The organism is Winslowiella sp. 2C04, assembly GCF_050037805.1.
Classification (GTDB): domain Bacteria; phylum Pseudomonadota; class Gammaproteobacteria; order Enterobacterales; family Enterobacteriaceae; genus Erwinia; species Erwinia toletana_A.
In genome coordinates, this window is record NZ_CP188300.1 from 2,991,111 (window position 1) to 3,106,453 (window position 115,343).

Annotated in this window: 101 protein-coding genes and 2 tRNA genes (2 of these 103 cut by a window edge); 49 read left to right on the forward strand and 54 right to left on the reverse strand. The window is 53.6% G+C overall.

What is annotated here, in order from left to right; translation table 11 throughout:
* The 4 genes in view from rutD to rutG are tightly spaced (at most 47 nt apart) and all read left to right on the forward strand, a layout consistent with a single transcriptional unit that may run on beyond the window.
* Positions 1-340, forward strand: the final stretch of a protein-coding gene (gene rutD, locus ACP3TC_RS13435; protein ID WP_426816646.1) for a pyrimidine utilization protein D. The gene continues 488 nt to the left of window position 1, outside the view; only the last 340 of its 828 coding nucleotides appear in the window; the start codon falls outside the window, past its left edge; it ends in the stop codon at positions 338-340.
* Positions 325-915 carry a malonic semialdehyde reductase gene (locus ACP3TC_RS13440; RefSeq protein ID WP_313856833.1) on the forward strand — a complete coding sequence of 197 codons (591 nt, stop codon included), beginning with the start codon at positions 325-327 and terminating at the stop codon, positions 913-915. Before rutD ends, ACP3TC_RS13440 begins: the two co-directional genes overlap by 16 nt.
* Before the next feature lie 10 nt (positions 916-925).
* The gene (rutF, locus tag ACP3TC_RS13445) at positions 926-1,450 is read left to right on the forward strand and encodes an NADH-dependent FMN reductase RutF (protein WP_313856832.1); all 525 of its coding nucleotides are present in this window, start codon (positions 926-928) and stop codon (positions 1,448-1,450) included.
* Positions 1,451-1,497: 47 nt separating this feature from the next.
* The gene (rutG, locus tag ACP3TC_RS13450) at positions 1,498-2,829 is read left to right on the forward strand and encodes a pyrimidine utilization transport protein G (RefSeq protein WP_426816647.1); all 1,332 of its coding nucleotides are present in this window, start codon (positions 1,498-1,500) and stop codon (positions 2,827-2,829) included.
* On the opposite strand, the gene ACP3TC_RS13455 is transcribed toward rutG, so the two are convergent.
* Together ACP3TC_RS13455 and ACP3TC_RS13460 are read right to left on the reverse strand one after the other, a co-directional pair.
* Positions 2,826-3,755, reverse strand: coding sequence for a DMT family transporter (locus ACP3TC_RS13455; protein WP_426816648.1), 930 nt, complete (start codon positions 3,753-3,755; stop codon positions 2,826-2,828). The two genes, rutG and ACP3TC_RS13455, sit on opposite strands and share 4 nt — an antisense overlap.
* 138 nt (positions 3,756-3,893) lie before the next feature.
* The gene (locus ACP3TC_RS13460) at positions 3,894-4,058 is read right to left on the reverse strand and encodes a general stress protein (RefSeq protein ID WP_313856827.1); all 165 of its coding nucleotides are present in this window, start codon (positions 4,056-4,058) and stop codon (positions 3,894-3,896) included.
* Positions 4,059-4,407: 349 nt separating this feature from the next.
* On the opposite strand from ACP3TC_RS13460, the gene wrbA reads away from it, so the two are divergent.
* The 3 genes from wrbA to ACP3TC_RS13475 all read left to right on the forward strand — a co-directional run bounded on the left by wrbA (position 4,408) and on the right by ACP3TC_RS13475 (position 6,704).
* The gene (gene wrbA / locus ACP3TC_RS13465; RefSeq protein WP_313856825.1) at positions 4,408-5,007 is read left to right on the forward strand and encodes an NAD(P)H:quinone oxidoreductase; all 600 of its coding nucleotides are present in this window, start codon (positions 4,408-4,410) and stop codon (positions 5,005-5,007) included.
* Between the two features lie 21 nt (positions 5,008-5,028).
* A complete protein-coding gene (locus tag ACP3TC_RS13470; protein ID WP_313856824.1) occupies positions 5,029-5,259 on the forward strand; it encodes a YccJ family protein in 231 nt (76 codons plus the stop codon).
* Between the two features lie 68 nt (positions 5,260-5,327).
* Complete coding sequence (locus ACP3TC_RS13475) at positions 5,328-6,704, forward strand: NAD-dependent succinate-semialdehyde dehydrogenase (protein WP_426816649.1); 1,377 nt, start codon at positions 5,328-5,330, stop codon at positions 6,702-6,704.
* 99 nt (positions 6,705-6,803) lie between these two features.
* Here the strand turns inward: ACP3TC_RS13475 and agp are convergent, their stop codons facing one another.
* The 3 genes from agp to ACP3TC_RS13490 all read right to left on the reverse strand — a co-directional run bounded on the left by agp (position 6,804) and on the right by ACP3TC_RS13490 (position 9,490).
* Positions 6,804-8,459 carry a bifunctional glucose-1-phosphatase/inositol phosphatase gene (gene agp, locus ACP3TC_RS13480; protein ID WP_313856822.1) on the reverse strand — a complete coding sequence of 552 codons (1,656 nt, stop codon included), beginning with the start codon at positions 8,457-8,459 and terminating at the stop codon, positions 6,804-6,806.
* A gap of 440 nt (positions 8,460-8,899) precedes the next feature.
* A tRNA-Ser gene (locus ACP3TC_RS13485) sits at positions 8,900-8,987 on the reverse strand.
* Between the two features lie 415 nt (positions 8,988-9,402).
* A tRNA-Ser gene (locus tag ACP3TC_RS13490) sits at positions 9,403-9,490 on the reverse strand.
* A gap of 217 nt (positions 9,491-9,707) precedes the next feature.
* On the opposite strand from ACP3TC_RS13490, the gene yccA reads away from it, so the two are divergent.
* Positions 9,708-10,364 carry an FtsH protease modulator YccA gene (yccA, locus tag ACP3TC_RS13495; protein ID WP_313856819.1) on the forward strand — a complete coding sequence of 219 codons (657 nt, stop codon included), beginning with the start codon at positions 9,708-9,710 and terminating at the stop codon, positions 10,362-10,364.
* Between the two features lie 102 nt (positions 10,365-10,466).
* Positions 10,467-10,793, forward strand: coding sequence for a sulfurtransferase TusE (tusE, locus tag ACP3TC_RS13500; RefSeq protein WP_313856817.1), 327 nt, complete (start codon positions 10,467-10,469; stop codon positions 10,791-10,793).
* Position 10,794: 1 nt separating this feature from the next.
* Here the strand turns inward: tusE and yccX are convergent, their stop codons facing one another.
* Complete coding sequence (gene yccX, locus ACP3TC_RS13505; RefSeq protein ID WP_313856816.1) at positions 10,795-11,073, reverse strand: acylphosphatase; 279 nt, start codon at positions 11,071-11,073, stop codon at positions 10,795-10,797.
* A gap of 89 nt (positions 11,074-11,162) precedes the next feature.
* Between yccX and rlmI the strand changes: the two genes are divergently transcribed.
* On the forward strand, positions 11,163-12,353 hold the full coding sequence (rlmI, locus tag ACP3TC_RS13510; protein ID WP_313856815.1) for a 23S rRNA (cytosine(1962)-C(5))-methyltransferase RlmI: 1,191 nt from the start codon (positions 11,163-11,165) through the stop codon (positions 12,351-12,353).
* A gap of 60 nt (positions 12,354-12,413) precedes the next feature.
* A complete protein-coding gene (hspQ, locus tag ACP3TC_RS13515; protein WP_313856814.1) occupies positions 12,414-12,731 on the forward strand; it encodes a heat shock protein HspQ in 318 nt (105 codons plus the stop codon).
* Between the two features lie 27 nt (positions 12,732-12,758).
* Here the strand turns inward: hspQ and ACP3TC_RS13520 are convergent, their stop codons facing one another.
* A complete protein-coding gene (locus ACP3TC_RS13520; protein WP_313856812.1) occupies positions 12,759-13,175 on the reverse strand; it encodes a CoA-binding protein in 417 nt (138 codons plus the stop codon).
* A gap of 192 nt (positions 13,176-13,367) precedes the next feature.
* Between ACP3TC_RS13520 and ACP3TC_RS13525 the strand changes: the two genes are divergently transcribed.
* Both ACP3TC_RS13525 and mgsA read left to right on the forward strand, forming a co-directional pair.
* Positions 13,368-14,012 (forward strand): DUF2057 family protein, encoded by a 645-nt coding sequence (locus ACP3TC_RS13525; RefSeq protein WP_313856810.1) that lies wholly within the window; start codon positions 13,368-13,370, stop codon positions 14,010-14,012.
* Positions 14,013-14,105: 93 nt separating this feature from the next.
* Positions 14,106-14,564, forward strand: a complete 459-nt coding sequence (gene mgsA, locus ACP3TC_RS13530; protein ID WP_313856809.1) for a methylglyoxal synthase — start codon at positions 14,106-14,108, stop codon at positions 14,562-14,564.
* A gap of 28 nt (positions 14,565-14,592) precedes the next feature.
* Here mgsA and helD read toward each other — a convergent pair whose 3' ends face one another.
* Positions 14,593-16,647, reverse strand: coding sequence for a DNA helicase IV (gene helD, locus ACP3TC_RS13535; protein WP_313856808.1), 2,055 nt, complete (start codon positions 16,645-16,647; stop codon positions 14,593-14,595).
* A gap of 138 nt (positions 16,648-16,785) precedes the next feature.
* On the opposite strand from helD, the gene ACP3TC_RS13540 reads away from it, so the two are divergent.
* Both ACP3TC_RS13540 and yccS read left to right on the forward strand, forming a co-directional pair.
* Positions 16,786-17,232 carry a YccF domain-containing protein gene (locus tag ACP3TC_RS13540; protein WP_313856807.1) on the forward strand — a complete coding sequence of 149 codons (447 nt, stop codon included), beginning with the start codon at positions 16,786-16,788 and terminating at the stop codon, positions 17,230-17,232.
* A gap of 14 nt (positions 17,233-17,246) precedes the next feature.
* Positions 17,247-19,385: a YccS family putative transporter gene (gene yccS / locus ACP3TC_RS13545; protein ID WP_426818279.1), complete on the forward strand. Its 2,139-nt coding sequence runs from the start codon at positions 17,247-17,249 to the stop codon at positions 19,383-19,385.
* Positions 19,386-19,387: 2 nt separating this feature from the next.
* Here yccS and ACP3TC_RS13550 read toward each other — a convergent pair whose 3' ends face one another.
* Entirely contained in the window at positions 19,388-20,005 is a 618-nt protein-coding gene (locus ACP3TC_RS13550; RefSeq protein WP_313856806.1) for a TfoX/Sxy family DNA transformation protein, read from the reverse strand.
* 214 nt (positions 20,006-20,219) lie between these two features.
* Between ACP3TC_RS13550 and sulA the strand changes: the two genes are divergently transcribed.
* On the forward strand, positions 20,220-20,726 hold the full coding sequence (sulA, locus tag ACP3TC_RS13555) for an SOS-induced cell division inhibitor SulA (protein WP_313856805.1): 507 nt from the start codon (positions 20,220-20,222) through the stop codon (positions 20,724-20,726).
* Positions 20,727-21,075: 349 nt separating this feature from the next.
* Positions 21,076-22,143, forward strand: coding sequence for a porin OmpA (gene ompA / locus ACP3TC_RS13560; protein WP_313856803.1), 1,068 nt, complete (start codon positions 21,076-21,078; stop codon positions 22,141-22,143).
* 72 nt (positions 22,144-22,215) lie between these two features.
* On the opposite strand, the gene matP is transcribed toward ompA, so the two are convergent.
* A complete protein-coding gene (gene matP, locus ACP3TC_RS13565) occupies positions 22,216-22,674 on the reverse strand; it encodes a macrodomain Ter protein MatP (RefSeq protein ID WP_313857653.1) in 459 nt (152 codons plus the stop codon).
* A 185-nt stretch (positions 22,675-22,859) separates the two neighbouring features.
* Here matP and ACP3TC_RS13570 point away from each other — a divergent pair, with 185 nt between their 5' ends.
* Complete coding sequence (locus ACP3TC_RS13570; protein ID WP_426816650.1) at positions 22,860-24,611, forward strand: AAA family ATPase; 1,752 nt, start codon at positions 22,860-22,862, stop codon at positions 24,609-24,611.
* A 68-nt stretch (positions 24,612-24,679) separates the two neighbouring features.
* Complete coding sequence (gene fabA, locus ACP3TC_RS13575; RefSeq protein ID WP_313856800.1) at positions 24,680-25,198, forward strand: bifunctional 3-hydroxydecanoyl-ACP dehydratase/trans-2-decenoyl-ACP isomerase; 519 nt, start codon at positions 24,680-24,682, stop codon at positions 25,196-25,198.
* A gap of 59 nt (positions 25,199-25,257) precedes the next feature.
* Here the strand turns inward: fabA and rmf are convergent, their stop codons facing one another.
* The 6 genes from rmf to rlmKL all read right to left on the reverse strand — a co-directional run bounded on the left by rmf (position 25,258) and on the right by rlmKL (position 33,236).
* Positions 25,258-25,425, reverse strand: a complete 168-nt coding sequence (gene rmf / locus ACP3TC_RS13580; RefSeq protein WP_313857652.1) for a ribosome modulation factor — start codon at positions 25,423-25,425, stop codon at positions 25,258-25,260.
* 283 nt (positions 25,426-25,708) lie between these two features.
* A complete protein-coding gene (gene pqiC / locus ACP3TC_RS13585) occupies positions 25,709-26,275 on the reverse strand; it encodes a membrane integrity-associated transporter subunit PqiC (RefSeq protein WP_313856798.1) in 567 nt (188 codons plus the stop codon).
* Positions 26,272-27,918 carry an intermembrane transport protein PqiB gene (pqiB, locus tag ACP3TC_RS13590; protein WP_426816651.1) on the reverse strand — a complete coding sequence of 549 codons (1,647 nt, stop codon included), beginning with the start codon at positions 27,916-27,918 and terminating at the stop codon, positions 26,272-26,274. The genes pqiC and pqiB overlap by 4 nt, the downstream gene beginning before the upstream one ends.
* Positions 27,905-29,179: a membrane integrity-associated transporter subunit PqiA gene (pqiA, locus tag ACP3TC_RS13595; protein ID WP_426816652.1), complete on the reverse strand. Its 1,275-nt coding sequence runs from the start codon at positions 29,177-29,179 to the stop codon at positions 27,905-27,907. The genes pqiB and pqiA overlap by 14 nt, the downstream gene beginning before the upstream one ends.
* Positions 29,180-29,198: 19 nt before the next feature.
* Positions 29,199-31,112, reverse strand: a complete 1,914-nt coding sequence (locus ACP3TC_RS13600; RefSeq protein WP_313856794.1) for an ABC transporter ATP-binding protein — start codon at positions 31,110-31,112, stop codon at positions 29,199-29,201.
* 6 nt (positions 31,113-31,118) lie between these two features.
* Positions 31,119-33,236 carry a bifunctional 23S rRNA (guanine(2069)-N(7))-methyltransferase RlmK/23S rRNA (guanine(2445)-N(2))-methyltransferase RlmL gene (rlmKL, locus tag ACP3TC_RS13605; RefSeq protein WP_313856793.1) on the reverse strand — a complete coding sequence of 706 codons (2,118 nt, stop codon included), beginning with the start codon at positions 33,234-33,236 and terminating at the stop codon, positions 31,119-31,121.
* Positions 33,237-33,382: 146 nt separating this feature from the next.
* Here rlmKL and ACP3TC_RS13610 point away from each other — a divergent pair, with 146 nt between their 5' ends.
* On the forward strand, positions 33,383-34,492 hold the full coding sequence (locus tag ACP3TC_RS13610) for a YcbX family protein (RefSeq protein ID WP_313856792.1): 1,110 nt from the start codon (positions 33,383-33,385) through the stop codon (positions 34,490-34,492).
* A 26-nt stretch (positions 34,493-34,518) separates the two neighbouring features.
* On the opposite strand, the gene ACP3TC_RS13615 is transcribed toward ACP3TC_RS13610, so the two are convergent.
* On the reverse strand, positions 34,519-35,064 hold the full coding sequence (locus ACP3TC_RS13615; RefSeq protein WP_313856790.1) for a cell division protein ZapC: 546 nt from the start codon (positions 35,062-35,064) through the stop codon (positions 34,519-34,521).
* Between the two features lie 197 nt (positions 35,065-35,261).
* Positions 35,262-36,272 carry a quinone-dependent dihydroorotate dehydrogenase gene (pyrD, locus tag ACP3TC_RS13620; protein WP_313856789.1) on the reverse strand — a complete coding sequence of 337 codons (1,011 nt, stop codon included), beginning with the start codon at positions 36,270-36,272 and terminating at the stop codon, positions 35,262-35,264.
* Between the two features lie 257 nt (positions 36,273-36,529).
* Here pyrD and ssuE point away from each other — a divergent pair, with 257 nt between their 5' ends.
* From ssuE to ssuB, 5 genes are read left to right on the forward strand one after another with little or no spacing between them, the layout of a single operon-like run.
* Positions 36,530-37,081 carry an NADPH-dependent FMN reductase gene (gene ssuE / locus ACP3TC_RS13625; protein WP_426816653.1) on the forward strand — a complete coding sequence of 184 codons (552 nt, stop codon included), beginning with the start codon at positions 36,530-36,532 and terminating at the stop codon, positions 37,079-37,081.
* A gap of 12 nt (positions 37,082-37,093) precedes the next feature.
* Entirely contained in the window at positions 37,094-38,056 is a 963-nt protein-coding gene (locus ACP3TC_RS13630) for a sulfonate ABC transporter substrate-binding protein (protein WP_426816654.1), read from the forward strand.
* A 10-nt stretch (positions 38,057-38,066) separates the two neighbouring features.
* Positions 38,067-39,212 (forward strand): FMNH2-dependent alkanesulfonate monooxygenase, encoded by a 1,146-nt coding sequence (gene ssuD / locus ACP3TC_RS13635; RefSeq protein ID WP_313856786.1) that lies wholly within the window; start codon positions 38,067-38,069, stop codon positions 39,210-39,212.
* A gap of 9 nt (positions 39,213-39,221) precedes the next feature.
* The gene (ssuC, locus tag ACP3TC_RS13640; RefSeq protein ID WP_313856785.1) at positions 39,222-40,013 is read left to right on the forward strand and encodes an aliphatic sulfonate ABC transporter permease SsuC; all 792 of its coding nucleotides are present in this window, start codon (positions 39,222-39,224) and stop codon (positions 40,011-40,013) included.
* Positions 40,010-40,804 carry an aliphatic sulfonates ABC transporter ATP-binding protein gene (ssuB, locus tag ACP3TC_RS13645; protein WP_426816655.1) on the forward strand — a complete coding sequence of 265 codons (795 nt, stop codon included), beginning with the start codon at positions 40,010-40,012 and terminating at the stop codon, positions 40,802-40,804. Before ssuC ends, ssuB begins: the two co-directional genes overlap by 4 nt.
* A 37-nt stretch (positions 40,805-40,841) precedes the next feature.
* On the opposite strand, the gene pepN is transcribed toward ssuB, so the two are convergent.
* Positions 40,842-43,457 carry an aminopeptidase N gene (gene pepN / locus ACP3TC_RS13650; RefSeq protein WP_426816656.1) on the reverse strand — a complete coding sequence of 872 codons (2,616 nt, stop codon included), beginning with the start codon at positions 43,455-43,457 and terminating at the stop codon, positions 40,842-40,844.
* A 266-nt stretch (positions 43,458-43,723) separates the two neighbouring features.
* Here pepN and pncB point away from each other — a divergent pair, with 266 nt between their 5' ends.
* The 4 genes from pncB to ACP3TC_RS13670 all read left to right on the forward strand — a co-directional run bounded on the left by pncB (position 43,724) and on the right by ACP3TC_RS13670 (position 49,356).
* The gene (pncB, locus tag ACP3TC_RS13655; RefSeq protein WP_313856780.1) at positions 43,724-44,929 is read left to right on the forward strand and encodes a nicotinate phosphoribosyltransferase; all 1,206 of its coding nucleotides are present in this window, start codon (positions 43,724-43,726) and stop codon (positions 44,927-44,929) included.
* 171 nt (positions 44,930-45,100) lie between these two features.
* Positions 45,101-46,501 (forward strand): asparagine--tRNA ligase, encoded by a 1,401-nt coding sequence (asnS, locus tag ACP3TC_RS13660; RefSeq protein WP_313856779.1) that lies wholly within the window; start codon positions 45,101-45,103, stop codon positions 46,499-46,501.
* Between the two features lie 301 nt (positions 46,502-46,802).
* Positions 46,803-47,906 (forward strand): porin OmpF, encoded by a 1,104-nt coding sequence (ompF, locus tag ACP3TC_RS13665; protein ID WP_313856778.1) that lies wholly within the window; start codon positions 46,803-46,805, stop codon positions 47,904-47,906.
* 259 nt (positions 47,907-48,165) lie between these two features.
* On the forward strand, positions 48,166-49,356 hold the full coding sequence (locus ACP3TC_RS13670; protein ID WP_426816657.1) for an amino acid aminotransferase: 1,191 nt from the start codon (positions 48,166-48,168) through the stop codon (positions 49,354-49,356).
* An 81-nt stretch (positions 49,357-49,437) separates the two neighbouring features.
* On the opposite strand, the gene ACP3TC_RS13675 is transcribed toward ACP3TC_RS13670, so the two are convergent.
* From ACP3TC_RS13675 to cmoM, 7 genes are all read right to left on the reverse strand, one after another.
* On the reverse strand, positions 49,438-50,067 hold the full coding sequence (locus ACP3TC_RS13675; protein WP_313856775.1) for an MBL fold metallo-hydrolase: 630 nt from the start codon (positions 50,065-50,067) through the stop codon (positions 49,438-49,440).
* A gap of 46 nt (positions 50,068-50,113) precedes the next feature.
* The gene (locus tag ACP3TC_RS13680; protein WP_313856773.1) at positions 50,114-50,662 is read right to left on the reverse strand and encodes a YcbK family protein; all 549 of its coding nucleotides are present in this window, start codon (positions 50,660-50,662) and stop codon (positions 50,114-50,116) included.
* Between the two features lie 187 nt (positions 50,663-50,849).
* Complete coding sequence (gene ldtD / locus ACP3TC_RS13685; RefSeq protein WP_313856772.1) at positions 50,850-52,625, reverse strand: L,D-transpeptidase; 1,776 nt, start codon at positions 52,623-52,625, stop codon at positions 50,850-50,852.
* 152 nt (positions 52,626-52,777) lie between these two features.
* Positions 52,778-57,265 (reverse strand): chromosome partition protein MukB, encoded by a 4,488-nt coding sequence (gene mukB, locus ACP3TC_RS13690; protein ID WP_426816658.1) that lies wholly within the window; start codon positions 57,263-57,265, stop codon positions 52,778-52,780.
* Complete coding sequence (mukE, locus tag ACP3TC_RS13695; protein ID WP_426816659.1) at positions 57,262-57,993, reverse strand: chromosome partition protein MukE; 732 nt, start codon at positions 57,991-57,993, stop codon at positions 57,262-57,264. Before mukE ends, mukB begins: the two co-directional genes overlap by 4 nt.
* Positions 57,974-59,296, reverse strand: a complete 1,323-nt coding sequence (mukF, locus tag ACP3TC_RS13700; RefSeq protein ID WP_313856769.1) for a chromosome partition protein MukF — start codon at positions 59,294-59,296, stop codon at positions 57,974-57,976. Before mukF ends, mukE begins: the two co-directional genes overlap by 20 nt.
* Complete coding sequence (gene cmoM / locus ACP3TC_RS13705) at positions 59,293-60,078, reverse strand: tRNA uridine 5-oxyacetic acid(34) methyltransferase CmoM (RefSeq protein ID WP_426816660.1); 786 nt, start codon at positions 60,076-60,078, stop codon at positions 59,293-59,295. Before cmoM ends, mukF begins: the two co-directional genes overlap by 4 nt.
* Before the next feature lie 126 nt (positions 60,079-60,204).
* Here cmoM and elyC point away from each other — a divergent pair, with 126 nt between their 5' ends.
* On the forward strand, positions 60,205-60,981 hold the full coding sequence (elyC, locus tag ACP3TC_RS13710) for an envelope biogenesis factor ElyC (protein ID WP_426816661.1): 777 nt from the start codon (positions 60,205-60,207) through the stop codon (positions 60,979-60,981).
* A gap of 88 nt (positions 60,982-61,069) precedes the next feature.
* On the opposite strand, the gene kdsB is transcribed toward elyC, so the two are convergent.
* From kdsB to serC, 11 genes are all read right to left on the reverse strand, one after another.
* Complete coding sequence (kdsB, locus tag ACP3TC_RS13715) at positions 61,070-61,816, reverse strand: 3-deoxy-manno-octulosonate cytidylyltransferase (RefSeq protein ID WP_313856765.1); 747 nt, start codon at positions 61,814-61,816, stop codon at positions 61,070-61,072.
* Entirely contained in the window at positions 61,813-61,995 is a 183-nt protein-coding gene (locus ACP3TC_RS13720) for a Trm112 family protein (RefSeq protein ID WP_313856763.1), read from the reverse strand. Before ACP3TC_RS13720 ends, kdsB begins: the two co-directional genes overlap by 4 nt.
* A 99-nt stretch (positions 61,996-62,094) precedes the next feature.
* Positions 62,095-63,306: a winged helix-turn-helix domain-containing protein gene (locus ACP3TC_RS13725; protein WP_426816662.1), complete on the reverse strand. Its 1,212-nt coding sequence runs from the start codon at positions 63,304-63,306 to the stop codon at positions 62,095-62,097.
* A gap of 63 nt (positions 63,307-63,369) precedes the next feature.
* Positions 63,370-64,347, reverse strand: coding sequence for a tetraacyldisaccharide 4'-kinase (gene lpxK / locus ACP3TC_RS13730; protein ID WP_426816663.1), 978 nt, complete (start codon positions 64,345-64,347; stop codon positions 63,370-63,372).
* On the reverse strand, positions 64,344-66,092 hold the full coding sequence (gene msbA, locus ACP3TC_RS13735; protein ID WP_426816664.1) for a lipid A ABC transporter ATP-binding protein/permease MsbA: 1,749 nt from the start codon (positions 66,090-66,092) through the stop codon (positions 64,344-64,346). Before msbA ends, lpxK begins: the two co-directional genes overlap by 4 nt.
* Positions 66,093-66,128: 36 nt before the next feature.
* Positions 66,129-68,387, reverse strand: a complete 2,259-nt coding sequence (locus tag ACP3TC_RS13740; RefSeq protein WP_426816665.1) for a ComEC family protein — start codon at positions 68,385-68,387, stop codon at positions 66,129-66,131.
* Positions 68,388-68,599: 212 nt separating this feature from the next.
* Positions 68,600-68,884, reverse strand: a complete 285-nt coding sequence (gene ihfB / locus ACP3TC_RS13745; RefSeq protein WP_173633613.1) for an integration host factor subunit beta — start codon at positions 68,882-68,884, stop codon at positions 68,600-68,602.
* A gap of 88 nt (positions 68,885-68,972) precedes the next feature.
* The gene (gene rpsA, locus ACP3TC_RS13750; RefSeq protein WP_426816666.1) at positions 68,973-70,646 is read right to left on the reverse strand and encodes a 30S ribosomal protein S1; all 1,674 of its coding nucleotides are present in this window, start codon (positions 70,644-70,646) and stop codon (positions 68,973-68,975) included.
* Positions 70,647-70,772: 126 nt separating this feature from the next.
* A complete protein-coding gene (gene cmk, locus ACP3TC_RS13755) occupies positions 70,773-71,462 on the reverse strand; it encodes a (d)CMP kinase (protein WP_052896534.1) in 690 nt (229 codons plus the stop codon).
* Between the two features lie 212 nt (positions 71,463-71,674).
* Positions 71,675-72,958: a 3-phosphoshikimate 1-carboxyvinyltransferase gene (aroA, locus tag ACP3TC_RS13760; RefSeq protein WP_313857651.1), complete on the reverse strand. Its 1,284-nt coding sequence runs from the start codon at positions 72,956-72,958 to the stop codon at positions 71,675-71,677.
* A gap of 102 nt (positions 72,959-73,060) precedes the next feature.
* Positions 73,061-74,146 (reverse strand): 3-phosphoserine/phosphohydroxythreonine transaminase, encoded by a 1,086-nt coding sequence (serC, locus tag ACP3TC_RS13765; RefSeq protein WP_313856754.1) that lies wholly within the window; start codon positions 74,144-74,146, stop codon positions 73,061-73,063.
* Between the two features lie 342 nt (positions 74,147-74,488).
* On the opposite strand from serC, the gene ycaO reads away from it, so the two are divergent.
* The 4 genes from ycaO (at position 74,489) to pflA (ending at position 80,780) form a co-directional block, all read left to right on the forward strand.
* The gene (ycaO, locus tag ACP3TC_RS13770; protein WP_313856753.1) at positions 74,489-76,246 is read left to right on the forward strand and encodes a 30S ribosomal protein S12 methylthiotransferase accessory factor YcaO; all 1,758 of its coding nucleotides are present in this window, start codon (positions 74,489-74,491) and stop codon (positions 76,244-76,246) included.
* A gap of 390 nt (positions 76,247-76,636) precedes the next feature.
* Positions 76,637-77,500, forward strand: coding sequence for a formate transporter FocA (gene focA, locus ACP3TC_RS13775; protein ID WP_313856752.1), 864 nt, complete (start codon positions 76,637-76,639; stop codon positions 77,498-77,500).
* Between the two features lie 84 nt (positions 77,501-77,584).
* Positions 77,585-79,867, forward strand: a complete 2,283-nt coding sequence (pflB, locus tag ACP3TC_RS13780) for a formate C-acetyltransferase (RefSeq protein ID WP_426816667.1) — start codon at positions 77,585-77,587, stop codon at positions 79,865-79,867.
* A 172-nt stretch (positions 79,868-80,039) separates the two neighbouring features.
* Complete coding sequence (gene pflA, locus ACP3TC_RS13785; RefSeq protein ID WP_313856749.1) at positions 80,040-80,780, forward strand: pyruvate formate lyase 1-activating protein; 741 nt, start codon at positions 80,040-80,042, stop codon at positions 80,778-80,780.
* A gap of 75 nt (positions 80,781-80,855) precedes the next feature.
* Here pflA and ACP3TC_RS13790 read toward each other — a convergent pair whose 3' ends face one another.
* From ACP3TC_RS13790 to ACP3TC_RS13820, 7 genes are all read right to left on the reverse strand, one after another.
* Positions 80,856-82,004 carry an MFS transporter gene (locus tag ACP3TC_RS13790; RefSeq protein WP_313856748.1) on the reverse strand — a complete coding sequence of 383 codons (1,149 nt, stop codon included), beginning with the start codon at positions 82,002-82,004 and terminating at the stop codon, positions 80,856-80,858.
* 314 nt (positions 82,005-82,318) lie between these two features.
* Complete coding sequence (gene serS, locus ACP3TC_RS13795; RefSeq protein WP_313856747.1) at positions 82,319-83,611, reverse strand: serine--tRNA ligase; 1,293 nt, start codon at positions 83,609-83,611, stop codon at positions 82,319-82,321.
* 230 nt (positions 83,612-83,841) lie between these two features.
* On the reverse strand, positions 83,842-85,185 hold the full coding sequence (locus ACP3TC_RS13800; protein ID WP_426816668.1) for a replication-associated recombination protein A: 1,344 nt from the start codon (positions 85,183-85,185) through the stop codon (positions 83,842-83,844).
* 7 nt (positions 85,186-85,192) lie between these two features.
* Positions 85,193-85,804, reverse strand: coding sequence for an outer membrane lipoprotein chaperone LolA (gene lolA / locus ACP3TC_RS13805; RefSeq protein WP_313856744.1), 612 nt, complete (start codon positions 85,802-85,804; stop codon positions 85,193-85,195).
* Between the two features lie 128 nt (positions 85,805-85,932).
* Positions 85,933-89,433: a DNA translocase FtsK 4TM domain-containing protein gene (locus tag ACP3TC_RS13810; protein ID WP_426816669.1), complete on the reverse strand. Its 3,501-nt coding sequence runs from the start codon at positions 89,431-89,433 to the stop codon at positions 85,933-85,935.
* 119 nt (positions 89,434-89,552) lie between these two features.
* Positions 89,553-90,047, reverse strand: coding sequence for a leucine-responsive transcriptional regulator Lrp (lrp, locus tag ACP3TC_RS13815; protein WP_006118610.1), 495 nt, complete (start codon positions 90,045-90,047; stop codon positions 89,553-89,555).
* Positions 90,048-90,264: 217 nt separating this feature from the next.
* Positions 90,265-90,570 carry a hypothetical protein gene (locus tag ACP3TC_RS13820; RefSeq protein WP_313856742.1) on the reverse strand — a complete coding sequence of 102 codons (306 nt, stop codon included), beginning with the start codon at positions 90,568-90,570 and terminating at the stop codon, positions 90,265-90,267.
* Between ACP3TC_RS13820 and trxB the strand changes: the two genes are divergently transcribed.
* The 5 genes from trxB (at position 90,569) to infA (ending at position 96,496) form a co-directional block, all read left to right on the forward strand.
* Positions 90,569-91,537: a thioredoxin-disulfide reductase gene (gene trxB / locus ACP3TC_RS13825; protein WP_313856741.1), complete on the forward strand. Its 969-nt coding sequence runs from the start codon at positions 90,569-90,571 to the stop codon at positions 91,535-91,537. The two genes, ACP3TC_RS13820 and trxB, sit on opposite strands and share 2 nt — an antisense overlap.
* A 156-nt stretch (positions 91,538-91,693) precedes the next feature.
* Positions 91,694-93,463: a heme ABC transporter permease/ATP-binding protein CydD gene (cydD, locus tag ACP3TC_RS13830; RefSeq protein ID WP_426816670.1), complete on the forward strand. Its 1,770-nt coding sequence runs from the start codon at positions 91,694-91,696 to the stop codon at positions 93,461-93,463.
* Positions 93,463-95,193 carry a heme ABC transporter ATP-binding protein/permease CydC gene (cydC, locus tag ACP3TC_RS13835; protein ID WP_426816671.1) on the forward strand — a complete coding sequence of 577 codons (1,731 nt, stop codon included), beginning with the start codon at positions 93,463-93,465 and terminating at the stop codon, positions 95,191-95,193. The genes cydD and cydC overlap by 1 nt, the downstream gene beginning before the upstream one ends.
* Before the next feature lie 30 nt (positions 95,194-95,223).
* Positions 95,224-95,916 carry a leucyl/phenylalanyl-tRNA--protein transferase gene (gene aat, locus ACP3TC_RS13840; protein WP_313856736.1) on the forward strand — a complete coding sequence of 231 codons (693 nt, stop codon included), beginning with the start codon at positions 95,224-95,226 and terminating at the stop codon, positions 95,914-95,916.
* A gap of 361 nt (positions 95,917-96,277) precedes the next feature.
* Positions 96,278-96,496 carry a translation initiation factor IF-1 gene (gene infA, locus ACP3TC_RS13845; RefSeq protein WP_002211347.1) on the forward strand — a complete coding sequence of 73 codons (219 nt, stop codon included), beginning with the start codon at positions 96,278-96,280 and terminating at the stop codon, positions 96,494-96,496.
* 122 nt (positions 96,497-96,618) lie between these two features.
* On the opposite strand, the gene clpA is transcribed toward infA, so the two are convergent.
* Both clpA and clpS read right to left on the reverse strand, forming a co-directional pair.
* Positions 96,619-98,895, reverse strand: coding sequence for an ATP-dependent Clp protease ATP-binding subunit ClpA (clpA, locus tag ACP3TC_RS13850; protein ID WP_313856735.1), 2,277 nt, complete (start codon positions 98,893-98,895; stop codon positions 96,619-96,621).
* A 58-nt stretch (positions 98,896-98,953) separates the two neighbouring features.
* Positions 98,954-99,274, reverse strand: a complete 321-nt coding sequence (gene clpS, locus ACP3TC_RS13855; RefSeq protein ID WP_313856734.1) for an ATP-dependent Clp protease adapter ClpS — start codon at positions 99,272-99,274, stop codon at positions 98,954-98,956.
* A 321-nt stretch (positions 99,275-99,595) separates the two neighbouring features.
* Here clpS and cspD point away from each other — a divergent pair, with 321 nt between their 5' ends.
* Entirely contained in the window at positions 99,596-99,823 is a 228-nt protein-coding gene (gene cspD, locus ACP3TC_RS13860) for a cold shock-like protein CspD (RefSeq protein ID WP_313856732.1), read from the forward strand.
* A 128-nt stretch (positions 99,824-99,951) separates the two neighbouring features.
* Here the strand turns inward: cspD and ACP3TC_RS13865 are convergent, their stop codons facing one another.
* Positions 99,952-101,616, reverse strand: a complete 1,665-nt coding sequence (locus tag ACP3TC_RS13865; protein ID WP_426816672.1) for a DUF2813 domain-containing protein — start codon at positions 101,614-101,616, stop codon at positions 99,952-99,954.
* A gap of 138 nt (positions 101,617-101,754) precedes the next feature.
* Between ACP3TC_RS13865 and ACP3TC_RS13870 the strand changes: the two genes are divergently transcribed.
* The 3 genes from ACP3TC_RS13870 to ltaE all read left to right on the forward strand — a co-directional run bounded on the left by ACP3TC_RS13870 (position 101,755) and on the right by ltaE (position 105,597).
* Positions 101,755-102,654 carry a lysine exporter LysO family protein gene (locus ACP3TC_RS13870; protein ID WP_313856729.1) on the forward strand — a complete coding sequence of 300 codons (900 nt, stop codon included), beginning with the start codon at positions 101,755-101,757 and terminating at the stop codon, positions 102,652-102,654.
* Positions 102,655-102,813: 159 nt separating this feature from the next.
* Positions 102,814-104,535 carry a ubiquinone-dependent pyruvate dehydrogenase gene (gene poxB, locus ACP3TC_RS13875; RefSeq protein WP_313856728.1) on the forward strand — a complete coding sequence of 574 codons (1,722 nt, stop codon included), beginning with the start codon at positions 102,814-102,816 and terminating at the stop codon, positions 104,533-104,535.
* Positions 104,536-104,595: 60 nt separating this feature from the next.
* Complete coding sequence (gene ltaE / locus ACP3TC_RS13880) at positions 104,596-105,597, forward strand: low-specificity L-threonine aldolase (protein ID WP_313856727.1); 1,002 nt, start codon at positions 104,596-104,598, stop codon at positions 105,595-105,597.
* Between the two features lie 28 nt (positions 105,598-105,625).
* Here ltaE and ACP3TC_RS13885 read toward each other — a convergent pair whose 3' ends face one another.
* The gene (locus ACP3TC_RS13885) at positions 105,626-106,462 is read right to left on the reverse strand and encodes an N-acetylmuramoyl-L-alanine amidase (RefSeq protein WP_313856725.1); all 837 of its coding nucleotides are present in this window, start codon (positions 106,460-106,462) and stop codon (positions 105,626-105,628) included.
* Positions 106,462-106,782: a heavy metal-binding domain-containing protein gene (locus ACP3TC_RS13890; RefSeq protein ID WP_313856724.1), complete on the reverse strand. Its 321-nt coding sequence runs from the start codon at positions 106,780-106,782 to the stop codon at positions 106,462-106,464. Before ACP3TC_RS13890 ends, ACP3TC_RS13885 begins: the two co-directional genes overlap by 1 nt.
* Before the next feature lie 100 nt (positions 106,783-106,882).
* On the opposite strand from ACP3TC_RS13890, the gene ACP3TC_RS13895 reads away from it, so the two are divergent.
* The 6 genes from ACP3TC_RS13895 (at position 106,883) to ACP3TC_RS13920 (ending at position 111,365) form a co-directional block, all read left to right on the forward strand.
* Entirely contained in the window at positions 106,883-107,425 is a 543-nt protein-coding gene (locus ACP3TC_RS13895; RefSeq protein ID WP_313856723.1) for a lipoprotein, read from the forward strand.
* 214 nt (positions 107,426-107,639) lie between these two features.
* Positions 107,640-108,368, forward strand: coding sequence for an arginine ABC transporter ATP-binding protein ArtP (gene artP, locus ACP3TC_RS13900; RefSeq protein ID WP_313856720.1), 729 nt, complete (start codon positions 107,640-107,642; stop codon positions 108,366-108,368).
* 14 nt (positions 108,369-108,382) lie between these two features.
* On the forward strand, positions 108,383-109,114 hold the full coding sequence (gene artJ, locus ACP3TC_RS13905; RefSeq protein ID WP_426816673.1) for an arginine ABC transporter substrate-binding protein: 732 nt from the start codon (positions 108,383-108,385) through the stop codon (positions 109,112-109,114).
* Positions 109,115-109,121: 7 nt separating this feature from the next.
* Positions 109,122-109,838 carry an arginine ABC transporter permease ArtQ gene (gene artQ / locus ACP3TC_RS13910; RefSeq protein WP_313856718.1) on the forward strand — a complete coding sequence of 239 codons (717 nt, stop codon included), beginning with the start codon at positions 109,122-109,124 and terminating at the stop codon, positions 109,836-109,838.
* Positions 109,838-110,506, forward strand: a complete 669-nt coding sequence (artM, locus tag ACP3TC_RS13915) for an arginine ABC transporter permease ArtM (RefSeq protein ID WP_313856716.1) — start codon at positions 109,838-109,840, stop codon at positions 110,504-110,506. Before artQ ends, artM begins: the two co-directional genes overlap by 1 nt.
* A gap of 127 nt (positions 110,507-110,633) precedes the next feature.
* A complete protein-coding gene (locus ACP3TC_RS13920) occupies positions 110,634-111,365 on the forward strand; it encodes an arginine ABC transporter substrate-binding protein (protein ID WP_313856715.1) in 732 nt (243 codons plus the stop codon).
* A 110-nt stretch (positions 111,366-111,475) separates the two neighbouring features.
* On the opposite strand, the gene rlmC is transcribed toward ACP3TC_RS13920, so the two are convergent.
* The 5 genes from rlmC to potG form a co-directional block, all read right to left on the reverse strand.
* A complete protein-coding gene (gene rlmC / locus ACP3TC_RS13925; RefSeq protein ID WP_426816674.1) occupies positions 111,476-112,603 on the reverse strand; it encodes a 23S rRNA (uracil(747)-C(5))-methyltransferase RlmC in 1,128 nt (375 codons plus the stop codon).
* 60 nt (positions 112,604-112,663) lie between these two features.
* Complete coding sequence (locus ACP3TC_RS13930) at positions 112,664-113,143, reverse strand: YbjO family protein (RefSeq protein ID WP_313856713.1); 480 nt, start codon at positions 113,141-113,143, stop codon at positions 112,664-112,666.
* Between the two features lie 116 nt (positions 113,144-113,259).
* Positions 113,260-114,102: a putrescine ABC transporter permease PotI gene (potI, locus tag ACP3TC_RS13935; protein WP_313856712.1), complete on the reverse strand. Its 843-nt coding sequence runs from the start codon at positions 114,100-114,102 to the stop codon at positions 113,260-113,262.
* Positions 114,099-115,061, reverse strand: a complete 963-nt coding sequence (potH, locus tag ACP3TC_RS13940; RefSeq protein WP_313856710.1) for a putrescine ABC transporter permease PotH — start codon at positions 115,059-115,061, stop codon at positions 114,099-114,101. The genes potI and potH overlap by 4 nt, the downstream gene beginning before the upstream one ends.
* A gap of 11 nt (positions 115,062-115,072) precedes the next feature.
* On the reverse strand, positions 115,073-115,343 hold the end of the coding sequence (potG, locus tag ACP3TC_RS13945) for a putrescine ABC transporter ATP-binding subunit PotG (RefSeq protein WP_426818280.1). The gene runs 863 nt beyond the window's last position; only the last 271 of its 1,134 coding nucleotides appear in the window; its start codon lies off the right edge, out of view — the gene reads right to left on this strand; the stop codon is at positions 115,073-115,075.

Genomic DNA, 115,343 nt, shown 5'->3' on the forward strand with positions numbered 1-115,343 from the left:
GGAAGATTCATTGCAGGTCGCGCATTTCCAGGGCACTGAGAACTTGCTGCGGCGACTGCACGCGCTGATGAGCACCGATTTTAGTCAGCGTGCCGGTGAAATAACCCAGCCGGTGCTGCTGGTTTGCAGCCAGGACGATCTGCTGGTGCCCTGGACCTGCTCAGAAACGCTGTATCAGGCCCTGCCCGCCGCCACGCTGAAGAAAATGCGCTGGGGCGGACACGCAATGAGCGTCACTGACAGCAGCGCCTTTAACACTTTACTGCTGGACTGGTTAAACCACACCCGTCCGGTCAATGTGAAATCACCGGTAATGGAGCCATCATGGCAGAACCTTTAAATAGCGAAGCACTCGCCACCCTGTTTACCGCCGCGCGCACTCACAATGGCTGGCAGGACCAGCCGGTGACCGATGCGCAATTACAGCAGATCTATCAGCTGTTACGGATGGGGCCAACTTCGGCCAACTGTAGCCCGGCGCGCTTCTTTTTTGTGCGCAGCGCGGAAGGTAAAGAGAAGCTGAAGCCTTCGCTCTCCAGCGGCAATCTGGAGAAAACCCTCAGCGCGCCGGTGACCGCTATCGTCGCCTGGGACCCGCAGTTTTACGATGCGCTGCCAACGCTGTTCCCGCATGGCGATGCGCGCTCGTGGTTTACCTCCAGTGCGGAACTGGCAGAAGAAACCGCCTTTCGTAACAGCTCGCTGCAGGCTGCTTATCTGATCGCCGCCTGCCGCGCACTGGGGCTGGATACTGGGCCGATGTCAGGTTTTGATCGCGCCAAAGTGGACAGCGCCTTCTTCGCAGAGAGCGGCTGGAAAAGTAACATGCTGATTAATATCGGCTATGGCGATAGCAGCAAAGTTTATGCTCGCCTGCCGCGCCTGGAATTCAATGATGCCTGCCTGCTCGGATAAGGAGCTAATTATGTCGCTACACACCCTGCCGCTGGCGGCCGCCAGCGTGGAAAAACAGGAGTTTCGTCATGCCATGTCGCGCCTTGGTGCGGCGGTTAACATCATTACCACCGACGGCCCAGGTGGTCGCGCCGGATTTACCGCGTCCGCGGTGTGCAGCGTGACCGATACTCCACCGACGCTGCTGGTTTGCCTTAACCGTTCCGCCTCGGTATATCCGGTGTTTATGCAAAACCAGACGCTGTGCGTTAACACGCTGGCGGCGGGTCATGAGACGCTTTCCAGCCTGTTCGGTGGCAAAACGCCGATGGAACAGCGCTTTATCGCGGCGGAATGGTCAACGCTGGTGACCGGCTCGCCCATTCTGGCCGGTGCCGTCGCCTCTTTTGACTGCAAAGTTACGCAAGTGGTCAGCGTCGGAACTCATGACATTCTGTTCTGCGAAGCGCAGGCGCTGGTGTGCAACGACCATACCCACGGTCTGATCTATTTCGATCGTGGCTATCATCACCTGATGCGGCAGGAAGCCAGTTAATGCCGTCATCCGACGGTCACTGCGGTAGTTCTTCTTAGGAGAATACAATGCGAAGTTCCTGGTTTCCTCAATGGCGTAAAAAAACGGCGAGCGCAAATAATGAGCTGGTGGCTCCGGATGAAACCTTGCCCGCCGGGCAGACTATCGTGATGGGCCTGCAACATGCGGTGGCGATGTTCGGTGCAACGGTGCTGATGCCGCTGCTGATGGGGCTGGACCCTAACCTGTCCATTTTGATGTCCGGCGTTGGCACGCTACTGTTCTTCCTGATTACCGGTGGCCGGGTGCCCAGCTATCTTGGCTCAAGTGCCGCTTTCGTTGGTGTGGTGATTGCAGTCACCGGCTACAGCGGTCAGGGGCTGAATCCGGCGTTGAGCACCGCGCTCGGCGGCATCATCGCCTGTGGTTTGCTGTATACGCTGATTGGGCTGGTTGTGATGAAAGCGGGAACCCGCTGGATTGAACGTCTGATGCCGCCAGTGGTGACCGGTGCGGTAGTGATGGCGATTGGCCTCAATCTGGCACCGATTGCGGTGCGTGGCGTCTCGGCTTCGATGTTCGACAGCTGGATGGCAGTGATGACGGTGCTGTGCATTGGCGTGGTGGCAGTATTCACCCGTGGCATGGTGCAGCGCTTACTGATTCTGGTGGGCCTGATTCTGGCATGGGCGATCTATGCACTGTTAACCAATGTCATGGGCTTCGGCAAGCCGGTGGACTTGAGCCTGCTGGCGAATGCGCCGTGGTTTGGCCTGCCGCAAACTACCGCGCCCAGCTTCAGCATGCAGGCAATGGTGATGATTGCGCCAGTGGCGGTGATTCTGGTAGCTGAAAACCTCGGTCATCTCAAAGCGGTGGCCGGGATGACCGGGCGCAATCTCGATCCTTATATGGGGCGCGCCTTTGTCGGTGATGGCCTGGCCACCATGCTGTCCGGTTCGGTTGGCGGCAGCGGCGTAACTACCTACGCAGAAAATATTGGCGTGATGGCAGTCACCAAAGTTTACTCAACGCTGGTGTTTGTCGCGGCGGCGATCATTGCCATGCTGTTGGGCTTCTCGCCAAAATTTGGTGCGCTGATCCACACCATCCCAGCGGCGGTGATTGGCGGTGCTTCGATTGTGGTATTTGGACTGATTGCGGTAGCCGGCGCGCGTATCTGGGTGCAGAACAATGTCGATCTCAGTCAGAACGGCAACCTGATTATGGTCGCCGTGACGCTGGTACTGGGTGCCGGAGATTTTGCGCTGAATATCGCCGGTTTTACGCTGGGCGGCATCGGCACCGCCACGTTTGGCGCCATAATCCTGAATGCCCTTCTCAGCCACCGGCGCGCGGCGGCATTAACCGATGCAGAGATTGCCGCGCAAAAAAATTAACGGTTTTCGCCAGCGGGTTCAGGCGAAGCTGACGGCTTCGCCTTTTTCTTACGCTTCAGCTTTAGCTCACTGATTAAGACACCCAATACAATTAATGCGCCGCCCAACAGCGCAATACCCGGCAATCGTTCACCGGCAATACGTCCGACAATGCCCGCCCATACCGGCTCACCGGCGTAAATCACCGTCGCGCGGGTTGGCGATACGCTGCGCTGCGCCCAGTTCATGGTAACCTGAATCACTGCGCTGGCGATCCCCAGTCCGACCGCGCTATAGAGCAGAAACGGCGAAAAAGCCGGAACCGACTCGCCATTCGGCAGCATAAAGATAAAAGCACAGGCGGAAGCGACAGCCAGCTGAACAATCGTCACGCGCCTGACGTCTACCTTACCGGCACAGGCGCTAATCAGAATAATCTCCGCCGCAATCGCCAGCGTACTCAGCAGAGTAGCGATTTCACCGGCGCTGAACGCCAGGCTATCCCCTTCTGGTCCTGCCAGTAATAACAGTCCAGTAAAAGCCAGCACCACACCAATCCATGACATCAGGCCCGGCATTCTGCCGAGAAACAACCATTGCAGCAGCGGGACCAGCGGTACATACATTGCGGTGATAAAGGCCGATTTACTGCTGGAGATGGTCTGCATTCCCCAGGTTTGCAGGCCATAGCCGCAAGCGATGGCAAGACCAATCCAGGCGCCAGCTTTGAACTCCTGCCAGCTCAATCCGCGCAGGGTTTTCCAGGAAAACAGTGCCAGCAGCAATGCCGCAGTAGCAAAACGCAGCCCGACAAAGAAAAATGGCCCGCTGACGTTCATTGCGTGATGTACCACCAGGAAGGTGCCACCCCACAGCATGGTGATCAGCATCAGCACCGCTTCCTGGATTTTTATATTGAATTTGTAGCGCGAGAGAAACGACGACATAGCCGGGTCCGGATGAAAAATGGGCCGCTAGTTTGCGTTGCGCCGGCAGAGAGGTCAATGGAAAGTGCGGGGGAAAGCTAAACCGCCGGGCAACACCCGGCGGCTAAGGGGAAAACATACCGTGCAGTTAGCGAATAACTACTTTTTACCGCTACTGCGCCCCCCTTTTTCACCGGCTTTGGAAGCGCGCTGCGGATCATTTTTGAAATTACCTCCGCTGCATTTGCCTCCTTTACGGCCAGCCTCTGATGCTCTTTCACGGTCTTCAGCAAAATTACCAGAGCCACCACGGTGTTCTGCCATTTCTTACCTCCGATTTAGTTAAGACATCATCTTGCTTACACCCTGCTGTCTGATGCAACAAGAAGGTACGGCAGCGAACTACCGCATTACCCTGAATTTTAGACAAACAGCCCTGCCGCACCGCAAGTGTTTATATTTGGAAACAAACAATATTCTATAAAAGTGCAATTAGCCCGCAGTCTCCACTTAAGCCCCTCTGCGCAATGATGAAATTTTTCCCGATAAAATGATGTCATTTCTTTACGGGTTACTTGCTGTACGCCTGGCACGGCAAGCTGCCTATTCTCTTCTATACTGGGGTGATTGCCCGATATGTATCAACGTAACTTTTCCACCACGGAGCTAATGAATGGCGAAGATCTTAGTGCTTTATTATTCCATGTATGGACATATCGAAACCATGGCGAATGCGGTAGCCGAAGGGGCCAGCAGCGTCACGGGTGCCGAGGTAACGGTCAAGCGCGTGCCTGAAACCATGGAGGCGGAACGCTTCGCCCAGGTTGGCGGTAAAACCCAGCAGGCTGCACCGGAAGCTACGCCCGAAGAACTGTCACACTATGATGCGATTATCTTTGGTACGCCGACCCGCTTCGGCAACATGGCCGGTCAAATGCGTACCTTTCTTGACCGCACCGGTGGACTCTGGGCCTCGGGCGCGCTCTACGGCAAGCTGGCGAGCGTATTTGCCTCTACCGGCACTGGCGGCGGCCAGGAACACACCATCACCTCGACCTGGACCACGCTGGCGCATCACGGCATGGTCATCGTGCCTATTGGTTACGGAACCAAAGAACTGTTTGATATCAGCCAGGTACGCGGTGGTACGCCTTATGGCGCCACCACCCTTGCCGGTGGCGACGGCTCGCGCCAGCCAAGCGAAGAAGAACTGGCTATCGCCCGCTATCAGGGCGAATACGTTGCCGGGCTGGCAACTAAACTTAATGGATAACATCTGCTTCAGGAGGCAATCATGGCTACGCAACAATCTAAAGCACACCGTGTAGGCGAGTGGGCAAACTTGCGTCGTACTTCTCCGGAGATCGCCGAAGCGATTTTCGAACTGGCCGAATATGACGAGAAACTCGCTGAGCAAATTTGGGAACAACAAGGCAGCGACGAAGTGCTACTGCGCGCCTTTGAAAAAACCGATCAGAATGAGCTGACGTGGGATAACAAAGTTGTCGAGCGTAAAAACGTCTAGAAGTCAGCTATTTATGTGGGAAACCACTCTTTGAATCAACATTCACCAGCTTACTCATGGAGAGAATAATGTCCTCATATCAGACCATTAACCCGGCAAATAATAAACTGATCAAATCATGGCCGGGACATAACCCTCAACAGGTCGAGCAGGCGCTGGATACCGCAGCGAAACTGTATAAGTCCGACTGGTGTAAAGGCGATATTCAGCCACGTCTGCAAGTGCTGAAAAAACTTGCCGAAATTATTGACAGCCGCGTCGATGAACTGGCAAAAATTGCCAGCGTTGAAATGGGTAAACTGATTGGCCAGAGTCGCGGCGAAGTACAGCTGTGCGCACAAATCGCCCGCTACTACGCAGAAAACGCCGAGCGATTTCTGCAGCCTACCCGCTACCCAACCGAACTGGGTGAAGCCTGGGTGGAGAACCATCCAATTGGCGTACTGATGGCGGTCGAACCCTGGAACTTCCCTTACTACCAGCTGATGCGCGTGCTGGCACCCAATCTGGCGGCCGGTAATCCGGTGCTGGCAAAGCATGCCAGTATCGTGCCGCACTGTGCCAGCATTTTTGAACAGTTGGTACGCGAAGCGGGTGCACCAGAAGGCGCGTGGACCAATATGTTTATCTCTAACGACCAGGTTGCCGATCTGATCGCCGATGATCGTATTCAGGGTGCAGCGCTGACCGGTTCAGAAAAAGCCGGTAGCATTGTCGCTTCGCAGGCGGCGAAATATCTGAAAAAGTCCACGCTTGAACTGGGCGGTAACGACGTATTTGTGGTGCTGGATGACTGCGATCTTGATGAAGCAGTGAAGCAAGGTGCCCAGGCGCGACTGAACAATGCCGGTCAGGTCTGTACTGCAGCGAAACGTTTTATTGTGCAGCAGAAAGTGGCCGATCGCTTCCTGGAGAAATTTACCGCAGCGTTTAAAGCGGTGAAAATTGGCGATCCACTGGATGAGAGCACCACCCTTGGTCCCCTCTCTTCCGAAGGTGCGCGCGACAGCCTGGTCAAGCAGGTGAAAGCGGCAGTGGAAAACGGTGCCACACTGCATTATGGCGGTAACGCGGTGGAGGGTGATGGCTGCTTCTATCAGCCCACTATTCTTACTGATATCGCGCGCAGCAACCCGGCCTACTTTGAAGAGTTCTTTGGCCCGGTGGCGCAGGTTTACGTGGTGAAGGATGACGATGAAGTGGTGGAACTGGCCAACGATTCGCACTATGGGCTGGGCGGATCGGTGTTTACCACTGATATCGAACGCGGTAAAAAGCTGGCTTCGCGTATTGAAACCGGCATGGTTTACATCAATTCTCTGACGGATACTGCCGCAGAACTGCCATTCGGTGGGGTTAAACGTTCCGGTTATGGCCGCGAACTGTCCGATCTGGGTATTAAAGAGTTTGTTAACCAGAAGCTGGTTGTGGTGGCGAAATCGTAATACACCTCAAGCCGATATTGCTTAAGAGCGGCGTTCTCGCTGCTTCTGTCGGCAGTTAACATCAGGGGAGCCGGAAGCGGCTCCCCTGTTTTTTCAACATTACTGCGCTTTTGGCGTTTCGCCAGCCGCTTTATCATCCTGCTGTTCAGCCTGCTTTGGCTGCGCAGACTTATCTGTGGCAGCCTGTGCAGCAGAGGCTTTATCGGCAGCTTCTTTCTCAGCCGCGGCTTTCGCCTTTGCCGCTTTCTCTGCCGCTATCTTCTCTGCGGCTGCTTTGTCGGCAGCGGCTTTCTCTGTCGCCGCCTTTTCAGCTGCTGCTTTCTCTGCTTTTGCTTTCTCTGCCGCCGCCTTCTCAGCTGCTGCTACCTTCTCAGCTGCTGCTTTTTCTGCTGCAGCTTTTTCTGCTGCTGCCTTTTCAGCTGCTGCTTTATCCGCATCCGCTTGAGCAGTATCAGCCGCTGGCTGTTCAGCCGGTTTTGCCGCTGGCGCTGCCTGTTGCAATGCCGTGCCCTGCACTGCGGTATTCAGCACCTGAGTAAACTGATCCCATGAGCAGAAACCGTTAGCATCGGTTTCACAACCCTGCATCTGAAGTGTGACGCGCTTCGGCGGATTTTTCAGCGTGAGGGGTTCAGCGTCGCGTAACTGCTCGGAACTCTGATAAACGTACTCAACTTTTACCAGATCTTTATCGTTCTTGCTGTCGTGCCAGCGCTCAAAGACAATCTGGCCACCGATTGGCGTGCGCTCATTCTGGCCCGGTAATTCGTAAGGTTTGAAGTCCAGTGCGGTCAGCAGCGAAGCGATATTGGAATCATGGCCCACCATCAGCGTAACTTTTGGCGCAGTGGCTTTATCCTGATCGATTAGCTGGCTACGGATATAATCCACCAGCGGCGCAGCGACATTACGCGCCACTTCCGGGGAGGTAAACAGCGCATCCTGATAGCCATTTTTAATCGCTGACAGCTCTTTCCACTGTTCTGCGGTTTTAATCTGGCCCCAGGCCACCTGCTCCATTGGCAAGCCTTCGTAATATTGCAGTGTAAACGCATCAACCAGCGAATTGCCCACTTTCAGCGGACCCGAAACGCCAGGCTCTTCACCGCTGTTGGCTTTGAATTTATTTTGATTTTCACTGCTCAGCGAGCACTGTTTTTTATCGTCACAAGCCGGAGCATTTTTGTAATCGATAATTTTTTCCAGCCGCTGAAACGCCGGCTTCAGGCTCAGTTTTTCAGCCGCCGCGTTCATCGCGGTCAGCGCTTGCTTATTAAACTCTTCGCTGCCGTCAGTGATCACCGGATTAAAGATCGGATCCATGCTGCCCATCTCATCCTGGTGAGTGATGGCAATATCACAACCCGGGAATGCGCCATTGATAAAGAACTGCGCGGTAGCCACGGTGCGCTGTAAACTGTTGGCGTAAGCAAATACATCGTCAGAAGAAGGACACTCGCCGGTTTTTACCAGCCCCTGCTGTGCCAGCCATTCACGGGTATAGTGACCCATATAAACTTCAAGCACGCCACCTTTAGTGGTGAGCTGACCGCCAGGCACATCCCATTGCGGCCAGGATTTTTTGGTCGATTGCTCTAACACGCTGCCATTATCCGCCAGCGGGGCGCGCAGGTTATGGCGACTCATCATTAATACTTGTTGTAACTGCAGATCACCTTCCGCTGCCTGAGCAGAAAATCCTAACGGAAGTGCGGCCAGAACAGATAACGCGCAGAGAGTGTATTTTTTGATCATTGTGCTTATTCCATTGATTCAGATGGTAAACATCCTGGCTATCCAACACGCTGCCAATACTCAGACAGCAAAATATCGACACATCATAACCTGCCCTGTGACGAAAAGCCCCGGACGTTTAAGTCGCGTACAGTGTTAGCAATATAGCAGACTCTGTCACCTGCGGTTTAGTGCCACCAGCAGACTGAAAAGCAACAGAATGTTTTCAGAAGAGATGAGCAGACGCTGAAACGTTGCAGTCCGTGAGTCATGCCAGCCAGTGTCTTATGTTTAATGCCGAAGGTGAACGCATGATTACCGGTCTGATAACAGAACGTTGTTCAAAGGATTGATAACTGAGAGAACGGAAAAGAACATCGGTACAGCTGGAGTGAAAAGTAAAATATTGAGGAGGAAGTTGAACAGGAATGTTCGAAGATAAAACCGAGTGGAAATAAAGATGGCGGAGGAGGAGAGATTCGAACTCTCGAACGGTTTCCCGTCGCCGGTTTTCAAGACCGGTGCCTTCAGCCACTCGGCCACCCCTCCGCAGACTCTATTTCTAAAGCCACCTGAAACGCTGTTAAATACTGCTTAGCTCTTCAGGATGCGTAGCAGTGTAATGGGTTGATTGTTCGAGAGCAACAGGCAATTAGCACTAACGCTACTGACCGCCTAAAATATGTGCTAATTGCTTGTCTTTTAAGTCGTTATGCTGAAAAAAAAGCCTTTTTGACCCGCAGTTTGTTCGCAGACCCGGCGTTTTATCGCGCCGCCATGCAGGAAATTGGTTGGCGCAAATCTGCAGTGAGCCACACACGCCAATATGAAATAACAAAGAATAAAACAGAAGGGCTCACGCTGTAATAGTGAGAGACAGCAGTGCAGCTGGCAGAAGCAATCGTAGAGGTATTCTGAGGCACAAAGCAAAACGGGCCAGCTTTCGCTGACCCGTTAAATTTGATGGCGGAGGAGGAGAGATTCGAACTCTCGAACGGTTTCCCGTCGCCGGTTTTCAAGACCGGTGCCTTCAGCCACTCGGCCACCCCTCCGCAATGAGGCGCACTATAAACATCTGCCTGATGCTTGTAAAGCGCGTTTTGATTCGTTCGCCTGAAAAATCATCAACTCTGGTTTTTTTGTTGTATTTATCGCCATCGCGCGCGGATTATCAGCAGTTTAACGCGTAAAGAAGGGTAAAACGCCTTCCTTTATTTATCCTGCTTGCTTATTGTCGTCGCTATATAATGATCTCAGGAGAGGCGCTTTATGGATCGCATCGTTAGTTCCACACGCGAAAGCTCGCTTATCAGCACCAATAAAGTGCTGCGCAATACCTATTTCCTGCTGGGCCTGACGCTGACCTTCTCAGCCATTACCGCTACGGCCAGCACCGTGTTTGCCCTGCCTTCGCCAGGTTTAATCCTGATGCTGGTCGGCTTCTACGGCCTGATGTTTTTGACCCATAAACTGGCAAACAGCCCGGCGGGTATACTGGCCGCCTTTGCTTTTACCGGTTTCCTTGGTTACTGCCTCGGCCCGATTCTTAACAGTTTCCTCAGTGCCGGAATGGGCGACGTTATCGCGCTGGCACTCGGCGGTACGGCATTGGTATTCTTCTGCTGCTCAGCTTACGTGCTGACCACGCGCAAGGATATGTCATTCCTTGGCGGCATGATGATGGCAGGCTTTGTGGTGCTGCTGGTTGCAGTAGTCGCTAACCTGTTCCTGCAGATTCCGGCGCTGCATCTGGCGATTAGCGCGATGTTTATTCTGTTCTCTGCAGGTGCCATCCTGTATGAAACCAGCAATATCATCCACGGTGGCGAAACCAATTACATTCGCGCAACCGTCACCCTGTATGTCTCGCTGTATAACATCTTTATCAGCCTGTTGAGCATTCTCGGCTTCGCTCGCAGTAACTAAGCTTCACAGATGAACATTTAAAGCCCCGCTTGCGGGGCTTTATTTTTTGCTGAAGGAAAGTTTGCTAAACTGCGCGCCGTAACCGAAGAACGAGGCAGAAACGTGTTATTTGAAGGCAAAGAGATTGAACGCGACGCGCAGGGATATCTGAAAAAGATTAGCGACTGGAATGAAGCGCTGGCGCTGCATATTGCTACAGAAGAGTCGATTGAGATGAGTGAAGCCCACTGGGAAGTGGTGCGGTTCGTCCGCGAGTTTTATCTCGAGTTTAATACCTCTCCAGCCGTGCGGATGCTGGTAAAAGCCGTCGCGCAAAAGTTCGGGGAAGAGAAAGGCAACAGCCGTTATCTGTTCCGTCTGTTTCCGGATGGACCGGCAAAGCAGGCAACCAAAATCGCTGGCCTGCCTAAACCGGTGAAATGTCTCTGAGTTAGCCGGTGGTAAAACCGTTTGGCAGCACTGAAGGCTGATGCGGTTCCACCAGCACTTTATCCACCCGCGCACTTCGAGGCCCGCCGGCTCTCAGCCATGCCAGCAGCGCCTCCACCTGCTGCGCCTCACCGCAGGCCAGTACTTCTACGCTGCCATCATCGAGATTACGCGCATAGCCATTCAGGCCGAGCTTTTTCGCCTCACTTTGCGTGTTGTAACGAAATCCCACGCCCTGAACCCTGCCATGCACCCAAATTTTGCTGCATACTTCTGCCATTATCTCCCCCTGTGAATCAGGATAATTGCAATTTGCCGGTCAGCACCCGACAATGGCGCAAATTTTTCCGTAAATAAGCATAGCAAAATATGAGCGTTCGTTTGATTCTCGCCAAGGGCCGCGAAAAGTCCCTGTTACGTCGTCATCCATGGGTGTTTTCCGGCGCCGTGGCGCGTATGGAAGGCAAAGCCAGCAGTGGTGAAACCATTGATGTCTGTGACAGCCAGGGCAAATGGCTGGCACGTGCAGCCTACTCACCGCAGTCACAGATTCGCGCGCGCGTCTGGAGCTGGCAGCAGGATGAGTCGATTGATATCGACTTCTTTGTTCGTCGTTTGCAGGCGGCTCAGTCGCTGCGTGACTGGCTGGCAGAGCGTGATGATCTCGACAGCTACCGCCTGATTGCCGGTGAATCTGACGGTATGCCGGGTGTCACCATTGACCGTTTCGGTAACTTTCTCGTGCTGCAGTTGTTATCGGCAGGCGCCGAGTATCAGCGTGCGGCGCTGATTTCAGCCCTGACGCAGTGTTACCCGGAGTGTGCCATCTACGATCGCTCCGACGTTTCAGTGCGTAAAAAAGAGGGGCTGGAGCTGACGCAAGGCGTGGTCTGCGGCGATCTGCCACCGCCACTGCTGCCGATTACCGAGCACGGAATGAAGCTGCTGGTTGATATTCAGACTGGCCATAAAACCGGCTATTATCTTGATCAACGCGACAGCCGCCTGGCAACGCGTCGCTATGCCAAAGATCGCCGGGTGCTTAACTGCTTCTCTTACACCGGCGGCTTCGCGGTTTCCGCCTTAATGGGCGGCTGCACCGAAGTGATCAGCGTGGATACCTCTCAGGCGGCGCTTGATGTGGCGAAACAGAATGTCGAACTGAATGGCCTTGACGTTTCCAAAGCACAATTCCTGCGTGATGACGTCTTCAAGCTGCTGCGCAGCTATCGCGACAGCGGTGAGAAATTCGATCTGATCGTAATGGATCCACCAAAATTCGTCGAAAATAAAAATCAGCTGGCGGGTGCCTGCCGCGGTTATAAAGATATTAATATGCTGGCAATGCAGCTGTTAAATCCGAATGGCATGCTGCTGACCTTCTCCTGTTCCGGGTTGATGGCGACTGATTTATTTCAGAAAATTATCGCTGATGCCGCGCTTGATGCACATCGTGATGTACAATTTATTGAGCAGTTCCGTCAGGCGGCTGACCATCCCGTGATTGCCAGCTATCCGGAAGGAATGTACCTGAAAGGATTTGCCTGCCGCGTGCTGTGACTTGAAAACAACGTCCCTGACCCCATATCAGAGTCAGGGCATGTTTCTGAGGAGGTCACGATGATTGCCAGTAAATTTGGTATCGGTCAGCAGGTCCGGCATACGATGCTGGGCTTTCTGGGTGTGATAGTGGATGTCGATGCAGAATACTCATTAGATGAACCGGATGTCGAAGCAGCAGCTGAAAATGAACAGCTGCGTGCAGCACCCTGGTATCATGTGGTGATGGAAGATGATGACGGCGAAACGGTACATACCTATCTTGCAGAGTCGCATTTATGTTGGGAAATGCAAGGCGAACATCCGGAACATCCCTCGCTGGATGAACTGGCGGCGTCTCTCCGCTTAAGGCTGAAGACTCCTCATCTGCGCCATTAATATAGCCCCGCTCACGCGGGGTTTTTATTATGCCCTCTCCAGGCCCAATCGTGGTATTTCAATTCTCGGGCAACGATCCATCACCACCCGCAGCCCCGCTTCACCCGCCAGCACCGCCGCCTGCTCGTTAATGACGCCAATTTGTAACCACAGAGTTTTGGCACCAATGGCAATCGCTTCCTGCGCAACGCCCCACGCCGCTTCTGCATTACGGAACACATCGACCATATCGATCGGATGAGGAATATCCCCAAGCGAACCGTACACCTGCTGGCCAAGTAACGTCTGGCCCGCCAGTTTCGGGCTGACAGGAATCACCTGATAGCCCTGAGATAACAAGTAGGCCATCACTTCATAGCTCGGACGAGCCGGATTGTCGCTGGCGCCCACCAGCGCAATGCTTTTCGTGGTGGTCAGTATTTCAGCAATAGTTTGATCGTTCATACCCTACTCCTTATGCGATGAATGCAAACATTTTAGGTTATTTGTGGTCGGAAGAAGAGATCCACATGGCAGGATGCGGTTTTAGGATTAATAGCACGAATAAATATGTTTAAATGTTAATATGCTGCCATAATGTAAGAATTTGATACATTCATCGCGTTTTTTGCGGCCCTCTTGTGCTCTGGAGTAAAGATGAAACTGCGTCTGGTGCTGTCAGGTTTAATAGCCCTGCTGGTTGTTGCATCCTGCAATGCAACCACGCTGAAGCTGGCACCCGAAATTGACCTGCTGGTATTGGATGGACGTAAAATCTCCGGTTCACTGCTTAAAGGTGCTGAAGGGTTAGAACTGGAACGTGGCGAACACCAGTTCCTGTTCCGCGTGCAAAAAACGCTGGATAAAGATCGTCATCATAGCGCCAGAGAGTACGTTTCGGTTCCGCTGATCGTCAGCTTTAACGCGCAGGCAAAATCCGTGACCATTCGGCTGCCTGCACTGCAAACGCTGCACGACAGGCGGCGTTTCGATAAAAACGCTGACTTCCAACTGGTCGATGAGCAGGGCCATGAGATTGCCAGCCGGCGTGATCGCCTGCTTACCACCGGTAACAGCGATCTTGAACAGGCGATGATTACCTATAACCGCAATGGCCAGGTGGCTTCGGTTCCGCGTTTTGCCCAGCCGCAAGCAACCACCAGCATTACGCAGTTTATGCCTGCCGATTTGGCGGTTAACGACACCGCGACGCAGCGCCTGCTTAATCTGTGGTTTCATCAGGTTGACTCTGCCACCCGACAACGTCTGGTTCTGTGGATGAATGCATTACGGGCAAGTTGATGTTTTACCTGCAGCAGCGTTAAACTTCCTGATGCTGACAAGAAAACTCTACGCCCTCATTTTCATCACTCGACGCCAAACCAGGATGTATTAATGGAGCAAACCAGCCGTACTCTTCCCGAATTTAAACATATTGCTTTAGTTGCACATGACCATTGTAAATCGTCGTTACTGCAGTGGGTCAGCACCCATAAAGCGGTATTAGGTAACCACACGCTTTACGCCACTGGTACCACCGGCAATCTTATTCAGCGCGAGACTGGCCTGGATGTTAACGCCATGCTGAGTGGCCCGATGGGCGGCGATCAGCAGGTTGGCGCATTAATTTCGGAAGGGAAAATTGATTTGCTGATTTTCTTCTGGGATCCGCTGAATGCCGTACCACACGATCCCGATGTGAAGGCGCTACTGCGCCTTGCCACCGTCTGGAACATTCCGGTTGCGACCAACCGCTCGACCGCTGATTTTATTATCCATTCACCGCTGTTTTCACAGCCGGTGGAGATCCTGATCCCGGATTATCAACGCTATCTGCAACAGCGCTTACAGTAATTCTCAGCGGCCAGTATTCGCTGGCCGTTCAGGGCTTGCGTAAGAGTGGAACGCCCAGCCGCTTAAACTGCTCGACAAAATCAGAGGGTTGCTGACGGTCGTATAGCATCCATACCTGCTGCTTTGCCCGGGTAATCGCCACATAGGCCAGCCGCCGCTCTTCTGCGTCCGGAAAATCCTCCGGCTGTGGTAATAACCCCTGCTCCATCACCGATTCACGCGCCGCCGCCGGAAAACCATCTTTACCCTGCTGTAGCCCAAGAATAATAACAAAATCAGCCTGTTGTCCCTTACTGGCATGGATGGTCATAAAGTCCAGTTTTAGCTTCGGCCAGCGGGTTTTCGCCTTTTCCAGCATCTCAGGTCGCAAATGGTGATAACGCGCCAACAGCAGCACCCGCTCCTCTGGTTTAGCGTAACCGCTGATCTTATTCAGTAACGCTTCCAGCTGATCGTCCGGCAACAAAGAGATCGATTTTTTATTCCCCTTGCTGAGACTGTTTAAAGGCTTTTGCAGCTGATGCGGATTTTCCTGCACAAACCGATTGGCAATTTCACCAATTCGGTCGTTAAAGCGGTAGGTCGTGTCCAGCACGCAGCGATCGCCCTCACCAAAATGGTGATGGAAGGCGGTGGTCAGCGTCATTTCCGCGCCGCTAAATCGATAAATGGCCTGCCAGTCGTCGCCGACGGCAAACAGCGAGGTTTGCTTATTCTGCTTGCGCAACGCCACCAGCAGCGCGGCTCGCTGCGGAGAGATATCCTGGAATTCATCAACCAAAATGTGCTTCCACGGGCTGATAAAACGCCCTTTCTCCAGAATATTCACCGCCTGATGAATCAGGCCGGAGAAGTCCACCGCGCCCTCTTCTTTCAGCGCACTTTTCCACGCTTTTAGCAGCGGTGCCATTAACTTAACGCGCTTGCCGAACAGCTCACGCACCTCTTCTGGTGCCGACGCTATCATTGCTGCCTGCGCGCCGCCGTGCATCCGCATTAATCCCAGCCAGCGCTCCAGTCGACTGGCCAGCCGCTGTGCGAGCCGTTCATTTTTCCAGAACGCCTCTTTTTCAATATCCCACTCCAGCTCATCACAGAGCCATTGCCGCCAGCCATTAGCATAGGCTTTTTTCTCGCTGCACTGCTGACGCCAGGTATCAATCAGTAATTTGCGTCGGTAATTGCTGTCCGACTCCAGTTTACTGATTGCCGGTGATTTATTGCTGCCCTGCTGGATAATATGCAGCGCCAGCGCGTGGAAAGTGCGCGCCTGAATATCGTCAACCTCCAGCCGCGACTGAATACGTTGGTTCATCTCATCCGCGGCCTGACGACCAAAGGCCAGCAGCAGGATTTGCTGCGGTGTCGCCTGCTTACGCATTAGCAACCATCCGGCACGCGCTACCAGCACCGAGGTTTTGCCACTGCCGGCACCGGCCAGCACCAGCAGAGCATCCTCACCGTTAACCACCGCGCGCGCCTGGGAATCATTCAGCGGCGAGCTCTCAACGCTGTCAAAGAAACCGGCATACTGTTTCAGCATGCGGCGGGTCCAGTCAGCGTTGCGTTTTGCCAGCTGTTGTTCGCCATGCTGCAACCACTGCAGACAATACTGATAAAGCTCGCGGCAGTTAATAAATTCGTTCAGCCGTTCAACCGGCAATGGCAGCGCAGCAAAAGCTTTCTCAATGCTCTGACGCCGTTCGCCAAGCTCATTGCGTTTAAGCCACTTATCCTGCTGTTCAAAACGTTGCAGCGAATCAACCACTTCCTGCAACACCTGCGCGCTGACCTCGCTCATTTCAGCGCTCCAGCTCTGCCATGCTTTATTCAGATAGTGATAAAAGCGCTGCGTTTCCTGCCATTCAGTGCCGTGCAGGCGCACCACCTGGTTTTCCGGCAGGCTAAATTCCAGCTCTCCCCACACCAGACCGCGCTTACACTGTATCGCAAGCAACTGATTAAAAGGGATCAGATATTCATGCTTTTCACCGCTGACTTCGACGCCTGCTGCCAGTAGCCGCACCCGATTGTAAGGATGTTGCGCCAGGTGTTTACCCAGCGACGTAGATTTAAGTTCCATTCAGATTGACCATGTCGCGGTTTTCGTGTCTGTTACGCAGTTTAACTGGCAGGAGTTTACCGCTCCACCGTTAAAACACGTTACAATCAGCCAATTATCTGATTGTGAACCCGCGCACTGTTTAAGGGCTGACTATTTATGCGTACCGTACTCAATATACTCAACTTTGTTTTAGGTGGTTTTTTTACCACGTTGTCCTGGCTGACCGCGACAGTGGTGAGCATCATTTTTATTTTCACCCTGCCGCTAACCCGCTCCTGCTGGGAAATCACTAAACTGTCGCTGTTGCCTTATGGCAATGAAGCGGTACATGTGGATACGCTGAATCCCGATAAAAAAAATGCGCTGATGAATTCAGGCGGCACGCTGTTAAATATCCTGTGGTTTATCTTTTTCGGCTGGTGGCTGTGCCTGTGCCATATCTCGGTGGGGATTATCCAGTGTATTACCCTTATCGGCATTCCGGTGGGCATCGCAAACTTCAAAATTGCGGCTATCGCTTTATGGCCGGTGGGTCGCCGTGTCGTGCCGGTTGAAGTGGCGCAGGCAGCGCGGGAAGCCAATGCCCGTCGTCGTTTTAACTAAGCAGGTAGCGTGTGATTCCAGCCCTTAAGCCACGCCTGCGCCGCTACGCCCTGAGCAGTGCATGGCTGTATAACCTTCGTATTTTGCTGGCGCTGACCGGTGCAGCCGCGGTGCCATGGTGGTTAGATCAAATCATCTGGACGATTCCACTGACGCTTGGCGTGGTGGCTGCGGCTCTGGCCGATCTCGACGACCGTTTAAGCGGGCGCTTACGAAATCTGTTGATAACGCTGGTCTGCTTCTGCATTGCCTCGGTATCGGTCGAACTGCTGTTTCCTCACCCCTGGCTGTTTATTGTCGGGCTGGCGCTGTCGGCCTGCGGCTTTATCCTGCTGGGGGCGCTGGGTCAACGCTATGCGACCATCGCCTTCGGTGCGCTGCTGATCGCTATCTATACCATGCTGGGAATTGGCCTGTTCCCTCAGTGGTATCAGCAGCCGATGCTGCTGCTGGTTGGGGCGGTCTGGTACAATCTGCTAACGCTGACCGGACATCTGCTGTTTCCCATCCGGCCGCTGCAGGAAAACCTGGCGCGCAGCTTCAGCCAGCTGGCACATTATCTTGAAGCCAAGGCAAACCTGTTTGATCCTGATATTGAAGAGAACGACGATGCGCCGCTGATTGAAGTAGCGATGGCCAACAGTCAGCTGGTGGCGGTGCTTAATCAGACCAAAAGTTCGATTCAGACGCGTTTGCGTGGCGATCGAGGCCAGCGCAGCACCCGCCGCACGCTGCATTACTATTTTGTTGCGCAGGATATTCACGAGCGCGCCAGCTCTTCACACGTGCAATATCATCAGTTACGTAAAGAGTACCGCTACAGCGAGATCCTGTTTCGTTTTCAGCGGCTGCTGAACATGCAGGCAAAGGCATGCCAGCAACTGGCACATTCTATTCTGATGCGTGAATCCTATCAGCATAATAGCCGTTTCGAATCCGCTTTTGTTCATCTGCAAGCCGCGCTGGATCGGCTGCGCGCCGCTCAACCGGAATCCGGCACCACTAAAGCAATGCACTATCTGCTGCATAACTTAAAGGCCATCGATGCACAGCTGGCGACGATTGAGTCAGAGCAGGCACTGGAGCTGGCTCACGCCACGCATGATAATAATCTGTCGAGTGAAGGACTAACCGGCTGGAGCGATATCCGCCTGCGTATCAGCCGCCATCTGACGCCTGAATCGGCGTTGTTTCGGCATGCGGTCAGAATGTCGCTGGTGCTTTGTGTTGGCTATGCCTTTATCCAGATAACCGGGCTGCAGCATGGTTACTGGATACTGTTAACCAGTCTGTTTGTCTGCCAGCCTAACTACAACGCCACCCGACGACGCCTGGCATTACGTATATTTGGTACGCTGGCCGGGATTGCCGTCGGCCTGCCAATGCTGTGGCTGGTTCCTTCAACAGACGGACAGCTGATGCTGATAGTGCTGACTGGCGTGCTGTTTTTTGCCTTTCGTAATATCCGTTATGCCCATGCCACACTGTTTATCACCCTGCTGGTGCTGCTGTGCTTTAACCTGCTCGGTGAAGGCTTTGAAGTGGCGGTACCCCGCATTGTCGATACCTTACTCGGTTGTGGTATTGCCTGGCTGGCGGTGAGCTATATCTGGCCTGACTGGAAATTTCGTCGTTTACCCGCGGTAACCGATCGCACTCTGAATGCCAACTGCCGCTATCTCGACGCGATTTTAGTGCAGTATCATCAGGGCAAAGATAATCGCCTTGATTACCGTATTGCACGCCGTGACGCACATAACAGTGATGCTGAACTGGCCTCCGTGGTCTCCAATATGTCAACGGAGTCGAACCGCAATCCGGCACTGCTGGAGGCGGCATTTCGCCTGCTCTATCTCAATCACTCGTTTCTCAGCTATATTTCTGCACTGGGCGCGCATCGGGAAAAAATTACCCGTTCCGCTATGCTGCAGCTGCTGGATGATGCCGTCTGCTATGCAGAAGGCGTAATGCAGGTCGATACGGTTGACGAGCAGCAGGCCAGAGAGATGCTGGAGAATCTGAGCAAAAGAATGGCAGAAATTAAGCCTGCGCCTGAAACCAAAGAGCCACTGGTTCTACAACAACTGGGTTTACTGGTGGCTCTTTTACCGGAGATCGCTGCATTGAAAAAGCAGATCTCTCACTCGCTCTAGCCTTACTTTTCAGCCTGAGAACAAAGACTCAGGCAATCGAACCAGTCACGAAGCTCTTGCGTGACGGCATCAGACAGCGCTGCCTGATGCCGTCCTGATATTGCTCCCTCCAGCGCGAACAAAATACTTAAACCGATATTTTTATGCGCCGCTTTCAGCTTTAACCAGCACTGCTTCGATCCCTCTGCCCGCAGGCTTTGCACCGAGCAAATGCCCACTTCACGCAGCATCATCTCCAGCCGTAGCCCCATATTCGGCAGATCTTTTACCCGTGGATTAGCCATCTTATCGAGACATTGTTGCTGTGCCCGCCTCAGAGACCATCGTGAAAGTGCCAACAGCGTTTCGGGTTGTTCCCACATCGCATCATCGACGCGAAAATAGTTCAGTGCCACTGGCATTCCACGCTTCTGAAATACCAGCGGCGGCATACGGCCTGCTCCGATATAGGGCTGAATCTGCTCACAAGCGCGCAGATACAGCTCCCCTTCCGCCACCACGGCGAAGACAATTTTCTCTACCGCGAGGCTGTATCCGCCGAATTGCGTACGCGTATCAATTTTGCCCAGTGAGGAAAGATAACGTTTGGACTGCTCAATCCTTTGTTTAGAGTTATTCATGCAAATCTCCTTTAGCATGCGGGTGAGAATGCAAAAAAACGTTCTTTTACATGAAATTAGAAAATATTCAATTCGCGTAACAGGTTCAATCATTAAATCCATTTGCATCTCGTTTTCATTTTAATCTGCGAGATGTTTTCAGAAATTGAGGTTGATCTTTATCCACAAGCTAGTTACTGTATATCCATACAGTAACACTGCGAGCGAACAAAATATGCGTACTCATCTGCTGAAAACTCAATCTGCTAATGCTGTGATTCATCCTTCCCGTCACACGCCCTCTGTGCCGTCGGTTTCAGGTGGATGTATCAGTGAACTGACTTACAGTGAAGATCAACCAGGCATGACGCAAATGCTGTTATTACCGCTGCTTCAGCAGCTGGGAACGCAATCTCGCTGGCAGTTGTGGCTGACGCCGCCACAAAAATTAAGCCGTCGCTGGTTGCTGCAGTCGGGTTTACCACTGGATAAAGTGATGCAGATTCCACAGGCCGGACAAATCAGCACCGTAGACGCGATGATTAAAGCGTTGCAGACGGGAAATTACAGCGTTGTGTTGGGGTGGTTACCGGAAGATATCGACAGCGACGATCGTCGTCGGCTGGATGAAGCAGCAGCAATTGGCCAGGCTTTGGGTCTGATTATGCGACCTCAGTTTTGCGTTTCGTCCTCCGCCAGACCAGAAAGTGGGCTAAAAATTCACTCTACTTTGTATCATTAAGTAAAAATAAGATTTATCCCAGGATTTTTTTACAATTACTTCTTCATAACACACTGATTCTGCTCTGGCGCGGCTGCGCAAAGGTTTAGCCGCAAAAAGTTCCCAGATTTAATGCATAAAATAGCCCTTAAAATGTTAAATTTTATGTATGAAACACTGTTTTTTTACTGCGCGCCATCACATCCTACTTGTAAGTTTGCTGGTACGTTGTAGACTTTATCTCGCCAGGGTGCTCAATAACCTCCGTTTTTCGGTAGAGTAATAATCGAGCTTGATAACCCGGCGAAGGATTAAACCAAGGGCTTAATTTAAAGCTCATTGCCTATTTGGATGATAACGAGGCGCAAAAATGAAAAAGACAGCTATCGCAATTGCAGTGGCACTGGCTGGCTTCGCTACCGTAGCGCAGGCCGCTCCGAAAGATGACACCTGGTACACCGGTGCTAAACTGGGCTGGTCTCAGTACCACGACAAAGGTTACTACGGTAACGGTTATGTAGATAACGATGGTCCATCTCATGAAAACCAGCTTGGCGCTGGTGCATTCGTGGGTTATCAGGCTAATCCATATCTGGGCTTCGAGCTGGGCTATGACTGGCTGGGCCGCATGCCTAACAAAGGCGACAAAGTAAACGGCGCTTTCAAGGCTCAGGGCGTTCAGCTGGCAGCTAAGTTAAGCTACCCAATTGCTGACGATCTGGACATCTACACCCGTCTGGGTGGTATGGTTTGGCGTGCTGATTCTACTCAGAACAACAACGGCGTTCGCATCAGCGATCACGACACCGGCGTTTCCCCGCTGGCAGCTGTTGGTGTTGAGTATGCGCTGACCAAAAACTGGGCTACCCGTCTGGACTACCAGTGGGTTAACAACATCGGTGACGCAAGCACCGTTGGCGCGCGTCCAGACAACTCCATGCTGAGCGTGGGTGTTTCTTACCGTTTCGGTCAGGACGATGTTGCTGCACCAGCACCAGCACCAGCTCCAGCACCAGCTCCGGTTGTAGAAACCAAGCGTTTCACCCTGAAGTCTGACGTTCTGTTCACCTTCAACAAATCTACTCTGAAGCCAGAAGGTCAGCAGGCTCTGGATCAGCTGTACACCCAGCTGAGCTCTATGGATCCTAAAGACGGTTCCGTACTGGTTCTGGGTTACACCGACCGCATCGGTTCTGAGCAGTACAACCAGAAGCTGTCTGAGAAACGTGCTCAGTCCGTGGTTGATTACCTGGTCTCTAAAGGTATCCCGGCTGACAAAATCTCTGCACGTGGCGAGGGTAAATCTAACCCAGTTACTGGCAACACCTGTGACAGCGTGAAAGGCCGTAATGCCCTGATCGACTGCCTGGCGCCAGACCGTCGTGTAGAAATCGAAGTTAAAGGCATCAAAGACGTTGTAACTCAGCCACAGGCTTAAGTTATCTTCGTGATTAAAAACCCCGCCAAGGCGGGGTTTTTTATTTTCTGTCGAAGCTGAAAAAAATGAGGCTTACTCTTCCGGTTTACCCAGCATATCTTTCAGTCCCTGCTTCAATGAGGTCATCTGATCGGCGTATTTCTCTTTACGCTCGGCATCTTCGATCAGCTGAACAATGGTTTCTGACAGCGTGCAGTGACGCCGCTGTGCCAGTCCCGCCAACCGCTGCCAGACCAGATATTCCAGATCGATCGACTTTTTACGAGTATGTTGATGCTCGGCATTAAAGTGGCGTTTGCGTCGCGCACGGATCGTCTGCTTCATACGATTATCCAGCGCCGGATTGATATGTAACTCAATCCACTTCAGTACTTCCACCGGCCGGTTTTCCATCGCCAGTAACGCGTCCACCGCTTCTTGCGCCGCGCTAATTTCGATATAACGCGTGATCAACTCCCCCTCCCGGTGTTTCTTTACCAGGTAAGTCCATTTCCATCCGCTTTCAAGGTTTTCGAGTTGCTGATATTTCATCGGGATCTCATCGTGACCACGTAACAAGTTAAGAATAACAGCTTTTTTCCGCATTGCGGCAGAGAAAACCATACGATTGAACAGGGTGAGGTTTCTCGCAGGGGCAAAATGCATCTCTTCTGTGCTTAACCGGCTGAAATCTTGTATAATCGCGCTTTTCCTCAATTCAGATAAAATCGATAACTTTGACCAGTAACCGACTAGAATGGCGCGCCCTACAGCCCGATACAGACAGCTACCAGCCTCTTTTTTCCCAGGCATTTGATGACGATACTGACAGCCTGTCTGCGGTACAGCCTCGTCTAATCAATGCGTTAGGTTTACTGCAGCAGTCTTCGGCAGCCTTCCCGTTGATGCTGGTGAAATGTGCGGAAAATCCAGACTACTTACCGTTACTGACCTCGGCATTGCAAAGCCTGACGGATGACGAGCAGCAGGTTTTCGGTGGCGTGTATCAGGTCAATGAACAAAAGATCAGCTGGCAGGCCGCCCGCATTGCGGACGACCGCTTTGCCACCTGTGGCGAAATCAGCTATGCCGACTGGATTGAGCCAGAACAGCTCTTCGGTTGCGTACGCATTCATCATAACAGCATTACGTTAGAGCCAGGACTGCTACACCGCGTTAACGGCGGCACGCTGGTGCTGTCGCTGCGCAGCCTGCTGGCTCAACCGCTAATGTGGCTACGGCTGAAGCAAATTATTACGCGTCAGCGCTTTGACTGGTTATCACCTGATGACACTCGTCCACTGCCGGTCTCCATTCCTTCCATGCCAATGCAGTTCAGGCTGGTACTGAGTGGCGAGCGCGACGCGCTGGCTGACTTTCAGGAAATGGAGCCAGAACTGGCGTCGCTGTGCATCTACAGTGAGTTTGAAGAAAACTTGCAGATTGCTGATGAAGGCGATCTCAGCCTGTGGTGCCAGTGGACCAGCCAGCTGGCCAGACAGTTAGCGCTTCCCGCTATCAATGCTGATTTCTGGCCGGTTTTACTGCGCGAAGCGGCACGTTACACTGGCGACCAGGAAAACGTACCGCTTTGTCCGGCATGGCTTGGCCGCCAGCTGCGTGAAGCGGCATTGTACCGCGAGCAACCGCTGCTGACCGGTGAAAGCCTGATCGCCGCCCTCAGCGCCCGTGAATGGCGCGAAAATTATCTCTCTGAGCGCGTGCGTGATGAAATCTTACTGGATCAGATTCTGATTGAAACCGAAGGCGAAGCCATCGGCCAGATTAACGGACTGTCAGTCATCGAGTTTCCCGGCCATCCGCGTCCCTTTGGTGAACCTTCCCGTATCAGCTGTGTCGTACATCCAGGCGACGGCGAATTCACTGATGTTGAGCGTAAAGCTGAATTAGGCGGTAATATTCATGCGAAAGGCATGATGATAATGCAGGCCTATCTGATTGCCGAAATGCAGCTCGATCAGCCACTGCCGTTCTCAGCATCACTGGTGTTTGAGCAGTCTTACTCGGAAGTCGATGGCGACAGCGCATCGCTGGCCGAACTGTGTGCTTTAGTCAGTGCTCTGGCTGTCCAGCCAATAAATCAGCAGATTGCCGTCACCGGTTCCGTTGATCAGTTCGGCAATGTGCAGCCGGTAGGCGGGCTGAATGAAAAGATCGAAGGCTTCTTTGAGGTCTGTCGTCAGCGTAATCTTAACGGTAAACAGGGCGTGATTATTCCCGTCAGTAACATACGTCATCTGAGTTTGCAGCAGGATGTGGTTGATGCGGTACGTGATGGCCAGTTCCATATATGGGCGGTCAACAGTGCTGATGAAGCATTATCTCTGCTGACCGGCGTAGAATGGGATAAAGAAAATGCCCCTTGTCTGCTACGCTCAATTCAGGAGCGTATTGCACAAATTAACCAGCAGGATGCTCGCCAGCGTCCCTGGCCGCTGCGTTGGCTTAACTGGTTTAACCACAGCTGATCGGACTTGTTCAGCTTACACCTGTTAGCTAACCTTCGTGATTCACTAAAATAAGGCTTATTAAGAACATGGTAGATAAACGCGAATCCTATACGAAAGAAGACCTGATTGCTTCTGGACGCGGCGAACTGTTTGGCGCGGGAGGCCCACCGTTGCCATCAGGTAATATGTTGATGATGGACCGCGTGGTTAAAATGACCGAAGACGGCGGTAACTACGGTAAAGGTTACGTTGAAGCCGAGCTGGATATCAATCCGGAGCTGTGGTTCTTCGACTGTCACTTTATTGGTGACCCGGTAATGCCTGGCTGCCTCGGTCTGGATGCCATGTGGCAGCTGGTTGGATTTTATCTCGGCTGGCTGGGTGCGGAAGGCAAAGGCCGCGCACTGGGCGTGGGCGAAGTTAAATTCACCGGCCAGGTTCTGCCAACCGCGAAGAAAGTGACCTATCGCATTCACTTTAAGCGCGTCATTAACCGTAAACTGGTGATGGGTGTGGCGGATGGTGAAGTGCTGGTCGACGGTCATGTTATCTATAACGCGACTGACCTGAAAGTGGGCTTGTTTAAAGACACCACGGCTTTCTAAGCACTGATGTGAAAACCTCCGCGCTGAGCGGAGGTTATCTTCCCTAAATTAACAGTCAGTTATGCGTTAACTGCCCTGTCCTCCATGGCTTGTCGCCAACCTCCCAACCAGTGAGACCTTGCATCAATCACCTGATAGGGACACATCTCTTTAGAGCGTCCGGTAATTCCCGCTTGATAACCCCGTGAATGCGCCCGTTCCAGACGATCACGTTTCTGTCTCTTCATCATGCCTCGGTTCCCTCATTTAGGTCTGCTGGAATGTGGTGTAAAGAAAACAGTGGTCACAGAATGTGCAGCCACAATTAAGTTCTACAGCCTAATATTGGAAAGATCAATGCGCAAAATTCACGCCAATGTCATAAACGTTGGATATGATATGCAGCCTGCTGGCGGCAGCAGACCCGATAAAAGTGGATTATCTTTCTGAAATATCAAATAAAAAGTCCCTGAAGCTGAGAGCAACACGCTCTCAGACAATCAAGGACTTAGCGGTTTAGTAAAAATTTGTCTAATTTAAGCGCGAAAGCTCATTAGCCATTCGCTGAGCTTCCTGCTGCCAACCCTTCGCCAGCGTTCTGACCAACGCATCGTATCCATCCTCATCCTGCGGTAATGCCATCAGGAACGGTCGCTTAATCAGCTGGCTGTCGTGTTGCAGAATCCATTGACCGCTAATAATCACTTTACCGTCATAGCGGCCATGGAAACCAGTCACATTGACGTTAAGCGTATCGTGCTTATCACCCAGCGGCGTCGCCGAGACAATCCAGCCCGGCAGCACAGCGCTAAGGTTACTTACCAGCGTCTGTTGCAGCTGCTGGTCCAACGGGCTGGCCCACAGATTGTTGGCGGCAATGACATATTGCACATCGCTGGTCTGATAGACCACGCCGCTGCCGGCGAGGTAATCAGGCACTGATACGTGCTCAATCCACAGAATCGGCTTGTCAGGCGCGTTGCTGTTGATGGTGCTGGCACTGCCGGCCGCAGCCGGTAGTTGATAGTAAGTGGTTTCCGTTGTACTGCTACAGGCGCTCAGTGCCAGCGCCATTGCCACAGGGATCCATTTCATCATTGTTTAGCCCTCTTTGGCTGTGGGTCCTGGCCTGGTTTTGCTTCGAAGACCAGCGCGTTACTCTTATTATTCAGCGTTCTCAATACTGGCTGCAGTTCACGTAGTACCTGGTCGAGACGCTGCATATCGCCAACCATTTTGCTGTAAGCTGGCGAACCTGGCTGGAAGCCTTTCATACTGCGATTCAGTTCACGCAGGGTTTGTTGCATATCCTGCGGCAGCTCTTTCATCGACTGGCTGGAGGTGATCTGGTTGATATTATCCAGCGTCTTCTGCAACTCACGCAGCGTACGCTGGCTTTCTGCCAGAGTATTGGTTGCCTCGTTCACCATCGGATTCAGTGGCAACGCATTAACCTTATCCAGCGCCGTCATCAGTTTCTGCTGAATCTGGCTCAGACCGCTACTGGTGGTTGGAATAATCTCGTAACCGCCAATCTCATTTGGCCCGGTGTAAGGTTTCACTGAGTTATAGAAGTCGAGATCAACATACAGTGACCCGGTCAGTAAATTGGCCGATTTCAGTGAGGCGCGCAGCCCCTGCTTTCTGCCTTCCTGCAAGCGACGTTCCAGATCGAAGTTGCTGCCCATCATTTTAACGAAGCGTTGCGGCTCAATACGCACCAGCACCGGAATACGATAATCGTTATTCAGCTGCTGATTAGTACCCGGAACAAGGAAAGGTACCTGCGCTACGGTTCCCAGACGGATGCCGCGAAACTCGACCGGTGCGCCCGGCTGCAGACCACGAATCGAATCGTCAAAGAACATAACGAAGTCTTTATGCTCGGTGTACAGCGAATTCTGGATGCTGCGCTGATCGTCAAACAGCTGATACTCAGCATTATTTTCCGCTGGCTCGCCGAGGTCGCGCCCATCTGGCACGTCGAAGCTGACGCCACCGCTAAACAGGGTCGTCAGTGAGCCCATTTCCACGCGCATGCCGGAAGCCGACATATCCACGGCGATGCCGCTGTCTTTCCAGAAGCGCACGTTGGTGGTGATCAGACGATCGTAAGGCGCGGTAACAAACAGCTGATAGCGCATTGAGCGCTTGTCGGTATCGAACTGGCTGGTCTCAACTGAGCCAACGCGATAGCCACGGAACAATACCGGATCGCCGGCATTCAGTTGCCCGGCTTTATTGCTGTAAAGGGTAATACGCACCCCTTTCGCATCAGGCGGTGCCAGCGGTGGCGAATCCAACAGCTCGTAGCTTTCCGGCTTAGCACCGTCAGTACTGCCCGGCTGCAGTTCAATATAGGCACCGGAAAGTAGCGTTCCGAGCCCGGTCACGCCTTCCTTACCAATTTGCGGTTTTACTACCCAAAACGCGGTATCACTTTTCAGTAGCTTCTCCATACCGGAGTTCATGCGCGCTTTGATTTCCACATGATGCAAATCGTCGCTCAGCACCGCGCTTTCAACGATACCGACGTTAACGCTACGACTTTTAATTGTGGTCTTACCGCCTTCAATCCCTTCGGCATTGGTGGTGATCAGGGTGACTTCAGGCCCCTGATGGCTGAAATGATAAAACAGTATCCACGCACCGATCAGAATGGTTACGATCGGGATGATCCAGACCGGCGACCAGCGTTTGATCTGCTCGACTTTGGCAACGCCGTGATTATTTTCCGTCAACGCTCGGCTCCTTCAAACTTTTATCTCGTACTCGATCCCAGGTCAGGCGCGGATCAAAAGTGATTGCCGCGAACATGGTGAGAATCACCACCACCGCAAACAACAGCGCACCTGTAGCAGGATAAATACTCATTAATCGCCCCATACGCACCAGCGCAGAGAGCACGGCAATAACAAAAACGTCGATCATCGACCAACGTCCGACAAACTCCACCACTTCATAGATCAGATGCATCTTTTCGCTGTCGTGACGACCACGGCCACGCCCATGCGCATCCCAGCAGAGCCAGCCAATGGCAATCATCTTCAACGACGGCACCATTATGCTGGCGATAAAAATCACCAGCGCGACCGGATAAGAACCGTCGCTCCACAACAGAATAACCCCGGCCATAATGGTTGAATCCATTTTGTTGCCGAGCGCTTCAGTGACCATGATTGGCATCAGGTTGGCCGGAACATACAGCACAATTGAAGTGATCAGCAGCGCGATGGTCCATTGCAGGCTGTGCCTGCGTCTGGCATGCCCGGTGGTTCCGCAACGCGGACAGACCAGCTGATCGACGGGAAGAATCGCAGTACAGCAACGACAGGAGCGCACGCCCTGGCGCAGGCCGCTAATACCGGCAATCGGTTTATGCGGCAGTGCTGGCATCGGATCGACTTGCTGCCATAGCCAGCGGCGATCGACACACTGAAACGCGCGCAGCTGTAACACACAAAACAGACACCAGGGAACAAAGCTGCTGCCGATACCGATATCGCCATAGGCCATCAGTTTGACGAAACTGACCAGCACGCCGGCGAGGAAGATCTCCGCCATACTCCAGCTTTTCAGCTGAAACAGTATACGAGCCATCCAGCGCCGCAGCGGTTCGGCCATGCGCACCTTATTCACCAGCAGCAAAATCGCCACCATGCAAAAAGCCGGAACGCCCTGCACAAACAGCATAAACAGTGTCGCGAGACTGCTGTAATTCTCAGAAACCATCACCTGCGGAATCTGCATCAGGGTGATCTGGCTGCTCAGACCGGCGACCTGCATATTAACAAAAGGAAAAAGGTTGGCGAGCAACAGCATAAACAGTGCAGCAATCGCGTAGCCGGTTGGCCGCTTGCGCGGCTCAACCCAGTTGGCAATTAATGTGGTGTGACAGCGTGGACAACTCGCTTTGCTGCCGGGTTTAATCTCCGGCAGCTGTGTCATCAGGTCACATTGGGGACAGAGCATCCAGTGATGCGCGTGGTCCGACGAACACATACCTTACACTCCCGTTATATCAGGCACCGTTTTTCAGGGATTCAAGGTATTCCCAGCGCTCGAAAGCCACTTCAAGCTCCTGCTCGGTTTGCGCCAGCGCATCCAGCACCGGTTGGGTTTTATCGTGCGGCTGGTTGAAGAAATTGGCATCGGCCATCTGCGCCTGCAGATCGACAATCTTGTTCTCCAGCTGCTCCAGCTTTTGCGGCAGCTGTTCCAGTTCACGTTGCAGGTTATAGCTTAGTTTGGTTACCGGCCGTTTAACAGTTTCGCTTTTAGCACTTTCCTGCTTTGGCGTGTTGGCGGCCGGTTTGCTGGCGGCGCGAGTTTGTTTGTAAGCCGCACGCTGCAACTGCGCATCGTGATAGCCACCAACAAAGCTGCCAATCTCACCATTGCCTTCAAAGATCCAGCAGTCGGTAACGGTATTGTCGACAAACTGACGATCGTGGCTGACCAGCAGCACGGTACCCTGATAGCCATCAATCAGCTCTTCCAGCAGCTCCAGCGTTTCCACATCGAGGTCGTTGGTCGGTTCATCGAGAATCATCAGGTTGCTGGGTTTCAGGAACAGGCGCGCCAGCAGCAGACGGTTACGCTCACCACCGGACAACGCACGTACCGGAGTCATTGCGCGTTTCGGGTGGAACAGGAAGTCCTGCAAATAACCCAGTACGTGGCGCGGCTTACCGTTTACCAGCACTTCTTGCTTACCTTCGGCAAGGTTATCCATCACGGTGCGGTCCGGATCGAGTTCAGCACGGTGCTGATCGAAATAAGCCACTTCCAGTTTGGTGCCAATATGCACACGGCCGCTGTCGGCTTTCAGCTGATCGAGCATCAGCTTCAGCAAGGTGGTTTTACCACAGCCGTTCGGGCCAACCAGTGCAATCTTGTCGCCGCGCTGCACCTGTACCGAGAAATCTTTCACCAGCTGTTTGCCCGAGATGCCGTAATCGACATTTTCCAGCTCAAAGACGATTTTGCCTGAACGGCTGGCTTCGCCCACCGACATATTGGCTTTGCCCATTACTTCGCGGCGCTCAGAACGCTCGCGACGTAAGGCTTTTAATGCGCGCACGCGGCCTTCATTACGGGTACGACGCGCCTTAATGCCCTGACGAATCCAGACTTCTTCCTGCGCCAGTTTACGGTCGAACTCGGCGTTCTGCATCTCTTCCACGCGCAGCGCTTCTTCTTTACCCAGCAGATACTGGTCGTAATCACCCGGCCAGGAAACCAGCTTGCCGCGATCGAGATCGACAATGCGGGTTGCCATATTGCGAATAAAGGAACGGTCGTGGGAAATAAATACGATGCTGCCCTGGAAGGTTTTCAGGAATCCTTCCAGCCAGTCGATAGTTTCAATATCGAGGTGGTTCGTTGGCTCATCGAGCATCAGCACGCGCGGATTACTGACCAGCGCACGACCCAGCGCCGCTTTACGCAGCCAGCCTCCGGACAGTGAAGAGAGTGGCACATCGGCCTGCAGGCCAATCTGCTCAAGCACATCATTAATGCGGCTCTCGAGCTGCCACAGATTCTGGTGATCGAGAATCGTTTGCAGACGCGCCATCTCGTTAAGGTTTTTATCGCTCGGATCTTCCATCACCACATGGGAAATTGCGTGATAGGCCTTCAGATGCTCAGCCTGCTCGGCGACACCTTCAGCGACAAAGTCATACACCGAACCCTCGACGTTACGCGGTGGATCCTGCTGCAGGCGGGCAACAATCAGATCCTGTTCGTAAATGATACGGCCATCGTCCAGAGGCTGTTCGCCGTTGATAATTTTCATCAGCGTCGATTTACCGGCGCCATTACGGCCTACCAGACAGACGCGTTCATTCTCTTCGATATGAAGCTCAGTGTTATCCAACAGCGGCGCATCGCTGAATGACAGGTAAGCACCATGAATACTGATCAGTGACATAAAAACTTATTCCTTACCAGCATGAGTAATCAGCCAGCAGTTATGAATTTGACGGTTGCGGGCAAAATCCTGCGACTGGGTTTTGGCCGTAATTTCCTGCGCATTCAGACCCAGTGACGCCAGTCCCTGTTGGTCCATTTTGAATCCGCGTTTATTGTTGGAGAACATGATGGTGCCGCCCTTACGTAACAGACGCTTCAGGTCGGTCATCAGCGCCAGATGATCGCGCTGAACATCAAAACTCTCTTCCATACGTTTTGAGTTGGAGAAAGTCGGTGGATCAATAAAGATCAGATCGAACTGCTCCTGACTTTCGCGCAGCCAGCTGAGGCAATCTGCCTGCATCAGACGATGCTGACGCCCGGTCAGGCCATTCAGGCGCAGGTTGCGCTCTGCCCACTCCAGATAAGTCCGTGACATATCCACGGTAGTGGTGCTGCGCGCACCGCCCAGCCCGGCATGCACGCTGGCGCTGCCGGTGTAAGCAAACAGGTTAAGGAAATCCTTACCTTTGCTCATCTGGCCAAGCATTTTACGCGCCACGCGGTGGTCAAGGAACAGGCCGGTATCGAGATAGTCGGTCAGGTTGACCCATAATTTTGCATTAAATTCCGAAACTTCAAAGAAATCGCCCTTCTCACCCAGTTTCTGATACTGGCTTTTACCCTTCTGCTTTTCACGCGTTTTCATCACCAGCTTGTTAGCTGGCAGATTAAGCACGCTCAGGGTGGCAGAAATGACGTCGAACAGGCGCTGACGAGCTTTATTTGGATCGATAGTTTTCGGCGGCGCATACTCCTGCACCACGACCCAGTCACCGTAGCGGTCGACCGCCACGTTGTAGTCTGGCAGATCGGCGTCGTAAATACGGTAGCATTCGATGCCTTCCTGCTTCGCCCACTTTTCCAGTTTCTTCAGATTTTTACGCAGGCGGTTGGCATAATCTTCCGCGATCTGCCCTACCGCGTTTGGCGAGCTGTTGACCGCCAGCTGATAGTTTTTCTGTACGCAGTCCAGCGGGCCGTTTTTCGCTTTAAACTGGCGATCGGCACGCAGTTGCAGGCAGCTTAACAGCTCCGGTGATGCGCTGAACAGCGACAGATTCCAGCCACCAAAGTGGCTTTTCATAATGCGACCCAGCTGGGAGTGCAGTGCAATCAACGCCGGCTCGCTCTCGAGACGCTCGCCGTATGGCGGGTTACTCAGCACGGTGCCGGTTGGCCCTTCCGGCAATGGATTGGTCAGTTGCAACACATCCTGCACGTTAAAGCTGATCACATCGGCCAGACCGGCACGACGGGCATTCGCGCGCGCGCGCTCCATTACGCGTGAATCATTATCGTAACCATAGAAGCGGGAAGTGGTTTCCTGCAGGCCGCGACGCGCGCGCACCTGAGCTTCACTGGTGACTTCACGCCACAATTCTTCATTATGCTTGTTCCAGCCGAGGAATCCCCAGTGGGTACGATGCAGACCTGGTGCACGATCGCTGGCGATCATCGCCGCTTCAATCAACAGCGTACCTGATCCACACATTGGATCGAGCAGCGGCGTACCCGGCTGCCAGCCGGAGCGCAGCACGATTGAGGCCGCCAGGTTCTCTTTTAACGGTGCCTGACCGGCCTGCTGACGGTAGCCGCGCTGATGCAGACCATCGCCACTCAAATCGAGGGCAATGCTGGCAGTGTCTTTATTCAACCAGACGTTTACGCGAATATCGGGCTGTTCGCGATCGACATTCGGACGCGGCAAATTTTTACGCGTGAAGCTGTCAACGATGGCATCTTTCACTTTCAGCGCACCGAACTGGCTGTTGCGGATCACTTCATTGGTGCCGCTGAAGTGGACGGCAAAAGTCCTGTCGCTGTCGAACATTGCGGTCCAGTCGATCACCTGCGCGCCAATATACAGGTCCAGATCGCTGTAAACACCGCACTCGGTTAATGGCAGCAGAATACGCGACGCCAGTCGACTCCACATCAGGCTTTGATAGAGTAAACGATCGTCTCCCTGAAAATGTACGCCGCCCTGGACGACCTGGCAGTCTTGCGCACCCAGCGCTTCCAGTTCACTTTTCAATAGCTCTTCGAGCCCACGCGCCGTACTGGCAAACAGAGAATTCATATCGTCACTTACTGTCCTGAGAAAATTGTTGCGCATTATAGCTAATCACAGACGCATGTCATAAAGTTAGCTTCTTTTCGTCCGACGATTTATCCGCTTTTAGCCGATTTTCGCTTCAGACTACCCGCTCAAGCATGGAGAGCCCCATGATTACCTTGTCGCGCCTGTTTATTCACCCGGTCAAGTCGATGCGCGGCTTGCAGCTGTCGCACGCCCAGGCGCTGGAGAGCGGTCTGGCATTTGACCGCATTTTTATGATTACCGAGCCGGATGGCACCTTTATTACCGCGCGCCAGTTTCCGGAGATCGTGCTGTTCACCCCGGCGCTGACGATTGATGGCCTGTATCTGCAAGCGCCGGATGGCAGCAGCGCCAGCATTCGTTTTGCCGACTTTGCCGCTGAATCGGCTGCCACCCAGGTTTGGGGCAACCATTTTACCGCACTGATCGCGCCGGAAACCATCAATCACTGGCTGAGCGGTTTTTTTCCGCGTCCGGTACAGCTGCGCTGGGTCGGGCCGGAAATGACTCGCCGGGTGAAAAAACATCCGCAGACTCCACTTGGATTTGCCGACGGCTTTCCCTATCTGTTAGTCAATGATGCCTCACTGTTCGATCTGCAACAGCGCTGCCCGGCCAGCGTTAAACTGGAGCAGTTCCGCCCTAACCTGGTGGTCAGCGGGGCCAGCGCCTGGGCCGAAGACGGCTGGTCAGTGGTGCGCATTGGTGATATTACCTTTGATGTCCCCAAACCTTGCAGCCGCTGCGTATTTACCACCATCAGCCCGGATCGCGGACGCAAACATCCCAGCGGTGAACCGCTGGCCAGCTTGCAAAAATTCCGCAGCGCGGGCGATGACAGCGGCGATGTCGATTTTGGCCTTAATCTTATTGCCCGCAACAGCGGCGTGATCCGCGTTGGCGATCGGCTGGAGATTCTGCAAACCAAAACACCGCGTATTTATGGCGCTGGTCAGGTGGTAGAAACGCTGGCGGTCGAACAACAGGCAGAAACGGCGGTGACCATTGCTTATCAGGGCGGGCAGTTCAGCGGTAACAATCAGCAAGTGCTGCTGGAACAGTTAGAGATGCAGGGCCATCGTATTCCTTACTCCTGTCGCGCCGGAATATGTGGCAGTTGCAAAATGACGCTGGTTTCCGGAGAAGTGAAAGCCATGAAGCAGAGTGCGATTCGTGATGACGGCACTATTCTGGCGTGTAGCTGTATTCCTGCGGGCGATATTGAGCTGGCTTAATACTGGAACGCCGAACAGACCCGGCGTTAAACCGCCTGATCGTAACTCACCGACTCTTTCTTCACGTGCGGTACCAGGCGGTCGTGCATAATTTTAATCGCATCGCCCAGCACCATACTGCGCCCGGCCAATGTCAACTGGCTCTGGGCTAACAAACAGAGCGCCGCACTCTCACCGGTTTCTACCACCAGCAGACGTGCCTGCTCGCCATTCTCGCACAGCTGCACCTTGACCATGTCGCCCTCACCCGGACGCCATTCAACGTGATGATAACTTTCAAAATGCCAGCTTTTCGGCATTAACGGCTTGAGAAAGCGGGTTGCCACCAGTGCATTCAGCACCAGCTCAGCGCGTTGTTCGGCTTTCAGCCCGGCCTGTCGGCATTTTTCGTCAAAGTTGAAGAACAGTGCGGCATCGTCGACGCAAAAGCCAGAGACGCTGAAAGCATCCGGGGTTAACATTTTGCGCGGGAAACGGGAACGGAACAGCATACCATCTGCCAGATCGAGCATCATGCGATCATGCTCTGCGTCAAAAAACCAGCGCCAGTTGTCGTCAGGTTTAATTCTCATGGTACGCCCTTTAAAGAAATAAATTGTTACTCTTGCCTGGAGTTTTGTATTCAAAACCTCTGCATAAGCCGAAGATGAAACGTAGCGGCAAAAATGAATATAGACTAAATATTGATGAATCGGGATAAAATATAAACGAGCCAGCGGCAGAAATAAAGCCCCTGGCTAATTTAGCGGAGAACAGTATCAGAGCCGCATCACAGTTGTGACACTATTTCCTTAATCAGTGGCGGTCCTTTATAGATAAAACCAGAATATATTTGCACCAGTGTGGCTCCGGCAGCGATTTTTTCCCGCGCCGCAACCAGAGAATCAATGCCGCCCACGCCGATAATTGGGATGCGCCCCTGCAGCTCCTGTGCCAGGCGGCGAATCACTTCGGTGCTGCGTAACTGTACCGGACGCCCGCTGAGTCCACCCGCTTCGTCGCAATGTTTTAATCCGGCCACTAGCGAACGGTCGAGGGTGGTATTGGTGGCGATCACGCCATCAATATTATGACGCAGCAAACTCTCCGCTATTTGGATCAACTCTTCTTCAGAGAGATCCGGCGCGATCTTCACCGCCACAGGAACATATTTGTGGTGAATTTTTTCCAGTTCCTGCTGCTTAATTTTGATCGCAGCCAGCAATTCGTCCAGCGCTTCACCATATTGCAGGGTGCGTAAACCTGGCGTGTTCGGTGAGGATATATTGATGGCAATATAACCGGCGTAGGGATAGACCTTCTCCATGCAGATTAAATAATCGTCTTTGCCCTGCTCTACCGGCGTGTCTTTATTCTTGCCGATATTAATGCCGAGAATACCGTCGAAATGGGCTTTTTTAACGTTCTCGACCAGATGATCCACCCCGAGGTTATTAAAACCCATGCGGTTGATAATCCCTTCAGCTTCGACAATACGAAACATGCGCGGCTTGTCGTTACCGGCCTGTGGGCGCGGGGTGACGGTGCCAATTTCGACAAACCCAAAGCCCATCGCGGCAAAAGCATCGATACATTCGCCGTTTTTATCCAGCCCTGCGGCCAGCCCCAGCGGGTTCTTAAATGTCAGCCCCATACACTTCACCGGTTTGTTCGGTAGTTTCTGTCGGATTAGGGCGGAAAAGGGGGTGCCGGATAGTCGGCGCAGCTGCTGAAAAGTCAGTTCATGCGCCCGCTCTGGATCGAGCTGAAACAGCGCCTTACGAACGATGGGATAGTACATACACTCTCCTGGATTCCCGGTGGCCAAACGGGGCGGTATTATCCGGGATAAACAAAAGAAAAAACAGGATCTAAAACAAATCTCGCCGAATAAAGGCAAACGTTTTCTCTGTTCTTACCGTGGATTGCTCTCCTTATCTGAAAACTGGCTTAGATTTGCCGGATAAATCATTTAAACGCCCCTCCTTGCTCTGTCAGGATAGCTTCATCTGTTCTGAATTAAGTTTAATCAATAACTTTTAGTTATAAGGAGTGTTTATGCGCGTTATTAGTCTGGCGGGAAGCCCTCGCTATCCTTCACGCTCTACGGCGCTGTTAACCCTTTGCCAGGCAGCACTGGAAAAACGCGGCGTTGAAGTGATTCCATGGAATCTGCATAACTTCCAGCCAGAAGATCTACTTTATGCGCGTTTTGACTCCCCGGCGCTGCTGGCATTAAAGGAAGACCTTGAAGGCGCCGATGGCTTAATCGTTGCCACGCCGGTGTATAAAGCCTCTTTCTCCGGCGCACTGAAAACCCTGCTCGATCTGCTACCGGAACGCGCCCTCGAACATAAAGTGGTTTTGCCGCTGGCAACCGGCGGCACCATTGCGCATATGCTGGCGGTAGATTACGCCCTGAAGCCGGTGCTTAACGCGCTAAAAGCGCAGGAAGTTCTGCACGGCGTGTTTGCCGATGATACGCAAATCACCCACTACGACCGTCAGCCGGAGTTAAGTGCGGTGCTGGCTGCCCGCATTGATGATGCGCTGGAGACCTTCTTCCATGCGCTGTCGCGTCGTCATTACCCCCTCGCCGCTGCGGTATAAGGACAACAAATAATGAAACGATTACGCCATTGGTTATCCGGCAGCGCCCTGAGCGCCCTGCTGGTCTTTACCAGCAGCGCCAGTGCCGATGCATCGGCCCCGCAGCAGTTTCGTATTGGTTATCAGAAAGGCTCGGTGAGTATGGTGCTGGCAAAATCGCATCAGCTGCTGGAGAAGCAGTTTCCTCACACCACCATCAAATGGGTTGAATTTCCGGCCGGGCCACAACTGCTGGAAGCGCTGAACGTGGGCAGCATCGATCTCGGCGGCACCGGCGATATTCCACCGCTGTTTGCGCAGGCAGCCGGAGCCGATCTGCTTTACGTCGGTTCCGAACCAGCAAAACCGCTGGCCGAAGTGATTCTGGTGCCGAAAGACAGCCCGCTGAAAAGCGTCGCCGATCTTAAAGGGCACAAAGTTGCCTTCCAGAAAGGCTCCAGCTCGCACAATTTGCTGCTGCGTTCATTGCAACAGGCGGGCCTGAACTTTAGCGATATCAAAGCCACTTATCTGACGCCAGCGGATGCGCGCGCTGCGTTTCAACAGGGTGATGTCGATGCCTGGGCAATTTGGGACCCTTACTACTCTGCCGCGTTATTGCAGGGCGATGTCCGGGTATTAAAGGATGGCACCGACATGAACCTGACCGGCTCGTTCTATCTGGCTGGCCGCAGCTTTGCTGAAGCCAATGGCGGCTTTATTCGTCAGGTACTGGATACCTTCAGCCAGGCCGATGCGCTGACCCGCACCGATAAAGAACAAAGTATCGATCTGCTGGCTAAAGCCATTGGCTTACCCAAACCGGTTGTTGCTACCTACCTCAGCCACCGCCCGCCTACCGTGATTACGCCGGTAAGTGAGCAAACGGCCAAAGCGCAGCAACACACCGCAGACCTGTTTTATCAGAATCGTTTAATGCCGGTGAAAGTCGATATTACCGATCGCATCTGGCACGACGCACCCGCACATCAATAAGGAGCACATCATGAGTCTTTCCGTTTTCTGGTTTCTGCCTACTCACGGTGACGGCCATTATCTTGGTACCGGAGAAGGCGCTCGTCCGGTCGATCATGGCTATCTGCAACAGGTCGCGCAGGCGGCGGACCGCCTTGGCTTTGGCGGCGTACTGATCCCTACCGGCCGCTCCTGCGAGGATGCCTGGCTGGTGGCAGCCTCACTGATTCCGGTTACTCAGCGCCTGCGTTTCCTCGTGGCGCTGCGTCCGGGAGTCATTTCCCCTACTCAGGCCGCTCGTCAGGCCGCAACCCTCGATCGCCTTTCCAATGGTCGCACCTTGTTTAACCTGGTGACCGGCGGCGATCCGGAAGAACTGGCCGGTGATGGTGTGTTTCTCGACCATCGTGAACGGTATGAAGAGTCTGCTGAATTTACCCGCGTCTGGCGACGGGTGCTGGAAGGCGAAACGGTTGATTATGAAGGTAAACACGTGCACGTACGCGGTGCGCGCCTGATGTTTAAACCGGTACAGCAGCCGCGTCCACCGTTGTGGTTTGGCGGCTCATCGGCGGTGGCTCAGGATCTGGCCGCCGAGCAGGTGGATGTTTATCTCACCTGGGGTGAACCACCGGCACAGGTCAAAGAGAAAATTGAAACGGTGCGCGCCAAAGCGGCTGCACAGGGCCGTACGGTTCGTTTTGGCATTCGCCTGCACGTTATCGTGCGTGAAACCAATGAAGAAGCATGGCAGGCGGCGGACCGACTGATTTCACACCTTGATGATGCCACCATCGCCAAAGCGCAGCAGGCGCTGGCCCGTACCGACTCTGTCGGCCAACAGCGTATGGCGGCACTGCACGGTGGTCGCCGCGACAAGCTGGAGATCAGCCCCAATCTGTGGGCAGGCGTCGGTCTGGTCCGTGGCGGTGCCGGAACCGCGCTGGTTGGCGATGGTGCAACCGTTGCGGCGCGGATGCAGGAATATGCCGATCTCGGTATCGAGACGTTTATTCTTTCCGGTTACCCGCATCTGGAAGAAGCCTACCGCGTTGGCGAACTGCTGTTCCCGCACCTCGACCTGAATGTGCCGGAAATTCCGCAACCGCGCAAAATTGCGGCGCATGGTGAAGCGGTGGCGAACGATTTTGCTCCGCAGAAAGTGTCACAGAGTTAAGAGGTCACGATGAGCAAACTACGGAATCGACTGGCCAATCAGCTGGCTCCCTGGGCACTGCCGATACTGCTGGTTGTGGTGTGGCAGATTGCTTCACAAACCGGGCTGCTGTCGACGCGGATTCTGCCGTCACCAGAAAATATTGTTATCACTTTCTGGCGGCTGTCTGCCAGCGGTGAGCTGTGGCAGCATCTGGCAATCAGTAGCTGGCGTGCGATAGTGGGTTTCAGCATCGGTGGCTCGATTGGCCTGTTGCTGGGGCTGATTACCGGTATGTCACGCTGGGGTGAACGCCTGCTGGATACTTCAGTACAGATGCTGCGTAACGTCCCGCACCTGGCGCTGATCCCGCTGGTCATCCTGTGGTTTGGTATTGATGAGTCAGCGAAAATCTTTCTGGTGGCGCTCGGCACGCTATTCCCGATCTACCTGAATACTTATCACGGTATTCGCAATGTCGATCGCGGGCTGGTGGAGATGGCACGCAGCTATGGTTTATCCGGCTGGAGCCTGTTTGTGCAGGTGATCCTGCCGGGTGCGCTGCCATCGATTATGGTTGGCGTACGCTTTGGGCTCGGCCTGATGTGGCTGACGCTGATTGTCGCGGAAACCATTTCAGCCAACTCCGGTATTGGCTATCTGGCGATGAACGCCCGCGAGTTTCTGCAAACCGATATCGTGGTGGTGGCGATTATTCTTTATGCCCTGCTCGGCAAACTGGCAGACGTCAGTGCGCTGTTACTTGAACGCGTCTGGCTGCGCTGGCATCCGGCCTATCAACTGAAAGAGGAAAACGCATGAGCGAGCTAACTTCTTCGCCGGCGCGTCTCAATGCCGGCACGCCGCTGGTGATCAATGGTGTCAGCAAACAGTACGGCGGCCGTACCATCCTGAATGACATCAACCTGCATATTCCCTCCGGACAGTTTGTCGCGGTGGTCGGCCGCAGCGGCTGCGGCAAAAGTACCCTGTTGCGCTTGCTGGCCGGGCTGGAAACCACCAGCTCCGGCGAGTTACTGGCAGGCAGTACGCCGCTAAGCGCGTCGCGTGATGATACCCGCCTGATGTTTCAGGATGCGCGGCTGCTGCCCTGGAAAAGCGTGATTGATAATGTCGGGCTGGGATTACGCGGTAAGTCGTGGCGCAAGGCGGCGCTGGAAGCGCTGGATGCCGTCGGGCTGGCCGATCGTGCCAGTGAATGGCCAGCGGCCCTTTCCGGCGGACAAAAACAGCGTGTGGCGCTGGCGAGAGCACTGATTCATCGTCCGGGCCTGTTACTGCTGGATGAGCCGCTGGGTGCGCTGGACGCGTTAACCCGCATTGAGATGCAGGACCTGATCGAATCACTCTGGCAACAGCATCATTTTACCGTGTTACTGGTCACGCATGACGTCAGCGAAGCGGTGGCAATGGCCGATCGGGTACTGTTAATTGAGGAAGGCAATGTCGGGCTGGATTTAATCGTTGATTTGCCGCGTCCGCGCCGTCGCGGCTCGGCGAAGCTGGCTGAGCTGGAGGCAGAAGTGCTGGATCGGGTGATGAAACGTGCGCCGGCAGAACCGGCAACAGAAAAACGCTACGCGCAGCGTTAAAATTAAGACGGGCGGCGCAAAGCCGCCCGTAAAACCATTACGCGTTTAACGCTTTAGTAATTTTCTCGTAGAGATCGCCAGAGAGTTTATCCAGCCCCTTCAGCTGTTCCAGCGCCTGACGCATTAACCCCTGACGCGTCGCATCGTAACGTTTCAGACGAATCAGCGGCTCAATCATACGCGCAGCAACCTGTGGGTTCCGCGTGTTGAGATCGGACAGAATCTCCACCAGGAACTGATAACCACTGCCATCGATAGCATGAAATGCTGATGGATTGGCTGAAGCAAAAGCGCCAATCAGCGAGCGCGTGCGGTTAGGATTGCTCAGGCTAAACGAACGGTGATGCAGCAGTTCACGCACCCGCGACAACACATCTGCCGCCGGGCTGGTAGCCTGCAGGATAAACCACTTATCCATCACCAGCCCATCCTGATGCCAGCGCTCGTCAAAGCTCGCCAGCAGAGCTTCACGGCATGGCAGCTGCGCGGCAACTGCTGCCGACATTGCCGCTAATGCATCAGTCATATTGTTGGCGTGCTGATACTGCGCGGTAACCAACTTCTCGGCCAGCGTTTCATCACCCAGCGCCAGATAGCTCAGGCAGATGTTTTTCAATGAGCGTTTGCCAATTTCCGCATGTTCCACGCGATATTCACTGCTCTGGTTCGCGTAATAAACCGCCAGCAGTTCGTCAGCCAGCTCCGTCGCCAGCGTGCGCATCAGCGCATCACGTACCGAAGAGATAGCTTCCGGATCGATGGTTTCAAACAGTTCAGCGATTTCGTTCTCACCCGGCAGCGTCAGAATCAGCGCCGTCAGTGCCGGATCGCTGTTCTCTTCCAGCAGCACTGCCCGGAAGGCATCCGCAACATGCTGAGGCAGCGACAGTGGCTGGCCCTGCTGATGACGCGCGACATTCAGCTTGATGTAAGTTGCCAGCAGGCTTTGCGCAGCGTCCCAGCGGGAGAAGTCATTGCTGGCGTGACGCATCAGGAAAGTCAGCTGCGCATCACTCCAGTTGTAATCCAGTTTTACCGGCGCGGAGAATTCGCGCAGCAGTGACGGAACCGGCTGGAAGTGAACGTTATCAAAGATAAAAGTCTGGAACTCTTCGGTGACATTCAGCACGTTGTGCACCGGATGACCGTTATGCTGCAGCGGGATCACATTTCCTTGTTCATCGTACAGTTCGATGTTCAACGGAATATGCAGCGGCAACTTCTCTTTTTGATCGGCAGTTGGCGGCGTCATCTGGGTAACATGGAGCGTGTACTGCTCCAGTTCCGGATTGTAGTCATCACGCACCGACACCACCGGCGTACCGGACTGGCTGTACCAGCGACGGAACTGCGACAGATCGACATTGGACGCATCTTCCATTGCCTGCACAAAATCATCACAGGTCGCTGCGCTGCCATCATGGCGTTCAAAATAGAGCTGCATGCCTTTCTGGAAATTCTCTTCGCCCAGTAGCGTGTGCAGCATACGAATCACTTCCGAACCTTTCTCATATACCGTCAGGGTATAAAAGTTATTCATCTCGATAACCTGCTCGGGACGAATCGGATGCGCCATCGGGCTGGCGTCTTCGGCAAACTGTGAGCCTCGCATTACACGTACATTATCAATGCGGTTTACCGCACGGGAGCCGAGATCCGAACTGAATTCCTGATCGCGGAAAACCGTCAGCCCCTCTTTCAGGCTGAGCTGGAACCAGTCGCGACAGGTTACACGGTTACCGGTCCAGTTATGGAAGTATTCATGGCCGATCACCGCTTCAATACCGAGGTAGTCTTTATCGGTAGCGGTTTCTGCTTTCGCCAGCACATATTTGGAGTTAAAGACGTTGAGGCCTTTATTCTCCATCGCGCCCATATTAAAGAAATCGACGGCGACGATCATAAAGATATCAAGATCGTATTCAAGGCCGAAGCGCTCTTCATCCCACTTCATGCTGTTTTTCAGCGAGGTCATCGCCCAGTCAGCACGATCGAGATTGCCGCGATCGACATAGATTTCTAACGCCACATCACGGTTTGATCGCGTGGTAAAACTGTCGCGCAGCACATCAAAATCGCCGGCCACCAGCGCAAACAGGTAGCACGGTTTCGGGAACGGATCTTCCCACTTCATCCAGTGGCGACCGTCTTCCATTTTACCGCTATCAAGGCGGTTACCGTTGGAGAGCAGGAAAGGATAACGCGCCTGGTCAGCGATAATCGTGGTGGTAAAGCGCGCCAGCACGTCCGGGCGATCGAGATACCAGGTAATATGACGGAATCCTTCCGCTTCACACTGGGTACATAATGCTTCACCGGATTTATACAGGCCTTCCAGCGCGGTATTTTGGTCCGGGTGGATATCGTTAACAATCTTCAGCGTAAAGTTTTCCGGCAGCTGTTCGACGATCAGCGCACCTTCCTGTAATTGGTAATGACTCCAGGGCTGGTCATCAACTTCCAGCGAGATCAGCGTCAAATCTTCGCCATCAAGGCGCAAAGCCGCATTGCTGGCACCCAAGCGTTTGATGCGGCTTACCGCCGTTACGCGAGTCACGCTGGCATCAAGATTAAAAGTCAGATCAATATCGGTAATGGTGTAATCAGGCGCACGATAATCATGGCGATTCTTAGCTTGAGGCTGTTGCGTCATAGAATTCTTCTCACGTCTTCAGAAAAAAGTTAATCGCTTCAAGTCTATTCCTGTTGCGCAAAGGTTGCCACGTGGAATCACCCTTAGCAGCAGCAAATCACACATTCTATTAACAATGGCACTTTTTACCCTCGACCTGACGGTCTGAATTATGCTGTGATCGGGTTCAATAAATAAGTAATCCGGTTATACTTCTGGCTCTTGACTGAGACACTTTACTTACACCAAGGAAACGCTCCGCGCGCGAGAGGATGCTGAAACGCACCATGACACGACACGCTTCCCCGATATTGACTACGCTGCTTGACACTGATGCCTACAAGCTTCATATGCAGCAAGCCGTGTTTCATCGCTATAACGACGTTGTCGTTGCCGCAGAGTTTCGTTGCCGTGGTGACGACCTGCTGGGTATTTATGCAGATGAAATTTCTCAACAGATCGCGATGATGTCCGCGCTGGCACTGAACGACGAGGAGTACAACTACCTCGCGTCACTGCCATTTTTCACCGCAGACTATCTCAACTGGCTGCGCGACTTCCGTTATGATCCGGCGCAAGTACAGGTGCGCAATCATCATGGCAAACTGGATATCCGCATCACCGGCCCGTGGCGCGAAGTGATTATGTGGGAGGTTCCGCTGCTGGCACTGATCAGTGAAGTGGTGCATCGCCACCGCTCACCGCAGGTGACCACGGAAATGGCAGTGGAACATCTGCACAGTAAGCTGGCAGCGTTTAACCGCCTGACGGCGGATATTGATCTGTCGCGCTTCAGGCTAATGGACTTCGGCAGCCGTCGCCGCTTCTCTGGCGAGGTGCAACTGGCGATTGTCAGCACCCTGAAGCAGCAGTTCCCGTGGCTGGTGGGTTCGAGCAATTATGAAATTGCCCGCAAACTCGATATCACACCGGTGGGCACACAGGCTCATGAGTGGTTCCAGGCACATCAGCAAATCAGCCCGGTGCTGGCCAACAGCCAGCGTGCGGCACTTCAGGCGTGGCTGGACGAGTATGATGACCGGCTGGGTATTGCGTTAACCGACTGCATCACGATGGACGCTTTCCTGCGTGATTTCGGCCCGGCCTTTGCCAGCCGCTATCAGGGTCTGCGCCATGATTCGGGCGATCCGGTTGAATGGGGTGAAAAAGCCATCGCGCATTATCAGCGGCTGGGCATTGACCCACTGAGTAAAACGCTGGTGTTTTCCGATAATCTCGATCTGGAAAAAGCGGTCAACCTTTATCGCCACTTTGATCAGCGCGTTAACCTTAATTTCGGTATCGGTACGCGGCTTACCTGCGATATTCCACAGGTAAAACCGCTGAATATCGTGATCAAACTGGTTGAGTGTAACGGCAAGCCGGTGGCTAAACTCTCCGACAGCCCGGGTAAAACCATCTGTCAGGATCCGGCATTTGTCCGCGCATTACGCAAAGCTTTTGACCTGCCGCTGGTTAAAAAAGCCAGCTGATACCTCACGGGGACGAGCCGCTTCGTCCCCGAACTCCCCGATTTTCAGAATAAATCTCGTCTGCTGCCGCGAATTCTGCTTGTGTCCTGCCCGACGGCAAGTAACATAGCAAGACCCTCAGTTCCGGGGGTTATTAATTTTCAAATCAGAAACTAATAAAGAGAGAAATTTATGAGCGTAGTGCCTGTAGCGGATGTACTGCACGGCCGGGCTGCGGTTGACAGCGAAGTCACCGTACGTGGTTGGGTGCGTACCCGAAGAGATTCGAAAGCCGGTATTTCCTTTGTCGCCGTTTATGACGGTTCCTGCTTTAATCCCGTTCAGGCTGTCGTAAATAATTCTCTGAATAATTATCAGGAAGAAGTATTACGCCTGACCACCGGTTGTTCGGTGATTATCACCGGCAAAGTGGTGGCCTCGCCGGGTGAAGGCCAGAGCTTTGAAATTCAGGCCAGTGCGGTAGAAGTGGTTGGTTGGGTTGACGATCCGGACACCTATCCAATGGCGGCAAAACGTCACAGCATTGAGTATCTGCGTGAAGTTGCTCACCTGCGTCCGCGCACCAACCTGATCGGTGCCGTCGCGCGCGTTCGTCATACGCTGGCCCAGGCGCTGCATCGCTTTTTCCACGAGAACGGCTATTTCTGGGTTTCCACTCCGCTAATTACCGCCTCCGATACCGAAGGTGCCGGTGAGATGTTCCGCGTGTCGACGCTGGACCTGGAAAACCTGCCGCGTGACCCGCAGGGTAAAGTAGATTTCAATGAAGACTTCTTTGGTAAGGAAGCCTTCCTGACGGTTTCTGGCCAGCTGAACGGTGAGACCTACGCCAGCGCACTGTCTAAAATCTACACCTTTGGCCCAACCTTCCGCGCAGAAAACTCCAATACCAGCCGTCACCTGGCTGAATTCTGGATGCTGGAGCCGGAAATTGCTTTTGCCGACCTGGACGATGCAGCGGCGCTGGCTGAAGCGATGCTGAAATATGTGTTTAAAGCGGTACTGGAAGAGCGCGCCGACGATATGGCGTTCTTTGCTGAACGTGTTGATAAAGATGCGGTAGCTCGTCTTGAACGTTTTGTCACCACCGACTTCGCTCAGGTAGATTACACCGACGCGGTAAATATCCTGCTGGCATCCGGCAAGAAGTTTGAGAACGACGTTTCCTGGGGTATCGATCTCTCCTCTGAGCATGAGCGTTATCTCGCCGAGCAGCACTTTAAAGCGCCTGTGGTAGTGAAAAACTATCCGAAAGATATCAAAGCGTTCTATATGCGCCTGAACGAAGACGGTAAAACCGTGGCCGCGATGGACGTTCTGGCTCCGGGTATCGGTGAAATTATTGGGGGTTCACAGCGTGAAGAACGCCTTGATGTGCTGGATGCTCGCCTCGAAGAAATGGGCCTGAATAAAGAAGATTATTGGTGGTATCGCGATCTGCGTCGCTATGGCACCGTGCCTCACTCAGGTTTTGGTTTAGGTTTCGAACGATTAATCGCCTATGTCACCGGCGTACAAAATGTAAGAGATGTTATCCCGTTCCCACGTACGCCACGTAACGCGAGCTTCTGATTTTCAGCATTAAATATAAGAAATTCGTATATATAAAAAGGTCAGCCTCGCTGACCTTTTTTTATTTTTGTAAATTTAGAGTTGTCTCACAAAGTTCCGCATTTTTTACATCCAGTTACACATATTTTCCTTTTGTAACCAGATTAGGATATTAGTAGCATTTTCGAGGTGGATTAACCGTGCTTTGAATGGAAAGATGCCTGCAGACACAGGAAGACACCAAACTCTCATCGTGGTTCTGTAAAGAATTATTGACGGCAGTGGCAGGTGTCCGAATAAACTCCAATGAGGGTAATAATAAATGATGAAGCGCAACATTCTTGCAGTAGTAATTCCAGCTCTGTTAGCTGCTGGTGCAGCAAACGCGGCAGAAATCTATAATAAAGACGGCAACAAACTGGACCTGTACGGTAAAGCCGTTGGCCTGCATTACTTCTCTAAAGATGACGGTAGTGACGGCGACCAATCTTATGTGCGTTTCGGCTTCAAAGGTGAAACTCAGATCTCTGACCAGCTGACCGGTTACGGCCAGTGGGAATATAACGTTCAGGCGAATAACTCTGAAGGTTCTGACGCGCAAGACGGCAACAAAACCCGTCTGGGCTTTGCTGGTCTGAAATTCGGCGACGCAGGTTCTTTCGACTACGGTCGTAACTACGGCGTGGCTTATGATGCACTGGCATGGACTGATATGCTGCCAGAATTCGGTGGTGACTTCGGCTTCTCCGACACCATGACCAGCCGTACTACCGGCGTGGCGACTTACCGTAACAACAACTTCTTCGGCCTGGTTGATGGCTGGGATTTCGCCGTACAGTATCAGGGTAAAAACGATCGTGAAGACATCCGTCGTGCGAATGGCGATGGCTGGGGTCTGTCCTCTTCTTACGTTTCTCCAATCGGTGTCGGCATCGTAGCTGCATACGCAAGCCAGGACCGCACTGCGCGTCAGAACACCGGTGCAAACACTCTGGGTCGTGGCGACCGTGCTGAAGTTTGGGCAACTGGCCTGAAATATGACGCTAACAGCGTATACCTGGCAGCAACCTACGCTCAGGGCCGTAACGCAACGCCAATTTCTGGTTCACGTGCTAACGCTAATGGCATTGGCCGTACCGACGTTTCTGGTTTTGCTAACAAAACTCAGGATATCGAATTGGTTGCTCAGTACCAGTTCGACTTCGGCCTGCGCCCATCTCTGGCCTATATTCAGACCAAAGCTAAAGACGTAGAAGGTATTGGCGATGTTGACACCACCAAATATGTTTCTGTGGGCAGCACCTACTACTTCAACAAAAACATGTCTACCTATGTTGATTACCGTATCAACCTGCTGAACAACAACAACGCGTTAGACCTGCCTACCGACGATATCGTCGCACTGGGTCTGGTTTACCAGTTCTGATTTCCTGCGATACAGCGTATCGCAGCAAACATAAACGGAGCCGAAAGGCTCCGTTTTTATTTATCGATTTTATCTTTCACTCCCCTTTCCCGGCCGCGTTGATTACGGTTTCTGCCACTCCGGTATTGCCGGTATTAGCCCGCTCAAATCAGTCTGAGATCTGCGTAGTTCTTTTTGTCGCAAACGGTTGGCATTTGCACGTTCTGGCGTTAACCTGAGAGTTCAATTCGCTTTAGAATAAGCTTACGGACCCTCTCATATGTTTGAAAACATTGCAGCTGCACCCGCCGACCCGATTCTTGGTTTAGCCGATCTTTTCCGCGCCGATGACCGTCCCAACAAAATCAATCTCGGTATTGGTGTTTACAAAGATGAAACCGGTAAAACACCTGTACTGACCAGCGTGAAGAAAGCGGAACACTATCTGCTGGAAAACGAAACCACTAAAAATTACCTGAGCATTGATGGCCTGGCGGATTTCGGTCACTGTACGCAGGAGCTGTTATTTGGTAAAGGCAACGAGATTCTCACCAGTAAACGTGCGCGTACTGCGCAAACCCCTGGCGGTACCGGTGCACTGCGCGTAGCGGCAGACTTTCTCGCCAATCAGACCGCGGTAAAACGCATCTGGGTAAGTAACCCAAGCTGGCCTAACCATAAAAATGTGTTCGAGTCTGCGGGCCTGGAAGTGTGCGAATACAATTACTACGATGCGGAAAACCATCAGCTTAATTTCGATGGCATGGTTGCCAGCCTGCGTGAAGCGAAAGCGGGTGACGTAGTGCTGTTCCACGGCTGCTGCCACAATCCAACCGGCGTCGACCCAACCGCAGAACAGTGGGCGCAGCTTTCTGAACTGTCTCAGGCCAGCGGCTGGTTACCGCTGTTTGACTTCGCCTATCAGGGTTTTGCCCGTGGACTGGAAGAAGATGCTGAAGGCCTGCGTATTTTCGCTGCCAGCCATCAGGAACTGATCGTTGCCAGCTCTTACTCCAAGAACTTTGGCCTGTATAACGAGCGCGTGGGGGCATTTACGCTGGTTGCTGCTGATGCTGCAATTGCTGATACCTCTTTCAGCCAGGTAAAAGCCACCATTCGTGCCAACTACTCTAACCCACCGGCTCACGGTGCGGCAGTGGTTGCCACTATTCTGGGTAATGAGGCTCTGCGCACGCTGTGGGAGCAAGAGCTGACCGATATGCGCCAGCGTATTCACCGCATGCGTCAGCTGTTTGTGAATACTTTGCAGGAGAAAGGCGCTAACCGCGACTTTAGCTTTATCATCAATCAGAACGGCATGTTCTCTTTTAGCGGCCTGACCAAAGATCAAGTGGTGCGCTTGCGTGAAGAGTTCGGTGTTTATGCGGTGAATTCCGGACGCGTTAACGTGGCCGGTATGACGCCAGATAACATGGCGCCGCTGTGTGAAGCGATTGTGGCAGTGCTTTAATAGTCCGTTGGGGCGGCGTTATCGCCGCCTCTGATGAAGATGAGCGCTGGACGGGAGCCCGAAAACGGCTCCCCTACGCGGCTACTGCAGGAAAGGATTACTGACCCGTTCGTGACCGAGTGTCGACATCGGTCCGTGGCCTGGGATAAAAGTCACGTCATCGCCCAATGGCAGCAGTTTATCTGTGATGGAATCAATTAACGCCTGATGGTTGCCCTGTGGGAAATCACTGCGGCCAACACCACCATTGAAAATCACATCACCAGAGACCAGCAGACGACCTTCAGCATCAAAGAACACAATATGACCCGGCGTGTGTCCTGGGCAATGCAGGATATCGAGCCTGACATTACCGACCTCAACACTTTCGCCCTCTTCCAGCCAGCGATCCGGCGTCAGTGGCGCGCACTCTGCCAGTCCAAACATACGGCTCTGGGCCGGTAAGCCTTCCAGCCAGAAAGCATCGAGCTTTTGCGGTCCAATAATCTTCACCGCATAATGCGCGGCAAGTTCTGCGGCAGCACCAACGTGATCGAGATGACCGTGCGTCAGCAGAATCTGCTTAACGTTGACACCCTTCTCCGCCACTGCTTGCTTAATCTTCTCAGCGTCACCACCCGGATCGACGATGGCGGCTTCTTGCGTTTCCGCACACCAAATCAACGAACAGTTCTGGGCAAATGCCGTGACGGGAATAATGTGATAGTCCATAACGCTCCGTTACCGGCTAACACAGGGTTGCCGGAATTTCTCTTAATTACCAGGTTCTTACCGGCCCGGTATCAATGTGAACAAAGTCACTGCGGGGGTAATATCCTACACCACCTGCGCGCATTTTTAATGCTGCTTTGCGTACATTGCTGAGAGAAACGCCTTCAATATGGAAATCCATCGCCTGACCCAGCGTGTGGTAACTGTGTTTCGCCACCCCTTTGCTGTGCGAACGCAGGTCATTATTGGTCGCCAGCGAACGATAACCGGAAATCAGCTGCACCGGTTTACGGGTTTCCAGCATCGCCTGCAGACGAAAAAGCTGATCGAAAAGTTTGGGATCGATGCTTTTGACCTTGTTCGCCCGATAATCACGGAAAAAGTGATTCAGACGCGATAGCTCATCTTTGTCATAGCTTTTGCCGTTAAAAAACTCAGTTTTAAGGGTTTCACCGGTATGAAGATTACTGAGGGTAAGAACGCGAGGACGAGGGGTAGAAAGCGTAGCAAATGCCTGACCAGGCAGTAGCGCCAATCCACAGGCTGCTCCACCTATTGCCAGTAACCGACGGCGTTGAGAATCGAATTTATCCATGAAATGCTGATACCTGAAAGTAAAGACCGAAAACGGGCAAAAACCACACAAAGCCGAACCATAACCGCCGTGTAGCCATCCGTCAACCCACCAGCCAGTAAACTGCGGTCAGTGTCGGATCCTCAACGCGCAGGGATTAAAAAGCCGGGACGTTGCCCGGCTCTGTTTGTTACTGAATTTTCAACTATTAGAGTAATAGCTGTCCGGCACGCGCCAGCGCCTGTGAGCCTGAGCGTGCAGTGGCATCATAATTGTAAATATCTGTACGAAACTGCGGCTGACCGTCATCGGCCACCCAGGCAGTCAGATAATAGAGGTTAACCGGGATACGGTGGCGAATAGAAACAAAGCGCGTATTGCCCTCTTTCAGGGTGCTGGAGATACGGCTGTCGTTCCAGCCGGCGTCCTGCAACAGCAAATTGGCTAAATCAGATGCCTTGTTCACCCGTACGCAGCCCGAACTCAGCGCACGGATATCTTTCTGAAACAAGCCATGGTTAGGCGTATCGTGCAGATAGATGGCATCTGAGCTTGGCATATTGAATTTATAGCGACCCAGCGAGTTACTGCTGCCTGGAGCCTGTCGTAAGCGGTAAGGGAACGAAGCGGCGGATACCATACTCCAGTCAATCATGGAGGGATCGATAACCTCTGCATCATTGCTCCAGCCGGATAACAGCGTGTAACCGTGCTTATAAAGGTAGGATGGGTCGCGTTTTACCTTCGGAATAATATCCTGGCGCACCAGCGAGGTTGGCACATTCCATGGCGGATTTAACACCACATTATTCAGGGCGCTGCGCATCAACGGCGTTTTACGATCCGGACGACCCACAATCACCCGGGATGAAAGAATTTCATTCCCTTCAGAATAGTAAACCAATGAGTAATTTGGAATATTCACCATGATGCCGTTATGCATATCATCCGGCAGCAGTCGCAGGCGTTGAATATTCAGTGCCAGCAACGAAGCACGCAGCTGCGGCGAAACGTTTAACCAGTCACGCGTGCGTGGACCAATCGCGCCGTCAGACGCTAATCCCTGCCACTGCTGGAAGCGCTTCAGCCCTTCCACCAGCTCCGGGGTATAAATATTGGCCGAGGTGCTGCTGATGGCCTGTGGCAGAATATTGCTGCTCTGTTCCGGGGTATTCACTGGCAAATCGGCGACGCTGGTTGCCGATGGACTCACGGCAACTGCAGCCTGATCAGCCGGCTGAGGTGCGACAGCGACATCGCTCAGCATCCCGGTGCGCTGTAAAATCTCGCGTAGTGCCGGAACATCCTGACTGATTTGCCCCGGCCGCAGGGTCTGTTTATCGCTCAGTTGCGGCCACGGACGATTATCCGCCAGCAGGGTTTTTAGCGCCTGATGCATGCGCGTATATTGCGGATGCTGAGGAGCCAGCGACACCACAAAAGTTTTCAGTGCGCCCGCATTAGCGGCTGTTTGCCACTGATTGATGACTGAAACCGGCGGCAGCGTCATTTTATACGGCACATTACTGTATAACCACGTCTCGCCCTGAACCGGCACGCTGGAGACAAACTGCAAATAGCCCAGCATTGCGTCAGACAACACGATATCCCGGGCCAGCCCAGTAACTTCAGGATCGGTTAGCTGTTGAATCCACTGTGTGAACTGTGGCTGAACGCCCGAAATCGCCACTTCAGCCAGCTGCTGTTGAAACTGCTGTACCGCCTCGCGATCTTGCCACAGCGGCTGCATATCACGCGCCGCATACAGCGATGCCAGCGATCCGAGATAGAAAGGTTTAGTGGAATGAGGAAGCGCCGCGAGGATCTGCGACTGGCTCTGCGCGGCGGTCATGATACTGCTGGCCGAAGAGGCCGGCAGTGGGGAGTTTATCGCGGCTGCAGCACTGTACACCTGGGCAAGGCAAAGCACGATACAACACCCTAAGGTCGCTTTTTTTAAATTAACTCTATTTGCCAGCAACATCCTTTGCCCCCTGTGAATTCTGTTGAGCTGCAACAGGCAAAATGTTTACCCGCCAGGCTATTAATTGTTGTTATAAGTATAGAAACTAAAACGGCATTTGCCCGTCCGAGGGCAAATGCCGTTACCAGATTAATCCGACAGCAAATTTTTTACTATATTTGCGCCCGAGATTTTTCAGTATCGGCTTGAGCAGCCTCACCGTTCGTCAGCGAATGACTGGTTGGAGACGGCTCAGCCGAGAAGCCACGCAGGCCGACCACATGCACGTGTTCAGTGTTCTGGAACACTTTACGCACCAGCTTATAGGTAGTGCCTTTTTCCGGGCTGATGTTCTCCGGTGCGGCAATAATCAGCTGCATCTCGAGGCGATCACATAATTCAAACAGCGTGGCGATCGATTTAGCATCCAGACGCGCTGCCTCATCAAGGAACAGCAAGCGGCAAGGAGAAATATCTTTGCCGCGCAGACGACGCGACTCCTCTTCCCAGCTCTGCACCACCATCACCAGAATCGACATGCCGGTACCGATCGCTTCACCCGTTGACAACGCGCCACTTTCTGCACGCAGCCAGCCGTCTGAGCCACGGTTAACTTCGACTTCCATCTCCAGATAGTTACGGTAGTCGAGCAGCTCTTCACCGATGGTCTGCGGCGTCCGTTGCCCCATATCAATGTGCGGATTCAGGCGCTGGTAAAGTTTCGCCAGCGCTTCAGAGAAGGTCAGGCGGTTGCTGTTAAACAGATCCTGATGCTGCTCGTGCTGCTCTGACAACACATCCAGCAGCGTGGAATGCGCCTCGCGCACGTTAACATTAAGGCGCACGCTGCGAACCTGACCAAAACTGACGGCCTGCAAACCCTGGTTCAGCTGACGAATACGATTCTGCTCACGCTGAATGGTCTTTCGAATAATATTCGACACGCTACGCGAACTGATCGCCAGCATTTGCTCACGCGCGGTCAACTCTTCCGTCAGGCGGTTAAGTTCGATTTCCATCTGCTCGATCGCTTCTACCGGATCGTCAGTACGAATAATATCCTGACGGATACGCTCGCGCAGATGCTGGTAAACCGCGATAAAGAACTGGATTTTACGTTCCGGTCGCTTTGGATCTTCCGACAGGCGCAGCACGTCACGCAGATGCTCGTTATCGGCCACCGCCAGACGCAGCGCACCCAACGCCTTATCCGACATTGAACGCAGCTCGTCGCCACCCAGATACGCCAGTTCGCGGCGATGCAGGCGGCGCTCGACGCCGTTGTCTTTTACCATGCGCATCACCGCACACCATCCGGCTTTCGCCGACACCACCTGCTCACGATTCTGATGGTAGTCACGCTCCAGACGGCGCAGCTTCTTCTGCAACGCATCCATTTCCGCTTCGCAGAAGGTCAGCTGTTTCTCCAGCTGATTACGGCGGGCACGGTTATTACTTAACGCGCTGTACAGCTCATCACGGCGAATACGCGCGCGTTCTTCGGCACTGGCATCAGCCTGTACACCGATATCCTGCATCTCCTGATGCAGCTCTTTCAGCATGTCACGCTTGGCATCGAAAGAGCTTTTCAGCGAGGCTAACAGCTGTGAATACTGGGTCAGCTGCGCCTGATGCTGGCGCAGCTGATCGCGCGCGCGCGCACGTTCAGACTCCGCATGCTCCAGACGCTGGCGCAGTTTCTCATTCAGATCGCTGTTACCGGTCAGCATGCCGGCAGAATCAACATAGCCAAAGTGGGCGCGACGCTGCGTCACTTCGGTCAGAGCAAAGGCCTGCTGGCGCGCATCGCGCTGAATTTGCTGCGCCTGTTGATAATCAGCTTTCAGCTGTTCGTGCTGTTCCGGATCGCTCTGCAACACCGAGACAATCGGCTCCAGCCGCGTCAGGCTGTTGCCATGCTGCTGGATAAAGCGCGAAGCTTCATGCGCTTCATCCAGACGCTCACGAATCTCTTCACAGCGGTCCTGCAGTGTTTCATCCGTCAGCAGAGTCACGCGTGGCAGCAGGCGGTTAAGCTGTGCCACCCCCTCTTTCGCCAGTTCATATTGCTGACGCTGCTGCTGGTTCTCATTTTCATGGCTGTTCAGCGCGCGCTCTATTTCCATGCGGCGACCGTTCATCTGGCGAATCTGCGCTTCCGGATCGGCCTCAAAAGCCACCGCCAGGTGACTGCCGATAAAGCGGCTGAACGACTGATGCAGACGCTGAGTTTTCTGCACGTCAAATGAAAGCGTGGCGTACTTTTCCGCCAGCTGCTCACGCTCGGCATGCAGCAGTTCCAGCTGATTTTCACGCGCTGCACGGCCAAACAGCGGGACTTTCGGGAAGCGCGAGTAACGCCACTGGCGCTCGGCAACCTTCACCACAACGGCTTTTTCCAGCTCTTCAACGCTGAATACGCTGTCATCAAATGACTGCGGATCCCCTTCGATCAGGTAGAGATCTTCCGGGCACTCTTCCAGTCCATCCAGTTGCTCACGCACCAGCGACAGATCCGGCACCACGATAGCATGACGCGACGGGCCATACAGCGCCGAGAAGTAAGGCGCATCATCGAGCGTAACGTCGTCATAAATTTCCGACAGCAGTACCCCACCGAAACGCTCAGCAAGATTATTCAGGCGCGCATCTTCTGCACCGCCAGGCTGGCTCAGCCTTTCGATCTGTTTCTCGATATCCCGTTTACGCGCGGCAACTTCATCGCGCTCCACGGTGGTTTCGCGTTCACGCTCCAGCAGCTGTTGCATAAACTCGGTGACCTGCTGGCTGTTTTCCAGCGTCTGACCGGTCTGCTCGCTGAGCTGGGTCAGAATCTCCTGCGCTGCCAGCCAGTGCGGTGCACGGGCGGTCAGATTGTTGATGCGTTCACGCAGTTGATCCAGCTCCTGACGCATTAACATGCGGCGTTCACCGGCGTCGGAAACGCTCTGCGACAGCTGCTCGATCTGCGCTTCCAGCTCGCGCTGCAGTGACTCCAGCTCGTGGGCATCGTACTGCTGCCCCTGACGCTTGCAGAACTCATTCAGCAAGCGTTCGGCATCCTGCTGCTCACGCAGGCGCTGCTCCATCTCGCTCAGACGCAGGCGCAGTGATTGCAGTTGCTCTGCATGATGGCGCTGGTTCGCCGCATCACGCAGCAATTCACGGCCCGTTTGCCAGGCTTCGCTGCGGCTTACCGGCCCGGAAATTTTATTGACCAGCTCGAAAGCCTGCTCAAACTGGCTGTGCGCGGCAGCCGCCACGCTCATTTTCTGTTCCAGCATTAACAGCTTGTCAGTCGCTTCCTGCTCTTTCGCCTGGAAGGTTTCCAGCCACTCTTCAGCATTGTCGACCGAAAGCTCAGGCAGGCGACAGATTTCCTGTGCACGTTGCAACGCCTGCAATGCCTGCTGATACTGGATGGCACGGGTTTGCTGCACATCAAGCGCCTGCTGATAATCGGCCAACTGACTTTTCAGCTCATCGACTTCCAGTTCAGCGGCTTCAGCACGGGCTTCATTCTCTTCCTGCACCTCACGCGCTTCCGCAACCACCTCATTTTGCTCTTCCAGACGATAAGTCAGCTCATCGAGATCGGCTTCATAGCGCTCGATTTTTTCCTGCTGACGCATCGCGGTTTGCACCAGATTAAGGTGATCGCTGGCACCCTGATAATCCGTTTCCAGATCGCTTTCTGCACCGTTATGCTCAGCCAGCTCGCGCGCCATTTCGATATGGCGATACTGCTCGGTGCCCAGCTGTTTACGGCTGCTGAACAGATCGTTACGCAGCAGCAATGCGCCATCAAGATGGATACGGCGTTCGTTAGCATGGCGCATATAGTCTGCCGCCACGTAGTTAGTGGCTTCAGAGATCAGGTGCTTAAACAGATCGCGATCGGACTGCGTGACGCGAATCGCTTCCAGCGTCATGCGGTTTTCACGCAGCGCTGCTTCCATATCCTGGAAGGCTTTACGCACGCCGCTGTTTTCCGGCAACAGATAGTCGCGCAGTGAACGAGTAATCGCGCTGGAGATACCGCCGTACAGTGAGGCCTCAATCAGACGATAATATTTACTGCGATCGCCCGCCGAGCGTAAACGACGCGCCACGATGCCCAGATCGAACATCAGCGAGTGATAATCAATGATCGAGTTAAACTGCTTAAACTGGACGCCTTCAATCGCTTCAAGGCGATCTTTCAGTTCGTTCAGCGGCAGTACACGCGCCTGACGCTCGTTCAGCGTTTCGGTCAGAATTTCCGTCGGGTTCATCGACGATGGCAGGCCATGAATACTGAATGGCTTGATATCGACCTTTTTATCGCGACCGGCAACCTGTTGCAGACGCACGCCGACGATCACGCGCTGATGGCGCGAGTTGACCACGTCCAGCGTCGAATAACAGACGCCCGCGCGCAGCTTGCCGTGCAGACCTTTATCGCGCGAGCCTGAGGTTGCGCCAGCTTCGGTGGTGTTACGGAAGTGCAGCAGGGTCAGATCGGGGATCAGAGCCGTAATAAATGCCGCCATGGTGGTTGATTTGCCCGCACCGTTGCCGCCCGACAGCGTCGTGACCAGCTCGTCGAGATCGAAGGTTCGTGCAAAGAAGCCGTTCCAGTTAATCAGCGTCAGCGAGCGAAATTTTCCGCGTTCAATCATGCCTGTTCATCCTCCGCATTGTCTGACGTAATGCCGTCTGTCTCGTTTTCGTTTTCATCGGCTTCATCAGTTTGCGCCGTACCGGTTTCGATCGGCATCGCTTCACCGTCACGAATCATTCGCAGCTGCGCCTCGCGCGGATCGTCACCGCTGCGCACATCGGCGCCAAAGCGGAATACGGATTCGTTGATACGAAACTTAGTGCTGTCGTTACCCATAAACCACACCATGCCAAGACGGCGCAGGCGATTTAATGAGGCACGGGTTTTTTCCTGTAGTTTCTGCCGATCGAGATCGGAACCGGTGGAGCGCTGGTTGACCAGCTTCAGCAATTTATTTTCGTCGGCAAGGCTCAGCAGCTCGTCATACAGCTCCTGCTGAGTAAAAATACCTTCGTTCGCCAGGCGTTCCGGGCTGAGATAGAGATAGCAGAGAATCTTCCCGACCATCATATCCAGCTCGGACAGTACCGAACGTGGGATTAAGGTGGTGGAACGCGGACGCAAATAGAAGAAACCTTCTGGCGCACGGATTAACTCGACGTTATAGCGCGCATAAAACTCTTCCAGAAACTCCTGATAATCCATCAGGAAAGCGTGATTATCCAGCTCTTCAATGCCGATATGGCGCCCTGCACGTAACTGGCTATCCAGCGCCGGGAAAATCGGGTTAGCCAGGGCCTGGGCCAGCTTAACCGGCATCACTTGTTCAATATTTGTTGATGACATGTGCCTGCACCTTGGCTCCGTAATCATTAATAGCCTGCCATTCTGCTGACAAACCTGAGAAATCTGCTTCGGCCACGCCTAAACGCACGGCCTGATCGACAACAATACGCGCCACGTCGAAATGACGAGCCCGTGGATATTGCGCCAGATAATCGCGCATTACCGTACCTAAGTTGAGCGGTTTTTGCTGCGTTTTGTAAATCTGCAGCGCTTCTTCAATCATCGCTGCAAGCTGCTCACGAATTTCATTAAATTCTTCATATTCCAGCTCAGAAGGCAGCTCGCCGGTCACTTCTTCGCTGCGCAGCGTCAACTCTTCGTCACGCATATCATACAGACGATCGGCATTGGCGTGGGTCAGCGCCCATGGCGCGTCAAAATAGTTCTGCACCGACTGGCGCAAACGCTGGGCAAACACCCGGTTTTTGTCCATATCGATGGCGGTACGAATAAATTTATGCACATGGCGGTCATAGCCAATCCACAGGTCAATCGCCTGCTGGCCCCAGCTGATAATACGATCGAGTTTGTTTTGCAGGTCAAATACCAGCTTATCAACAAAGCCGAGATCCGGGCTGCTCATGGTGGCATCCTGAATACGCAGCAGGTTAGCCTGGAGCTTATCGCCCGCCGCTTCCAGCGTATCCTGCAATTCACGCAACGTGCCGGAGGTTTCTGACAGCAGCAGTTCACAGCTGGAGATCGCCGCACGCCAGTCCTGGTTAAGCAGCTGTGCGATATCGTCTTTCACCGCCTGCTGCTGTTCATCCATGATGCGCTGCGTCATATCGATACTGTCGAAAATTTCCGCTACGGAATATTTTAGCGGAGCGAAGACGTTACGATGCCAGTGGAATTCGTCGCCATCTTCATCCGCTGCATCTGCCGCGCGCTTCAGCTCCTGCGCGACAATTGACAGCTGCATCGACAGGCGTAAGGTGGAGAATTCGCGCTGGCGAATATAGTAGTCGGTAATGCCAATCGCCAGCGGCGTCAGGCGGTAGATTGCATTGCCTTCGGAAATTTCGCTGGTAAAGCGATTGAGCAGGCGCTGACGCACCATATCATTGATGGCGTTATTGGCGCGCACCAGCACGGTTTCATTGGTTTGTTCGAAGGCCTTGCTGACATGGCGAAAAGCGTCGATCAGTTCGCCTTCACTCATTTCGCCATCCATGCGCTCGCCGTTTAGGGTGGCAATGGCCAGCAAAAATGCCAGACGTTCGGTCGGTAATGAGACGGAAAAATCATTTTTTCGCGCCCAGGCAACCAGTTCCGGTACAGTCTGGGAAAATTCACTCATAGTTCGTCCTTCTGAATGGGTTTCCGCGCTGTGACGTGGATATAACGCCCCAAACTTAAAAATGGTTCCTGCCGACAATAACGTTGCTCCATTGCCAGCACTTCCTCGAATCTTTCAACCTGCTTCTCTTTATCGCGCATATAGTCGTGGAAAACGCGGATTCCCGCCCGCTGCTCAATCACAAAACCGAGCTGCTGTAGCCAGCCATAAACCCTCTCGGGATCGCGCGGATAATCAGGTGATAACGTTTTCCTTTTGCGCTTGCGCAAATTGGCCTGCAGATAGCCAAAGTTGCCGAGCGTCAGCGTGCGCATGGTGAGGCCATGCAGATTGTAAAACATCAGTGACAGTACGCCACCCGGTGCCAGCGTATCATACAGTGCCGACAGAACCTCTTGTGGCTCTGCCACCCACTCCAGCACAGCGTGAAACAATACCAGATCAACCGGCTTATCCAAATGTTGGCCAACCTGCTGGGCGCTAATTTGTTTAAATTGCATGTTATCGCTCACACCTTTTTCTTCGGCATGAGCACGTGCACGCTGTAACATTTCGCCGGAGAGATCGCACAACAGCACCTGATGTCCGCGTGCTGCAAGGCCACAACCGGTTTGCCCTTCGCCACCGCCGGCATCCAGAACCGAAAGCGGGCGCGCTGGCAGCGTGGTTAATAACGCCTCAAGCTCCTGCCACAAGATGGCCTGACGGATACGCCCTTTGGTGGTACCGTAAATGTTTTGTGAGAATTTCTCAGCGATATCATCAAAGTTGCGATCCTGCATAGCTCGGCTCCACGGATTCTGCCGTAATAGAAACGACTATTTTGGCATACACTGGCAGAGAATGAACCTTTCACTCATCGCTTCGCTCCTGGATGATGTTTTTTCGGACAAAAGGAGTCCGTTTTAATGCTTTTTACCGCTAAAAAAGTCGTCGGTGGCCTGCTGCTGCCCCTGCCTTTGCTGCTTGCCGTGATGGCAATCGGCATTTTTCTGCTCTGGTTCAGCCGCTGGCAGAAAACCGGCAAAATTATACTCTCTTCTGGCTGGTTAATCCTGCTGTTAATCAGCCTGCAACCGGTAGCCGATCGCCTGCTGAAACCGCTTGAAGATCGCTATCCGACGTGGAATGGCGGCCAGAAAGTGGCTTATGTGGTGGTGTTAGGCGGAGGCTACACCTGGAATCCGCACTGGGCACCCGGCTCCAATCTGATCAACAACAGTTTGCCACGGCTGGTTGAAGGAGTGCGCCAGTGGCGCGACAATCCGGGATCGAAAATGATTTTTACCGGTTACGCCGCACAGGATAATCCTGTCAGTACTGCCGAAGCTGGGGCGCGAGTGGCAAAGACCTTAGGCGTACCGGATGAGGCGATCATTACGCTGAATAAGCCAGTCGATACCGAAGAGGAAGCCCGGGAAGTGAAGCGGGCCATTGGCGACCAGCCGTTTCTGCTGGTGACTTCGGCCAACCATATGCGCCGGGCGATGAACTTTTTTCATGCGCAAGGGCTGAAGCCGATTGCCGCTCCGGCGAATCAGATGGCAATTGATTCCCCCTTAAACTGGTGGGAAAAAGTGCTGCCTTCCCCGCTATACCTGAGCCACAGCGATCGTGCCTGGTATGAGTCGTTGGGGCTGGTGTGGCAGTGGCTGAAAGCCGATAAGGTTCAGCCTGCGGAGTAGCAGGATAACTTTTCGGCTTCGATCTGCCGGCAGGCAAGAGGTAGGGTTTTGATCAGGGCGGCGGGAGAACGCCGCCCCGCTAAAGAGGTTACTGCATCGCCTCGCGGACCCGCTGTAAATCTTCGGCTGTATCAACGCCAACGCTGGGAATGGCTTGCGCCACATCAACGTGGATCTTCTCGCCATACCACAGCACCCTGAGCTGCTCTAACAGCTCAATTTGCTCCAGCTGGCTCGGCTGCCAGGTAACGTAACGGCGGATAAAACCGGCGCGATAGGCGTAAAGGCCGATATGGCGCAGGAAAGTATCACCGATGGTGTCACGCGATTTGGCAAACTGCTCGCGATCCCAGGGAATCGGCGCACGAGAGAAATAGAGTGCGTGGCCCTGCGCATCCCTGACTACCTTCACCGCATTGGGATTAAACGCTTCTTCGGCGCTGTCAATCGGCACCGCCAGCGTCGCCATACCGGCGGATGAGCGCGTCAGGTTATCCGCAACCTGGCGAATAATCACCGGTGGAATTAACGGTTCATCCCCCTGCACGTTAACGATCACCGTATCATCAGCAAACTGATAATGATCGATGACTTCCGCCAGGCGTTCGGTTCCGGACTGATGGTCGGCACGCGTCATACAGACTTCGCCGCCGGCAGCTTGCACCGCCGCAGCGACATCGGGATGATCGGTGGCAACGATAACGCGATCGGCACCCGATTCCAGCGCCCGCTCCATCACATGGATTACCATCGGTTTACCGTGAATATCCACCAACGGTTTACCCGGTAAACGTGTCGATGCAAAACGTGCCGGTATAATGGCCACAAAACTCATGGATTAGTCTCTTCCAGCGTCATGGTGCGCGCTTCGACTTCCAGCAGCACCGGAATGCCGTCGCGTACCGGGAAGGCCAGACCATCCGGCTTACAGATTAGCTCTTGCTGTTCTTTGTTATAGTAGAGTTTGCCGTTACAGACTGGGCAAGCCACAATTTCGAGTAGACGGTGATCCATGGTTCCTCCGTAATGGACCCAATTTCATCAGGAATCCAAGCATATCACAGCCGACTGGACAGCAGTTATTGTCCGTCGTCGGGTTCCAGCGTAAAGTCGCTACAGACATCGCCAGCCGTGTCCCCAGCAGTTGCTGAGTTCGGCAGGTGCATGGTCAACGATCACCTGCTCCGCCCCTTGCCAGCGGGCAAAGTCGTTCAGGGTTCGGGTCAAATCGCGCACCAGACTCGCATTAACCTTAACTCCCGCTTCCAGCCATACGGCTTTAATTTGCAGTATCTGCTCTTTGCGCAGCATTTTGGCGTCCAGCCGCCCTTTTAACGCGCCGCGATGTAAAATCGGTAACACAAAATAGCCAAATTTACGCCTGGCTTCCGGCGTATAACACTCAAGACGATAATCGAAGTTAAACAGTTCCAGTGCGCGACGACGATCCCAGACCACCGGATCAAATGGCGATAACAACGCGCTGGCGGTTGCCAGTAACGGCTGCTCCAGCAGCGGCAGCAAGCCGCGATGTAAGTACATGATGCCGAGCTTTTCCACCTTAACTGCCACCACTTCACCACGCTCCAGCGCCTGCGATAACAGCGGCTTCACCGGCACACGTTTCAGTCGGTAATAATCCGCCAGCCATTCAGCACGAAAAATACCGAGGCTCCGCATGCTGTTTTGCACCATTTGTTGCACCGCGTCTGGCTCGCTGAGCCTATGCAAATCATCATCCCACTCTGGCAACACTCGCCGCCGAAGATCGTATACACGCTGAAAGTTGCGGCGCTCAGTTACCATCACTTCACCAGCGGTAAACAGATTTTCCAGATGGCGCTTATGCGGTTTCCATGACCACCAGCCGGGTTTCTGGGCCGGTGACGCGCTGAAGTCTGCCGAACGTACCGGGCCATGCTGCTCAATATGCCGCATCAACTGTTGAATGTCCTGCTGATGCTGTTCTACCCAGCCAGCGTTATATTTCCAGCCCATATTGGCCGGTGCCAGCATACGGTGGCGCAGTAATTTGTAATCTTCGACGGGGATAAAACAGGCTTCATGCGCCCAGTATTCGAACAGCTTGCCTTCGGCCAGCGTCATCTCCAGCCACTCAGGTGGAAAAGCGCCCAGCCGACTAAACAGCACCAGGTAAGGACTGCGCGCGACCACATGAATAGTATCGATTTGCAGCAGTGACATATGGCGGATTGCCGCCGCCACGTCATCATATAACGCCTTGCGCGGCGGAGGTTTCAGCAGATTCTGCGCTGCCAGATGCAGCTTTCGGGCAGTATTAAGCGAGAGTTCAGTTTCGGACATTCTGGCATCCTGAATCATCAGATGCCTTAAGTTTAGCGGCTAATCACTCGCCGCTAAGCGTTATTACTGACAGAGAGAGGTAATTTTATTAATCAGTTCCGCAGCGGGCGCCGCGCTAAGCTGTGCATCTACCGGCAGATACCACCAGTTATCCTGAGCAAACTGACGGCATTTTACCGCATCTTTTTCCGTCATAATCAGAGCCTGACTGCCGGTGGTCAGCGCACGTAATTCAGCTTCGCTGTACGCCTGATGGTCAGCAAAAGCCAGCTGTCGGATCGGCATTACTCCCTGCTGCGCCAGCGTATTGAAGAAGCGCGGGGGATGGCCAATACCGGCCATGGCCACCACCTGGTCAAACGCTGACAGCGGTTGCGCCTGGCCGGTTTTCAGGTTAATTGCCGCGCCCGGTTGCAGCTGCATAGCAATTTCATTACCACTGGCGCTGCCGCCATTCACGATCACCGCATCGACACTGTTAAGACGTCCGGCACGTTCACGCATCGGCCCGGCCGGTAACCACCAGCCGTTACCAAAGCGACGCTCGCCATCCACCACCACAATTTCAAAATCGCGCGCCAGCGCATAATGCTGCAGGCCATCGTCGGTGACGATCACATCAATATTACCGCCTGACTGCAGCGCCTGCACCGCTTCACGGCGCACCGGTGAAACCGCCACCGGCGCCTGAGTGCGCTGATAAATTAACACCGGCTCATCACCGGCTTGCGCCGTGGTTGTCGCGGCATCCAGCAGCAACGGATAGCGTTCCGCCTTACCGCCATAGCCACGTGATACCACGCCGACGCGCAAGCCCTGACGTTGCAGCGCCTCCACCAGCCAGATCACCACCGGCGTTTTACCATTGCCGCCGGCGGTCAGATTACCGACCACCACCACCGGGACAGACGCACGCCACACTTTGCGCCAGCCAAGCTGATAGCTCAGACGGATACCATTGCTAATCAGCCCATATAGCCAGCTGAATGGCAGCAGCAGCAGCCAGAGTGGCGAACGTCCGCTCCAGATGCGCTCAATCATTGACCAAACTGCATCTTATGCAACTGGGCGTAGGCGCCTCTCTCACTCAGTAACTGCTCATGTGAGCCGCGCTCAACAATGCGCCCATCTTCCACCACCACAATCTCATCGGCTTTTTCAATGGTCGACAGGCGGTGGGCAATCACCAGTGAGGTACGGTTTTTCTGCAGCTCATCCAGCGCTGACTGAATCGCACGCTCCGACTCGGTATCCAGTGCCGAAGTTGCTTCATCGAGGATCAGAATCGGGCTGTCGCGCAGTAAGGCACGGGCGATGGCAATACGCTGACGCTGACCACCCGAAAGCAGCACGCCATTTTCACCAATCACCGTATCCAGGCCGTTTTCCATTTTGCCGATAAAGTCCATCGCATGCGCCATAATCGCCGCTTGCTCAATCTGTTCACGGCTGTACTCTTCGCTGCGCGCGTAGGCGATGTTATTGGCGATAGTATCGTTAAACAGATGAACGTTTTGCGACACCAGCCCAACCTGATTACGCAACGAACTCAGGGTATATTCGCGCAGATCGTGGCCATCCATCAGGATTTCGCCCTGTTGAATATCATAAAAACGCGTCAGCAGGCTGGCGATGGTCGATTTACCCGAACCCGACCGCCCTACCAGAGCCACGGTTTTACCGGCTGGAATGGTTAAATTGATGTTGTGTAACGCCGGGTTTTCGCGTCCCGGATAGGTAAAGGTAACGTCACGGAATTCGATATCACCTTTAGCGCGTTCAATCTGACGCTTACCAGAATCCACTTCCTGCTCGCTGTCGAGGATCGAGAACAGCGTCTGACAGGCCGCCATGCCGCGCTGGAACTGCGCATTAACGTTGGTCAGTGACTTCAGTGGGCGCATCAGCGCGACCATTGAGGAGAACACCACGGTGATGGTACCGGCAGTTAAGGTTTCCATGACGCTTGGGAAGCTGGCTGCATACAGCACAAACGCCAGCGCCATTGAAGCGATCAACTGAATGATAGGATCGGAAATCGATGACGCAGAAACCAGCTTCATACCGTGCTGGCGCATTTTGTTGCTGACTGCCGCAAAGCGATTGCTTTCGATTTCCTGACCACCAAAGATCAGCACTTCTTTATGCCCTTTCAGCATCTGCTCAGCGCTGGTGGTCACTTCACCCATGGTGTTCTGCATATTCTTGCTGATATTACGGAATCGTTTGGAAACCTGACGAATCGCAAACGAAACAATCGGTGCCAGCACAATCAGAATCAGCGACAGCTGCCAGCTGTAGTAGAACATCATGATAAACAGGCCAATAATCGATGCCCCTTCACGCACGACGGTAACCAGTGCACTGGAAGAGGATGAGGCAACCTGCTCTGAGTCGTAGGTAATGCGCGACAGCAAAGTGCCGGTCGATTGTTGGTCAAAGAACGAAACCGGCATCCCCATCATATGACTGAACAGGCGACGACGCATATTCATCACTACGTTACCGGACACCCATGAGATGCAGTAGCTGGAAACAAATCCAGAAATACCGCGCATCAGCATCAGGCCAATCACGGCCAGTGGCATCCAAAGCAGAACCGAGCTATCTGATTTACCAAAACCATCATCGAGTAAAGGTTTCAGCAGTGACAACATTAAGGTATCGCCAGCCGCGTTAACGATCAGTGCAATCGCTGCCACTATCAAACCTGCTTTGTGCGGCGCGATCATCGGCCAGAGGCGACGGAATGTCTGCCATGTCGAGAGATCTTTATCCAGATGCATTATATAACCAGCTTTAGACTTAAGTAGCCGCTCATTCTACCTGGATTCCCTGGGGACGCCAAACCACTGATGATACCAACGGGGCATTATTTGCTCTCTTAACCCTTTGACCTGCCAATTTTCGTTGATAAATTGCACACTCAACTGCCCGGAGAGCGCGGTGTCATGCCATTGATAGCCATTATCCTGATAGCGCTGAATAATTTCTGCCGAGGGTAAACGCCAGGCATTAAAACGCGCGACCGATGCCAGTGCCGCCGTGCCTTTAACATTACGTAATAACAACGCACCAGAAGATGTGCGGCTGCCATGGTGTGGCACCTGAATAATATCGGCCTGTAATGCGGTTTTATAGCGGGCAACCAGCGCTCTTTCACCAGCCGCTTCAAGATCGCCCGTCAGCAGTATACGGTGCCTGCCATCATCAATCAGCAACACGCAGGAATCATCATTCTGGCCACGCTGATTGCCTTGTTCCGGCCACAACACCTGGAAATTGAGGTGTTGCCACTGCCATTGCTCGCCAGCGTAACAGGGCAAGTGGTCAGCCTGGCCCAGCGCGCTTCGCACCGTCAGCTGTGGCCAGGCGCGTAACAGGCTGGCAGTACCGCCGGTATGATCCAGATGAATATGGCTCAGGATAATCTGCTGTGGCTCAATTCCCTGCCAGCGCAGCCAGGGCGCAATGATCCGCTCACCCGCATCGCCGCCAGGCCAGCGATTGCCGGTATCATAGATGACCGCCTTCCCCTGTCGGGATATCACCACCGCCAGGCCATGCCCGACGTCCAGCATATCAATACGCCAGTCCGGTTGCGGAAGGCTCTGTCGCCAGCAGAGTAGCGCCAGCAGCAAGCTGACAATGCTAACCGGAGAAGCGTGCCACCAGCCAAATCGCCAAATCACTAATCCCAGCCAGCACAGCAGGCTGCAGAGTGCCTGTGATTCACTCAGCATTAACCAGCCCGAGGGCAATAACTGTAAGCTATTGATAACCAGCGCCAGTGAACGATCCACCAGCCACCAACTCAGCGAGCTCCAGCTACTGAATGATGTCAGCATACTGAACAAAATTAACGGCACGCTGATCAACGAAACAATCGGTACCGCTATCACATTAGCGATTAACGCGCTCAGGCTGACGCCATGAAAAATAAACCCCTGAACCGGCATCAACAGCAGCATCATTCCCAGCTGCAAATGAAGCAGCTGCAACAATAACCAGCGTTTATCACGCATAAACCGGGCTGGCAGTGGAAACCACTGATACCAGAGCAGCAAAGCCGCCACCGCCAGCGCTGATAGCCAGAAACTGTCGGAGAGGATGGTTAACGGGTCAAAAAACAGAATCAATCCGATGCAGAGGCTCCACACCTGCCAGCCGCTACAGCGCAGCCCGGCCAGCCGCAGGCCACACCACAACGCCAGTGCCAGCATCGCTCTGACCGCCGGAGGATTAGCGCCCGACAGCCAGGTATAAAGCAGCGCCACCAGCAGGCTGACGGCCAAGGGCATCCGATAGCCGATTAAATGCGCGGGCAGAAAAAATTGCAGACCACGCGCCAGCAGCCAGCCGGACATCGCCGCCAGCCCGATATGCATTCCCGAAATCGCCATCAGATGTGCAGTGCCGGTTTCGCGCAATAGCTGGGTTATGTCGCCAGTCATCTCCCCACGCTCGCCAAAAGCCAGCGCAGTCATCACGCTTTGCCAGCGAAGATGCTGATAATGCGGCTTAGCGCTGTCGATAATTTTTTGTCGCCAGCTGCATTCGTGCTGCAACAGCCGGGCAGCGCTCGCGCGGCCGGTGAAAAGCGTCTGACTGGCCAGCGCCTGGCGTTGCCGGTCATATTCCCCCTGATTCAGACGAGCGTGAACCGGCCTCAAATTCAGGGTCATCTGCCAGTGCTGACCAACGCAGGCAGGTTCAGCCTGCTGAGGCGGAGTAATAATCGCATATACCGGTGGAAACAGTGGCCGCTGGTCAACTGAAAGCAGGCGCACTTTCAGCCGTTCTCCGCCGTTCATCAGACTGTCGATTTTAACCCTGACCTCGACAGGCGTCGCGCTAAGCTGCTCCAGCTGATCCACCGTCTGGCGAGCGATACTACAGCACCAGACAAACAGCAGCAGCCCGGTTGCCACTACTCGTGCCGTTCGCCAGCGGCTGAGCAGCATCAGCAGAGCGAGGATGCCAGCCAGCCACAGATAATTATTGTGCGGCAGCTCCGGTAGCCAACAAAGTGGCAGGGTCGCGCAGATAATCATCCAGGAGAGCTGAGTAAGGGATTTCACTGTCGTCATTCCTTGTGCGGTGAGCCAGGAGTTTGACGGAAGTGACTTGGCAATGCAGCCGTGATCGGGTGATAGCGGAAAGTGGCTTCCAGGAAATCATTCAGCGTGACATCAGACGACAAAACGCTGTGAGGTTGCACGCAAACGCGAGCAACAGGCAAAAAAAAACGACACCCTGAGGGGTCGTTTTATCGTATCCGCTACGCGGCTGCTTAACCGTAGATATTTGCGCGATCGCGCAGCTCTTTGCCTGGTTTGAAGTGGGGAACGTATTTACCTTCCAGATCCACTTTGTCACCCGTTTTCGGGTTACGGCCAGTGCGAGGTGCACGGTAGTGCAAAGAAAAGCTGCCGAATCCCCGGATTTCGATGCGTTCGCCTTCAGCCAACGTTGTGGCCATATGCTCAAGCATCTCTTTAACCGCATCCTCAACGACTTTCGCCGGAATATGAGTCTGCTGGCCTGCAAGTCTTTCAATCAGTTCTGACTTGGTCATAAATCCTCCGGTTAATCCCTAATGGAAAAGGTTTTGACAGCTTACTACTGAGTCCGGGCGACTTACGCCACCCGGACAGTCAGGTCGATTACTCGCCTTTAGCAGCTTTGAACGCTTCAGCCATAGCGCTGGAGAAGTTGCTTTCTTCCTGTTTGTTCTTAACAGTAGCAATAGCATCTTTCTCGTCAGCTTCGTCTTTCGCACGAACAGACAGGCTAACAACGCGGTTTTTACGATCAACACCGGTGAATTTAGCTTCAACATCGTCGCCAACATTCAGAACCAGAGTTGCATCTTCAACGCGGTCACGTGAAGCTTCAGAAGCACGCAGGTAGCCTTCAACGCCGTCTGCTAATTCAACTGTAGCACCTTTAGCGTCAACTGCAGTCACTTTACCGTTAACAATTGCACCTTTCTTGTTCAGAGAGATGTAGTTGTTGAACGGATCTTCTGCCAGCTGCTTAACGCCCAGGGAGATACGCTCGCGCTCTGCGTCAACTTGCAGAACCACAGCTGCGATTTCGTCGCCTTTCTTGTATTCACGAACTGCTTCTTCTCCGGTAGCGTTCCAGGAGATGTCAGACAGGTGAACCAGGCCGTCGATGCCGCCGTCCAGGCCGATGAAGATACCGAAGTCAGTGATTGACTTGATTTTACCTTCAACACGGTCGCCCTTGTTGTGGGTTTCTGCGAATTGCTGCCATGGGTTAGATTTGCACTGCTTCAGACCCAGGGAGATACGACGACGTTCTTCGTCGATATCCAGAACCATAACTTCCACAACATCACCAACGTTAACAACTTTGGATGGGTGGATGTTTTTGTTGGTCCAGTCCATTTCTGAAACGTGAACCAGACCTTCAACGCCTTCTTCGATCTCAACGAAGCAGCCGTAGTCAGTCAGGTTGGTCACGCGACCAGTCAGCTTGGTGCCTTCTGGGTAACGTTTAGCGATAGCAACCCATGGATCTTCGCCCAGCTGCTTCAGACCCAGTGATACACGGGTACGCTCGCGGTCGAATTTCAGTACTTTGACATTGATTTCATCGCCAACATTGACGATTTCGCTTGGATGCTTAACGCGTTTCCATGCCATGTCAGTGATGTGCAGCAGGCCGTCAACGCCGCCCAGATCAACGAATGCACCGTAGTCAGTGAGGTTCTTAACGATACCTTTAACTTCCATGCCTTCCTGCAGGTTTTCCAGCAGCTGATCGCGCTCTGCGCTGTTCTCGGATTCGATAACCGCACGACGTGAAACAACCACGTTGTTACGTTTCTGATCCAGCTTGATTACTTTGAATTCAAGCTCTTTGCCTTCCAGGTGCAGAGTATCACGCACTGGACGCACATCTACCAGTGAACCTGGCAGGAACGCACGAATACCGTTCAGCTCAACAGTGAAGCCGCCCTTGACTTTGCCGTTAATAACACCGGTAACAGTTTCAGCGTTTTCGTAAGCTTTTTCCAGCGTGATCCAAGCTTCATGACGTTTAGCTTTTTCACGGGACAGCAGGGTTTCACCGAAGCCGTCTTCTACTGCATCCAGAGCAACGTCAACTTCGTCACCAACCTGGATTTCCAGTTCGCCGGCTGCGTTTTTGAACTGCTCTGCAGGAATTGCAGATTCAGATTTCAGACCCGCATCAACCAGAACGATATCTTTGTCGATAGAGACAACGATACCACGAACGATGGAACCCGGACGGGTTTCGATTTCTTTCAGGGACTCTTCAAAGAGTTGAGCAAAAGATTCAGTCATATTGATAATCTTCAGGATTCTTCAATTTAACGTCCACCTGACTTCCTGCCGGATGGGGTTGTTTCACATGCCCCATGACGTCCATATCACAGGGTTAAGGAATTCATCTGCGCGTGACTTACCGAATTAATTATTCGGCAATGCGAGCTTTTCCCGGGCATAGTGTAACGCTTTTTCAATCACCTGCTCAATGGTCATACTGGTTGAATCCAGTACCAGAGCATCTTTAGCAGGGACCAAAGGCGCTATTGCCCGATTACGATCGCGATCATCGCGCTCTTTTATCTCAGATAAAAGGCGTTCAAAGTTAACACTAAAGCCTTTCTCCTGCAACTGTAGCATACGGCGGTGCGCACGCTCTTCAGAACTGGCATCAAGAAAGATTTTTACTGGCGCATCAACAAATACCACGGTTCCCATGTCGCGGCCATCGGCAATTAAGCCCGGCGCTTCTCGGAATGCCCGCTGGCGGCGCAGCAGCGCCTCACGCACGCGCGGAAATGCGGCGACTTTTGATGCGGTGTTACTGACATCCTGCGTTCGAATCTCGGCGGAGACATCCTCGCCTTCCAGAATCACTTCCAGTTCGCCGTTGGTCGACACAAATCGCACGTCCAGATGGGCGGCAATCGGAACCAGCGCTTCTTCAGACTCGATATCCACTTGATGATGCAGAGCAGCAAGCGCTAAAACGCGGTAAATTGCGCCTGAATCCAACAGATGCCATTGCAAGGCTTCTGCCATTGCTTTACACAGCGTGCCTTTACCCGCACCACTTGGCCCATCAATGGTGATAACCGGGGCTGTTGCCGTCATCTTTCTCTCCTGTTGCTGGAAATTTTCCGTGACTGCCTGCACGTCAGACAAATATCGCCGCGCATTATACGCTGCAATAGTCGCGATCGTTACCCCTAAGCATAGACCCAGGAAAAATAATCAACAGGCTGATGGCAAGGTGTGAAGACAGCAGTGGCAAGATGGAGAGAAAAACGCCGCCCGTCGCGGCGTGTTGCGACGGGCGGACCGGATTAAGCCAGCTGGCTGATGCGTGCCAGTTGCTCAAAGTAGTCGGGGAAGGTTTTCGCGGTGCATTTTGGATCGAGAATGGTCACCGGAGTGGATGAGAGCGCCACCAGCGAGAAACACATCGCCATACGATGATCGTTATAGGTGCCGATTTCAGCATACTGAATGGTGTCCGGCGGCGTGATGCGAATATAGTCATGCCCCTCCTCCACTTCCGCGCCGACTTTACGCAGTTCTGTCGCCATTGCCGCCAGGCGATCGGTCTCTTTCACCCGCCAGTTGTAGATATTGCGCAGCACGGTGGTGCCTTTGGCGAACAGCGCCGCGGTGGCAATAGTCATCGCCGCATCCGGAATATGATTCATATCGAGATCGATGGCATTGAGTTCGCCACGGCTACAGGCAATATAATCATCGCCCCATTCCACGATTGCGCCCATTTTTTCCAGCACATCCGCAAAACGAATATCGCCCTGTACGCTGTTACGGCCAATTCCGGTCACGCGCACGGTGCCGCCTTTTACCGCAGCGGCCGCGAGGAAATAAGAGGCGGAAGACGCATCACCTTCAACCAGATAATCACCCGGAGCCTGGTACTGCTGCTTGCCGCGAATATGGAACGTTTTGTATTGATCGTTTTCCACTACCACGCCAAAGGTTTTCATCAGATTCAGCGTGATATCAATGTAAGGCTTAGAAACCAGCTCGCCTTTAATGACAATCTGCGTGTCTTGCGGTGCCAGCGGCGCGGTCATCAGCAGAGCGGTCAGAAACTGACTGGAGACGCTGCCATCAACGGCAACTTCACCGCCGACAAAACCGCCTTTAATATGCACCGGTGGATAATCCTGCTGCTCCAGATAGTCAATCTGCGCGCCGCCCTGACGTAATGCGTCAACCAGATGACCGATTGGGCGCTCTTTCATTCGCGGTTCGCCGGTCAGCACAATGTCATTGCTGCCGAGGCAAAGTGCCGCGGCTAAAGGGCGCATCGCGGTACCTGCGTTACCGAGAAACAGTTCCAGCGCGTTATCCGCATGCAGCGGTCCGGCACAACCGACAACTTCACACACGGTACGGTCGGCAGAAAGCGTATAAGTCACACCCAGCGCGGTTAATGCATTGAGCATATGTTTGACGTCATCGCTGTCCAGCAGATTGGTCAGACGCGTGGTGCCATTTGCCAGTGCAGCCAGCAGCAGAGCGCGGTTAGAAACGCTTTTTGAGCCCGGTAAATTAACGGTGCCGTCGACGCGTGCGATGGGTTGTAACGTCAGGGATTCCAGCATGCGAAACTTATTCTCCAAAAAACAATTGCAATGAAACCTCGCGACGGGGCGAGGTTTCAGTATTTACTCATTAATCGTGATCCGAACTCACGCAGGTCATTAACCGTGACGACGCTCGAAGTCCACCATAAAGTCGGTCAGGGTTTTCACCCCTTCCAGCGGCATCGCATTGTAGATGGAAGCACGCATGCCGCCAACCACCCGATGACCTTTCAGTGCATGCAGACCGGCAGCAAACGACTCCTCCAGGAACAGTTTATCCAGGTTGGCATCCGCCAGCTGGAAGGGAACGTTCATACGGGAACGGTTCGCCAGCGCCACGCCATTGCGATAAAAATCACTGTTATCGATCACGCCGTACAGCAGGTCAGCTTTCGCCTGATTGCGTTTATCGATTTCGCTCACGCCACCCTGCTCTTTCAGCCATTTAAATACCAGACCAGAGAGATACCAGGCAAAAGTTGGCGGCGTGTTAAACATCGATTCGTTATCAGCCAGCACTTTATAATCGAGAATAGAAGGCAGCTCTTTACGCGCCTGACCCAGCAGATCCTCACGCACGATCACCAGCGTGATGCCAGCAGGACCGATGTTCTTCTGTGCTCCGGCATAAATCACGCCGTAGCGGCTGACATCAATCGGATGAGAGAGAATGGTTGAGGAGAGATCGGCTACCACCACTTTGTTGCCAAAGTCCGGCTGTTCATTGATGGCGATGCCGTCAATGGTCTCATTCGGGCAGTAGTGTACATAGGCAGCATCATCGCTGAGCGCCCAGCTGCTCATTGGGGTGATTGCGGTTAAGCCGTCAACCGTGGTTTTGGCGTCAATCACATTAGGCGTGCAATATTTCACCGCTTCTTTGATCGCGCTCTGCGCCCAATAGCCACCGTCAACATAATCGGCGGTTTTTGCCTGCCCCAGCAGATTTAACGGCACCGCCGCAAATTGTGCGCGTGCGCCACCGTGGCAGAATAAAACTTTATAGTTGGAGGGGATTTTCATCAGATCGCGCAGATCCTGTTCTGCCTCTTCTGCGACCTGAATAAACTCTTTACTGCGATGGCTAATCTCCATTACGGAGGTGCCTAAACCTTGCCAGTTACACAATTCCTGTTCTGCACGACGAAGCACTTCTACCGGCAGCATTGCCGGACCGGAGCTAAAATTAAAAACCTGAGTCATTTCCCCTCACCACTGTCAGATCTATCGGTTATGAATCTGCTATCGGTTTTATCACTGCGCCCCTGATGCTGCAATCATTTATCCGGGCTGGATCACGTTTTTACCCGCAGCGCGGCAACAGCTTGTAGGGTAATTGCAAATAACCGCGATATTTTGTTCGAAACCGGCGGCGGGAACACTCCCCCAGCAGCGGGGCTTGCTGAAATCTTGCGGATAAGCGGTAATTGCCCGCGCCGACGCCTCATACAGCATACCGCAGGAAATTATTGCCCTCTGATAGCGATTAGCCCGCAAAACCCGTATCATTGCGCGCTATACGCACAATCAATAATAGTGGGCAAAATGACTCAAACTTATATCCCTGGCAAAGACGCCGCGCTGGAAGATTCCATCGCACGTTTTCAGCAAAAATTGCAGGATCTGGGCTTCAATATTGAAGAAGCGTCCTGGCTGAATCCTGTTCCTAACGTCTGGTCAGTTCACATTCGTGACCGCGATTGCCCACTCTGTTTTACCAATGGTAAAGGCGCGAGCAAAAAGGCCGCGCTGGCCTCCGCGCTGGGTGAGTATTTCGAGCGTCTCTCAACCAACTATTTCTTCGCCGACTTCTGGTTAGGCGACTCTATCGCCAACGGTGATTTTGTTCACTACCCTAACGAGAAATGGTTCCCGCTGACCGAAGATGAGAGCTTACCGCAAGGCATGCTTGATGACCGCCTGCGTAAATTCTACGATCCGGAAAACGAACTGAGCGCCAGCGACCTGATCGATCTGCAGTCCGGCAATGCCGATCGCGGCATCTGCGCCCTGCCGTTCAGCCGTCAGTCAGATAACCAGACCGTCTATATTCCGATGAACATCATCGGCAACCTGTATGTGTCGAACGGTATGTCTGCCGGTAACACCGCCAATGAAGCGCGCGTGCAGGGCCTGTCAGAAGTGTTCGAGCGCTACATTAAAAACCGTATTATTGCTGAATCTATCAGCCTGCCAGAAATTCCGGCCGAGGTGTTGAACCGTTATCCTGGCGTGGTTGAAGCCATCGCACGCCTGGAAGCTGAAGGTTTCCCGATCCTTTCTTACGATGCATCACTGGGCGGCAAATACCCGGTAATCTGCGTGGTGTTGTTTAACCCGGCCAATGGCACCTGCTTCGCCTCTTTCGGCGCGCATCCTGATTTTGGCGTCGCACTTGAGCGTACCGTTACCGAGCTGTTACAGGGCCGCGGCCTGAAAGATCTCGACGTGTTCACTCCGCCCACCTTCGATGATGAAGAAGTGGCCGAGCATGCCAACCTCGAAACCCACTTTATCGATTCCAGCGGCCTGATCTCCTGGGATATGTTTAAAGATGATGCCGATTATCCGTTTGTTGACTGGAGCTTCAGCGGCACCACTGAAGAAGAGTTTGCCACCCTGATGGCAATCTTCAAGGCGGAAGATAAAGAAGTCTATATCGCCGACTACCAGCATCTCGACGTTTACGCCTGCCGTATCATCGTACCGGGCATGTCGGATATCTATCCGGCGGAAGATCTGCTGCTGGCAAATAACAGCATGGGCACTTATCTACGTGAAACGCTGCTGTCACTGCCAGCAAGCGAGTGGCAGAAAGAGGATTATCTTGCGCTGATCGCCCAGCTGGACGAAGAAGGCCATGATGATTTTACCCGTGTGCGTGAGCTGCTGGGTATGGCAACTGGTAAAGATAACGGCTGGTACACCCTGCGCATTGGCGAGCTGAAAGCCATGCTGGCGCTGGCGGGTGGCGATCTGGAGCAGGCACTGATCTGGACTGAGTGGACCATGGAGTTCAACAGCTCGATCTTTAGCCCGGAACGCGCCAACTACTATCGCTGCCTGCAAACCCTGCTGCTGTTATCGCAGGAAGACGAGCGCGATCCGTTGCAGTACCACAACGCTTTTGTCCGTATGTACGGCAGCGCTGCGGTAGAAGCGGCTTCAGCAGCACTGAGCGGCGAAGCGCCGTTCTACGGCCTGCAAGCGGTAGACAGCGATTTAGTCGCTTTCCCGGCACACCAGTCTTTACTGGCAGCGTACGAGAAATTACAGCGCGCTAAACGCCAGTACTGGAAATAATATTGACGGGCTATTTCTGCGATTTCAGCATCGTATGAAATAGCCCGTTTTATTAATTTTGTCCCTCATTTACTCCGCCTGCCGCAATTATTGAAAATAAAAGTCAGTAAACTGTCATTCTTTGTATGTAATATCGCCCTGAAATAGCCTTTTTATATAACCTGGCGGATAATTCTTGTACTGACACTTTAGCAAAACGTGTTATTTTCAACTTTTATTGCACAATTTCAAATATTTTTTTATCAACAAAATCAACAACATAGATCAATTAACCCGCAATTTTTTAGGGTTTTTAAGACGATAATCTTATCCGGTATGATCCATATCAATTTCTACCCTATACTCCTTTGTTAGTATCTCGTTGCTGACAAATTTCAGGAGAACGTTAGTGTGAAAGCTGACAATCCGTTCGACCTACTGTTACCCGCCGCGATGGCTAAAGTCGCTGAAGAAGCGGGAGTATATAAAGCGACCAAACAACCGCTTACTACTTTTTTCCTGGCTATCACCGCTGGCGTGTTTATTTCCATCGCCTTTGTCTTCTATATCACCGTCACCACCGGTACAGGCGCAGTACCCTGGGGCCTGGCAAAACTGGTCGGCGGCATCTGTTTCTCATTGGGATTAATGCTGGTAGTGGTCTGCGGCGCGGATCTGTTTACTTCTACCGTGCTGATTGTGGTGGCTAAAGCCAGCGGTCGCATCAGCTGGTTACAGCTGGCACGTCACTGGATTAACGTTTACATCGGCAACCTGTTTGGCGCACTGTTCTTTGTCGCCCTGATTTGGTTTTCCGGTGAACATATGTTGGCCAACGGCGCATGGGGCCTTAACGTGCTGCAAACCGCCGATCATAAAATGCATCACTCGTTTATCGAGGCTGTCTGCCTGGGCACATTGGCTAACCTGATGGTTTGCCTGGCGGTATGGATGAGTTATTCCGGCCGCACGCTGACAGATAAAATGCTGGCGATGGTGCTGCCCGTCGCGATGTTTGTCGCCTGCGGCTTTGAGCACAGCATCGCCAACATGTTTATGATCCCGATGGCTATCGTCATCCGCGATTTCGCTTCACCCGAGTTCTGGCAGGCAGCAGGCGCTACCGCCGATCAGTTCTCCAGCCTGACCGTCAGCAACTTTATTGTCGACAACCTGATTCCTGTCACCATCGGCAACATTATCGGTGGCGGTATTCTGGTCGGACTCACTTATTGGGTCATCTATTTACGCGGCGGCGATAAACATCAACACTAGCCGCCGGGCTTAAGCATACTGAACCGGCCGTCTGTTCAGACGACCGGAACGACGAAAGAACTCCACAAATAAGGTAGGTATCAAATGACCGAGCTTAATCAAAAATTGGCCTCAGCCTGGGAAACTTTCACCGCGGGCGAATGGCAGAATGCCGTCGATGTGCGCGACTTTATTCAGAAAAACTACACGCCGTATGAAGGTGACGAGTCTTTCCTCGCCGGTGCCACTGAAGCCACCACCGCGCTGTGGGAAAGCGTTCTTGAAGGCATCAAAATTGAGAACCGCACCCATGCGCCGGTCGATTTTGATACCGACCTCGCATCAACTATTACTTCGCACGACGCCGGTTTCATCAACAAGAAACTGGAAAAAATCGTCGGCCTGCAAACTGAAGCTCCGCTGAAACGCGGCCTGATTCCGTTTGGCGGCATCAAGATGGTTGAAGGTTCCTGTAAAGTATATGGTCGCGAGCTGGATCCGTCCCTGAAAAAAATCTTCACCGAATATCGTAAAACCCATAACCAGGGCGTATTCGATGTGTATACCCCGGATATCCTGCGTTGCCGTAAATCAGGCGTGCTGACCGGCCTGCCTGATGCTTATGGTCGTGGACGCATCATCGGTGACTACCGCCGCGTTGCGCTGTACGGTATCGATTTCCTGATGAAAGATAAATTCGCCCAGTTCACTTCGCTGCAGAGCGATATGGAAAATGGCGTTGATCTTGAAGCCACTATCCGTCTGCGTGAAGAGATTGCTGACCAGCACCATGCACTGGCGCAAATTAAAGAGATGGCAGCAAAATATGGCTGCGATATCTCCGGCCCGGCTACGAATGCGCTGGAAGCAGTACAGTGGACATACTTCGGCTACCTGGCAGCGGTTAAATCGCAGAACGGTGCAGCAATGTCATTTGGTCGTGTTTCGACCTTCCTTGATATCTACATTGAACGCGATCTGAAAGCCGGCAAGATCACTGAGCAAGAAGCACAGGAACTGATCGACCACCTGGTAATGAAACTGCGTATGGTGCGTTTCCTGCGTACCCCTGAGTATGATGAGCTGTTCTCTGGCGACCCAATCTGGGCCACCGAGTCACTGGCAGGTATGGGCGTTGATGGCCGTACGCTGGTCAGTAAATCCAGCTTCCGCTTCCTGAATACGCTGTACACCATGGGCCCGTCTCCTGAGCCAAACATGACCATTCTGTGGTCTGAAAAACTGCCACTGAACTTTAAAAAATACGCGGCGAAAGTTTCCATCGATACGTCATCAGTGCAGTACGAAAATGATGATCTGATGCGTCCTGATTTTGACAACGATGACTACGCGATTGCCTGCTGCGTCAGCCCAATGATCGTCGGTAAACAAATGCAGTTCTTTGGTGCCCGCGCTAACCTGGCGAAAACCATGCTGTACGCCATCAACGGCGGCATCGATGAAAAAATGAAAATGCAGGTTGGTCCAAAAGAAGCGCCAATCATGGATGAAGTCCTGGACTTCGATATCGTGATGGGTCGTTTGGATCACTTTATGGACTGGCTGGCCAAACAGTATGTGACCGCGCTGAACGTCATTCACTATATGCATGACAAATACAGCTACGAAGCATCACTGATGGCTCTGCATGACCGCGATGTTTATCGTACTATGGCATGTGGTATCGCCGGCCTGTCCGTTGCGGCTGACTCACTGTCAGCGATTAAATACGCTAAAGTGAAACCAGTGCGTGATGAAGATGGCCTGGCGATTGACTTTGAAATCGAAGGTGAATATCCGCAGTTTGGTAACAACGACCCGCGCGTTGATGATCTGGCCTGTGATCTGGTTGAACGCTTCATGAAGAAAATTCAGCAGCTGAAAACTTATCGCAATGCGGTGCCAACGCAGTCAGTACTGACCATCACCTCAAACGTGGTGTACGGTAAGAAAACCGGTAACACTCCGGATGGTCGTCGCGCCGGTGCACCGTTCGGACCAGGTGCTAACCCAATGCACGGTCGTGACCAGAAAGGCGCGGTTGCATCACTGACTTCAGTGGCGAAACTGCCGTTTGCCTACGCGAAAGATGGTATCTCTTATACCTTCTCTATCGTGCCAAACGCGCTGGGCAAAGATGACGACGTGCGTAAAACCAACCTTGCTGGCCTGATGGATGGCTATTTCCATCACGAATCCAGCATCGAAGGCGGTCAGCACCTTAACGTCAACGTGATGAACCGTGAGATGCTGCTGGATGCAATGGATAATCCGGAAAAATATCCGCAGCTGACCATTCGCGTTTCAGGTTATGCAGTGCGTTTTAACTCGCTGACCAAAGAACAGCAGAAGGACGTTATTACCCGTACCTTCACTAAGTCGCTGTAATCTTAGTCGCCTGAGGGCTTAACAAAGGCTCCACCCGTGGAGCCTTTTTAGTTAAAGCCTGCTTTGCCAGCCATCTGCACGTCAGGTCGCTGGCAAAACAGTCTTACATAACGCAGCGCTTAAAGACTGCGTAACCTGTCACTGACAGGTTCACCATGGAGAACTCATCGCAATGTCAGCTATCGGTCGTATTCACTCATTCGAATCCTGCGGAACCGTAGACGGTCCCGGCATCCGTTTTATCACCTTCTTTCAGGGCTGCCTGATGCGTTGCCTGTACTGCCATAATCGTGATACCTGGGACACCCACGGCGGTACTGAGATCACCGTGGAAGAGTTGATGAAGGATGTGGTTTCCTATCGCCACTTTATGAATGCCTCCGGCGGCGGCGTAACCGCATCGGGCGGCGAAGCGATTTTGCAGGCGGAGTTTGTCCGCGACTGGTTTCGTGCCTGCCATGCGGAAGGTATTCATACCTGTCTCGATACCAATGGCTTTGTGCGCCGCTATGATCCGGTAATTGATGAACTGCTGGATGTGACCGACTTAGTGATGCTGGATCTGAAGCAGATGAATGATGATATCCATCAAAATCTGGTCGGCGTCTCTAATCACCGCACGCTGGACTTCGCCCGCTATATTGCTAAACGCGGTATCCGGACCTGGATCCGTTATGTCGTGGTTCCAGGCTATTCGGATGATGATGATTCAGCGCACAAGCTGGGAGAATTTACCCGCGACATGGGCAACGTCGAGAAAATCGAGCTACTGCCTTATCATGAGTTGGGTAAACATAAATGGATTGCGATGGGCGAAGAGTACAAGCTGGACGGCGTCAAGCCACCGACAGCTGACACCATGGATCGCATAAAGCATATTCTTGAAGGCTATGGTCACAAGGTAATGTATTGATACCGGCGGCGAAAACGCCTTCTTAGATCTTTGTCAGTCAGGGGCGGCTAACGTTTTAGCCGCCCCTGAACATATTCAGGCGTGAGCAATTGGCGTCGCGTGCTGGTCGGCTTTACGCAGCAGCATCACCAGATACACCAGCGCCACCGCCGCAATCATCACAAACAGCAGATTGTCCGAATAATTCTGCATCAGCATTGACGTCATGGTAGGCCCCACCAGGCTGCCAATGGTGTAACTTAACAACAGCGCCTGATTCATCGCCACTAATTCATGCCGGGTCACTTTCTCACAGGCCCAGGACATCGCCACCGGATACAGCGTAAAGCCTGCGCAACCGAGCACGAACAGCGCCGGGCCCATTGCAGCATCACTTAACATTGCAATTGCACCGACAATCATCACGAATACCTGCACGCGCAGCACCAGCAAGCGGCCAAAGCGGTCAGCCAGGCGGCCGACCGGCCATTGTCCGATAATCCCGGCACTGACCAGCAGCGCCATCCAGTACCCGACCGAAGCATCGCTCATGCCATGATGTGACAGCCACAGCGGCATCAGGCCGTACAATGACCCCAGAACCACGCCAGAGATAATGCAGCCGTTGATACCCAAACGTGCGCTACGACGGCGCAGCATCGACCACATGCGGCCTGGCGCCTCTTCTTCCTCACCACCGGTATTCACTTTAGTAAATATCAGCGGCAGAATAGCGGCAATCATCACGCCGGTGACCCACGGTAAAACATTCAGCAGCTCTGTCGACACTTTGCTGACCAGCAGCTGACCGACGACGGTACCAAGGTAGTAAACCATCATATATGCCGCCAGCAGCTGACCACGGTTGCGCACCGTGCCACTGCACATCAATGCGCTCTCAACCACCACCCAGATCAGCGCACAGCCCATCCCGGCAGCAAAACGCCCGAGGCTCCACGCCATAAAGCCACTGCTCATTCCTAACCATGCGGTCGCAAGGGCAAACACTACCGTCGCCAGATAGTAGCTGTAGTTAAAACCGAGACGTTTGATTAACCAACCCGCCACCAACGTTCCTGCGAGATTACCGGTAAAAAAGGATGAGCTAACCATCCCGACCTGCCAGGTAGGCAACCGATCGTGCGTCAACCAGAGTGGAACTAAGGTATTGAGCACGGCAATTGAAACCGTCAACAGTAATAAGCCGCAGAGCAGCAAGATGACAGGGCGAGACCAGGTGGACATAGATGAAACGGCCAAAGTAAGCAGGGAGATTTGGCGCGCATATTGCCATTACTAATGCTAATGTCAACGCACAGAAATCGACCATCGCACGATTTGCCTGAGACCGATTTAATTTTTTTATCTACAACGGCTTACGGATAAATGTGGTAACCCCCGCAAAGCGAAATATCTCTATGATTTATCGAATTTTTCGCCAAATATCGCCGGTTGAGAACCATCATTTTTATTGCTGATAAAATTTACTCATAGTCGTAAAAAAAGCCCGGCAACTTATCGTTGCCGGGCTTTCTGAAGCGATGAAACTTTCAGCGCTGTTAGCCGATAAATTCCAGCCCTTTCATATAAGGACGCAATACTTCCGGCACCTGAATACGACCATCAGCTTGCTGATAGTTTTCCAGTACCGCAACCAGCGCGCGACCAACAGCCAGGCCGGAACCGTTCAGGGTATGGACCAGACGCGGTTTCTTCTCGGTTTTGCTGCGGCAACGGGCCTGCATACGGCGCGCCTGGAAATCACTCATATTCGAACATGAAGAGATCTCACGGTAGGTATCTTGCGCCGGCAGCCAGACTTCAAGGTCGTAAGTTTTTGTCGCACCGAAACCCATATCGCCAGTACACAGCAGCACTTTACGATAAGGCAGGTTCAGCAGTTGCAACACTTTCTCAGCGTGACCAGTCAGTTCTTCCAGCGCCTGCATGGAATCTTCCGGACGAACGATCTGCACCATTTCAACTTTATCAAACTGGTGCATACGGATCAGACCACGGGTGTCACGGCCATAAGAACCGGCTTCAGAACGGAAGCATGGCGTGTGCGCCGTCATCTTCAGCGGCAGAGACTCTTCCTCGACAATTTCGTCACGCACGAGGTTAGTCAACGGCACTTCTGAAGTCGGAATCAGCGCATAACTGCTGCTCTCTGACTCTTCTTCCAGCGGACGCGTATGGAACAGATCTTCGCCAAACTTCGGCAGCTGACCGGTGCCGTACAGCGAGGCGTGGTTAACCAGGTAAGGCACGTAGGTTTCCAGATAACCGTGCTGCTCAGTGTGCAGATCGATCATAAACTGGCTCAGTGCGCGATGCATACGCGCGATCTGACCTTTCATCACCACAAAACGTGAACCGGTCAGTTTAACCGCAGAGGCAAAATCCAGCCCCTGTGCCATCTCGCCCAGTTCAACGTGGTCACGAATGGTAAAATCAATTTTACGTGGTTCGCCCCAGCGGCTGATTTCCAGATTCTCGCTGTCATCTTTACCCAGCGGAACTTCATCAGACGGCAGGTTAGGCATGGTCAGCGCGAAGTCGCGAATTTCATTCTGCAGTGCATCCAGCTCAGACTTGGCGGCGTCAAGACGTTCGCCCAGTGTATTCACTTCCTGACGCAACGACTCGATATCTTCCCCACGCGCTTTGGCCTGACCGATGGATTTGGATCGGGAGTTACGCTCTGCCTGCAGATTTTCAGTTTCGACCTGCAACACTTTACGACGCTCTTCGAGGGAGCGCAGCGTGTCAACATCCAGTTTAAATCCTCGGCGTGCCAGTTTTTCAGCGACTGCGTCTGGCTCGTTACGCAGCAGATTGGGATCGAGCATGCTAATCCTGTGATTATTATGGTTGAGTAACACCCAGAGTTGCTGAAGTTTCAGCAGCAGCATCAGCAGTATTCACCGATTCGAAGGCCTGACCGTAGTCAGCTTATCGTGATTGGTGAGCGTGTTGCCTGGCTGCAACTCCAATAACGTTGGGTAATAAATTAGAGGGACGCATCCGCATATCCGGCGAATACGTTGAATTCATTGCTAACCTTACCGCAACGTCTGAATTAGCGGTAGCGTTTTGTCGGGCTATTTTGATCCTGACCGGTCAACCAGGCGAGCTTTTCGCCAATTTTACCCTCAAGACCGCGAGAAGTTGGCTGATAATAGCGCGTTTGGGCCATCTGTTGCGGGAAGTAGTTTTCACCTGCAGCATAGGCATTAGGTTCATTGTGAGCATACCGATACTCGGCACCCAGCCCCATCTCTTTCATCAGTTTGGTCGGTGCATTACGAAGGTGCTCCGGCACATCGTAATCGGGGTTTTCACGCGCATCGCGCATTGCCGCTTTAAATGCGGTATACACTGCATTGCTCTTTGGCGCGCAGGCAAGGTAGACAATCGCCTGAGCAATCGCGCGTTCACCCTCTGCCGGGCCGACGCGGGTAAAACAATCCCAGGCGGAAATGGCGACCTGCATGCCACGGGGATCGGCATTGCCGACGTCTTCCGAAGCGATCGCCAGCAAACGTCGGGCGACATACAGCGGATCGCCGCCTGCGGTAATAATGCGAGCATACCAGTAAAGCGCCGCATCGGGTGCTGAACCACGCACCGACTTGTGCAGCGCCGAAATTAAGTCGTAAAAACGGTCGCCTTTATTATCGAAACGGGCGCTGCGTTCACCGGAAACCTCATTCAACAGTTGCGGTGTCAGTTCGCGCTGGCCCTGCGCATTGGTTTCGGCCATATCGGCCATCATTTCCAGCGTATTCAGCGCACGGCGCGCATCGCCATTCACCAGCTCGGCAATCATCGCGCGGGTATTATCGGGCAACAAAATATTCTGGCTGCCATAACCGCGCTCACTATCGCTCATCGCCTGTTCAAGCACCTGCTCTATATCAGCGATAGTCAGTGATTTCAGTAAGTAGACACGCGCCCGCGACAGCAGCGCCGAGTTCAGCTCAAAGGAAGGATTCTCGGTAGTAGCACCGATGAAAGTGATAGTGCCATCTTCGATGTGCGGCAGAAAGGCATCCTGCTGGCTTTTATTGAAGCGATGCACCTCGTCAACAAACAAGATGGTGCGACGGCCAGCATTACGATTTTGTCGCGCGCGCTCTATCGCCTCACGGATCTCTTTCACCCCTGAGGTGACGGCGGAAATGCGCTCAACATCAGCCTTGCCGTAATGGCCAATAATTTCTGCCAGTGTGGTTTTACCGGTCCCTGGCGGCCCCCATAAAATCATCGAGTGCAAGTGACCGGCTTCGATGGCGCGCGGCAACGGTTTTCCCGCTGCCAGCAAGTGCTGTTGGCCGATATATTGCGCCAGCGTGTTGGGCCGCATACGCGCGGCCAACGGCTGAAACTCGTTATGAGAAAAATCCAGGGACAGATTACTCACTTAAACCTCACTGACGCTGATCGTCAACCGTCACGCCTTTAGGTGGCGTAAAAGTAAACTTGTCAGCACTTACTGCACCATTCTGCTGGGTTTTCAGCGTATAAGAACTGCGCTGATCGTCTTGCTCAATGGCACTGAACTGATTAATGGTGCCATTAGGTGAAACGTTGATGGTGAACTGCTTCAGGTTACCGGCGGCACTTTTCGGCGTCAGTGCAAAATTGTCGCCCTGCTGCTTAATGTTGTACTGCTGCCAGTCGCTGGACTGGTTACGTGCAATCAGCATAAATGGCGTGTTGCTGGTAGCATCTTTCAGCCAGCTGGCACTGACCTGCTCGACAAACGGGTTGTAAAACCACAAAGTTTTGCCGTCGGAGATCAGCACGCTTTCATCCGGCGCTGTCATATGCCAGTTAAACAGATTCGGCCGTTGAACCCACAGCTCACCTTCACCATCCTGTACCGAAGAGCCGCTGGCATCGGTAACTTTCTGCGTAAAGCTGGCATGGAAGCTTTTAACTTTGCCCAGGCGTTGCTGCAAATCACTGGCAGCATCAGCCAGTGCAGCCGTCGAAGTCAGGGTAGCCAGCAGGCAGCAAGAAAGTAATAATTTTTTCATTTATATATCCCGTCGTTACGAGCCGTGAAAATCATCGGCACGGGTAGCAATATCGCCGCCCTTAAGTGTGGTAAACAACATTGGCACGGGCGGCAGTAATGCCGTCCGTGCCAATACCAGGCGATCTATTACATCTCATGAGACGGTGGAGCCAGTACTTCACGATTACCGTTATGACCCGGTGATGACACAATCCCCTGTGCCTCCATCTGCTCGATAATTCGTGCCGCACGGTTGTAGCCGATGCGGAACTGACGCTGCACGCCAGAAATCGACGCACGTCGTTTCTCAACGATAAATGCCACCGCCTGATCGAACAGTGGATCCAGCTCTTCGTCAGTATCGAGACCCAGACTGCCACCTTCGCCCTCTTCACCAGCAGTAATGCTGTCGATATATTGCGGGCGACCGCGTGCTTTCCAGTCCTGCACCACCGCATGTACCTCTTCATCACGGACGAATGCGCCATGCACACGTACCGGTATCGAGGAGTTCGGTGGCATATACAGCATATCACCCATTCCCAACAGCGATTCGGCACCGGCCTGATCGAGGATGGTTCGCGAGTCAATTTTACTCGATACGGTAAAGGCGATACGGGTCGGAATGTTGGCCTTAATCAGACCGGTAATCACATCCACCGATGGACGCTGGGTCGCCAGTACCAGGTGGATACCTGCCGCACGGGCTTTTTGTGCCAGACGCGCAATCAGCTCTTCCACTTTTTTACCGACTGCCATCATCAGGTCGGCGAACTCATCCACCATCACCACGATATAAGGCAGTTTCTCCAGCACCGGCGGTGTGGTTTCCATGCTGTCGCCCGGCTTCCAGAATGGATCGGGAATCGGACGGCCCATCGCCGCAGCCTGCTCAATCTTCTCGTTGTAACCGGCCAGATTGCGCACGCCCAGCGCCGACATCAGCTTATAACGACGCTCCATTTCACCGACACTCCAACGCAGCGCATTAGCAGCATCTTTCATATCGGTTACCACTTCCGTCAGCAGATGCGGAATACCCTCGTAAACCGACAGCTCGAGCATTTTCGGGTCGATCATAATAAAGCGCACTTCTTCCGGCGTGGCTTTATACAACATACTGATAATCATGGCGTTAACGCCAACTGACTTACCAGAACCGGTGGTACCCGCCACCAGCAAGTGCGGCATTTTACCTAAATCTGCCACCACCGGTTGACCAGCGATATCTTTACCCAGCACCACGGAAAGCGGCGATGGATTGTCGCGGAATTTCGCACAGTCCAGCACTTCGCGCAGGTAAACCGTCTGACGACGTTTGTTTGGCAGTTCCAGTCCGACATAAGGCTTACCTGGAATCACCTCTACCACACGCACCGCCACGGCGGATAACGAGCGCGCCAGGTCACGGGACAGGTTAGAGATTCGGGCAGCTTTTACCCCCGGCGCCAAATCCAGTTCGTAACGCGTAATCACCGGCCCTGGCGAAATGCCCACCACTTCGGCTTTAACGCGATAATCCGCCAGCCGCGCCTCAACCAGACGTGCCGTCTGCTCCAGCGCAAACATATCAACCGGCTCCTCTTCCGCTGGCGGCGAGGTCAGCAGATCTAAGGTTGGCAGCGGCGTGGCAGGTTTATGCAGCGGCTGCTCGTGACGCATCAGGAACGGGTGAATCAGACTGTCGACAGCAGGTTCTGCGGGTTTCTGCACGGCAGCGGCTGGCTGAGCCGCGGGTGCAGACTGCCAGCTGGCCGCTGACGATGCCGTCGGCTGCTGAACGGGCTGCGGCGCATACTGCGGTGCCGCTGGTGCGGACTGCTGAACGGGCTGCGGCGCGTACTGTGGTGCCGCCGGTGCTGGAGCCGGTTGCTGCCAGGCTGGCGTAGCCGGTTGCGGCGGCTCAACATGATATTCAGGCTGGGCTTCTGCTTCCGGCATTGCATCCAGGGTAAACAGCGGCTCTGTCGGGCCGTCGTCAACCAGATCGTCCATTGGCGAGAAGTCAAAGGCACGCGATGTGTCTAAAGAGAAACTCTGCACCGGTTCAGCCTGAGCCGGCTCTTGCGTGTAACGCTGTTGCTGCTGCTCAGCGAACTGACGCGCCAGCACCGCCTGTTGTAGCGCCTCTTCATCCTCTTGCTCCGGCGCAAACTCTTCGCCATAGCGCTGTTGCTGCTGTGTCATAAAGGCTTCACGCAGCTGCGACTCCTGCATCATCGCCTGTTCATCTTCATCCGGCTGCACAGCCGCCGTTACAGGCTGCGGCGCTAGCTGTTGCTCCTGCTCTTTGGCCTTCTCTTCGGCGATGCGCTGGGATGGCAGCTTAATACCATAAGAAGCCAGTTCACGACGCGTTGGTAGTTTCACCGGATTCGGGCGCGGTAGTTCAGGGCCAATACCCTGTTTTACCTGTGGATTACCGTCGCTGCCGCTGGTCGCAGTGAACCCCGGCATAAATGCCGCTGCACTGGCTGCAACCTTCGCGGCATCGGCAACGCTGCCCGGCTGCGGCGAATTCGCGGCAATCGCCGTCGGCTCAGCTTGTGGAGCCGAGAAATCAAACGGTGAAGCGGTAGATGCTGACGTGTCACGCCAGTTGCCCATGCGCGGGCCATCATCTTCACTCTCCAACGGATGATTCGGCGCAGGTGTTTCGTCCGGTACTTCAAAACGATACACCGGTGGCGCTTCAGGCTGTGGCGCAGGGAGGTCTGCCGGAGCTGGCTGGCCGATCGCAGGTGCGGCAACCGGACGCTCTGCCGCCGTATCCGGGGGCGTCACTTCAGGTGCTGGCGCACGTTGCGCAGCATTCGCGGTTGCCGCCAGTGCAGCCGTGGTCGCCGCTGCGGCTTTCGCTAACAGTGGGTCCTGCGTTTCAACGTCTTCATCTTCGCCCTGCTGTTGCGCGGCAACTGGCTTCGGTGCCGACAGCAATACGTCGTCGTCATCATGCGCCGCCACTTTCTGTGCCGGAACAGCGCGGGGTTGATCGTCTTCCTCTTCCTCTTCCTGCCACCGTTCATCGTGGCGGGAGCGGTTACTGGCAAAAGTCAGCACGCCCATCACCGTGCCGCCAATTTTTTCGGCAATCATCAGCCATGACCAGCCGGTATACAGCGTCAGTCCCGCCGCCCAAACGCACAGCAGGGTTAATGTTCCGCCCGCACCATTAAAATAGGGTGCCATCGCATTACTCACCAGGCTGCCAATTACGCCGCCCGATGCGAAATACCAGATGTCATCAGCGTTAATCGCCGCCAGTCCGCAGGTGGTGATCACCAGCGCCAGCACGCCGATCAAGCGTAGTGCTACCGCGAAATAGTCGATGTAATCCTGGCTGTCACGCTGGCGGAAGGTGATCCAGCAAAGTCCCAGAATGACCGGAGGAATGGCATAGGCCATTACGCCAAAAATAAACAGCAACGTATCGGCAAGCCACGCGCCCGGCGCGCCACCGAGATTGTGAATCGGTTCATGCCAGGCGGTCTGTGACCAACTGGGATCGGAAGGATTGAAGCTCAGCAGCGCAGCCATCAAATAAACGGCGAAAAGAGCAACAATAATTAACAGCGCTTCGAGTAAACGACGTCCACTACTCAGCGGCTGCAAGGTAACTTCTTTATCTTCTGTGTATTCCTGGCTCAAGAGTACTCTCCAGGTGCCTGTAAACTTGGAAGGCAACAGCGCCGGGCAAGCCCGACGCTGAACCTGTATGAATTCACAGGAGTGTACCGAAATCTATCAGGTTTTGCACCTGCCCTGTGTTACCGCGTTTTAATCACTAAGCGGTTACTTTGTTTCACTTCTTCCATGACAACGTAGGTGCGTGTGTCATTCACACCAGGCAGACGCAGCAAGGTTTCCCCCAGCAATTTACGATAAGCCGACATATCAGGAACACGCGTTTTCAACAGATAGTCGAAATCGCCAGAAACGAGGTGACACTCTTGAGTTTCCTCAAGTTTTTGAACTGCGGCGTTAAATTGCTCAAACACGTCGGGCGCACCACGATTCAGAGTAATCTCAACAAAAACCAGCAGTGAAGCATCAAGATAATGCGGGTTCAGCTGCGCGGTATAGCCAAGAATAAAACCCTGACGCTCCAGGCGACGCACGCGCTCAAGACACGGCGTTGGCGATAAGCCAACCCGTTTGGAAAGCTCGACGTTAGAAATTCGACCATCCTTTTGCAGCTCATTGAGGATATTACGGTCGATTCTGTCGAGATCTTTACCGGGGCGTTTTTTATTGTCTACCATTATTATTGTCTCTCTTAATTCCTTCCCTTTACCTGCCACACCCTGCACGACATCTATGTAACAGAGTTGTTTGAAGTGAAGACATTGAGTCTGTTGCTCGATAAGCGCCATCCATATGACGCATGTTGCCTGTCCACACCATGCGTCATGACAAATGACAGACTGAGTTTATTCGGAGTAATGTGCGAAACACGGTATGAAACCCTGCTCTGCTGCCCTAAAAACCCTCTGCTTCCCATAATGTTTTCGCAAAAGCGCAGCCGATTGTCAAAGTAAAACAAACAAAATCAGTACAACATGCCATATGCCGTGCTGCACGACTGTTTTTAAAAAGGTATTTTTGCTTTGAACGGCGCGCTGTTGCTGCCCGCTGCTGGTTTTTTACCCGGCAGCGTGATACCCGCGATTCATCGGTCAAAACTGTTGCATCGATTGTTAACAAAATTTCAGAATGCTTTTGTTGCGGCGTTAAATTCCCTACAATCCCTGAATATGTTTGCCAGTTAACAAACGAGGGTCTCATGGGCACGGCCAAACACAGTAAATTATTAATTCTGGGCTCTGGTCCAGCAGGCTATACCGCCGCGGTTTACGCAGCGCGCGCTAACCTGAATCCGGTGCTGATTACCGGTCTGGAAAAAGGCGGTCAGCTGACCACGACCACTGACGTGGAGAACTGGCCAGGCGATCCGAGCGAATTAACCGGCCCGCTGCTGATGGAACGCATGCATGAGCATGCGGTGAAGTTCAACACCGAGATTATTTTCGACCATATTCATACCGTTGATTTGCAGAATCGTCCGTTCCGTCTGACCGGCGACAGCGGTGAATACACCGCGGATGCTCTGATCATCGCTACCGGCGCGTCTGCTCGTTACCTGGGTCTGCCTTCGGAAGAAGCCTTCAAAGGCAAAGGCGTTTCCGCTTGTGCTACCTGTGACGGCTTTTTCTATCGTAACCAGAAAGTGGCGGTAATTGGCGGCGGCAATACTGCCGTTGAAGAAGCGCTTTATCTGGCAAATATCGCGGCAGAAGTTCATCTGATTCACCGCCGTGACAGCTTCCGTGCTGAAAAAATCCTGATCGACCGGCTGATGGAAAAAGTTAAAAACGGCAATATCGTGCTGCATACCGATCGGACGCTGGAAGAAGTGGTCGGCGATCAGATGGGCGTGACTGGTGTGCGTCTGCGTGCGGTTTCCGGAAGTGAAGAGATTGAACAGCTGGATGTTGCCGGCCTGTTTGTGGCGATTGGTCACAGTCCAAACACCGCTATCTTCAACGGTCAGCTGGAGCTGGAAAACGGTTATATCAAGGTTCAGTCGGGTATTCACGGCAATGCTACCCAGACCAGTATTCCTGGGGTGTTTGCCGCCGGTGACGTGATGGATCATATTTATCGCCAGGCGATAACTTCAGCCGGTACCGGTTGTATGGCAGCGCTCGACGCTGAACGCTATCTTGACGGATTAGTTAAGAACGATAAGTAAGTTGTTAAAACACTGATCGAATTTTACAACGGCGACTGCTCATCAGTCGCCTTTTTTCATTCTGCCATGTACCATTGCCAGCGACTTATCGTTGGGTCATTTATGTGGCACTCCCCGGTGGCTGCCAGTTTCGTTTTTCTGCAAGAACGGTAACTGATGAACAAGACACGTCAACAACAACTTACCCGCTGGCTGAAACAACAGAACGTGCATGCGCGCCGTTGGTTACGCCTCTCTTTTCTGCTCGGCCTGATCAGCGCGCTGTTAATCATTGCGCAAGCCTGGTTATTGGCGTCGCTGCTGCATAAGCTGATTGCGCTTAATATTCCGCGTAGCGAATTAGTCAGCGATTTTATGCTGCTGTTAAGCTGCTTTATTGTCAGGGCGGCGATTGGCTGGCTGCGTGAACGTGTTGGCTTTTACTGTGGGCTGGCAATACGGCGCACGCTGCGTAAAACGGTATTAGATCGTCTGGATAAGTTAGGCCCGGCGTGGATTCAGGGTAAACCGGCCGGTAGCTGGGCAAGCCTGCTGCTGGAACAGATAGAAGAGATGCAGGATTACTATGCCCGCTATCTGCCGCAGATGTCGCTGGCGGTGTTAATCCCCTGCTTTATTTTGATTGCCATCTTCCCGATCAACTGGGCAGCCGGGGTCATTCTGTTGGCTACCGCCCCGCTAATCCCGCTGTTTATGGCGCTGGTAGGCATGGGGGCAGCGGATGCTAATCGCCGCAACTTTCTGGCGTTATCGCGTCTGAGCGGCCATTTTCTTGATCGATTACGGGGTCTGGAAACTTTACGCCTGTTCCACCGCGCCGCCGCTGAAACCGACAATATTAATACTGCCTCAGAGAGTTTTCGCCAGCGCACTATGGAAGTATTGCGCCTTGCCTTCCTCTCCTCGGCGGTTCTGGAATTTTTCGCGTCACTCTCTATTGCTATTGTGGCGGTCTACTTTGGTTTCTCCTATCTGGGTGAACTTAACTTCGGTCATTACGGCACCGGCGTTACGCTGTTTGCCGGTTTTCTGGTGCTGATCCTCGCACCGGAGTTTTTCCAGCCGCTGCGCGATCTCGGTACTTTTTATCATGCTAAAGCGCAGGCGGTAGGGGCTGCCGATTCGCTGCATACCTTCCTCAGCGAGACTGATGAAATCACCGTGGCACAAGGCGAGCGGATGCTTAACGCCGATGACGCGCTGACGCTGATCGCCAGCCAGCTGGTTATCCTGTCACCTGCTGGCTCAGTGCTGGCCGGGCCGCTTACTTTTACCCTGCAACCCGGGCAGCGGGTGGCGCTGGTCGGGCAAAGCGGCGCGGGTAAAAGCTCGCTGCTGAATGTTCTGTCTGGTTTTCTGCCCTATCAGGGTTCGTTGACGGTAAACGGTATTGAACTGCGTGAACTCAGCGCCGGGCACTGGCAGCAGCAGCTGGCGTGGGTTGGGCAAAATCCACAGTTACCGGCAACGACGCTGCGCGGCAATCTGCTGTCAGGTGAGTCGGGCGATACGGCGCAACTGCAGCACGCTATCCAGCAGGCTGGCGTCGATGAGTTTCTGGCGCAACTGCCGCAGGGGCTGGATACTGAAATTGGCGATCATGCTGCCCGCCTGTCAGTGGGACAGGCGCAGCGCGTGGCGGTAGCACGTGCACTGCTGAAACCGTCGAGGCTGATGCTGCTCGATGAGCCAGGCGCCAGCCTCGACAGTGACAGTGAACATCAGGTGATGCGCACACTGTTGCAGGCTTCACAACAACAAACCACGCTGCTGGTCACTCATCAGCTGAATCAGCTGTCACAGTGGGATGAAATCTGGGTAATGCGCGATGGCCAGCTGATTCAGCAAGGCAGCTGGGATGCGCTGGTGGCGCAGGATGGGCCATTTGCCGAACTGTTATCTCAGCGCCAGGGAGCCATTGAATAATGAAAGCCCTTCTGCCTTTTCTGAAGCTCTATCGTCGACACTTTGTTCGCTTAACGCTGGGCGTACTGCTGGCGATCATCACCCTGCTGGCAAGCATCGGCTTGCTGACGCTATCGGGCTGGTTTCTCGCCGCCTCGTCGCTGGCGGGCTTTGCTGGCCTGTACACCTTTAATTATATGCTGCCGGCTGCTGGCGTGCGCGGCGCGGCGATTACCCGCACCGCGGCGCGTTATTTTGAGCGACTGGTCAGTCACGACGGTACTTTCCGCGTGCTGCAACATTTGCGGGTGTTCACTTTCAGCAAATTGCTGCCGCTCTCCCCTGCCGGTATTGCGCGCTTTCGTCAGGGGGAATTACTCAATCGCCTGGTCGCGGACGTCGATACGCTCGATCATCTCTATTTACGGGTCATTTCACCGCTGGTCGGCGCATTGATGGTCATCCTGCTGGTGACCTTTGGCCTGAGCTTTCTGGACAGTCAACTGGCCACGACGCTTGGGCTGATTATGCTGCTGACGCTGCTGGTGATGCCGCCGCTATTTTATCGCGCCGGTCGTCCGGCAGGTGAAGCTATTACGCTGCTGCGCGGTCAGTATCGTCTGCAGCTGATTCGCTGGCTGCAGGGCAGCGCAGAACTGAAAATCTACGGTGCCGCCAGCACCTATCGTGCGCGTCTGGATGAGACCGAACGCCAGTGGCAAAAAGCGCAGCGTCAACAGGCCAGTCTGGGTGGATTATCACAGGCGATGATTCTGCTGATTAGCGGCGTGACCGTCACATTACTGCTGTGGCTCAGCGCCGGCGGAGTGGGTGAAATGACCCAGCCCGGCGCGCTGATTGCGCTTTTCGTGTTCTGCGCGCTGGCGTCGTTTGAAGCGCTGGCGCCGGTAGGTGCAGCCTTCCAGCATTTAGGCCAGGTGGTGGCCTCTGCCGTGCGCGTCAACCAGATAATTGACCAGCCAGCAGCCGTCAGTTTTCTGCAGCAGCAACATGCCCGACCGGACGGCATGTCTGTGGTGCTGAATAACGTCAGCTTCAGCTACCCTTCCGCCACTCGTCCGGCGATTAACGGCGTGTCGCTGTCGGTTGCCCGCGGAGAGAAGATTGCGCTACTGGGCCGCACCGGATGTGGCAAGTCGACGCTGTTGCAGCTGCTGACCCGCGCATGGGATCCACAAGCCGGTGACATCCTGCTGGCAGGCCTGCCGCTGCGCGACTGGGATGAAGCCTCGCTGCGAGCCAGCACCAGCGTGGTCAGCCAGCGCGTGCATCTGTTCAGCCAGACACTGCGCGATAACCTGCTGTTGGCCGCGCCCGCCAGCAGTGATGATGCGCTGACTGCGGTTTTACAGCAGGTTGGCCTCGGTAAGCTGCTGGAGAACGAAGAAGGGCTGAATGCCTGGGTTGGTGAAGGTGGACGTCAGCTCTCCGGCGGTGAATTACGCCGTCTCGGTATTGCCCGCGCGCTGCTTCATGACAGCGATTTGCTGCTGCTGGATGAGCCGACCGAAGGGCTGGATGCCGAAACCGAGCGTCAGATCCTTGAGCTGCTGTGGCAACTGGGCAGCAGTAAAACGCTGATAATGGTCACTCACCGCTTGCAGGGGCTGGATAAACTCGACCGTATTTACGTGATGGATCAGGGAGCGATTCTTGAACAGGGGAATCATGCGGAATTGATTGCCAGACGTGGTCGTTACTGGCATTTTCACCAGCGCTTTGCGCTATAGTGTAAGTTCCTTGCCCGGTGAAAACAGACTATGCGACTGATCCAACTCTCACGTGACTCGCTGAATTTTCCGCCAGCCGAAATGGCGCTGAAAGAACCAAATGGCTTGCTGGCAATGGGCGGCGATCTCAGCCCTGCGCGCTTGCTTAATGCTTATCAGCGCGGAATTTTCCCGTGGTTCTCACCCGGCGATCCGATTCTCTGGTGGTCGCCCGATCCGCGCGCGGTAATGTTTCCCGAGCAGTTTCATCTCAGCCGCAGCATGAAACGCTTTCATCGCCGCTCCCCCTATCACGTCACCCTGAATCAGGCATTTGAGGCCGTGATTGAGGGCTGTGCCAGCGAACGCCATGAGGGAACCTGGATTACGCCACAGGTAAAACAGGCATGGCTGAAATTATTCACCATGGGCAATGCCCAGTCAGTCGAGGTGTGGCTTGAGGATCGCTTAGTCGGTGGCCTGTATGGGATGGCGCTGGGAAAAGTTTTCTGCGGCGAATCGATGTTCAGTCGAAGCGAAAATGCCTCAAAAACCGCGTTACTGGTGTTCAGCCAGCACTTTAGCCAGCATGGCGGGGAACTGATTGATTGTCAGGTATTAAATCCGCACACTGCCTCATTAGGCGCCAGAGAGATTTCACGCGCAGACTGGCTTGCACGGCTGCATTCGCTGGCACAACAGCCGGTGAGCAACGGCTGCTGGCAAGGGCAACGGCTTTTTTAATACTTGAAAATGAGGTTTTCCACGCAATTGCAGATAACAGTGCTATAATATGCGCGTTTGGTATGTCGTCCGCCGTTCGCTGCACCATCAGCGAGCCGGAATTACCAGGCTGGGAATCTCTCAACGCACCGTTTCTGAACTGTTTTAATTGTGCGAATGATGCAGACTTAAAGCAGATTCTTAGCTCGCTATTCCCCCGCTGACGTCATCACACCCAATATTTATTCGCCTGCTGCTGACGATGTAAATCGCATCAATAGCAGCAAGTGCTGGTGACATCACCAACAATTGTTTACATAATACTTGAAATTCGGCATTATCTTGCCGGTTCAAAACTAAGGTAGTCTACCTAGAGGATTCGATGGCCAAAGAAGACAATATTGAAATGCAAGGTACCGTACTTGATACGTTACCTAACACCATGTTCCGCGTTGAATTGGAAAACGGGCACGTGGTTACCGCTCATATCTCCGGTAAAATGCGCAAAAACTATATCCGCATCCTGACGGGCGACAAAGTCACTGTAGAGCTGACCCCGTACGACCTGAGCAAAGGCCGCATTGTCTTCCGTAGTCGCTGATTTGCCCCATTCAGTGTCGATGCGTTAAGCGAGCGACACCCGTAAAAAAAGGCCGGATAATTTATTATCCGGCCTTTATTATTTGTGGGAGCCGAAAACGGCTCCCTGTGATAATGATACGGTTAATGCACCGTACCTTCGGTTTTACGCTTCTGAGCACTCAGGAAGTGATAAGTGAGCTGGTTATTCTCTTTATCCAGCGCCACTGACACTGACCCACCATCTACCAGCGAACCAAACAGCAGCTCGTTAGCCAGCGGTTTTTTCAGGCTCTCCTGCACGGTGCGCGCCATCGGACGAGCGCCCATCGCTTTATCGTAACCCTTCACTGCCAGCCATTCACGGGCTTCATCACTGACTTCCAGCGACACGCCTTTCGCGTCCAGCTGCGCCTGCAGTTCAACAATAAACTTGTCGACCACCTGATGGATGACTTCTGCCGACAGGTGTTTGAACCAAATAATATTGTCGAGACGGTTGCGGAATTCCGGGGTAAAGATCTTTTTGATCTCTTCCATCGCATCGGTACTGTTATCCTGCTGGATCAGGCCGATGGACTTACGCTCGGTCTCACGCACGCCGGCGTTAGTGGTCATCACCAAAATCACATTGCGGAAATCCGCTTTGCGACCGTTATTATCAGTCAGCATACCGTTGTCCATTACCTGCAACAGCAGGTTAAAGACATCCGGGTGCGCTTTCTCAATTTCGTCCAGCAGCAGAACCGCATGCGGATGTTTGATCACCGCATCGGTCAGCAGGCCGCCCTGATCGAAACCGACATAGCCCGGAGGCGCACCAATTAAACGGCTGACGGTGTGACGTTCCATATATTCGGACATATCAAAACGCAGCAGTTCAATCCCCAGCGCTTTCGCCAGCTGCACGGTCACTTCGGTTTTACCAACGCCAGTTGGGCCAGCAAACAGGAATGAACCGACCGGTTTACGATCCTGACCCAGGCCAGCACGACTCATTTTAATCGCTTCGGTTAACGCCTCAATGGCATTATCCTGACCGAACACCAGCATCTTCAGGCGGTCGCCAAGCGTTTTCAGCGTATCACGATCGGTTGCCGAGACACTCTTCTCTGGAATACGCGCAATGCGCGCCACTACTAACTCGATATCGGCGACATTAACGGTTTTCTTACGCTTGCTCACCGGCATCAACCGGCTGCGCGCCCCGGCTTCATCGATCACATCGATCGCTTTGTCCGGCAAATGACGGTCATTGATATATTTCACCGCCAGCTCAACCGCTGCACGCACCGCTTTAGCGGTATAGCGTACATCATGGTGCGCTTCATACTTCGGCTTCAGACCATTGAGGATCTGCACGGTTTCATCGATCGACGGCTCAGTGATATCGATCTTCTGGAAACGACGCGCCAGCGCACGATCTTTTTCGAAGATATTGCTGAATTCCTGATAAGTCGTCGAACCCATCACGCGGATTTTGCCGCTCGACAGCAGCGGTTTAATCAGGTTGGCCGCATCGACCTGCCCGCCTGACGCCGCGCCCGCACCAATAATGGTGTGGATCTCATCGATAAACAGAATACTGCTGGTATCCTGCTCAAGCTGTTTCAGCAACGCTTTAAAACGTTTTTCAAAGTCACCACGGTATTTGGTGCCGGCTAACAGCGAACCGATATCCAGCGAATAGATGGTGCAGTCCTTGATCACTTCAGGCACGTCGCCCTGCACAATGCGCCAGGCCAGTCCTTCAGCAATGGCGGTTTTACCCACGCCCGACTCACCCACCAGCAGCGGGTTATTTTTGCGGCGACGGCACAGTACCTGAATAGCGCGTTCCAGCTCTTTATCGCGCCCGATCAGCGGATCGATACCGCCAACGCGAGCAAGCTGATTAAGGTTGGTGGTGAAGTTTTCCATACGTTCCTCCCCGCCTGCTTGCTCTTCGTTAACCGGATTTTCTGCCCCTGGCGCCTGGCCAGGTTCATCTTTGCGCGTACCGTGGGAGATAAAGTTGACCACATCCAGTCGGCTGACTTCGTGCTTACGCAGCAGGTAAGCCGCCTGTGATTCCTGTTCGCTGAAAATCGCCACCAGCACGTTCGCGCCCGAAACCTCACTGCGTCCGGATGACTGAACATGGAATACCGCCCGCTGCAACACGCGCTGGAAGCTGAGCGTCGGCTGAGTGTCGCGCTCCTCTTCGCTGGCTGGCAGCACCGGTGTGGTTTGTTCGATGAAGGCTTCGAGCTCCAGACGCAGAGCAACAATATCCACCGTGCAGGCTTCCAGTGCCTCTCTGGCCGACGGGTTGCTGAGCAGTGCCAGCAACAGATGCTCGACGGTCATAAACTCATGACGGTGCTCGCGCGCTCTGGCGAAAGCCATGTTTAAACTGAGTTCCAGTTCTTGATTGAGCATTAGGCACCTCCCCCAATTATCGCCTGACAGACCACTCCCGAATGGAGCAGAAAACCGATCAGGCTTTTTCCAGCGTACATAGCAACGGATGCTCGTTATCTTTGGCGTACTGGTTCACGTGTGCGGCCTTGGTTTCAGCTACTTCGGCGGTGAAAACACCACAAATAGCTTTACCATGATAGTGAACCGTAAGCATCAGTTGCGTTGCACGTTCAACATCATAAGAAAAGAACTTTTGCAGTACGTCAATAACAAATTCCATCGGTGTATAGTCATCATTGTGCAGTATCACTTTATACATCGAGGGCGGCTTAAGCTCCTCACGCAGTTTATCTTCTGCAAGATGTTCAAAGTTAAGCCAGTCGTTAGTGTTTCCCATAGTAATCCGTGATTATTGTTCGTGACGTGCTGGCATCAGATTATCATGCCGTGCATTAAGTTTAACACGCCTGACGATTTGTCCAGCGCGGTTGAAATTTTATCTGATACTGCCGTTGCGCGACCTTCATCACAAAATTCGCAATAGCGTTAACTGCCTCAAATTTTGAGGATTTGGTCGCCGTCTCACAGGGCCATAAGCTTGACGCTAAGTCCGTTTTCTCTACATTGTACAGGCATAAGCTGATTGAGTTTTAAGCAGCTTGGGCTGAAAGCCAGATCACCTCACTACTTATAAATGTCTTGCGAGGGATGTAGAAGCATGGAGACGGGTACTGTTAAATGGTTCAATAACGCCAAAGGCTTCGGCTTTATCTGTCCTGTCGGTGGCGGCGAGGATATTTTCGCGCACTACTCGACGATTCAGATGGATGGTTACAGAACGCTGAAAGCCGGGCAACAAGTCCAGTTTGATTTACATGAAGGGCCTAAAGGCAATCATGCCAGCCTTATTGTTCCAGTAGAAGTGGCGGCCACCGTCAGTGCCTGACCATTTTCTCAGGTATTTTGTACAACCCTACCGAAAAATGCCAGCCACAGATGCTGGCATTTTTTTTTCTCAGACTCATCACGCTTAACAGTAAAATTGGGTCGCTTTTGGCCTTTTCAACCCTGCAACTAATCCGCCTGCCCGCGTGCCAGCCACAGTACGCGCGCAAACATCTGCCGCAGGATTGGCGGAATTGACTCAGTTCCGCGCCCGGCGGCGTCCATCGCCACCGCAATCGCCAGTTCCGGCTTCGACGAGCGCTGAATCGCCTTAGCGATAATGCGCCGCAGGTTCATCGGCACATTGGCTGGCAAATGTGCTATCCGGTGATAAACCTCGTTAAACCCCTGCTTATACAGAAAATGCTCCATATCCAGCGCCGGTAGCGTGGTCAGACGATCGCGCTCGCGCAGCTGATGATCGCTGCACATACTGCGTGCAGTGGCAGCATACTTTTTCCCGGCATCGTCGCCGTCAGTCAGCACGTGCCATTCAATACCCATTCGCTGGGCAAATTTCAGCAGCGGGCGCAGCCCGGACTGGGCAAACTCTATCACTTTCACCCCTTCCGCTTCGAAGTGATGGCCGCACTGGCGCGCCAGTTCATTCATCACCCAGACTTCGGTTTCTCCTTCCACCAGCAGCCAGCAGCGTGCGAACAGCGCCGAGGGGCGGCTGAAGCGAATATGAAATGCGATGCGTCGACTGTCTTCAGCGCTCATACCGCCTGGGCCCAGCCGCCAGGCAGCAACGCGTGACGGCTCGCGCACCAGCCGGCAAACCTGCTCCATTGGCACCTGCGACAGCAGTTCTGAAGAGTTAGTGGTGGTGATTTTTTGCAGTGGCAGCAGTTCCAGTAATCCCCAGGCCACCGACAGCATAATCGGATGCAGGCGGGTTTCCGGATCCTCCACCAGCAGCAACGGGCGGGCATCGGCATCCAGCTGCCACGCACCGCGCGCCTGCGCCAATAAGGTAAATATCCGCAGCATAATCAACCGTCGGCTGCGGCTGTCAGCATCGGCAATCAGCTGATTAATATTATTCAGATGACGCCATCCCTGATGAGATTCGCGCGCGCTGTGCGGCACCCTGCCCGGCTGCTCGCTGTTCTCCGGCGACTGAACGGAAAAGTAATGTTCCAGCAGTTGCTGCATGGTTTTCAGCCCGTCACGCAGCGCGCTGTCGCTAAGATGTTCAGGACGGACATTTAAATCGCGCGTCAGGCTGTCGATCTGACCGGCCAGCGCACTCAAATCAGGCTCAGTGTGCGTGGCGGGTGTCTCGTGGCGCAGCCGACGATTGAAACGCGCATCACGCAGCCGCAGCACCGGATGCAGCGCCATCAGCGTCTTCACTGCGGCCTCATCCGTTGTGGTAATGACCTGCTGATGAGCGTCAAGAAACTGACGGCGGGTGGTGGCCTGCTGATCGTCATCAAGTTCGCCGCTCACCTGATACACCAGCCGCGGTACGCCGTCTGAGCCGCGCTGCCAGAGATCGCGCAGCGAGCGATAGCGCGGCGCATGAGCCGGATAAGAGTGCCGCTGACGAAAGGTGAAAGTCACCTGTACATGGCGTGTGCGCTGGTTAAGATTGCCGGGCGGGAAGTGAAAGTCATTGAGCACAAACTGATAGGGCGTGGCCTGCGGTGACAGCAATAGCGTCAGCGCATCAAGCAGGCTGGATTTACCCCAGGCATTTTCCCCGATCAGCACATTATTATTTTCCAGCGCCAGCGATAATCGGTTCAGGCCGCGGAATCCAACAATTTCGATATTTTCCAGAATCATAGGCTCTCCTCATCCCGCTTTTATTTGAGAATGACCGCCAGCTGGCGACAGGTCAAGTGATGCTGCTGAACATTGCTTTACTCAACGGTGGTTTTTGGATAGCGTGTTGCCACTTTTTTATAAGGACCAGCCGGCGTTATGTATTCGGGACTACTGATTATTCTTGTACCTTTGATTTTGGGATATTTACTGCGGTTAACGCGTCCGGTGTGGTTGCGCCTGATCAACCGACTACTGAGCGGCATGGTGTACGTCATTCTGTTCTTTATGGGTATCAGCCTGGCGTTTCTCGACAACCTGAGCAGTAATCTGCTGTCGATTTTTCATTACGCGGCGGTCAGCGTGGTATGCATTATGGCCTGTAATCTGCTGGCGCTGTGGCTGCTGGAGCGGCGTAAACCCTGGGTACACCAGCACAAGCAGCAGGCGCTGCCGTCGCGTCTGCATATGGCGCTCGAGTCACTGAAGCTGTGCGGCGTGGTGGTTTTCGGTTTTGTTCTGGGATTAAGCGAGTGGCCACCGTTGCACTATGCCGCGGCGGCCAGCGAGTACGCGCTGATCCTGCTGCTGTTTCTGGTCGGCATCCAGCTGCGCGGCAGCGGTATGAGCTTACGTCAGATCATACTTAATCGTCGCGGCATGATCGTGGCGCTGGTGGTGGCGGTCAGCGCGCTGGTCGGAGGCATGATTGCCGCACTGCTGCTCGATCTGCCGCTGAAAACCGGGCTGGCAATGGCTTCCGGCTACGGCTGGTATTCTCTGTCAGGAATTTTGATGACGGAAGCGTTTGGGCCCGTCATCGGCAGCGCGGCCTTCTTTAATGATCTGCTGCGCGAGCTGTTGGCAATTATGCTGATCCCGACGCTGGTTCGCCGCCATCGCAGCACCGCGCTGGGTCTGTGCGGTGCCACCTCAATGGATTTCACCCTGCCGGTGCTGCAACGCAGCGGCGGAACAGAGATTGTACCCGCAGCGATTGTGCATGGTTTTGCACTGAGTTTGCTGGCTCCGGTGTTAATCGCGCTGTTTTCCTCGTAATACGCTATCTGCCACGGGGCCTGCTAACCCCGTGGCGACAACATCAATTCACACTTTCCCCCTGCTGGTGCAATTCCCGTTTCATTTCCTTCGACTATGCTTTTCTGGTGAATAAAGGTCACTGGCAGGTTAGCCGTTGACCATAATGAGGAGAAAAGGATGAAACAAAGCGTTGCCGCTCTGCTGGCAAAAACTTTAGAAAGCGCCGGCGTAAAACGCATTTGGGGCGTGACCGGGGATTCACTGAACGGACTTAGCGACAGCCTGAACCGTATGGGCACCATTGAGTGGATGCCGACGCGCCATGAGGAAGTCGCCGCCTTTGCCGCCGGTGCCGAAGCGCAAATCAGCGGTGAGCTGGCGGTTTGCGCCGGTTCCTGCGGGCCGGGCAACCTGCATCTGATAAACGGCCTGTTCGACTGCCACCGTAACCAGGTACCGGTACTGGCGATTGCCGCCCACATTCCTTCCAGCGAAATCGGCAGCGGTTATTTTCAGGAAACCCATCCGCAGGAATTGTTCCGTGAATGCAGCCATTACTGTGAACTGGTATCGAATCCTGAGCAGCTGCCGCAGGTACTGGGGATCGCGATGCGTAAAGCTATCCTCAATCGCGGTGTCTCTGTGGTGGTGTTGCCCGGCGACGTGGCGCTACAGGCAGCCCCTGAAGGGGCGACGGCTGACTGGTATCCACCGCAGCATCCGGTGATTCAACCACCAGCCGGTGAAATGGCCAAGCTGGTGGAGGCGCTGAATCAGGCGAAAAATATTACCTTAATGTGTGGCAGCGGCTGTGCCGGTGCGCATCAGGAAGTGGTGCAACTGGCCGCCACGTTGAAAGCGCCGGTGGTTCACGCGCTGCGCGGCAAAGAACATATCGAGTATGACAATCCCTACAGCGTTGGCATGACCGGGCTGATCGGCTTCTCCTCCGGTTATCACGCGATGATGAATGCGGATACCCTGGTGCTGCTCGGTACGCAGTTCCCTTACCGCGCGTTTTATCCGGCTGACGCCAAAATTATTCAGATTGATATCAATCCAGGTAGCATTGGCGCGCACAGTCATGTCGACATGGCGCTGCTGGGTGATATCAAATCCACCCTGACGGCGCTGCTGCCGCAGCTGGAAGAAAAGACCGACCGTCACTTCCTCGATAAGGCGCTGGAACACTATGCGGATGCGCGGAAAAGCCTCGACGATTTGGCAACAGCCAATGATAAGCAGGCGATTCATCCGCAATACCTTGCCCGACAAATCAGCCATTACGCCAGTGAAGACGCGATTTTTACCTGCGATGTCGGTACGCCGACCGTCTGGGCGGCGCGATATCTGGAAATGAACGGCAAACGCCGCCTGCTCGGTTCATTCAGCCACGGCTCAATGGCGAATGCCATGCCGCAGGCGCTGGGTGCGCAATCACTGAATAAACAGCGTCAGGTGGTGGCGATGAGCGGTGATGGTGGCTTTAGCATGCTGATGGGCGACTTCCTGTCAGTAGCGCAGCTGAAATTGCCGATCAAAATCGTGGTATTTAACAACAGCGTGCTGGGTTTTGTGGCGATGGAGATGAAAGCCGGTGGCTATCTCACCGACGGCACCGAGCTGGAAAATCCGAATTTTGCTGCGATTGCTAATGCCTGTGGCGTGAAAGGCATCCGGGTGGAAAAAGCCTCGGAGGTGGACGCGGCGCTGGAGCAGGCGTTTGCCCATGACGGCCCGGTACTGGTGGATGTCGTCACCGCCACCGATGAACTGGCGATGCCGCCGCAGATTAAAATGGAGCAGGCGAAAGGCTTCAGTCTGTATATGCTGCGCGCAATCATCAGCGGTCGGGGTGATGAAGTGGTTGAACTGGCGAAAACCAACTGGCTGCGGTAAAACATTGGTGGGAACTTGTTACGGGCGCTGCGGCGCCCGTTTTTAATCAGGAGAGCAACAGTGATTGATTTACGCAGTGATACGGTCACCCGCCCGGGTGCCGCAATGCTGGCAGCAATGATGTCTGCAGAAACCGGCGACGATGTTTACGGCGACGATCCGACCGTCAATGCGCTGGAGGCTGAAGCGGCACGACTCAGCGGGAAAGCGGCGGCGCTGTTGCTCCCAACCGGCACCCAGGCCAACCTGGTGGCGTTACTCAGCCACTGTGAGCGCGGCGATGAGTATATCGTCGGCCAACTGGCACACAACTATAAGTATGAAGCGGGAGGTGCTGCAGTACTGGGCAGTATTCAGCCACAACCGATTCTTGCTGCCGCCGATGGTAGCTTGCCGCTTGATGTAGTGGCATCGGTCATCAAGCCGGATGATGCCCACTTTGCCCGCAGTAAATTATTAAGCCTGGAAAATACCCATAACGGCAAAGTGTTGCCGATGGCCTATTTACAGGAAGCGTTTGCCTTTACCCGTCAGCATCAGCTGGCGCTACATATTGATGGCGCGCGTATTTTCAACGCGGTGGTGGAGCTGGATACCACGCTGGAAGCAATTGCAGGCTATTGCGACAGCCTGACAATCTGCCTGTCGAAAGGTCTTGGCGCGCCGGTAGGATCGCTACTGTGCGGCAGTGAAGATTATATCAAACGTGCCCGCCGCTGGCGCAAAATGACCGGTGGCGGTATGCGCCAGGCGGGAATTCTGGCAGCGGCCGGGCTGTATGCCTTTGAGCATAATATCGCGCGCTTGAAAGAGGATCATGACAATGCCCGCTGGCTGGCCGAACAGCTCAAAGCCATCGGTGTTGATGTCAGGCGTCAGGATACCAATATGGTCTTCGTGCGCCTCGCTGATGAGCAGATTGAACCTTTAAAACAGTATATGCACCAGCGCGGTATTATTATCAGCACCGGCGCGGTAACTCGTCTGGTAACGCATCTGGATGTCGATCGTCACGCGCTGGAACTGCTGGTCAGCCACTGGCAGGCGTTTCTTTCACGCTAACCGGCGGCGAAATCGCCGCCTCTAAAAATTAACCCTGGGGAGATTGTTCTGGCTGATATTTCTCGATTAACGCTCTGGCGATCGCCGCCGTTTCGGCATCCGGCAATCCGCGAAAGTCTGTTGGTCGGAAATGCATCTGGAAAGCAGCAATCACTTTTTGCTGCTGCGACGGCGTCATTCCTTGCGTCACTTCGTAACCATAGCGTGCCAGCAGCGCCATCAGTTCCTCAACCGGCACCGCCTGCTGCGGATCGTTGCCCGCCAGCCAGACGCGCACCCGCTCTGCATCAGGCCACGCCCCTAATCCCTGCTGCGCCAGTAATGCCCAGGGAAATAACGGCCCGGGATCTTGCTTACGCTGCGGCGCGATATCACTGTGGCCGACAATATTTTCTGGCTTAATCTGATAGCGCTGCACAATATCGCGGACCAGAGGTTGCAGCACGGCGATCTGCTCCGGGGTAAATGGCGTCCAGACGACTCCGGTGGCGGTGCGGACATAACCCGGATTAACCAGCTCAATGCCAACTGAGGTATCGTTCAGACGCGTCGCGCCACGCCAGAAGCTGGGCCCGGCATGCCAGGCCAGCTGCGCTTCCGGCACCAGCTGCCAAATTAGCGGATCGCCTTTTTTCTGCGGTGGGCGATCGGGAATCAGATAATGCACGCTGACCTGCCGATCGGTCAGCGTCGCCAGCGAGGTGGGGAAATCCTCGGCGGTGTAGTGAATCACCACCACTTTAATCCGTGGACGCGCACCGTATGCACTGTGGCGCGTGTCCACCCGATAGCCGTCACGCTGTTCAATGCCGGGAGTCGAACAGGCACTGAGCAATATCGCCAGTAACAGCATCCAGTAACGCATTAGCGGATTTTTACTGCGGTTCCACTGACGCTGACCATCAGCATACTGCTGTCTTTACCCACGGTTTCGTAATCGATATCGATACCGACAATCGCATTCGCGCCCAGCGCTTTCGCCTGCTCTTCCATCTCTTCAAAGGCCAGCAGGCGCGCTTTACGCAGCTCTTTTTCGTAAGCGCCAGAACGGCCACCGACAACATCGCGGATGCCGGCAAAGAAGTCACGGAAGATATTCGCGCCAAGAATCGCTTCGCCGGTTACCACGCCGCAATATTCGGTAATGGTCTGCCCTTCCAGCGTCGGGGTAGTTGAAAGTTTCATGCTGCTCTCCTGATCGGCCTGATAGCCCGCGAGGTTAAAAACCATGGCTATACTTTATGATAAAAATCATGACTTGCCAGCTAACAATAAGGAAATAGAAATGAAAAACAAAGCGTTTGCCGCGCTGATCCCGGCCGCACTATTGCTGAGTGCCTGTACCACGGTCGAACCAGCTTACAAAGATATTGGCAGTCGCAGCGGGCCATGCGTGGATGGCGGACCGGATGTCGTGGCGCAAAAATTCTATGATCTGCGTATTCAGCAACCGACTCAGGGGCTACCGGACAGCCAGCTGCTGGCAAAATATCGGCCCTATCTCAGTGATTCACTGTACCAGAAGCTGCTGAAAGCCAATGCGGACCGTGATAAACCGACGCAGTTAACCCATGGCGATCTGTTCTCCAGCCATGTGTCCGGCCCGACCTCAGCCAGCGTAGCCGATGCTTCAACCATTCCGAATACTGATGCGCGTAATATTCCGCTGCGGGTTAAACTGAGCCGTAACGGCGAACAAGCCGTAGAGTGGCAGGATGAAGTGCTGATGGTGCGTGAGGGCACCTGCTGGGCAGTGGATGATGTACGTTATGTCGCCAACTGGCCGCGTCCAGGCGGCGGTAGCCTGAGCCAGACGTTAGAAAAATAATGCATTGTTAAGCGCGCCGCGACATTGCGGTGCGCTTATCCGGTGTGACATAACAAAAATATCACTGTATTACCGCTCCCCGCTTGCTATGCGAGATCTTGTGCTACGCTTTAAATACCTGACTTATCATAAATAAATTTTAACGCACGATGATTGCATAACTATTCTGTCGACGTTAAGATTTGCGACATCAATTGCTATTCACTATTTGCGCATGAGTATTCAACTAAACGGTATAAACTGCTACTACGGTGCTCACCAGGCACTGTTCGATATTCAACTGGAATGTCCTGAAGGTGAAACTCTGGTTCTGCTCGGCCCCAGCGGCGCGGGTAAGAGCTCGCTGCTGCGCGTGCTGAATTTGCTGGAGATGCCACGTTCCGGCACCCTGAGCATTGCAGGGAACAATTTCGACTTCAGCAAAACGCCATCCGACAGCGCAATTCGTGAACTGCGTCAAAACGTCGGTATGGTATTCCAGCAATATAATCTCTGGCCTCATTTAACCGTGATGCAAAACCTGATCGAAGCGCCCTGCCGCGTTCTGGGGCTGAGCAAAGATCAGGCGCGTGCGCGTGCCGATAAACTGCTGGAGCGTCTGCGTCTGACCAAGTTTGTCGACCGCTTTCCGCTGCATCTCTCCGGGGGTCAGCAGCAGCGCGTCGCCATTGCGCGCGCATTGATGATGGAACCTGCGGTGTTGCTGTTTGACGAGCCGACCGCCGCGCTGGATCCGGAAATTACCGCACAGATCGTCAGTATTATTCGCGAGCTGTCGCAAACCAGGATTACTCAGGTTATCGTCACCCACGAAGTAGAAGTTGCCCGTAAGACTGCCAGCCGGGTGGTCTATATGGAGAATGGCTTTATCGTTGAGCAGGGTGACGCCAGCCGCTTTACCCAGCCGCAAACCGAAGCGTTTGCTAACTATCTCTCGCACTGAAGCAGGACATAACGATGAAAAAAATGGTACTTGCCGCACTGTTAGCCGGAATGAGCCTCAGCGCCACCGCCGCTCAAACCATTCGCTTCGCCACCGAAGCCTCTTACCCTCCGTTTGAATTCGTTGATTCGAATAATCAAATTCAGGGCTTCGACGTTGATCTGGCTAATGCGCTGTGTAAAGAGATCGACGCTAAATGTACTTTCACCAATCAGGCTTTCGACAGCCTGATCCCAAGCCTGAAATTCCGTCGTTTTGACGCGGTCATGGCTGGTATGGACATCACCCCTGAGCGTGAAAAGCAGGTGCTGTTCACTAATGCTTATTATGATAACTCAGCAACCTTTATCGCGCAGAAAGGCAAAGTAACCGATCTTGCCGCGCTGAAAGGCAAGCGTGTTGGCGTGCAAAACGGCACTACCCATCAGAAATACCTCAGTGATAAGCAAACTGATGTCACTGCCGTGCCGTATGACAGCTACCAGAACGCCATCCTCGATCTGAAAAATGGCCGTATTGACGCGGTATTTGGTGATACAGCGGTAGTGAATGAGTGGCTGAAGCAGAATGCTAATCTGACGCCGGTGGGTGAGAAAGTCACCGACAAAGCCTACTTTGGTACTGGTCTCGGTATCGCACTGCGCCAGGACAACACCGAGCTGCAGGGCAAATTCAACGCCGCACTGGATAAAGTGAAGGCTGATGGCACCTATAAAACCATCTACGAAAAATGGTTCCAACAGTAATTAATTGATGAACGAATTTACACCTCTTGTCAGCGCCGCCGGGATGACCGTCGGCCTGGCCATTTGTGCGCTAATCGTCGGGCTGATTCTGGCAATGATCTTTGCCGTCTGGGAATCGGCCCGCTGGCGTCCTGTGGCCTGGCTCGGCACCGGTCTGGTGACGCTGTTTCGCGGACTGCCGGAAATTCTGGTGGTGCTGTTTATCTACTTCGGCGCCTCGCAGCTGCTGCTGATGCTGTCCGATGGTTTCGTGATTAATTTTGGTCTGTTCCAGCTGCCAGTGCAGATGGAGATTCAAAACTTCGACGTCAGTCCGTTTCTGTGCGGGGTGATTGCGCTGTCGATTCTCTACTCTTCATATGCCTCGCAGACGCTGCGTGGCGCGCTGAAAGCGGTACCGGTCGGCCAGTGGGAGTCAGGTCAGGCGTTAGGGATGGGCAAAACAGCGATCTTTTTCCGCCTGATTATGCCGCAGATGTGGCGACATGCGCTGCCGGGGCTGGGCAATCAGTGGCTGGTGTTGCTGAAGGATACCGCGCTGGTGTCGCTGATTAGCGTCAATGACATCATGCTGCAAACCAAAAGCATTGCCACCCGCACGCAGGAGCCGTTTACCTGGTATATGATTGCCGCCGCTATCTATCTGCTGATCACGCTGTTCAGCCAGTGGGTGCTGAAACGTATTGAGCTGCGCACCACGCGCTTTGAACAGGGAAATAGCTGATGCTTGAGTATTTACCTGAATTGCTCAAAGGGCTGCACACCAGCCTGACGTTAACCGTGGCCTCACTGATTCTGGCGCTGGTGCTGGCCCTGATGTTCACCGTGGTGCTGGCGCTAAAAGTGCCGTTGCTGAGTCAGCTGGTCAAGGGCTATATCACGCTATTTACCGGTACGCCGCTGCTGGTGCAGATCTTTTTGATCTACTACGGTCCGGGTCAGTTTCCGTCGATCCAGCATATTCCGTGGTTATGGCACGTGCTGTCGCAGCCCTGGCTGTGTGCGCTGCTGGCGCTGTCGCTAAACAGTGCCGCCTACACCACGCTGCTGTTTCATGGTGCGGTACGCGCCATTCCGGCCGGTCAGTGGCAATCCTGTGCCGCACTGGGGATGAATCGCAAAGATACGCTGCGTATTCTGTTGCCTTATGCGTTTAAACGCGCCCTCTCCTCTTATTCCAATGAGGTGGTGCTGGTGTTTAAAAGCACGTCGCTGGCCTACACCATCACGCTGATGGAAGTGATGGGTCACGCACAGCTGCTGTATGGCCGCACTTATGACATTTCGGTATTCGCTGCCGCAGGTCTGATCTATCTGGTGGTCAATGGATTGCTGACGTTACTGATGCGGTTAATCGAACGGCGCGCACTGGCTTTCGAGCATAGAAATTAACAAAAAGGCGAGTTCATCTCGCCTTTTTAATTATTTATACACAAATATTGCATAGTCATTCATTTAATGGCATCTTGTTTCTCGCCTCACGGCAACATAATGATAAAGAGAAACAGGAGCACCACCGATGAAGAAACTGTTACTGACCGCATTGCTTGCCAGCGTCGCTTTCAGCGCCAGCGCGGCTGAGAAAATTCGTTTTGCCTCTTCTGCCACCTATCCGCCGTTTGAATCTCTGGATAGTAACAATCAAATCGTCGGTTTTGATATCGACCTCGCCAAAGCACTGTGCCAGCAGATGCAGGCAGACTGCACCTTTACCAACAACCCGTTTGACAGCCTGATCCCGGCGCTGAAATTCCGTCGTTACGATGCGGTCATCTCTGGTATGGATATCACCCCTGAGCGCAGCAAACAGGTTTCCTTTACTCAGCCCTACTACGCCAACTCTGCGGTGGTGATTGCCCAGAAAGGCAAGTTCAGCAGCCTGAACGAACTGAAAGGCAAACGTATCGGTATGGAAAACGGCACCACGCATCAGAAATACTTGCAGGAAAAGCATCCGGAAGTCACCACGGTGGCTTACGACAGCTATCAGAATGCGATTCTTGACCTGAAAAATGGTCGTCTGGATGGCGTGTTTGGTGATACTGCAGTCGTGAACGAATGGCTTAAAAGTAATCCGAATCTGGCTACCGTTGGTGAACACGTGACCGATGCACAATATTTTGGCACCGGCTTGGGTATCGCGGTTCGCCCGGATAATCAGGCGTTGCTGACGAAACTGAATGATGCGCTGGCAGCAATCAAAGCTGACGGCACTTACCAGAAGATCAGCGATCACTGGTTCCCACAGTAACTGAACGGGTGGGTCAGACAAGCGAAACGCTTACTCGGGTGAGGTTCTGCACATATCACTGGGAAGCAGTAAGCGGCGAAGTTGTCTGGCCTGCCAATTAACGTCCGCGCTTAAACCCGCTTTAATAACGTCAGCACTTCAGAGTGGGCGGTATGCGGGAACATATCAAACAGCTGCACCCGTTCAATCTGATAGTTTGCCAGCCGGGCAATATCCGTCGACATCGTCTGGGCGTTGCAGCTGGAATAAAGGATATGCTGCGGTGCCATCCGGCTTAAATAATCACACAGCTCAGCACCAATGCCGCGGCGTGGCGGATTGACCAGCACCAGCTCCGGTACTTCGCCATTGGCGGTGGCAAACTGCGTTGAATCCAGCGCGGCAAACTGCACTTTATCCAGCCCCATCTTCTGCGCCGAGCGCTTTGCACAGGCGATCGCTTCGGCATTGATTTCAATACCGGTCAGCGTCATCTCCGGCGTGGCACAGTGCAGACCGAACCCACCAACGCCACAGAACAGATCCCACATCTGGCTGACCGCCAGTTCACTGACCCACTGGCGTGCGGTGGCATACAGCGCGGCAGCGACCTGCGGATTGGTCTGGAAGAAACTTTGCGGCCGAATATACAGCGGCACATGATTAAACTGTTCCGCCAGCGCCTGATTTTCGCTTAGCGGGATCTCTTCATCACCTTCAAGGATCGCCATATGCACCGGCTGAATATTGGCGGATATCACGCTCAGCTGCGGCAACTGCTGTTGTAGCCACGGCAGCGCGGCCTTTAACTGCGCCAGCTTACTGTGTGAGCGCAGCACAAAACGCAGCATCAGTGCCCCTTGCTGGCTACTTTCAGTTAACAGCAGGTACTTCAGCTCACCGCGTTTACGCGCCACGTTATACGGCGTCAGACCAGCCCGGGCGATAAACGGCTTAAGTTGGGCAAACACCTCGCTGAAGCTGTGCGGATACAGCGGACAGGCGGTAAGATCAACCGGCGTACTGTCACGATGCAGCATACCAAGCAGCGGACGCTCCACGCTGCCGCTGACCACCATTTTGGCTTTATTACGGAAACCCTGTTGCGCTGAGGTCACTGGCTGACACCATTCGGCGACGGCCTGCTCAGACAGCAGTTGTTCCAGCTGGGATTGTTTGGTGGACAACTGCTGCGGATAAGGTATTTCGAGCCACTGGCAGGAACGGCAACGATCCGCCTGGTAAAGCGCGCAATGCATGTTAAAGCCTGTATTAGATGATTAACGCAAAAATGCGGGCGTGGATTGTAGCACCAGAGCCTAATGCTTGTGAAAAAACTTGCGGCTGCTGGCCGGAACAAACAACAGTATCAGCACCACGACATCAGGGAACTTTTGCAGGATCAGAGTATGGACAATTTCGGCATTGGTTTCACCGCTGATGCTGAAAATCTCCGGATAGACCCAGCCCAGCGACGCCACCAGCATATACAGCACCACAATGATCTGCGTCAGGACATAGCCCCAGCGCCCCCAGTTGGTGCCGCGCAGCAGTGCAATAGCACAGCGTAACTCAATAAAGAAGATTAACTGACTGGCGATAAATATCAGCGTCGAATCCCAGGCCTGTGCGCTGCGATGAATAAAGTTGGCCAGCTCCTCGTAGCCCAGTTCATTGGCGAGCAGCAGCACGCTCAGGCAGCGTGTGGCAATAATCGCGCTGCCGGCAATTAATACCGGAACCGGAATCGCAGAGTGCGTTTCAATGCTGCCTTTTCCCGCTCTGAACACATCCGACATCTGGTTTCTCCTGCAGACCCCGCCACACGCAATAATGATCACAGCAGCGACTCAGTGAGCCGCTGCTGAAAAATTCGTTCCCTTACTGATCATTATATTGGCAAACTATTTCACTTTCATCCACGTGCAGCTTTCTGAATATCACGAATACGCTGTTTTTCTTTATGCGCCATAATGCGCCAGGCGATAAAACCGGCAATTCCCACCACCAGCAGGATCAATGAAGCCAGCGCATTAATTTCCGGATTCATACCACGGCGAACAGAATTCATAATCTCCATCGGTAAAGTATTGGCTCCGGCACCGGTAACAAAACGTGCAATCACCAGGTCATCGAGCGACAGAGTAAAAGCCAGCAGCCAGCCGGTAATAATCGCCGGAGCAATCATCGGCAGCGTAATAACAAAAAACACCTTCAGCGGCGTGGCACCCAGATCCATTGCCGCCTCTTCGATCGAACGATCCAGTTCACGCAGCCGCGCGCTGATCACCACCGCGACATAAGCGGTACAAAAAGTAACATGCGCCATCCAGATGGTGATCATGCCTCGTTCAGGCCAGCCAAAAGCGTGTCCCATCGCGACAAACAGCAGTAACAGTGCCAGACCGGTTATCACATCCGGCATGACCAGCGGCGCGGTCAGCATAAATGCCAGGTTGGTGGAGCCACGAAAGCGGCCAAAACGCACCAGCGCCACCGCCGCCAGCGTGCCCAGCACCACTGCGGTGCTGGCCGCCAGCACCGCGATACTCAGACTGAGGCCGATGGCGTTCAGCATCTTGCTATCGTGGAACAGCTGTACATACCAGCGCAGCGAAAAACTGTCCCATACCGTGACCAGCGGCGAGCTGTTGACTGAATAGATCACCAGCAACAGCATCGGTGCATACAGCAGGGTAAAACCGGTAAGCAGAATCGCCGTCCGCCACGGCGAACGCACAGCAGGCAGTGAATTCATACTTTGGCTCCCGATTGTTTATTCTGATGCTTATGAAACCAGATAATCGGCAACGTCAGAATCAGCAGAATGGTCACCGCCAGAGCGGAAGCCATTGGCCAGTCACGGTTTGAGAACACTTCCGACAAAATGGTGCGGCCAATCATCGCCGTATCTTTACCGCCGAGTAATTCCGGAATCACGTACTCCCCCACCGCCGGAATAAATACCAGCATTGAGCCGGCAATCACGCCGCCTTTGGTCAGTGGCACAATCACCTGGAAGAAAGTTTTAAGCGGTCCGGCACCAAGGTCGAGTGAAGCTTCCACCAGCGAATAGTCAATACGCGTCAGGGCGGCATAAATTGGCAGCACCATAAAGGGCAGATAGCAGTAAACGATGCCGATATACACCGCCACATTGGTGTAGAGAATCTCCAGCGGCTGATTGATAACCCCGAGCCACAGCAGAAAATTATTTAATACGCCGTTATTGTTCAGCAGCCCCATCAGCGCATACACCCTGACCAGAAAAGAGGTCCACGACGGCAGCAGCACCAGTAACAACAGAATATTACGCACCGACGGCTTACTTTGCGCCACTGCCCACGCCAGCGGATAACCGATCAGTAAACAGATCGCGGTGGATATCGCCGCCAGCTTCAGCGATTGCAGGTAAGAACCGATATAAAAATCATCGCTGAACAGCCGTAAATAGTTGCTGAAATTTAAAACCAGACTGAATTGATCGTCAGCCCAGCTGATTAACTCGGTGTAAGGCGGGCTGGCGCGCAGTGATTCGGCAAAGCTCATTTTCAGCACAAATAAAAATGGCAGGAAAAACAGCATAAACAGCCAGATCCACGGCAGCGCAATCACCAACTTGCGGCCATGCTTTAACAGCAGACGCGCTGCCAGCGATGCGCCTGGTTTCGCCGTCGCGGGCGGAGATTTAGCAAGCGGTTGGTTAAATTGACTCATGTTTCCCTCACTCAGACCGTCAACACAACGCAGCTGTTGGTATCCCAGCAAAGATGCACTTCATCACCCCAGGTCGGCGCTCCCTGACGGAAGCGATGGGCATTCTGTAACTGCGCAGAGATCATCTGGCCACCGCGCAGACGCACATGATAAATCGACAGATCGCCGAGATAAGCGATATGTTCCACTGCCCCGACAGCAAAGTTACAGCCGTCTGTCGGAGGCTGGTCACACAGCATCACTTTCTCCGGTCGCAAGGCGATCCACACCGGCATGTTATCC

Coding starts and splice junctions, on each gene's coding strand:
- ACP3TC_RS13440 (WP_313856833.1), top strand. CDS start 325: ATGGCAGAACCTTTAAATAGCGAAGCACTCGCCACCCTGTTTACCGCC.
- rutF (WP_313856832.1), top strand. CDS start 926: ATGTCGCTACACACCCTGCCGCTGGCGGCCGCCAGCGTGGAAAAACAG.
- rutG (WP_426816647.1), top strand. CDS start 1,498: ATGCGAAGTTCCTGGTTTCCTCAATGGCGTAAAAAAACGGCGAGCGCA.
- ACP3TC_RS13455 (WP_426816648.1), bottom strand. CDS start 3,755: ATGTCGTCGTTTCTCTCGCGCTACAAATTCAATATAAAAATCCAGGAA.
- ACP3TC_RS13460 (WP_313856827.1), bottom strand. CDS start 4,058: ATGGCAGAACACCGTGGTGGCTCTGGTAATTTTGCTGAAGACCGTGAA.
- wrbA (WP_313856825.1), top strand. CDS start 4,408: ATGGCGAAGATCTTAGTGCTTTATTATTCCATGTATGGACATATCGAA.
- ACP3TC_RS13470 (WP_313856824.1), top strand. CDS start 5,029: ATGGCTACGCAACAATCTAAAGCACACCGTGTAGGCGAGTGGGCAAAC.
- ACP3TC_RS13475 (WP_426816649.1), top strand. CDS start 5,328: ATGTCCTCATATCAGACCATTAACCCGGCAAATAATAAACTGATCAAA.
- agp (WP_313856822.1), bottom strand. CDS start 8,459: ATGATCAAAAAATACACTCTCTGCGCGTTATCTGTTCTGGCCGCACTT.
- yccA (WP_313856819.1), top strand. CDS start 9,708: ATGGATCGCATCGTTAGTTCCACACGCGAAAGCTCGCTTATCAGCACC.
- yccX (WP_313856816.1), bottom strand. CDS start 11,073: ATGGCAGAAGTATGCAGCAAAATTTGGGTGCATGGCAGGGTTCAGGGC.
- rlmI (WP_313856815.1), top strand. CDS start 11,163: ATGAGCGTTCGTTTGATTCTCGCCAAGGGCCGCGAAAAGTCCCTGTTA.
- hspQ (WP_313856814.1), top strand. CDS start 12,414: ATGATTGCCAGTAAATTTGGTATCGGTCAGCAGGTCCGGCATACGATG.
- ACP3TC_RS13520 (WP_313856812.1), bottom strand. CDS start 13,175: ATGAACGATCAAACTATTGCTGAAATACTGACCACCACGAAAAGCATT.
- ACP3TC_RS13525 (WP_313856810.1), top strand. CDS start 13,368: ATGAAACTGCGTCTGGTGCTGTCAGGTTTAATAGCCCTGCTGGTTGTT.
- mgsA (WP_313856809.1), top strand. CDS start 14,106: ATGGAGCAAACCAGCCGTACTCTTCCCGAATTTAAACATATTGCTTTA.
- helD (WP_313856808.1), bottom strand. CDS start 16,647: ATGGAACTTAAATCTACGTCGCTGGGTAAACACCTGGCGCAACATCCT.
- ACP3TC_RS13540 (WP_313856807.1), top strand. CDS start 16,786: ATGCGTACCGTACTCAATATACTCAACTTTGTTTTAGGTGGTTTTTTT.
- ACP3TC_RS13550 (WP_313856806.1), bottom strand. CDS start 20,005: ATGAATAACTCTAAACAAAGGATTGAGCAGTCCAAACGTTATCTTTCC.
- sulA (WP_313856805.1), top strand. CDS start 20,220: ATGCGTACTCATCTGCTGAAAACTCAATCTGCTAATGCTGTGATTCAT.
- ompA (WP_313856803.1), top strand. CDS start 21,076: ATGAAAAAGACAGCTATCGCAATTGCAGTGGCACTGGCTGGCTTCGCT.
- matP (WP_313857653.1), bottom strand. CDS start 22,674: ATGAAATATCAGCAACTCGAAAACCTTGAAAGCGGATGGAAATGGACT.
- fabA (WP_313856800.1), top strand. CDS start 24,680: ATGGTAGATAAACGCGAATCCTATACGAAAGAAGACCTGATTGCTTCT.
- rmf (WP_313857652.1), bottom strand. CDS start 25,425: ATGAAGAGACAGAAACGTGATCGTCTGGAACGGGCGCATTCACGGGGT.
- pqiC (WP_313856798.1), bottom strand. CDS start 26,275: ATGATGAAATGGATCCCTGTGGCAATGGCGCTGGCACTGAGCGCCTGT.
- pqiA (WP_426816652.1), bottom strand. CDS start 29,179: ATGTGTTCGTCGGACCACGCGCATCACTGGATGCTCTGTCCCCAATGT.
- ACP3TC_RS13600 (WP_313856794.1), bottom strand. CDS start 31,112: ATGTCACTGATCAGTATTCATGGTGCTTACCTGTCATTCAGCGATGCG.
- rlmKL (WP_313856793.1), bottom strand. CDS start 33,236: ATGAATTCTCTGTTTGCCAGTACGGCGCGTGGGCTCGAAGAGCTATTG.
- ACP3TC_RS13610 (WP_313856792.1), top strand. CDS start 33,383: ATGATTACCTTGTCGCGCCTGTTTATTCACCCGGTCAAGTCGATGCGC.
- ACP3TC_RS13615 (WP_313856790.1), bottom strand. CDS start 35,064: ATGAGAATTAAACCTGACGACAACTGGCGCTGGTTTTTTGACGCAGAG.
- pyrD (WP_313856789.1), bottom strand. CDS start 36,272: ATGTACTATCCCATCGTTCGTAAGGCGCTGTTTCAGCTCGATCCAGAG.
- ssuE (WP_426816653.1), top strand. CDS start 36,530: ATGCGCGTTATTAGTCTGGCGGGAAGCCCTCGCTATCCTTCACGCTCT.
- ACP3TC_RS13630 (WP_426816654.1), top strand. CDS start 37,094: ATGAAACGATTACGCCATTGGTTATCCGGCAGCGCCCTGAGCGCCCTG.
- ssuD (WP_313856786.1), top strand. CDS start 38,067: ATGAGTCTTTCCGTTTTCTGGTTTCTGCCTACTCACGGTGACGGCCAT.
- ssuC (WP_313856785.1), top strand. CDS start 39,222: ATGAGCAAACTACGGAATCGACTGGCCAATCAGCTGGCTCCCTGGGCA.
- ssuB (WP_426816655.1), top strand. CDS start 40,010: ATGAGCGAGCTAACTTCTTCGCCGGCGCGTCTCAATGCCGGCACGCCG.
- pepN (WP_426816656.1), bottom strand. CDS start 43,457: ATGACGCAACAGCCTCAAGCTAAGAATCGCCATGATTATCGTGCGCCT.
- pncB (WP_313856780.1), top strand. CDS start 43,724: ATGACACGACACGCTTCCCCGATATTGACTACGCTGCTTGACACTGAT.
- asnS (WP_313856779.1), top strand. CDS start 45,101: ATGAGCGTAGTGCCTGTAGCGGATGTACTGCACGGCCGGGCTGCGGTT.
- ompF (WP_313856778.1), top strand. CDS start 46,803: ATGATGAAGCGCAACATTCTTGCAGTAGTAATTCCAGCTCTGTTAGCT.
- ACP3TC_RS13670 (WP_426816657.1), top strand. CDS start 48,166: ATGTTTGAAAACATTGCAGCTGCACCCGCCGACCCGATTCTTGGTTTA.
- ACP3TC_RS13675 (WP_313856775.1), bottom strand. CDS start 50,067: ATGGACTATCACATTATTCCCGTCACGGCATTTGCCCAGAACTGTTCG.
- ACP3TC_RS13680 (WP_313856773.1), bottom strand. CDS start 50,662: ATGGATAAATTCGATTCTCAACGCCGTCGGTTACTGGCAATAGGTGGA.
- ldtD (WP_313856772.1), bottom strand. CDS start 52,625: ATGTTGCTGGCAAATAGAGTTAATTTAAAAAAAGCGACCTTAGGGTGT.
- mukB (WP_426816658.1), bottom strand. CDS start 57,265: ATGATTGAACGCGGAAAATTTCGCTCGCTGACGCTGATTAACTGGAAC.
- mukE (WP_426816659.1), bottom strand. CDS start 57,993: ATGTCATCAACAAATATTGAACAAGTGATGCCGGTTAAGCTGGCCCAG.
- mukF (WP_313856769.1), bottom strand. CDS start 59,296: ATGAGTGAATTTTCCCAGACTGTACCGGAACTGGTTGCCTGGGCGCGA.
- cmoM (WP_426816660.1), bottom strand. CDS start 60,078: ATGCAGGATCGCAACTTTGATGATATCGCTGAGAAATTCTCACAAAAC.
- elyC (WP_426816661.1), top strand. CDS start 60,205: ATGCTTTTTACCGCTAAAAAAGTCGTCGGTGGCCTGCTGCTGCCCCTG.
- kdsB (WP_313856765.1), bottom strand. CDS start 61,816: ATGAGTTTTGTGGCCATTATACCGGCACGTTTTGCATCGACACGTTTA.
- ACP3TC_RS13720 (WP_313856763.1), bottom strand. CDS start 61,995: ATGGATCACCGTCTACTCGAAATTGTGGCTTGCCCAGTCTGTAACGGC.
- ACP3TC_RS13725 (WP_426816662.1), bottom strand. CDS start 63,306: ATGTCCGAAACTGAACTCTCGCTTAATACTGCCCGAAAGCTGCATCTG.
- lpxK (WP_426816663.1), bottom strand. CDS start 64,347: ATGATTGAGCGCATCTGGAGCGGACGTTCGCCACTCTGGCTGCTGCTG.
- msbA (WP_426816664.1), bottom strand. CDS start 66,092: ATGCATCTGGATAAAGATCTCTCGACATGGCAGACATTCCGTCGCCTC.
- ihfB (WP_173633613.1), bottom strand. CDS start 68,884: ATGACCAAGTCAGAACTGATTGAAAGACTTGCAGGCCAGCAGACTCAT.
- rpsA (WP_426816666.1), bottom strand. CDS start 70,646: ATGACTGAATCTTTTGCTCAACTCTTTGAAGAGTCCCTGAAAGAAATC.
- cmk (WP_052896534.1), bottom strand. CDS start 71,462: ATGACGGCAACAGCCCCGGTTATCACCATTGATGGGCCAAGTGGTGCG.
- serC (WP_313856754.1), bottom strand. CDS start 74,146: ATGACTCAGGTTTTTAATTTTAGCTCCGGTCCGGCAATGCTGCCGGTA.
- ycaO (WP_313856753.1), top strand. CDS start 74,489: ATGACTCAAACTTATATCCCTGGCAAAGACGCCGCGCTGGAAGATTCC.
- pflB (WP_426816667.1), top strand. CDS start 77,585: ATGACCGAGCTTAATCAAAAATTGGCCTCAGCCTGGGAAACTTTCACC.
- pflA (WP_313856749.1), top strand. CDS start 80,040: ATGTCAGCTATCGGTCGTATTCACTCATTCGAATCCTGCGGAACCGTA.
- ACP3TC_RS13790 (WP_313856748.1), bottom strand. CDS start 82,004: ATGTCCACCTGGTCTCGCCCTGTCATCTTGCTGCTCTGCGGCTTATTA.
- serS (WP_313856747.1), bottom strand. CDS start 83,611: ATGCTCGATCCCAATCTGCTGCGTAACGAGCCAGACGCAGTCGCTGAA.
- lolA (WP_313856744.1), bottom strand. CDS start 85,804: ATGAAAAAATTATTACTTTCTTGCTGCCTGCTGGCTACCCTGACTTCG.
- lrp (WP_006118610.1), bottom strand. CDS start 90,047: ATGGTAGACAATAAAAAACGCCCCGGTAAAGATCTCGACAGAATCGAC.
- trxB (WP_313856741.1), top strand. CDS start 90,569: ATGGGCACGGCCAAACACAGTAAATTATTAATTCTGGGCTCTGGTCCA.
- ACP3TC_RS13820 (WP_313856742.1), bottom strand. CDS start 90,570: ATGAGACCCTCGTTTGTTAACTGGCAAACATATTCAGGGATTGTAGGG.
- cydD (WP_426816670.1), top strand. CDS start 91,694: ATGAACAAGACACGTCAACAACAACTTACCCGCTGGCTGAAACAACAG.
- cydC (WP_426816671.1), top strand. CDS start 93,463: ATGAAAGCCCTTCTGCCTTTTCTGAAGCTCTATCGTCGACACTTTGTT.
- aat (WP_313856736.1), top strand. CDS start 95,224: ATGCGACTGATCCAACTCTCACGTGACTCGCTGAATTTTCCGCCAGCC.
- infA (WP_002211347.1), top strand. CDS start 96,278: ATGGCCAAAGAAGACAATATTGAAATGCAAGGTACCGTACTTGATACG.
- clpA (WP_313856735.1), bottom strand. CDS start 98,895: ATGCTCAATCAAGAACTGGAACTCAGTTTAAACATGGCTTTCGCCAGA.
- clpS (WP_313856734.1), bottom strand. CDS start 99,274: ATGGGAAACACTAACGACTGGCTTAACTTTGAACATCTTGCAGAAGAT.
- cspD (WP_313856732.1), top strand. CDS start 99,596: ATGGAGACGGGTACTGTTAAATGGTTCAATAACGCCAAAGGCTTCGGC.
- ACP3TC_RS13865 (WP_426816672.1), bottom strand. CDS start 101,616: ATGATTCTGGAAAATATCGAAATTGTTGGATTCCGCGGCCTGAACCGA.
- ACP3TC_RS13870 (WP_313856729.1), top strand. CDS start 101,755: ATGTATTCGGGACTACTGATTATTCTTGTACCTTTGATTTTGGGATAT.
- poxB (WP_313856728.1), top strand. CDS start 102,814: ATGAAACAAAGCGTTGCCGCTCTGCTGGCAAAAACTTTAGAAAGCGCC.
- ACP3TC_RS13885 (WP_313856725.1), bottom strand. CDS start 106,462: ATGCGTTACTGGATGCTGTTACTGGCGATATTGCTCAGTGCCTGTTCG.
- ACP3TC_RS13890 (WP_313856724.1), bottom strand. CDS start 106,782: ATGAAACTTTCAACTACCCCGACGCTGGAAGGGCAGACCATTACCGAA.
- ACP3TC_RS13895 (WP_313856723.1), top strand. CDS start 106,883: ATGAAAAACAAAGCGTTTGCCGCGCTGATCCCGGCCGCACTATTGCTG.
- artP (WP_313856720.1), top strand. CDS start 107,640: ATGAGTATTCAACTAAACGGTATAAACTGCTACTACGGTGCTCACCAG.
- artJ (WP_426816673.1), top strand. CDS start 108,383: ATGAAAAAAATGGTACTTGCCGCACTGTTAGCCGGAATGAGCCTCAGC.
- artQ (WP_313856718.1), top strand. CDS start 109,122: ATGAACGAATTTACACCTCTTGTCAGCGCCGCCGGGATGACCGTCGGC.
- artM (WP_313856716.1), top strand. CDS start 109,838: ATGCTTGAGTATTTACCTGAATTGCTCAAAGGGCTGCACACCAGCCTG.
- ACP3TC_RS13920 (WP_313856715.1), top strand. CDS start 110,634: ATGAAGAAACTGTTACTGACCGCATTGCTTGCCAGCGTCGCTTTCAGC.
- rlmC (WP_426816674.1), bottom strand. CDS start 112,603: ATGCATTGCGCGCTTTACCAGGCGGATCGTTGCCGTTCCTGCCAGTGG.
- ACP3TC_RS13930 (WP_313856713.1), bottom strand. CDS start 113,143: ATGTCGGATGTGTTCAGAGCGGGAAAAGGCAGCATTGAAACGCACTCT.
- potI (WP_313856712.1), bottom strand. CDS start 114,102: ATGAATTCACTGCCTGCTGTGCGTTCGCCGTGGCGGACGGCGATTCTG.
- potH (WP_313856710.1), bottom strand. CDS start 115,061: ATGAGTCAATTTAACCAACCGCTTGCTAAATCTCCGCCCGCGACGGCG.